The organism is Streptomyces europaeiscabiei, assembly GCF_036346855.1.
GTDB lineage: Bacteria > Actinomycetota > Actinomycetes > Streptomycetales > Streptomycetaceae > Streptomyces > Streptomyces europaeiscabiei.
Genome location: NZ_CP107841.1, coordinates 2,414,996 through 2,528,969 on the forward strand (window position 1 = coordinate 2,414,996; position 113,974 = coordinate 2,528,969).

The window sequence follows — 113,974 nt, forward strand, 5'->3', positions numbered from 1 at the left end:
GGACCAACGCATTGCGAGGGCTCAGTCTCGGACCGCTCCGCATCTCCCCGGCCGACTCCGACGACTCCGACGACTCCGACGACTCCGACGACTCCGACGAGCACGATGCGGCCGTGCCACCGCCCCCGAGTGCGCTGCCACCCGGCCGGCTCCGCGTCACGGCCGACTTCGCGGCCGTCGCGGGACCGACCGCGGAGCCCTTCCCGGCGTTGGCGGCCCGCCTGCGTACCGTCCTGTTCGCCACCGCCGCGGAACGCCTCGGCCTGCGGGTGACAGAGGTGGATCTCCGGGTGACACACCTGTGGGAAGGCGACGAGGAGCCTGCCCGTCCGGCCCCCGAACCCCCGCCCGCCGCCGCGGCGCCGCCTCCTCCCGCCGCGCCCCCGCCCGTCGGCGACGACGAGAACCCGCGCGCGGCCGCCGCGGCTCTCTCGGTCCCCGGCGTCATCCACTCGACGCGCCGCACCACCACCCTCGGCGACCACATCGCGACAGGGCCCGCCCTCCCGCGCCGCCACATCCTCTTGGAACTGGCGGTGACAGCGGAAAGACGAGCCCTGGACGTGGCACGCGAGGTACGAGCGGCGGTGAGCGAGGCCCTGCCGGACCGTCCGTCGGTGGCGGTACTCATCACGGCGGTGACGGCCGCCGTGCCTCCCCCCGGCCGCTGATTCCTGTGGGCGGTTCCGCCCCGGCTACTCCCCCACGCCGGCGAGGTCCCGCAGACGCCGGGCCTGCGCCGCCCGCTCCGCCGCCCGCTGTTCGTCGTACGAACGCCCCTGCGCCCCGCGCAGCAACGTCTTCGTCTCGATCACCGCGTCCCGCGGCGCGGCCACCAGCGCGCCGGCGAGATCCCGCACCGTGTCGTCGAGCTGGTCGCCCGGCACCGCGAGGTTCGCGAGCCCGATCCGCTGTGCCTCGTCCGCCTGGACGAAGCGCCCGGTGAGGCAGATCTCCAGCGCGCGGGCGTACCCGACGAGGCCCACCAGCGGGTGCGTCCCCGTGAGGTCGGGCACGAGCCCGAGGCTGGTTTCGAGCATGGCGAACTGCACGTCGTCGGCGACGACGCGCAGATCACAGGCAAGGGCAAGCTGGAAGCCCGCACCGACGGCGTGTCCCTGCACGGCGGCGATGGACACGATGTCGTTGCGCCGCCACCAGGTGAACGCCTCCTGGTACTCGGCGATGGTCGAGTCGAGCCCGGCGTCATCACGGCGCGCGAGATCGATGAACGACGGCTCCCCCTCGATGCCTTCGGGCGTGAACATCTGCCGGTTGAGGCCGGCAGAGAACGATGTGCCCTCGGCACGCAGCACGACCACACGGACGGAGCCCGGCACCAACCGCCCGGCCTCGGTGAGCGCCCGCCACAGAGCGGGGCTCTGCGCGTTGCGCTTGGCCGGATTGGTCAGCGTCACCGTGGCGATCGCGTCGTCGACGGTGAGCCGTACGCCGTCCTGGTCGAGCAGCGGTTCGAGCGAAGCCATGGGGCGCCTCCGATGAGTGCAGTCAGCAGAGCAATGGAGCGATGCTAAGTGACTGCACAGTAACCACCCGGTCGATCAGCCGACCGACCGGGTGGCCACCATCGAAGCCGATGGGCCGCCCGGCGTCAGGCCGAGGCGGCCTTCTTGCCCCTTGTCGCGCCGCCACGCCCTCGGAGCGTGACGCCCGACTCGCTGAGCATCCGGTGTACGAAACCATACGAGCGGCCGGTTTCCTCGGCCAGCGCTCGAATGCTCGCACCGGAGTCGTACTTCTTCTTCAGGTCTGCCGCGAGCTTGTCGCGCGCGGCGCCGGTAACCCGGCTGCCCTTCTTCAGAGTCTCGGCCACCCGGTCCTCCTCATGGGAAGTGCGCTCTGGTCTCCTCATGATCACCCCTCCGGCGCGCGATGGCCACCCATTCGGCAAGGTCCGTAGGACAAGGTTTTGACGACAGGAGCGCGTACTCACGAGTGGAACCTGTGATTCCACCCAGAGGCGTCCGCACACCCGAACGGGTTGTTCAGTGAAGTGCCAGGTCAGAGACGCGCGACGGCCGAGCCCTTCGCGGAGAAGGGCTCGGCCGGGAAATCGATGTAGGACACACCTCGGTACGAGGAGATCTCACACAGATGATGGATCACGGATGGGCCGAATGATCCATACGCAGTTGATCAACCCATTCGGCCGGTCACTCGCTCAGGCGAGCGCGACCAGATCCGCGTAGTCCGCGCCCCACAGGTCCTCGACGCCGTCCGGCAGCAGGATGATCCGCTCCGGCTGGAGCGCCTCGACCGCGCCCTCGTCGTGGGTGACGAGGACGACCGCGCCCTTGTAGGTGCGCAGCGCGCCGAGGATCTCCTCGCGGCTGGCGGGGTCGAGGTTGTTCGTCGGCTCGTCGAGGAGGAGGACGTTCGCGGACGACACCACCAGGGTCGCGAGTGCGAGACGGGTCTTCTCTCCGCCGGAGAGGACCCCGGCCGGCTTGTCGACGTCGTCGCCGGAGAACAGGAACGAGCCGAGCGTCTTGCGGATCTCGACCAGGTCCAGGTCGGGGGAGGCGGAGCGCATGTTCTCCAGGACCGTGCGCTCGGGGTCGAGGGTCTCGTGCTCCTGCGCGTAGTAGCCGAGCTTGAGGCCGTGGCCCTCCAGCACCTCGCCGGTGTCGGGCTTCTCGACGCCGCCGAGGAGGCGCAGGAGCGTGGTCTTGCCGGCGCCGTTGAGGCCGAGGATGACTACCCGGGAGCCCTTGTCGATGGCCAGGTCGACATCGGTGAAGATCTCCAGCGAGCCGTACGACTTCGACAGGCCCTCGGCGGTGAGCGGGGTCTTGCCGCAGGGCGCGGGCTCCGGGAAGCGCAGCTTGGCGACCTTGTCGGAGACCCGTACCGCGTCGAGGCCGGCGAGCAGCCGGTCGGCGCGCTTGGCCATGTTCTGCGCGGCGACGGTCTTGGTGGCCTTGGCGCGCATCTTGTCGGCCTGCGAGTGCAGCGCGGCGGCCTTCTTCTCGGCGTTCTGCCGCTCGCGCTTGCGGCGCTTCTCGTCGGCCTCGCGCTGCTGCTGGTAGAGCTTCCAGCCCATGTTGTAGACGTCGATCTCGGCGCGGTTGGCGTCCAGGTAGAACACCTTGTTGACAACCGTCTCGACCAGGTCGACGTCGTGGGAGATCACGATGAAGCCGCCGCGGTAGGTCTTGAGGTAGTCGCGCAGCCAGACGATCGAGTCGGCGTCGAGGTGGTTCGTCGGCTCGTCGAGGAGCAGGGTGTCCGCGTCGGAGAAGAGGATCCGGGCCAGCTCGATACGGCGGCGCTGACCACCGGAGAGGGTGTGCAGCGGCTGGCCGAGCACCCGGTCGGGCAGGTTGAGCGCGGCGGCGATGGTGGCGGCCTCGGCCTCGGCGGAGTACCCGCCCTTGGTGAGGAACTCCGTCTCCTGGCGCTCGTACTGCTTCAGCGCCTTCTCGCGGGTGGAACCCTGGCCGTTGGCGATGCGCTGCTCGTTGTCGCGCATCTTGCGGATGAGTACGTCGAGGCCGCGGGCGGAGAGGATGCGGTCGCGGGCGAGGACGTCGAGGTCGCCGGTGCGGGGGTCCTGCGGGAGGTAGCCGACCTCGCCGGAGCGGGTGATGGTGCCAGCGGCCGGGATGCCCTCGCCGGCCAGGCACTTGGTGAGGGTGGTCTTGCCGGCGCCGTTGCGGCCGACCAGACCGATGCGGTCGCCCTTGGCGATGCGGAAGGTGGCGGACTCGATGAGGACGCGGGCACCGGCGCGCAACTCGACGGCGGAGGCGGAGATCACGGACAGACTCCAGGGCGGATTGGGTGGCGGGTGGGCGGCTGAGGACGTTCCCGCCGTCTAATGCGCGAGGAGAATGGCCATAGGCCGATTCTAACTGGGGGCAGCAAGCGGTTTTCCGCCCGTATGACAAGGGATCACGTGGTCTCGGTCACCGGCGCGCCGGGCATCGGTCCGGGCCGCTCGCCCGCCGGGGCGTTGTCGGTGGCGGGTGCAAAACTGAGCAGCGGGTCGTATTCCGGACGACGGAGAGGTCGTGATCGGTATGACGGGCAGGAGCGACGGACGTCCGAGCGTCTATCCGACACTGCTGTACGCGGACGCCAAGGCCGCCATCAGGCAGCTCACGGAGGCGCTGGGCTTCACCGAGCTCTCGGTGTACGAGGGCGAGGACGGGGTGGTGCAGCACGCCGAGCTGACGCAGGGCAACGGCGCGGTGATGGTCGGTTCCAAGGGCAGCGGCAGCGTCTTCGACGGCGCGATGAAGGGCGCGGGGCCCGCCGGGGTGTACATCGTCGTGGACGACGTGGACGCCCACCACCGGCGGGCCGTGGAGCACGGCGTGGAGATCCTGACGCCCCCGACGGACCAGGACTACGGTTCGCGGGACTACATGGCCCGGGACGCCGAGGGCAATGTGTGGAGCTTCGGCACGTACGCCCCCGAGACGGGCGGCTGACGCGCGCCCCGGTTCTCCGTGTCCCGGTCAGCTGCCTCCGGTGTGCACCTGGAAGGCGGCGCGGCGCACGGCCTTGGCGAGGGCCGGGTCGGGGTGGGCGGCGGCGAGGGCGACCAGGACCTGGACGGTGCGGGGGTGGCCGACCGCGCGGACCTCGGCGAGCAGCGCGGGGACCGTGGGCTGCACCGCGGACTCCAGATGCCGTACGAGGAGGGGGGCCTCGCCGTGGTCGGCGACGGCGGCCGCGGTGTCGACCCAGAGCCAGGTGGCCTCCTCGCGGGTGAGGACCTCGTGCGCGTCCTCGGGGTCGGCGCCGTCGTGCACGGCGAGCCAGAGCAGGGCGTAGGGGCGCAGCGGGGTCTCGTCGGCGACCGTGCGGACGTCGGGCTCGGCGGGGGCGCCGACGACGCGCAGGGCCTCGAAGGCGAGGCCCCGGATGAGGGCGTCCTCGCCGCGGGCGGCGTCGATGAGCTCGGTGACGGCGCCGCCGACGGGGCGGGCGGCGAGCCAGGCGCGGTACTCGGCGCGGGCCGCGTTCGGGCGGAGCTGGGCGCAGCCTCTGAGCATGTCCTCGGCGGAGACCTCGATGTTCCCGGCGGGGCTCTGCGCGGCGACGCAGATCTGCTCCAGCTTGACCCAGACCGCCCAGCTGCCGAGCGGGGTGAGGGTGGCCTGGGCGTCGTCGTAGGTGAGGGCGCCGACGGAGGCGAGGGCGCGCAGGGACCAGTCGAGCAGGGGCGCGAGCGGGGTGTCCCCGGCGCCGGGTTCCGGGCTCGGCTCGGGCTGCGGGCTCGGCTCCGGTCTCGGCTCGGGCTGCGGGCTGTAGGGGACCTCGCAGCGCTCCGTGCGCAGTTCGGTGACCCGCTGTTCCAGGAGGTCGAGGAGCTGCTCGACGGGGACGGGCCCGGCGGAGAGCTGGAGGAAGGAGAGCACCTGGGGCATGGCCGAGACGACCTCGGCGACCGCTGCGGGCTCCCGGTCCTCGGGCTCGGGGTAGGCGATGGACCAGGCGTCGAAGAACGCGACCCAGCCGCGCAGCACGGCGCTGTCGTCGCGGTTCCAGGCGCGCAGCCGCCAGCCTGGGCGCGCGCTGTCGCCGTGCACCTCGATGAGTCCGGCCAGCCGTGCCGTGTCCCAGTCGTGGCGGACCTGATCCGGGGTCAGCCCCAGGTGGACGGCGGCCCGTTCGGCGGTCGCGGCGGAGAGGGTGCCCTTGCCGTCGGGGCTCGCGCCCTCGCGGCCGGGGCGCAGGGCGGCATCGGCCCAGTGGGCGACGCGGGCCGCGTCCGCCAGGACGGCGCGGGCCATGCGGGCGAGTTCCACGGGCGGCGGCGTGCCCTCCGGGGGCCGGGGAGCCGGTCGGCGACGCTGGGTCACTGCTGCTCGGGGAGCGGCGGCCAGGGTTCGCGGGCCGACGAGTCGGAGCCTGGAGTCGCGCGGGTTACGGGACGTCACGGGGGCAGTCTTCCGGTTGACGGTCGGAAAACCCAAACGGAATGTCACAGCGGGCGACAGGGGTGGCCAACGCACGGGTTCCCCAGGGGGTGACATCGATGGGATCACCTTGGTGCGGCACTAAACGGAATGTGGCGTACCTCTCAGTCGCCGACGGCCCGCGGCGGCCTACGTCAGTGGGGTGAGGAAGCGGCGGAGGGCTTCCTCGTAGGCCTTGGGGTCGGCGTTCCACATGGCGCCGTGCGGGGCGAGGCGGACCGTGCGGAGGGTGACCCGGTCGGGTCGCAGGGCCGCGAGGCGGCGGGAGGGGCCCCAGGGGGCGACGGCGTCGTCGGGGCCGTGGAAGAGCAGGGTCGGCGTCCTGAGCCCCGGCGGGACGGTGTCCCGGTCGCTGGGGGCGGCGCGCAGTCCCGTACGGCCCTGGGCGGCGCGGACGGCGAGGGGCAGCAGCGCGCCGGGGGTGCGGCGGGCGGCGGCGAGGGCGCGCAGGGTGGCAGCCCAGTCGAGGACCGGTGAGTCCAGGACGAGTCCGGCGACACGGTCGCGCAGTGCGGAGTGCGTGGCGGCGCGCAGGGCCATGGTGGCGCCGGTGGACCAGCCGTGCAGGACGACCCGCTCGGCGCCGGACCGGACGGCGTACCTGATGGCGGCGTCCACGTCGCGCCACTCGGTCTCGCCGAGGTGGTTCAGGCCGTCCGGGGAGCGGGGTGCGCCCGGGTCGCCGCGGTAGGAGAGGGCGAGGACCGGGAAATGGTGGCGGTGCAGGCACTCCATGACGTTCATGGTGTGTTCGCGGGTGGCGCCGAGGCCGTGCAGGGCGATCACCCAGGTGTCCCGGGCGGCGGGCACGAACCAGGCGGGCAGGGTGCCGAGTTCGCCGGGGACCTCGACGTCGTCGTGGTCGAGGCCGAGCGCGGTCCGCGGGTCGCCGATGTGGAGGCCGGGGGTGAGCCACACCTTGTCGCCCGGCTCCAGCGTGCCGTGGGTGACGCGCTCCAGGCGGCGTACGACGGCGTCGGGGGCGCGCGTGGCGCCGTCCAGGACGTTGCCGACGACCGCGTGGGAGCCGTCGCCGGTGAGGCCGTAGGTGCCGGGGCGCCGGGAGGCGAAGGCACGGGTCAGCGCGATGCGGCCGGCGGCGGTGGAGTGCACGGTCAGCCGGGGTTCCGTGGGCAGCGGTTCGCCCGGCGGCGCCTTCAGCGCGACGTCGCTCGCCAGCCGGCCCGCGGCGACACTGGCCGCGCCGGCGGCGAACGCGACCCCGAGGACCGAGGCTGCCGCTCTGACTCCACGCACGGATCCAGTGTCCTGGCGGACCGCGTCCTGGGCCAGTGGGCGTGCGTGCGGGGGTGAGCCGGGCGGGGCCGGGCGGGGTGACGCGGACGAGTGGGCCGGCCGGAGGGTGGAGGGCCGGCGTAAGGCCGGAGGTGGGGTCGGAGGCGGGTTCGGCCGGACGCAGTGGGCTACTTCGGCTGGCCGTACCCCTTGAGCCGCTCCCCCGTCTCGTTCACCTGTTCGTGGGTGAGGAGGTGGGGGGTGAGGCCGGGGACGGAGGAGGCCCTCAGCCAGACCTGGCACATCCATTCGAGTTGGGTCGTGCGGTCGTAGGCCTCGGAGAGGGTGTGTCCGTAGGCGATCGTGCCGTGATTCTGGAGGAGACAAGCGGTGCGCCCTGCCAGAGCGCGGAGCATGTTCTCGGCCAACTCCGGGGTGCCGTAGGTCGCGTAGGGGGCGACTCGGACGGGTCCGCCGAGGGCCGCGGACATGTAGTGGATCAGCGGCAGCTCGCTCACGAGGGTGGAGACGGCCGTCGCGTGGACGGCGTGGGTGTGGACGACGGCACGGGCGTCGGTGGCGGTGTGGATCGCCAGGTGCATGGGCAGTTCGCTCGTCGGGCGAAGTGTGCCGAGGACCTGTCGGCCGGAGAGGTCGACGCCCGTGATGTCGTCCGGAGTCAGGCGGTCGTAGGGCACTCCCGTCGGTGTGACCAGGACGGTGTCCCCGACGCGTACGGACACGTTGCCGGAGGTGCCGACGACCAGACCGTCGGCCACCGTCCGGCGGGCCGTCGCGACGAGTTCGTCCCACGCGCGCGCCACGTCGTCCGGCACGCCTCTTCGCCGCCCGGCCCGCCCGTCCCGCGCACCCTGTGCGTCCTCACCTGCGCCCCGCTCGTCCCGGGTGTCGCTCCCCTGCTCAGCCATGCCGTGATCCTGCCAGGCGGATCGCGCCGACGGGCCCCGGGCCCGGGCACCGCGGGGTCGAACACGACCTCCGGAGGAGGCCATATGCGCATACGTCGCCCGGTGTTGGCGATCGGCCGGTGATCGACGGGATTCGGCGATCCTCCAGTAGCCTCCGCGGGTTCCGTCGCACACGTCGCCGCCGTTGCCGTGCGGAATCACGGCCCGTGCTCTCCAGCCGTCTCGCCGTCGCAGCCGCGGGAACACGACGTCACGACAACGGCAGCGGGAGCCTGCCGGGTGACCGGAACCCGTTCAACGGGTCGATGAGCCGGTTGAAGCAGTTCACCAAGGGCCGGCGGGGCAGCGGACCTCGGCATTCCGTCTCAGTTCGAACGTCGGGCCGCCGTTCCGTCACGCCGGACGGGTCCGCCCACGCACAAACGGAGCGGCGGCACCTCATTCACTACACCCACGCGCCCGCCCCAGTTCACCTTCCGTTCACCCAGGTTGCCTACGGTCCTCATGCCACTGACGTCCGAAAGAAGCTCGGGTAAATGGAAAACTTCTCGCTGATCCTCGCGATCGTGGTCGTCACCGCGCTTGCGTTCGATTTTACGAACGGTTTCCACGACACCGCCAACGCGATGGCCACCACCATCTCGACCGGCGCCATGAAGCCCAAGGTCGCGGTGGCCATGTCCGCCGTGCTCAACCTTGTCGGCGCGTTCCTTTCCATCGAGGTCGCCAACACCATCTCCAAGGGACTCGTCGACGAGTCCGGCATACAGCCAGAGGTCATCTTCGCGGCGCTCGTCGGCGCCATCCTCTGGAATCTGCTGACCTGGCTCGTCGGGCTCCCCTCCAGTTCCTCCCACGCCCTGATGGGCGGCCTCATCGGCGCCACCATCGCCTCGGTCGGTGTGGGCGCGGTGCACGGCGACGTGCTCGTCACCAAGGTGCTGATCCCCGCCGTCGCCGCCCCGCTGGTCGCCGGTATCGCGGCGATGCTCGCCACCCGGCTGACGTACAGGCTCGGTCGGCACACGAGCGAGAAGGCCTCCGGCAAGGGCTACCGCGCCGGTCAGATCGCCTCCGCGGGCCTGGTCTCGCTGGCCCACGGCACGAACGACGCCCAGAAGACGATGGGCATCATCACCCTCGCCCTGGTGGCCGGCGGCGCCCTCGCGCCCGACTCCGACCCGCCGGTGTGGGTCATCGTCTCCGCGGGTGCGGCCATCGCCCTCGGCACCTACCTGGGCGGCTGGCGCATCATCCGCACGATGGGCAAGGGCCTGACCGACCTCCAGCCGCAGCAGGGCTTCGCCGCCCAGACCAGCGCGGCCACGGTCATCCTGGCCTCCTCTCACCTCGGCTTCTCGCTCTCCACCACGCACTCGGTCTCCGGTGCGGTGATGGGCGCGGGCCTCGGCCGCAAGGGCGGGGTGGTCCGTTGGTCCACCGCGACCCGGATGTTCGTCGCCTGGGGTCTGACCCTGCCGGCCGCGGCGCTGGTCGCCGCGCTCGCCGAGTGGGTGACGTCCTTCGGCGCGTGGGGCACGGCCGTCGTCGCGGTCTTCCTCATCGCCTCCAGCGCCGCGATCTGGATGGTCTCCCGCCGCGAGGTGGTCGACCACACCAATGTGAACGACACCGAGGAGCCGCCCGGTGTGGTGACGACGGCCATTGCCGCCGTGACTCCGCCGCCGGTCGGCACCGTGACCGAGGACCTCACGGCGACCATCCCGGCCCCCGCGGCCACGGCCGCCGCCGAGACCACGGCCCCGGCGGGCTCGTCCACGCCGACGCCCGCCGTCTGAGCCCCACGACTCCCTGAGGAATCACCACCATGCACATCGACTGGGCAGCTCTCGGCTCCGTCTTCGGAGTCAGTCTCGTGGTCACCGTGGCCCTCGTCGGCCTCTTCACCCTGGGCATCGTCGGCCTCTCCAAGCGGGAGGAGGCGTCAACCCGGGGCGACTCGGTGGCGGCCGCGACCACAGGGGCGTACGTGTGCTTCGCGCTGTGCGCGGCGGCCGTGGCGTACGGAATTTCCCTGATCATGACCTGAGACCGGAAATCCCATGGCCCTCTCGGGCCGACACCGACAACTCCAGAGGCAACCCCCGTAGGCGCTTCATGACGCTTACGGGGGTTTTCTCTGTGTTCGCGGCGCGGGTGCGCCACCTCCGAAAAGACACATGTCATACTGACGGCGGCTAGCCGCCACTCGCGAACTCACCTAATCTGATAGGGAGTTACTACGCGAAGGTGGCGACCCGACAAGTCAATGACGACATGTGGCAGGGAGCACCATGGCCAGGGACATCGATCCGAGCCTGAATCGACGCAGGCTGCGAATCGAGCTGCGCAAAGCGCGCGAGAGCGCCGGGCTGACCCAGCGGGACGCCGCGCAGGGCCTGGAGTGGTCACTGTCCAAGCTGATCAGGATCGAGGCGGGGACGGTCGGCCTCGGAGTCACGGACCTGCGGGCACTGCTCCAGCAGTACCGGGTCACGGACACGAGCCTGGTCGCGGAGCTGGAGGAGGCCGCCCGAGGCTCCAAGGGCCAGTCCTGGTGGGCCCAGTACAGCGACCTCGTCTCACCGCAGTTCGCGCAGTACCTGGGGTACGAGGGCGCGGCCAACACGATCCGCATGTACAACCCCATCGTCCTGCCCGGGCTCCTGCAGACGGAGGACTACGCCACGGCTCTGCTCTCGGCCAGGACTCCCGAGGCGCGGGTGCGGCGACAGGTGGAACTGCGTACCACCCGGCAGGAGCGGTCCCTCGACGGCGACCACGGCCCCGAGGTGGGCATCGTCCTGGACGAGGCCTCCGTACGACGCGTGGTGGGCGGTCCCGCGGTCATGCGGCGGCAACTCGAGCGCATCAAGACCGTGGCGCGACACCCTCGTGTGAGCCTCCAGCTGCTTCCGTTCTCCGTCGGAGCGCACTACGGCACCACCACGCCGTTCATCCTGCTCGGTTTCAAGGACGACGACGACCTGCTCTACATCGAGGGCCCCACCGGGGGCCTGTCGAACCGTGACGACCTGGCCCTCACAGCGCGCTACCAGGAGTGCTTCGAGGACATCAGCTCCATCGCTCACCACGGCGAGAGGATGATCGAGGCGCTCGACGCGATCAGGGAGAGCCTGGACAACGACTGACCCGGGACGGGACGCCCGGGCGACGAACGGGGAGGGAGGCCTCATGGCGGTCTTCGGAATACGGGCGTGGTGGCGGGAATTGCGCACGGCACCCGCCTCCGCGGCGGGCGACACGCCGCAGGTTCCGCCCGAGCGGACCGACCCGGAGGAGCATGCCGAGCTCGGCGACGGCGACCTCAGGGCGTACGCCGTGCGGCACCCCGAACGGGCGGAGCCGCTCAGTCAGGTCGAGAGCGCCCGAGCGGCGGGAACCGTCCCGCCGCTGTCCGTGCGGCTGCTGCTCGGCACGGCATGCGGCAGTGTCCTGTTGTTCAGCGTCGCGGTCGCCACCCGGGTCGGTCCCGGCATACGGCTCGGTGACGCCTCCCCACTCGCCTCGGCCGTGATCGGCGCGGTGGGCGCGGCCCTCGTCACGGCTCTCGGCGCATGGCTGGGCGGCGCGTTGCGGCACCGCTCCACCGGCTCTCCTGGCGCCACCGGCTCTCGTGGCGCCACCGTCAGCGGTGATGCGGCCTTGGGGGCCGAGCCTGGCCGAGCGCCCGGTTCAGGACCCGGAGCCGTTCCGTGACCGGGGTCAGACCCCACCACAGGCCGGCCCCGGCGGCGCCCAGCACGGTCACCACCAGCCAGACGAGAGCACGCACCTCACCGCTCGGCACGAGCAGCGCGGCCAGAGCGCCCACTCCGACGGACAGCACCCCCATCACGGAGCAGAAGAGCGCCAATGGAGCGGCCGCGGTCACCCGTTCACGCCAGACGCCCGACTTCCCCGTGCGCGCCGAGGCTGTTTCCCTCGCTCGGTCTGCCATGTGTCACCTTCCGTCCCCCGGGCCGATCCTCACGATCCGCCCGCTCCCGGGTCCACAAGTCCCGCCAGAAAACCACACCACGCCGCGTAGCGAAAGACGAGCAGCGCGTCACCGTTCCCGTTCGAGTCACGAACCGTGACCCGCCTCTGCCCGGCGGCCACTTCCACGCAGTCGTCCGCTTCACCGGAGTAGCTGCTCCTGACCCACATCCGCTCCGGCGACTCCCTGCCGACCACACCGACCTCCACCTCACCGGCCGGCGCACCGACACGGCGTCCTCACCGCGACGACCCGAGCGCCGTGTCCCGACGCCGCTCGTCGGCGCTCGGCTTTCGTACTGCCGTTCCCTCAAGTGTTCCCAGTCCGGGCGTCGGGGAAGAGCGCGGAAAGAGCCGATTCGGGTGTCTGACGCGATTTCGGCGGTGTGGGGCTCAGCACACCCCTGCACCGCAGGTCAACAGCAAGTTGACGGGTCTTCCGGGAGCGTGGTGGACTGCCGGGGCCATGTACGACGGCAGGAGAGGAAGCCGGTGCGAGTCCGGCGCGGTCCCGCCACTGTCACCGGGAAGAACACCCCGGGAGCCAGGAACTCTCGCCGTCGGTCTCGTCGAACCAGGGCGTGGACACCCTGAGTGAGGACATATCGCCATGTGCGCCATGTGCGGCTGCCCGCCGGGGCTCAGCGCCCGGTCCCTGCCCGACCCCGTGACCGGCTGAACCGGTGCGTGCCGACCGCGTCTTCGCGTACGGCGCCGCCGCCGGGCTCCTCGGTGATCTGCTGCTCGGTGATCCGCGCCGGGGGCATCCGGTCGCCGCGTTCGGGCGGGCCGCCGGTGCCGTGGAACGGGTGCTGTGGCGCGACCACCGCGGGTGGGGCGCACTGCACACCGCGGTGTGCGCGGGCGGCGCCGTGGCGCTGGGGGCCGTCGCGGCGGCCGCCGTACGGCCGTCGCGGGTCGCCTCCGTCGGGTTGACCGCCGCCGCCACCTGGGCCGTCGTCGGGGGGACCTCGCTCGGGCGGGAGGCCCGGACGATCGGGCAGTTCCTCGACGCGGGGGATGTCGAGGGCGCGCGGGCCCGGTTGCCTCATCTGTGCGGGCGGGATCCTCAGGCGCTCGACCCCGACGGGATCGCGCGGGCCGTCGTGGAGTCCGTCGCCGAGAACACGTCCGACGCGGTGGTGGGGGCGCTCGTGTGGGGGGCCGTCGCCGGGGTGCCCGGGCTCGTGGGGTTTCGGGCCGTCAACACGATGGACGCCATGGTCGGACACCGGTCGCAGCGGTATCGCCGGTACGGGTGGGCCTCCGCGCGGCTGGACGACGTGGCGGGGTGGCCGGGAGCCCGGCTGACCGCGGTGCTGGCCGCGGCTGCCGGTGGGGATGCCCGGGGGGCTGTTCGGGCGTGGCGGGCGGACGCGGGGAAGCATCCGAGTCCCAACGCGGGGCCCGTGGAGGCCTCGTTCGCGGGGGCGCTCGGAGTGCGACTGGGGGGCACGTTGGCGTACGGGGGGCGGGTTGAGCATCGGCCTGTGCTGAATGGGGAAGGGCGGGCCGTCGTCGTGGGCGACATCGAGCGGGCTGTTCGGTTGTCCCGGCGGGTCGGGTGGCTGGCGCTCGGGGTGAGTGCGGGTGCGGCGGCGCTGCGGGGGCGGGTCGCCGGGCGCTCGGCACAGCGGTTGAGGAGGCAGGGATGAGTGGCGGACTGCTGGTCGCCGGGACCACGTCCGATGCCGGGAAGAGTGTGGTGACCGCCGGGATCTGTCGGTGGCTCGTGCGGCAGGGCGTCAAGGTCGCGCCCTTCAAGGCGCAGAACATGTCGCTCAACTCCTTCGTGACGAAGGAAGGCGCCGAGATCGGGCGGGCTCAGGCCATGCAGGCGCAGGCCTGCCGCGTGGAGCCCAGTGCGCTCATGAACCCCGTTCTGCTGAAGCCCGGGGGAGAGCGGAGCAGCCAGGTGGTGCTGCTGGGCAAGCCCGTGGGGGAGATGAGTGCGCGCGGGTACCACGGGGGGCGGCAACAGCGGCTGCTCGGGACGGTGTTGGAGTGTCTCGCCGAGTTGCGGGGCACGTACGACGCGGTGATCTGTGAGGGGGCCGGTTCCCCCGCCGAGATCAATCTGCGGCGGACCGACATCGTCAACATGGGGATCGCCCGCAACGCCGGGCTTCCCGTGCTCGTCGTCGGCGACATCGACCGTGGTGGGGTCTTCGCGTCGTTCTTCGGGACCGTCGCACTGCTCTCCCCCGAGGACCAGGCCCTCGTCGCCGGGTTCCTCGTCAACAAGTTCCGGGGGGACGTCTCCCTGCTGGAGCCGGGGCTCGACATGTTGCACGGGCTCACCGGGCGGCGGACGTACGGCGTGCTGCCGTTCCGGCACGGGCTCGGGATCGACGAGGAGGACGGACTGCGGGTCTCGCTGCGGGGGACCGTCCGGGAGTCGAACGTCGCGCCGCCCGTCGGGGAGGACGTGCTGCGGGTGGCCGTGTGCGCGGTGCCGCTGATGTCCAACTTCACCGACGTGGACGCGCTCGCCGCCGAACCCGGTGTCGTCGTGCGGTTCGTGGACCGGGCCGAGGAGCTGGCCGACGCCGACCTCGTCGTCGTTCCGGGGACCCGGGGGACGGTCCGGGCGTTGGAGTGGCTGCGGGAGCGGGGCCTCGCCGACGCCCTCGCACGACGTGCCGCGCAGGGGCGGCCGGTCCTCGGCATCTGCGGTGGGTTCCAGGTGCTCGGGGAGCACATCGAGGACGAGGTCGAGAGTCGGCGGGGGCATGTGGACGGGCTCGGGATACTGCCCGTGCGCGTGCGGTTCGCTCCCGAGAAGACGCTCACACGGCCCGTCGGGGAGGCCCTCGGGGAACACGTCGAGGGGTACGAGATCCATCACGGGGTCGCCGAGGTCATGGGCGGGGAACCCTTCCTGGACGGGTGCCGGGTCGGACAGACCTGGGGCACGCACTGGCACGGGTCGTTGGAGTCGGACGGGTTCCGGCGGGCCTTTCTGCGTGAGGTGGCGGCCGCCTCTGGGCGCCGTTTCGTGCCGGCCGCCGACACGTCGTTCGCGGCGCTGCGCGAGGAGCAGCTCGACCGGCTCGGCGATCTGATCGAGGAACACGCGGACACGGACGCGCTGTGGCGGCTCATCGAGTCGGGCGCGCCGCCGGGACTGCCGTTCGTGCCGCCCGGAGCACCGGGAACACCGGGAGCGTCCGGATGAGCACGGGCTCGCTGTTGAACGACCGGCCGCGGGTCAACCGCCCATGGCCGGAGGGTGACTTGGAGGGCGACGCATAGTGAGTGTTCCGTTTCCGTTCACGGCCGTCGTCGGCCAGGACGACCTGCGGCTGGCGCTGCTGCTGAACGCGGTGTCGCCGGCGGTCGGCGGTGTGCTGGTGCGCGGTGAGAAGGGGACCGCGAAGAGCACCGCCGTGCGGGCGCTCGCGGCGCTGCTGCCGCAGGTGGAGGTCGTCGTCGGCTGCCGGTTCTCGTGCGATCCCGCGAAGCCGGACCCCGCGTGCCCGGACGGGCCGCACGAGCCGGCGTTCGAGACACGGCCGTCCCGCATGGTCGAGCTGCCCGTCGGCGCCTCCGAGGACCGGCTCGTCGGCGCCCTCGACATCGAGCGGGCGCTGTCCGAGGGCGTGAAGGCGTTCGAGCCGGGTCTCCTCGCGGACGCGCACCGGGGGATCCTCTACGTCGACGAGGTGAACCTGCTCCACGACCACCTCGTCGACCTGCTGCTCGACGCGGCCGCGATGGGCGCCTCGTACGTGGAGCGCGAGGGTGTCTCCGTACGGCATGCCGCGCGGTTCCTGCTCGTGGGGACCATGAACCCCGAGGAGGGCGAGCTGCGGCCGCAGTTGCTCGACCGGTTCGGGCTGACCGTCGAGGTCGCGGCCTCGCGGGAGCCGGACCAGCGGGTGGAGGTCGTACGGCGGCGGCTCGCCTATGACGACGACCCGGCGGGTTTCGTGGCCCGTTGGGCGGACGAGGAGGCCGACGTACGGCAACGGGTCGCCGCCGCACGGGAGTTGTTGCCGTCCGTGGTGCTGGGCGACGGGGTGCTGCGGCAGATCGCTGCGACCTGTGCGGCCTTCGAGGTCGACGGGATGCGGGCCGACATCGTGATGGCCCGGACGGCCACCGCGCTGGCCGCGTGGGCCGGGCGGACCGAGGTGCTGGCGGAGGATGTGCGGCAGGCGGCGCTGCTCGCCCTGCCGCACCGGCGACGACGGAACCCGTTCGACGCGCCGGGGCTCGACGAGGACAAGCTCGACGAGACGCTGGAGGAGTTCGCGGAGCCACCGGAGAACTCGGCGGACCCGGAGACCACTCAGGACGACGAAGACCCCGACCCCGGTCCCGACGGACCCGGTGGCGGTGGGCAGCCGCCCTCCTCCGAGCCCGAGGGACCGCAGGGCGGTGACTCCGGGGCACAGCCCGAGAGCGGGGAGGGCGTGCCGGCGCAGGCTCCGGCCGCCGGGGAGCAGTCCGCCGTACGGGCCGCCGAACCCTTTCGTACGAAGGTGCTGAGCGTGCCGGGGCTCGGGGAGGGCGCTACCGGGCGGCGTTCGCGGGCACGGACCGAGCACGGGCGCACGACCGGAGCGCGTCGGCCCCGTGGCACGCTGACCAAGCTGCATCTCGCGGCGACCGTGCAGGCCGCCGCGCCGCATCAGCGGACGCGGGGACGGTCCGGGCCGGGGCTGGTCGTACGCCGTGACGATCTGCGGCAGGCGACGCGGGAGGGGCGTGAGGGGAACCTCGTGCTGTTCGTGGTCGACGCCTCCGGGTCGATGGCGGCGCGGCAGCGGATGAGTGCCGTGAAGGGCGCCGTCCTGTCGCTGCTCCTCGACGCCTATCAGCGGCGGGACAAGGTGGGTCTGGTGACCTTCCGGGGGTCGGCCGCCGAGGTGGCGCTGCCGCCGACCTCGTCCGTGGACGCGGCGGCGGCCCGGCTGGAGTCGCTGCCCACGGGCGGGCGGACGCCGCTGGCGGCCGGGCTGCTCAAGGCGCACGACGTGCTGCGGGTGGAGCGGCTGCGGGACCCCGCGCGACGGCCGCTGGTCGTCGTGGTGACCGACGGCCGGGCGACCGGCGGGCCGGAACCCGTCGCGCTCGCCGGGCGGGCGGCCCGGCTGTTCGCGGCCGAGGGCACCGCCTCCGTGGTCGTCGACTGCGAGTCGGGCCATGTCCGGCTGGGACTCGCCGGGCAGCTCGCTGGTGAACTGGGCGGTACGGCGGTGACGTTGGACGAGCTGCGGGCCGACTCCATCGCCGGGCTGGTACGGGATGTGCAGGCAACGCACGGAACGCAGGGACCGCAGGGAACTTCGAGGAGGGCCGCATAGATGCCGCAGGGACAGCCGAGTGTCGTACCCGACGACGGACTGACGACTCGTCAGCGCCGGAATCGTCCACTGGTCTTCGTCCACACGGGCGTGGGCAAGGGGAAGTCCACCGCCGCGTTCGGGCTCGCGCTGCGCGCCTGGAACCAGGGGTGGCCGATCGGGGTGTTCCAGTTCGTCAAGTCGGCGAAGTGGAAGGTCGGCGAGGAGAACGCGCTGCGAGTGCTCGGGGCGTCCGGTGAGGGTGGGTCCGTCGACTGGCACAAGATGGGCGAGGGCTGGTCGTGGGTGCAGCGCGACGTCGTGCAGGGTGACAACTCGGCCAACGAGGACAAGGCCCGGGAGGGCTGGGAGCAGGTCAAGCGGGACCTGGCGGCCGAGACGTACAAGCTGTATGTGCTGGACGAGTTCGCGTACCCCCTGCACTGGGGGTGGATCGACACCGACGAGGTGATCGACGTGCTGCGGAGCCGGCCGGGGACCCAGCATGTCGTGATCACCGGGCGGAACGCGCCGGAGAAGCTCGTCGACTTCGCGGACCTCGTGACCGACATGTCGAAGGTCAAGCACCCCATGGACGCGGGCCAGAAGGGCCAGCGGGGCATCGAGTGGTGACGCCGTGACCTTCTCTCCCTCCGCTCCCCTGCCCTCCGTCCCCCGGCTGGTCGTCGGCGCGCCCTCCTCGCGCAGCGGCAAGACCACCGTGGCCACGGGGCTGATGGCCGCGCTCACCGAGCGTGGGTTCGCCGTGTCCCCGCACAAGGTGGGGCCGGACTACATCGACCCCGGATACCACGCGCTCGCGAGCGGGCGGGTGGGGCGGAACCTCGACGCGTACCTGTGCGGACCCGAACTGGTCGCGCCGCTCTTCGCGCACGGGGCGCGCGGGTGCGACATCGCCGTCGTCGAGGGTGTGATGGGGATGTACGACGGGGCCTCGGGGCAAGGGGAACTGGCGTCCACCGCGCATGTGGCGAAGCTGCTGCGGGCGCCGGTCGTGCTGGTCGTGGACGCGTCGTCGCAGTCGCGGTCGGTGGCGGCGCTGGTGCACGGGTTCGCCTCCTGGGATCCCGAGGTGCGGATGGGGGGCGTGATCCTCAACAAGGTCGCCTCGGACCGGCACGAGGAGTTGTTGCGGGACGCCCTGGAGTCGACCGGTGTGCCCGTGCTGGGCGTGCTGCGGCGGGCTCCCCAGGTGGACACCCCGTCCCGGCATCTGGGGCTGGTCCCGGTCGCCGAGCGGCAGGCCGCGGCGGTGGAGGCCGTGGCGGCGATGGCCGCGCAGGTGCGGGCGGGGTGCGATCTGGAGGCGCTGGTCGCGCTCGCCCGGAGCGCGGGGCCGTTGTCGGGTGCGGCCTGGGAGCCGCCCGTCGCCGCCGTCACGGGGAGGCGGGAGGTGGTCGCCGTGGCCGGCGGGCCCGCGTTCACCTTCTCCTATGCCGAGCACGCCGAGCTGCTGACCGCCGCCGGCGCCGAGGTCGTCGTCTTCGACCCCCTGCGCGACGAGCAACTGCCCGACGGGACGGGCGGGTTGGTGATCGGCGGCGGGTTCCCCGAGATGTACGCCGCCGAGCTGTCCGCGAACGAGCCGCTGCGCAAGGCGGTCGCCGAGCTGGCGTTCGGCGGGGCTCCGGTGGCCGCCGAGTGCGCCGGTCTGCTCTACCTGTGCCGGGAGCTGGACGGGCGGCCCATGTGCGGGGTGCTCGACGCCACGGCGCGGATGGACGAGCGGCTGACCCTCGGATACCGGGACGCCGTGGCCGTCGGCGACAGCGTGCTCGCGCCGGCCGGGACCCGGATGCGGGCGCACGAATTCCACCGGACGGTCGTCGAGCCCGGGGCCGGACCGGCTCCCGCCTGGGGAGTACGGAGCCCTCGGCCTCGGGTCGAGGGGTTCGTGCAGCAAGGGGTGCACGCGAGTTACTTGCACACGCACTGGGCGGCCGAGCCCGGTGTCGCCCGGCGGTTCGTGGAGAGATGCCGGATCTCATGAGCGGCGGCCCGGCCGGAGCCGCGCCCGGCTTCGAGCCCTCCCGTTCACTCCGCCACGCCCACCACCAGCCAGATGAAGGCCGCCCCGGCGATCGTGCACAGCACGGTGGAACGGGCCGGGTGTTCGTGGTGGGCCTCGGGGAGGATCTCGGCGGCGGCGAGGTAGAGCAGCGCGCCGCCGAAGAAGCCGAGGTAGCAGCCGAGGGGGCCCTCCGGGATCGTGAACAGCAGGGTGGAGGCGGCTCCCACCACCGGGGCCGCCGCGTCCGCGAACAGCATCGCGAGCGCGCGGCGGCGGGCGTTGCCGTACAGGCTCGTCAGCGTGTACGTGTTGAAGCCGTCCGCGAAGTCGTGGGCGATCACCGCGAGCGCGACCGCGATGCCCATGCCGTCGCCGATCTGGAAGGCCGCGCCGATCGCGACGCCGTCCATCGCGCTGTGCCCGACCATGGCGGCGGCGGCCGTCAGGCCCACCTGGGGCGTACGGCCGTTGTGCTCCTTTCCCCCGTGCGCCGCCTGCCGTACGGCCAGCAGGCGTTCCACCAGGTGGGTCAGGAGAAAACCGGCGACGAACAGCAGCAGCGCGGCCGGTACGCCGAAGACCTCCTCGCCGGCCGCCTGAAGTGCCTCGGGGAGCAGATCGAGGCCGACCACGCCCAGCATCAGGCCGCCGGCCAGGCCCAGCACCAGGTGACGGCGGTCCGTCACCCGTTGTGCCGTCCAGCCGCCGACCAGCGTCATCAGGAACGCGCCGAGTGCCACGAAGACCGCCATGGGTACTTGCTACCGGAAGAGCGGGGGCTGTCGGCTGCGGCGCCCCGAGCGGGTGCGGAGTGGGGAGGCCCGGTTTTGACCGCGGGTTCGTCGTGGCTGGTCGCGCCCGCGCGGCGCAGCCGCCCCTGTCCTGGCCCCGCGCCCCTCAATGGGCGCGGCTGTGGCTGACCATGGGCTCGGCTCCCTCGTCGTCGGTGTGGGCGCCTCCAAGGGTGTGCCGGTGGCGGAGGTCCTCTGCCTGATCGAGGGCGCTCTGCGGGAAGCCGGGCTCTCGCCGGGGTCGGTCGCCGTGCTCGCGACCGCCGACGCCAAGGCCGACGAACCCGGCCTCGTCCAGGCCGCCGAACGCCTCGGCGTCCCCCTCGTGGCCTACGCCGCGGAGGAACTGGCCGCGGTGGAGGTGCCGAACCCCTCCGACGCGACCCTCGCCTCCGTCGGCACCCCGTCCGTCGCGGAGGCCGCCGCGCTGATGAGCGGAGGCCAACTCCTCGTACCCAAGCGGAAGTCGGTGCCGGCGGACGGGCGGTCGGCGAGGGTGACGTGTGCCGTCGCGTCGGCCGGTGCGGTGCGGGACGCCTCGCTGCCGGACGAGTCGAGCCGGCCTGCGAACCCTGGCTTCGCCGGCCTCGACGCCGGTCGGCATGATGATCGTCATGACCGAGACCGAGACCGTGACAGAGACCGTGGCGGAGACAGTGCCTGTGCCTGTGGCCGACGCCGTGGCTGTGGCTGTGGCTGTGGGAGCCACGGCGGCTCGGTGGACGACGGTGCGATCGGGACAACGGTGACCGCCACCGACCCACCCCTGAAAGCCCGCCCGCACCACCTGCCTTCCGCCCCGCACCCGCACCCGCACCCGCACCCGCACCCAGCTTCCGCGATAGCCATCGCTTCCGCTTCCGAGGAGACATCGTGACCACCCCGCCGCCCGCCCTGCTCGTCGCCGCTCATGGCACCCAGGACGAGGCAGGAGCCGAGGCGTTCCGTGACTTACTGCGCGAGCTGGGGCGCCGACACCCCGGGCTGCCCGTCGCAGGCGGCTACGTCGAGCCGTCCCGGCCGTCGCTGGGCAAGGCCGTGGAGGAGCTGGCGGAGCGGGGGGTACGGCGGTTCGCCGTGGTCCCGCTGACGTCGGAACCCACCGGGCGGGCCGAGCGGGACGTGACGGCGGCGCTGGCCCTCGCGCGGGAGCGGCACCCGGGGATCTCGTACACCTGCGGCCGTCCGCCGGGCCCGCGCCCTGCGCTGCTGAACCTCCTGGAGCGGCGGACGGAGGAGGCCCTGGGGGCGTCCTCGCCGCGTACGCCGGGCGACCGGGCCGATGTGACCGTGCTGCTCGTCGGCCACGGGTCCTTCGACCCCGGGGCCAACGCCGAGGTGCACAGGGCGGCCCGGCTGCTGTGGGAGGGACGCGGGTACGCGGGTGTGGAGACGGCGTTCGTGTCGCTGGCGGCGCCGGACGTGCCGAGCGGTCTCGACCGGTGCGTGAAGCTGGGCGCGCGGCGGATCGTCGTGCTGCCGTACTTCCCGCTCACCGGCGGGCCGGCGGACCGGGTGCGGCAGCAGACCGAGGGCTGGGCTGCCGCTCGTCCGGAGATCGGGGTACGGTCGGCCGATGTCATCGGACCGGAGCCGGAGCTGCTCGATCTGGTCGTGGAGCGGTACCGGGAGGCGCTGGAGGGCGATCCGCACATGAACCGCGTCTCGCACGACTCCTCCCCCCACGGCGGCACCCCGCCCGGCGTCGAGAACGCCACCGGGCTGCCGCGACAGCCGCGCGTCCATCCGGACGACGACGGGCACCAAGGCCACGATCACCATCACTGGGGACACGCGCACTCCCATGCACACTGAATCCGACTCCGGGAACAGGAACGACCTGCGGCACACCGGTCACGACCTGCGGCATCACGGCGACGCCGAGGTACGGGACGACGGGGCGAGGCTCATCGATCTCGCCGTGAACGTCCGGGCCGACACACCGCCCGCCTGGCTGCGGGAGCGGATAGTCGGGTCGCTGGCCGGGCTGGCCTCCTACCCCGACGGGCGGGCCGCCCGGGAGGCGGTGGCGGCCCGGCACGGGCTGCCGACGGACCGGGTGCTGCTCACGGCGGGAGCCGCCGAGGCCTTCGTGCTGCTGGCCCGTGCCCTGAAGGTCCGGCAACCCGTGGTCGTGCACCCGCAGTTCACGGAACCGGAGGCCGCGCTGCGGGACGCCGGGCACACCGTGGACCGGGTGCTGCTGCGGGAGTCGGACGGCTTCCGGCTGGACCCGGCGGCCGTCCCGGAGGACGCGGACCTGGTCGTCATCGGCAACCCGACCAACCCGACGTCGGTGCTGCACCCGGCGGCGTCCATCGCCCGACTGGCCCGCCCGGGGCGGACGTTGGTGGTCGACGAGGCGTTCATGGACGCGGTGCCCGGCGAGCGCGAGGCGCTGGCCGGGCGGACGGACGTGCCCGGCCTCGTCGTCCTGCGCAGCCTCACCAAGACCTGGGGGCTGGCCGGCCTGCGGATCGGCTACGTCCTCGCCGCCCCGGGGACGATCACCGAACTGGAGCGCGCCCAGCCCCTGTGGCCGGTGTCGACGCCCGCCCTCGCGGCGGCCGAGGCATGTGTGTCGGACCGGGCGCTGGCGGAGGCGGCCGAAGCGGCCGGCCGGATCGCCGCCGACCGGGCCCATCTGGTCGCCGGGCTGCAGGAGTTCGCCCCTGACGGCCTCGTCGTGACCGAGCCGGCCGAGGGCCCGTTCGTGCTGGTCCGGCTGCCCCGCGCGACCGCCGTACGTCGGCATCTGCGCAGCCTCGGCTTCGCCGTCCGCCGCGGCGACACCTTCCCGGGGCTGGACGAGGAATGGCTGCGCCTGGCGGTCCGCGACCGGGTCACGGTCAACGGTTTCCTCCAGGCGCTGGACCGGGCGATGACGCTGGCGGACCACTGAGCGCAGAGGCCGGTGCCGCGGCAGACAACGTTCGCCCCGTCGCGACGCCCGCCGCGGCACTGGACGGTCGGCCTGAGTATGTACGCCGCGACGGTCACTTCGGCCACTGCCCCTGAGGGAGCGGCAGCGACCCGGTTCCGTACGGCAGTTCGCTCCGGCGGACCCGTTCCCGGGTGCCGTCCGGGAAGCGGATGTCCACGTCTCCGTCGGCGTCGACCGTCGCGCTCGCCCCGGTGTGCGGGGCGCGCGGGTCACCACTGAGCAGGACGAGGGTGACCAGGACAGGACCGCTCCGGCCCGCCCCTCCCGGTTCTTCGAGTACGGGTGTCGCCGAGTGGTGCCCGTACGCGTTCGCGCCGACGGCCCGTACGACGGCTCCGGGCCCGTCGCCCCAGCCGTACAGACCCACGATCGCGCTGGTCAGACCGTCCGCACGGCGGGCCAGCGCCCAGCCCGGCCCCGACGCCCCCGTGGGCGGTGTGATGTCGTCGGCCACGGCCCAGCCCCCTTCCCGTACGGGCGTGCCGGCCGGGCTCTCGACACGGTGCACCCTCACCTCCCAGGGGCCGTGCACCACGCTGACCGTCTCGATTCCGTCGCCGTACCGGGACGCGGCGCGGCGGCCCTCGGCGCCCAAGGGGTGGATGCGGCCTCGGGGGGAGGGCGTGCCGTCGGGGGCGAGCAGGGCGAGGTGGTTGTCGGGGCCGGCCTGCGGGGTGCTCGGGGTCTCCGGTGCCGTGGCGCTGGAGTAGGCGAGCCGGGCGTAGTGCGGGCTGTCGTCGGCGGTGGCGGGCGGGGGCGGTAGCCGGTCGCTGCCGTGGTTGACGAGGCGTACGAGCCCGTCGGCGGCGGTGGAGTGCAGCAGCCAGCCGGGGCCGGGCAGGGCGAGCGTGGTGTCGGCCGTGTCGATGGGCGCGGGCTCCTCGGGCGCGGTCCACACGGGGTGGCCCTCGGGCAGGAGGAGGCCGAGGAAGGCCTTGCTCGCCCAGTACGGGGAGGCGGGGCCCGAGTAGCGCTGGGTGACGGGGAGGAAGGGCCGGTACCAACCGAGCGTGAGCAGGCCCCGCTCGTCGGGCACGCCCCGCTCCACGAAGTGCTTCAGGGCACCGGAGGCGAGCCTGCGGGTGCGGCCGGGCGGCAGGGGCGTGGCCTCGGCGAGGGCGCCCGCCCACAGCGGGGCGGCGGTCGCGAAACGGTAGGTGAGTGAGCGGCCCTGGTGTACCGGTGCCCCGTCGGCGCCGAAGAAGTGCTGGTGGGCGGCGAGGAACTCACGCAGCCGACCGCGATGCCGGGCCACCAGCCCCGCGTCCGCCCGGGGGCCCGCGATCCGCGCCCACAGCACCGGATACAGGTGCAGCGCCCAGCCGTTGTAGTAGTCGAACTTCCGTCCGTCGCCGTCCGTGTACCAGCCGTCGCCCCGGTACCAGTCCTCCAGCCGGGCGAGCCCCGCGTCGATCTCGGCGCGGCTGTGCGGGGCGCCGACCGAGGCGAGGAACTCCTCGGTGATCACCTGGAAGAGCCGCCAGTTGGAGTCGTTGACGTCGGCTCCGACGAACCCGCCCAGCCAGTCGGCGATCCGCCCGCGTACGGCGTCGTCGAGGTGGTCCCACAGCCACGGGCGGGTCTCGTGCAGGGCGATCGCGATCGACGCGGCCTCCACCATGGGCTGGGCCCGGTCCGTGATCGCCGGCCACCGTTCGGCGCCGCCGCGCGGATCGGTTCCGGCGGCGAGCCCGGCCGCGTACCGCTCGATCAGGGCCGGGGCGACCCGGCCGCCCGAGCCCGCGATCCGGAAGGCCGCGAGCAGGAAGGAGCGGGCGAACCCCTCCAGCCCGTCGGACAGGGGCCCGGAGTGACTGGCCCGCCCGGGCAGCCGGTACTGGGCCAGCCCCGGCGACGCGTACGGCACCAGCCCGTCGAGCAGCCGATCGGCGACGGTTTCCCAGTGGGCGCGGGTCCAGCCGGTGAGGGGGGAGAGGAGGAGATCGGTGGGCGGGAGCGTGGAGCTGTCGGCGGGCGACGCGTGCGGCGCGGTCATACAGGAGTGAATCCTCCGTGAGGTGTAGACGGGGAGCAGGGCAGCGCGCCCCGAAGGGGCGCGGGGAACTGCGCGACCAGCCGCGAATCACCCGCGGTCGCCCTACGGCCTTACCTGCGGAGCCGCCGGCGGAGCCACACTGCGGCGTACGACTATGTGCGTGCCCAGCACGTGGTGGCTCCCCGCCGCATGCCCCGGATCTCGCAGGGCGATCCGCACAGCCGCCCGCCCCAACTCCTCCGCGGGCGTACGCACCGTGGTGAGCGGCGGATTGAAGTCCTCGGCCAGCGGAATGTCGTTGTACCCGACCACCGAGATGTCATCGGGAACGCTCAGCCCCTGGTCGGCGATCGCGCGGAGCGCCCCCGCGGCGACCATGTCGTCCCCCGCGAACACGGCCGTGAACTCCTTTGTCTCCTTGAGCAGTTCGGTCATCGCACGCAGTCCGGCCGGGCGCCCGAGTCCGCAGTCCACGACCCACGCGGCCTCGGGCGGCAGCCCGTGCTCCGCCAGCGCGGCCCGGTACCCCGCGACGCGGGCGTCGAGCGCCGTGTTCCCGGGCAGCCCGCCGAGGAAGACGATCCGGCGATGCCCGGCCGACAGCAGATGCCCGGTGATCGCCCGCGCCCCCGCCTCGTTGTCGAACTCGACGACCAGCGCCGGGATCCCGGGATCGGGGGCCGGCCGCCCGCACAGCACGAGCCGGGCTCCGGAGGAGTCCAGTGCCTGCGCGTACTGGGCCACGCGCGAGCGGTACGCGTCGTCCTCGACGACCCCGCCCACCAGGATCACCAGCCGTGCCCCCTCCTCCCGCATGAGCCGCACGAACTCCATCTCGCGCTGCGGGTCTCCCCCGGTCGCGCCGACCACGCACAGCCAGCCCCGGTCGGCTGCCTCCGCCTCCACGCCCTCGGCGACCTGGGCGTAGAAGGGGCTGGTGACCTGGCGGACGACGACGGCGGCCATCTTGCGACCGCCGCCGACCAGGGCGCGGGCGTGCGCGTTGGCGACGTAGTCGAGCTCGCGGGCCGCGCGCAGGACGCGGGCCCGGGTGGCGGCGGGCACGGGATGGTTGCCGCTGAGCGCGCGGGAGGTGGTGGCCGTCGACACCCCGGCCCGCTCGGCCACCTCACGAATCGTGACCCGCCCCTTGGACACCGGGTCCTTGGCGGCTGGTTCCCTGGCGACTGGTTCCCTCGACACCGGTGTCTTGGGCACCGGCATCTCGGGCACCGACGACCCGGACACCAGCCCCTCGGACATCGACTCCGTGGACTGCGTCTGCTCGGGCTCCATGTCGTTCCCCATCCCCCGCGTCTCCGTTCCGCTGCCGCCGAACGCCGGCCCGCTGTTCAAGCGTTGGCCGCGTAGTCCTTCGCGAACTCCTCGGCCATTCTGTCGCCGCCCCGCTGCCGCCACGTCCTCACGGTCGCGTCCCATGCGGAGAGCGGGAGGCGCCCGGCGACGATGCCGGTGATCGTGTCCTCGACGAGGGCCTTGAGGGTGGTCCCCCGGGAGTTCTTCGTGGCGGACTGGAGGCCGAAGGAGGCGTTGCGGACGGCGTGCGGAACGACCTTCCGCTGCCAGGCGTGCAGGGCCCTCACGGCGTCCGGCATGCCCGGTACGAACAGCACCTGGGGGCCCTCGGCGAGGTACTTCAGCGGCAGGTTGGTGTTGTTCTCGACCTCGCCGAGCTTGGTGGGTTCGGGCGAGCCGTCCGCGGCGCGGGTGAAGTGGGTGCCCTCGACGCCGTAGTGGACGAGTTCCCACTCCTCGCTGCCGAAAGGGGCGGCGAGGAGGTCGAGGATGCGCAGCAGCAGCTCGATCCGTTCCTTCTTCGCCTTCTTCAGCACGGTGTAGCCGAAGGAGCGGCGGGCGGCGACGACACCGCCCGGCTCACCGCCGACGCTGTACGGAAGGGCCGCCGCCGGGGTCAACTTGCCCTTGCTCTCCCGGTACTTGGGCAGGTACGCGCCGAAGCCGTCCTGCATGGAGCCGACCGTGCCGTTGTAGTAGAGAGTGGTCAGGTCGATCTGGGAGACGGACGTGGCGTCGGGGTGGTAAGAGCCGTCCTTGCGCAGCCGTGCCTGGAAGGCGATGGCCGCCTTGAAGCGCTCGTCGGCCCAGGCGGTCTCGAAGGTGCCGCCCTTGGTGACGGCCCATTCCAGGGGCGAGTTGTGGGCGGCCGCGTGGACGGCGTTGCCGAAGAGGGACCCGGCGGCGGCGCCGAGGGCGTAGGTGCGGCCGACGGTGGCCCGCTTGGCGACGGCGGCGAAGTCGTCGGCGGTCCAGCCCTCCTTCATGCCCGCGTCGGTGAACATGCCCTCGTTGAGCCAGAGTGTGGAGCCGGGCAGGGGGCGCTCCAGCGGGATGCCGTAGAGGAGACCGCCGATGCGGCCCATGTCGCGCCAGGCGTGGGTGGGGATGTTCGCGAGGTTCGGGTAGTCGGCGATCGCGTCGCCGGAGAGGTACGGCGTGAGGTCCTCGGCGCGGCGCCGGACGAACTCGGCCTCGCGGGGCAGGACGAAGCCGGAGAAGACGTTGATGATGTCGGGCAGGGTGTCGGCGTCACCCGCCATCACCGTCGCCATCTTCTTCTGGTAGTCGGCCTGGGGGACGATCGTGTATTCGATCCTCACCCCGAGGGCCTTCTCGACCGCCGCCCAGAACCGGTTGGCGGAGGCGGCCTTCGGCGGCGTGCCGAACGACACGGACATGACCCTGACCGTGGAGCCGTCGCCCGGGGTGCGGGAGACGGACTTGACCAGGTCGGCGGGGTAGGCGGTGTAGCCCGCCTGGACCCCGGCCTCGGTGGGCGCGAGGTCCGGCTTCGGACCGCTCGCGGGGATGTACGCCGGCCAGGGCGCGAGCTTCTTGCCCGCGTTGGAGATGTCGCTGTCGCCGGAGCCGGTGGAGCAGGCGGTCAGCAGGGCGGGGGCGGCGGCTGCGGCGCCACCGGCGGCCACGGAGCGGAGCAACGTACGGCGGGACATGCTGGGCATGAGCGGATGACCTTTCCGTGCACGGCTCTTGATGGAGTGTCGGGTCCAGAGGTCCGGGGCTCTGGTGTCAGCTCTTGATGGCGCCGGTGAGCACGCCCTTCGTGAAGTACTTCTGCAGGAACGGGTAGACGAGCAGGATCGGTACGGTGGCGATCACCAGCACCGCCATCTGCACGGTCTGCGGCGCGGTGACGGTGGCCTCGCCGGTCGTCGCGTCGGTGAGGCCGGAACCGGCCACGACGTAGGTGCGCAGCACCTGTTGGAGGGGCCAGTGGTCGCTCTCCAGGTACAGCGAGGCGTAGAACCAGGAGTTCCAGTACGCCACCGCGTAGAACAGTCCGACCACGGCGAGCGCGGCCCTGGACAGCGGCAGGACGACCGAGAACAGCACCCGCCAGTCCCCCGCGCCGTCCAGCCGGGCGGCCTCGTACAGCTCCTCGGGGATGCCCTGGAAGAAGCCGCGCAGGACGACGAGGTTGAAGACGTTCACGAGGACGGGCAGGACGAGCGAGGCGTAGCTGTCCAGCAGACCCAGCTCCTTGACCAGCAGGAAGCTCGGGATCATGCCGGGCGGGAAGAGGAAGGTGAACAGGATCAGCAGCAGCACCGGCCGGCCGCCGAGGACACCGGGGCGGGAGAGCGCGTAGGCGAGGGTGACCGTGCAGGCGAGGCTGAGCAGGGTGCCGGCGAGCGTGACACCGGCGCTGACGGCGAGGGCGTGGGTGACGATGCCGCCGTCGAGGATGTCGCGGTACGCGTCGAGGCTGGGCTCGGTCGGCCACAGCACCCAGCCGCCGCCCGCCACCACCTCGTCGGTCGAGGCGAGGGACGTCGACACGATCACCAGGAACGGCACGCACACCAGGAGGACGACGACGGCGAGGGCGACGGCCTTGGCGGCCTGCGTCACCGGCTTCGGCTTCTCCATCCAGCCGGGCCGGACCGCGGTACGGGGGGTACCGCGGCCGGCGGTCCGGGTGCGGGTGCCGGTGCGGGCGCTCACTTGTAGACCCCCTGTTCGCCGAGGCGGTGGGCGACCTTGTTGGCGGCGTACACGAGCAGCGCGCCGATGACGCCCTTGAACAGGCCCGCGGCGGCGGCGAATCCGTAGTCGCCGCCGACGATGCCCTGGTAGTAGACGAAGGTGTCGATGATCTCGGCGGCCTCCGGGCCGACCGCGTCGCGCTGGAGGAGCATCTGCTCGAAGCCGACGGAGAGGATCTCCCCGAGCCGCATGATGAGCAGCAGCACGATCACCGGGCGGATGGCGGGCAGCGTGACGTGCCAGAAGCGGCGCCAGGGGCCCGCCCCGTCGATCGCGGCGGCCTCGTACTGCTGCTCGTCGACCTGGGCGAGGGCGGCCAGGAAGATGATCGTGCCCCAGCCGGCGTCCTTCCAGATGACCTGGGCGACGGTGAGCGGCCGGAACGCGTCCGGGTTGCCGATGATGTCGACGGTGCTCAACCCCATGCCGTCCAGCGAGGAGTTGAGCAGTCCGGTGTCGCCGAGCAGTTGCTGGAAGAGGGCGACGACGATCACCCAGGAGATGAAGTGGGGCAGGTACGCCACCGACTGCACGAAGCGGCGGACGCTGCTCCGGGTGAGGCTGTGCAGCAGCAGGGCGAGGGCGAGCGGTACCGGGAAGTAGAAGACGAGCTGGAGGACGGCGATCCAGACCGTGTTGAGGACGGCCGCCCAGAACGCCCCGTCCTCGAACATCCGTTGGAAGTTGCCCGTGCCGACCCAGGGGCTGCCCCAGATGCCGTCGAACGGCACGTACTCCTTGAACGCGATGAGGTTGCCGGCCAGGGCGCCGTAGTGGAACAGCAGGAAGTAGCCGAGGCCGGGGAGCATGAGCAGGACGAGTGTGCGGGAGCCCCGCATCCGACTCCGGCTGTGGCTCTGACTCTGGCTCTGGCTCTGAAAACCTTTTCGTCGCGGTGACGGCCCGTCCGTCCGACGGTTCGCCGACCCGACCCCCTCTGCACCTGTGCGTTCCCGTAGTACAGCGGCCACGGGTCCCCCTCACATCTCGAAGTCCGAGTGAAGGGAAGTTAAAACGTTTTCAGTGCGCGGTCAACAGTCCTGACACACAACGGGAGTTGGGACTCGACAGTCCGCCGGCGGCCTAGCCGACCACCCGCCCGTTCAGCACCACCCTCGACGGGGCCGCCAGCACGCGGACGTCCGTGCGGGGGTCCTGTCCGTAGACCACCAGGTCGGCCGGGGCGCCCTCGGTCAGGCCGGGGCGGGCCAGCCAGTCGCGGGCGGCCCAGGTGGTCGCCGCGAGGGCCTCGACCGGTGGGATGCCGGCGGTGACCAGTTCCGCGACCTCGGCGGCGACCAGGCCGTGGGCGAGGGAGCCGCCGGCGTCGGTGCCGACGTAGACCGGGATGCCGGCGTCGTAGGCGTTGCGGACGGTGTCGTAGCGGCGTTCGTGGAGGCGGCGCATGTGCGCGGACCAGCGCGGGAACTTGGCCTCGCCACCGGCCGCCATCGACGGGAACGTGGCGATGTTGACGAGTGTGGGGACGATGGCGACCCCACGGGCGGCGAAGAGCGGGATCAGGTCCTCGGTCAGTCCCGTCGCGTGCTCGACGCAGTCGATGCCCGCCTCGACCAGGTCCCGCAGGGAGTCCTCCGCGAAGCAGTGGGCGGTGACGCGCGCGCCCAGCACATGCGCCTCCGCGATGGCCGCCTCGACGGCCTCCCGGGGCCAGCACGCCGTCAGGTCACCGACGCCCCGGTCGATCCAGTCCCCCACCAGCTTCACCCAGCCGTCACCCCGCCGAGCCTCCTGGGCGACGTACGCGACGAGCTCCTCCGGCTCGATCTCATGGGCGAAGTTCCGGATGTAGCGGCGGGTGCGGGCGATGTGGCGGCCGGCCCGGATGATCTTCGGGAGGTCGTCGCGGTCGTCGATCCAGCGGGTGTCGGAGGGGGACCCCGCGTCGCGGATCAGCAGCGTGCCGGCCTCGCGGTCGGTCAGCGCCTGCTTCTCGGCGATGTCCTCCGGTACGGGCCCGTGCGGACCGAGGCCCACGTGGCAGTGCGCGTCGACCAGGCCGGGCAGCACCCAGCCCTCGACGGTACGGACGTCCTGGGCGCCGAGCGGACGGTCGTAGGAGACGCGTCCGTCCACGACCCAGAGTTCGTCGCGGACGTCCTCCGCGCCGACGAGGATCCGTCCCTTTACGTGCAGAACAGCGTGATCGCTCATGTACCGCACGATAAGGCTCCCCCGGGGCACCATGTCGACCCAGGGTCCGTTGTGGCCGGTCGCACCCACGCGGCGGAGCCGCACATGTCACCGCCCCGCGCCCCTCACGGGGCGCTGTCGTCCTCCTCGACGTTCGCCATCGCCGGGTCCAGCAGACGCGACAGGAAGTGGCGGGTTCGCTCGTGGCTCGGATTGGTGATGACCTGGTTCGGGGTGCCGTCCTCGACGACGACCCCGCCGTCCATGAAGACCACCCTGTCGGCGACCTCCCTCGCGAACGTCATCTCGTGCGTCACGACCATCATCGTCATGCCCTCCTCGGCGAGCATGCGCATCACCGCCAGGACATCCCCCACCAACTCCGGGTCCAGCGCCGACGTCGGCTCGTCGAACAGCATCACCTCCGGGCCCATCGACAGTGAGCGGGCGATCGCGACCCGCTGCTGCTGACCGCCGGAGAGGGAGGCGGGGTAGGCGTTCGCCTTCTCGGTCAGGCCCACGCGCTCCAGGTTCTCGGCGGCCACCTTCGCCGCCTCCGCCTTGCCGCGCCTGAGCACCCTGCGCTGCGGCAGCGTGAGGTTCTCGGTCACCGTGAGGTGCGGGAAGAGGTTGAACTGCTGGAAGACCATGCCGATACGACGGCGTACGGCGTCGATGTCGACATCGGGGTCGGTGAGTTCGGTGCCGCCGACGAAGACCTGGCCACTGGTGGGCTCCTCCAGGAGGTTCACGCACCTGAGCAAGGTCGACTTGCCCGATCCCGACGGGCCGATCACACACACGACCTCGCCCCGGCCGATCTCCAGGTCGATTCCCTTGAGGACCTCGTTGTCGCCGAACGACTTGTGCAGAGCGCGTACTCGAATCTCGGGCCGGGTCATTTCACGGCCTCCTGGGCCTTCGCCTCCATACGGCGCACGACGAAGCCGAGCGGGACGGTCACCAGCAGGTAGCACAGGCCGGCGACCAGGATCGGCGTGGAGTTGGCGGTGGTACTGGCCAGGTCGCGGCCGTACTTGGACAGTTCGCGCTCCTCCAGCGTGACGCCGAGGAACAGGACGAGCGAGGAGTCCTTGAAGAGGAGGACCAGTTCGTTGGTGAGCGGCGGCAGGATGATCCGGAACGCCTGCGGAATGATGATCGAGACCATCGCGCGCGCGGGTGAGAACCCCAGCGAACGGGCCGCCTCCAGCTGCCCCTTGGGGACCGCCTGGATGCCCGCGCGGATCGTCTCCGCCATGTACGCGGCGGCCACCAGACCGAGCGCGAGAGCCACCTTGCCGTACGTGCCTCCGGGGATCTCCGTGCCGGGGAAGGCCAGCGGCACGGCGACCCCGATGAAGATGAAGATCAGCAGGGCGGGCAGGCCCCGGAAGATCTCGATGTACACACCGGCGAACCAGCGGTACGGGCCCACCGACGACAGTCGCATCAGCGCGATGACCATGCCGAGGACGAGTCCGAAGACGAAGCCGGACAGCGTGTACAGCACGGTGTTCTTCAACGCCAGCGTGATGACGTCGGGGAACATCTGCTCGGCGATGTCCCACTGGGCGAACTGGTTCTTCAGCCGGGCCCAGTCGGCCGACACCGCGAAGGCGACGACGGCCGCGACGAACACGAGGTACTGCGCGCCCCGGGAGAGAGCGCGCCTGCGGCTTCGGCTCAGGCCCTTCCTCTTCGGCTGCAGCGGTGTGTCCGTGTCGGTCGGGCTCATGAGGCGGACGGGGAGGCGGAGGCGGCGTCCTCGTCGTACGGGCCGATCCACTGCTCGTACAGCTTCTTGTACGTGCCGTCGGACTTGGCGTCCGCCAGCGCCTTGTTGATGGCGGCGACGAGCTCGGTGTTGCCCTTCTTGACCGTGAAACCGTACTGCTCACCGGTGTTGAGCTGCTCGGCGACCTCGAAGGCGTCGGCGTTCGCCTTGTCCTTCAGCCAGCCCCGGACGACCGGGTAGTCGATGATCACGGCGTCGACCTGCTTGGTGCGCAGACCGTTGAGGACGGCGTCGGAGGACTCGAAGGAGACCGAGTCGATGCCCTTGCTCTTCGCGTAGTCCTCGCCGGTGGTCTGCGCCTGGGTGCCGACCTTCTTGCCCTTGAGATCCGCGAAGGAGGCGATGCCGGCGTTCTTGTCGGCGAGGACGGCCTGGGTGGCCTCGAAGTACGGGTCGGAGAAGTCGACGTTCTTCTTGCGCTCGTCGGTGATCGTCATACCGGCCGCGGCGAGGTCGCACTGGCCGGCGTTGAGGGACCCACCGGTCTTGAAGTTCTCGAAGGGCTGGTCGACGATGTCCTGCTTCACACCGAGGTCCTCGGCGACGAGGTCGATCAGCGACACGTCGAAGCCCTGCACCTTGCCGTCGATCTCCGACTGGAACGGCGGGTACGGGAGGTGGGTGCAGGTCGTGAGCTGACCGGCCTTCACCAGTTCGACCCCGCCGGCCGCGGTCTTGGTGCCGCCTGCGTCGCCGTCGCCGTCCGAGGAACAGCCGGCGACGAGCAGCAGTCCGGCCGTCGCGGTGAGGGCGGCAAGCACGCGGGGCCGGCGTCCGAGGACCGAGTTCACGGGGAGACCTCCTGTGGGGGAACGGGGGGATGCGGGGGATGCGGGGATGCGGGGAACTGATGAAGCACAGATGGGGCACAGACATCCGATTATAAGGAGATGTTTGACTCCCTCAAACCAATCCGATGGTCACCGAGCCGATCGACCTCGGAAGTCACCGGCCGGAGGGGCCCGAAGCACACTGCTCACGCTCGACCTACCCTCGACACCATCTACCCCGTGAACGAAGAGAGCACCCCGTGACACACCCGTTTCTGGATCTGGCCCCGCTGAGCGCGGCGCACTTCGCGTCGATCGAGGACCGGGTGGCCCGGCTGCTCTCCACCACGCAGGACGTCGTGATCACCCAGGGCGAGGCGCTGCTGCCGCTGGAGGGCGCGATCCGTGGCGCCGCCGGGCCCGACACGACCGCGCTGAACGTGATCACCGGCCCGTACGGGCGGACCTTCGGGGACTGGCTGCGGGACTGCGGGGCGACCGTGATCGACCTGGCCGTCCCCTTCCACACGGCGGTCACGGCCGCGCGGATCCGGGACGCCTTCGCCGAACACCCGGCGATCGACTTCGTGTCACTGGTCCACGCGGAGGCGGCGACCGGCAACACCAACCCCGTGGCGGAGATCGGCGAGGCCGTCCGCGCGCACGGCGCCCTCTTCTACCTGGACGCGGTCGCCTCCGTCGGCGCCGAGCCGGTGCTGCCGGACGCGTGGGGTGTCGACCTGTGCGTCATCGGGGCGCAGAAGGCCATGGGCGGCCCGGCCGGGGTGTCGGCGATCTCCGTGAGCGAGCGGGCGTGGGCGCGGATGGCCGCCAACCCGCGGGCCCCGCGCCGCTCGTACCTCTCCCTCCTGGACTGGAAGGAGCGCTGGATCGACGGCGGCCGCCGCGCGCTCCTCCACGCGCCCGCCCAGCTGGAGATGCTCGCCCTGGAGGCCTGTCTGGAGCGCATCGAGGCGGAGGGGCTCGACGCGGTGATGTCCCGGCACGCGTCCGCCGCCGCGGCGACCCGGGCGGGGGCGCTCGCGCTGGGCGGAGGCCTGGAGCCGTACGTCCACGAGGCGGCCGACGCCGCGCCGGTCGCCACCACCTTGCGGGCGCCGGCCGGGGTCGACGCGTCGGAGCTGGTCGCCAAGGCGCTCGCCGCGGACCCCGCCCTGCCGCTGGCCGCGGGCGGCGGCACCCTCGCCTCGGAGATGATCCGTGTGAACCACTACGGCCCCGACGCGACCCCGGGGGTCGTGCACTCCGGTCTCGCGGGGCTGGGCGCGGCCCTGGTGGAGTTCGGCGCGACGGTCGACCTGGAGGGGGCCCGACGGGCCACGGCAGAGGCCTGGTCGTAAAAGGCCACGCCAAGGGCGATCTCGGCACTTTTCCCCAGACGGGAATTCATTGAATTCAGCGGGTAGAACCCCGTATTCTTCTGCCCGCTCTTCCCTTCCTCAAACGCAAAGATTTCGCGAACACCGAGGGGCGCAATTCGAGCAGATCTCGTGAGGGTTGCGCACGTGTGACCGACTCCACAGCGCACCCTTTTCGTCCGGTAATTTCCGGACGAAAACCATCAGATCCACCTCGCTTCCCCGGAGCACTCACGCCCGCGTGATAACACGTGGGCGGCGCATACGTAACCCCGCGGGGCGATGCAATCCGAAATTCCGCTGGGTAAATTCAAGCCGTATGACTGCCGCACAAGCAGACCTGCACACCCAGCCCCTGGAAGCTCCTGAGGAAATCGTGGAAGGGATTCGGATCGACCGCCCCGGCGTGGCGGACGGCGCAGCGCTGTGGCGTATCGCCGGGGACTCCGGAACCCTGGACCTGAACTCCTCGTACAGCTATCTGCTGTGGTGCCGGGACTTCGCGGACACCTCGGTGGTGGCGCGGGACGAGTCCGGAGAACCCGTCGGGTTCGTGACCGGGTACGTGCGGCCCGAGCGGCCGGACACCCTGCTCGTGTGGCAGGTGGCCGTCGACGAGGCGCACCGGGGGCTCGGCCTCGCGGCCGCACTGCTGGACGGGCTCACGGCACGGGTCGCGCGACGGCACCCCCTGACCACCGTCGAGACCACCATCACTCCGGGCAACACCGCGTCCGAGCGCCTGTTCGCCTCGTACGCCGAACGTCATGGCGCGGACATCGAGCGCACGGTCCTGTTCGAGGCGGCGGACTTCCCGGACGGCCCGCACCAGCCCGAGATGCTCCACCGCATCGGCCCGCTGTTCCCCTGAGCCCACCCGCACTCCCCCTCCCCTCCCTTCTTCCTCTCTCCCCCCACGCATCGAGGAGCGATTCGACGTGCCCATCACCCAGCCCTCCCACCCGTCTCCCACCACCGCCCTCAACCGAGCGGCCTCCGGCCGCGCACCTTCTTCTCATAGCGTCTTCGAGACCCTGGAGTCCGAGGTGCGCAGCTACTGCCGCGGCTGGCCCACCGTCTTCGACCGCGCGCAGGGCAGCCGGATGCACGACGAGGACGGCCACACCTACCTGGACTTCTTCGCCGGCGCCGGGTCACTCAACTACGGCCACAACAACCCCGTGCTCAAACGCGCCCTCATCGACTATCTGGAGCGGGACGGCGTCACCCACGGGCTCGACATGTCGACGACCGCCAAGCGGGCCTTCCTGGAGTCCTTCCAGAACCTGGTGCTGCGGCCGCGCGACCTGCCCTACAAGGTCATGTTCCCGGGGCCGACCGGCACCAACGCGGTGGAGTCGGCGCTGAAGCTGGCCCGGAAGGTGAAGGGGCGCGAGGCCATCGTGTCGTTCACCAACGCCTTCCACGGCATGTCGCTCGGATCGCTCGCGGTCACCGGCAACGCCTTCAAGCGAGCCGGGGCGGGCATTCCGCTCGTCCACGGGACCCCGATGCCGTTCGACAACTACTTCGACGGCCAGGTCCCCGACTTCCTGTGGTTCGAGCGGCTCCTTGAGGACCAGGGGTCCGGGCTGAACAAGCCCGCCGCGGTGATCGTCGAGACCGTGCAGGGCGAGGGCGGCATCAACGTCGCCCGCCCGGAGTGGCTGCGCGCGCTCGCCGGGCTGTGCGAGCGGCAGGACATGCTGCTGATCGTCGACGACATCCAGATGGGCTGTGGTCGTACGGGCGCCTTCTTCTCCTTCGAGGAGGCGGGCATCACCCCCGACATCGTGACCGTCTCCAAGTCCATCAGCGGCTACGGGCTGCCGATGTCGCTCTGCCTGTTCAGGCCCGAGCTGGACATCTGGGAGCCGGGCGAGCACAACGGCACGTTCCGCGGCAACAACCCCGCCTTCGTCACGGCGACGGCCGCCCTGGAGGCGTACTGGGCGGACGGCTCCGCGATGGAGAAGCAGACCCGGGAGCGCGGTGAGCAGGTCGAGCAGACGCTGATCTCGATCACCGAGGAGAACCTCGCCGACGTGAAGGAGTACCGGGGGCGCGGCCTGGTGTGGGGCATCGAGTTCCACGAGAAGGCACGCGCGGGGCGGATCGCCCAGCGGGCCTTCGAACTCGGGCTGCTGATCGAGACGTCCGGCCCGGAGAGCGAGGTCGTCAAGCTGCTGCCCGCCCTCACCATCACCCCCGACGAGCTGGACGAGGGGCTGCGCGTCCTCGCCCGAGCCGTGCGGGAGACCGTCTGAGACCTCAGCGGATCACCGGAGAAACCTATCGAGGAGGCATCGCAACACCGTGATCGTCCGTTCGTTCAAGGACATCGAAGGAACCGACCGGCATGTGAAGTCGGCGTCCGGCACGTGGGAGAGCAAGCGGATCGTGCTCGCCCGGGAACGCGTCGGGTTCTCCCTGCACGAGACCGTCCTGTACGCGGGTACGGAGACGTCGATGTGGTACGCGAACCACGTCGAGGCCGTCGTGTGCGTCGAGGGCGAGGCCGAGCTCACCGACCAGGAGACCGGGCGGAGTTACACGATCACGCCCGGCACCATGTACCTCCTCGACGGGCACGAGCGGCACACGCTGCGGGTGAAGGAGGACTTCCGCTGCCTCTGCGTGTTCAACCCGCCCGTGACCGGGCGGGAGGACCACGACGAGAACGGCGTCTATCCCCTACTGACGGAGGAGGGCTGACCACCATGACCACGATCACCGACCTCTACCCCAGCCGCGGAGCCACCGAGGTGTCGGTCCCGCGTCAGGACCCGGTCGTCTGGGGCTCCCCCGGCACGCCCGGCCCCGTCTCCCTCGCCGAACTCCAGGCGTACGAGCGCGACGGCTTCCTCCCGGTCGAGCAGCTCATCGCGCCGGACGAGGTCGCCGTCTACCGGCAGGAGCTGGAGCGGCTCGTCGCCGATCCGGCGATCCGCGCCGACGAGCGCTCGATCGTCGAGCCGCAGTCGCAGGAGATCCGGTCGGTCTTCGAGGTGCACCGGATCAGCGAGCTGTTCGCGCAGCTCGTGCGCGACGAGCGGGTCGTCGGGCGGGCCCGGCAGATCCTCGGCTCGGACGTCTACGTCCACCAGTCGCGGATCAACGTGAAGCCGGGCTTCGGCGCGTCCGGGTTCTACTGGCACTCCGACTTCGAGACCTGGCACGCCGAGGACGGCCTGCCGAACATGCGGACGGTGTCCGTGTCGATCGCGCTGACGGAGAACCACGACACCAACGGCGGTCTGATGATCATGCCGGGGTCGCACCGGACGTTCCTCGGCTGCGCGGGGGCCACCCCGAAGGACAACTACAAGAAGTCGCTGCAGATGCAGGACGCCGGCACCCCCTCCGACGAGGCACTGACGGCCATGGCCTCCGAGTACGGCATCAAGCTGTTCACGGGCAAGGCCGGTTCGGCGACCTGGTTCGACTGCAACTGCATGCACGGCTCCGGCGACAACATCACGCCGTTCCCGCGCAGCAACGTCTTCATCGTGTTCAACAGCGTGGAGAACACGGCGGTCGAGCCGTTCTCGGCGCCGGTTCCGCGGCCGGAGTTCATCGGAGCACGGGACTTCACCCCGGTGCGGTGACCCCGCCGTCCCGTTGACGGGGCCGGACGGTCGCTGCCCCCGAGCGACCGCCCGGCCCTTTCACGTGTCCCGATCGGCTGCGGCCACCACGGTTGTGGGCGGCTGCCGGTCGGTGGGGCTGGTCGCGCCCGTGTGGCGGAGCCGCACATGTCGGAGCCCCGCGCCCCTCATGGGCGCGGATGCGCATCTGTGTGATGCGCACCTGCGTCAGGACGGCCCCACTCTCACAGCCACGCCAGCGACGCCGCCCTTTCCAGTACGGTCCTCGCGGCGCTCTCGTCTCCCGTGATGCCCCTCGGGACCTCGTCCGGGGCGTATCGGCCGCCCACCAGGAGGCAGAAGTCGACGGGGTCCAGGGTGAGTTCGGCGCGTACGGACTCGGTGTCGTCGCCGAGGATCCAGCTGGTGTCCGTGGGCCCGGTGACCTCGAACAGGACGGGGGGCGCGGCGTGGAGGGCCGGGCCGAGGATGCGGACGGCCAGGCGGACCAGGGACCAGAGGTGCTCGTCGGGGGGCGGGGGGACGGGGAGGCCGAGCGCGCGGCCGATGTCGTCCGTGTGGATCCACGCCTCGAAGGCGCGGACCACGAAGTGGTCGGCGACCGGCAGCCGCAGGCCCATCACCGTGACCGGCCGGGCGGCGAGCTCGGGGTCGCCGGCCTCGGGCGTGGCCAGCAGCGCGGCGGCCTGCGCCGCCCAGGTGGCGACCGTCTCCCCGGGGGTGCGCCCGTGCTCGTGGGCGATGACGTCGGCGGTACGCCTGTCCCAGGCGTCCCCGGCGGGCATCCCCTCCGGGATGTGCGAGGCGGGCAGGCGCGTGTCGAGGCCCAGGCGTACGGCCAGGTGCTCGTCGGCCGCGACAAGGTGCGCAACGGTGGCGTGCGCGTCCCAGCCGTGCACGACCGGCGTGCCCCAGCGGTCGTCCAACTCCGGGACCAGCGCCTGGAGTCCGGCCACGGCGGCTGCGTACGGGGCGGCGTGGTGGGCGATCTCGGCGGCGCGGGGCCGGCGGGAGCGGAGGGCGAGCGCGAGGACACCGTCGGCGCTTCCGTTCACGGAACCACCGGGCACGGCACTCGGTCCCGGCGTGCCGTCCAGCAGGCGTACGGTGTCGCGGAGCCGTTCGGCCTCCGCCGCGCACGACTCACAGCCGGCCAGGTGCAGGGGGACCGTGCGCCGGTCGCCGGGTGGGAGCGCGCCGACCGCCCAGGCGGCCAGCAGCTCCCGTACGCCGTCGTGGTCGTTGGTCATCGCGCGCCGCCCTTTCGCCCTGCCACGTCCACGATACGCACGCTCCGCGCGGCCCGGACGGCGGTGTACGCCCCCATCACGCGCCCCTCACCACTGCCGGGTCCGGTGGGTCCGCGAGGGACTCCGCCAGCTTGCGCAGGGCCGAGCGGAGCCGGGTCTTCGCGGTGCCCTCGGGTATGCCCAGTTCGGCGGCGGCCTGGCGGTAGGTGCGGCCCGCGAAGTAGGCGAGGTGGACCACCTCCCGCTGGGGGCGCGGGAGTTCGGCGAGGGCGGTGTGCAGCAGGAGGGAGAGCTCCCGGTCGACGACCGCCTCGTCCGGGCCGGGCCCGGCGTCGGGGATGGCGTGCAGCGCGGAGTCGTCGGCGCGGGCGTCCTTGCGGTGCCGGGCCTCGCCGCGCACCCAGTCCACGGCCCGCCGGTGGGCGACCATGGACAGCCAGGTGCGCAGCGAGCCCCGGCGCGCATCGAAGCCGTACGGCCTGCTCCACAGCTGGGCGAAGACCTCCTGCGCCACGTCCTCGGCGGCCGCCGGGCTGCGGGTGACCCGTACGGCCACCCGCCGGACGAGTCCCCCGTACGCCGCGTACGCCTCACGCAGCGCGGACTCGTCCCCGTACACCAGCCGCCGATGCAACTCCACATCGGTGAACGGCTGTTCGAGCGTCGGCTCCACCGGCACCACCACCTAGTGATGCCTTCCTAGCGTCCGAGGCACGGTCCGCGCCAGTGGGTCTCGGAAGTCAGTCGGACAGAACGTCCAGGAGCCGGTCGACGTGCCCTCGCGTGTTGTACAGGTGGAAGGCGGCCCGCAGATGGCCCGCGCGGTCGGAGATCTCGACCCCCGCGCGGCTCAATTCCGCCTGCCGGTGGCCGAGTCCGGGTACCGACACGATCGCCGATCCGGGCGCCGGAACCGGCTCGTGGCCGAGGCCGGCCAGGCCCGCGCGGAACCGGTCGGCCAGCGCCAGGTCGTGATCGCGCACGTTCGCCACGCCCAGCTCCTCGATCAGCGCCAGGGACCGGCGGGCGCCCGCGTACGAGAAGAGGCTGGGGCTCTCGTCGAACCGGCGGGCGGAGTCGGCGAGTTCCTCGATGGGGCCGTAGCAGCTGTCCCACGGCTCCTGCCCCGCGACCCAGCCGGCGAAGACGGGGGTGAGGCCGCCGAGGTCCTCCGGGACGACGAGGAAGGTCACTCCGCGGGGGCAGACGAGCCACTTGAAGGCGACGGAGACGACGTAGTCGTACACGTCCGCCTCGATCGGCAGCCAGCCGACGGACTGCGACGCGTCCACGTACGTACGCGCCCCGTGCGCCCGCGCGGCCTCGCGGATCGCGTCCAGGTCGGCGATCCGGCCGTCGGCGGACTGCGCGGCGCTGACCGCGACGAGCGCCGTGCCGGGCCGCACCGACTCGGCGACGCGCTCCAGCGGCACCTGGCGCACCTTGAGGTCGTCGCGCACATGGAAGGGGTTCACGAGGGACGTGAAGTCGGCCTCGGCGGTCAGCACCTCCGCGCCCTCGGGCAGCGAGGCCGCGATCAGCCCGCTGTAGACGGCGACCGAGGCCCCGGCCGCCACGCGGCGGTCCGGCACCCCGACGATCCGCCCGAACGCGGCCCGTGCGGCCTCCACATCGGCGAACATGTCCTGCGGCTGCCCGGCCGCCACGGACTCGATACCGGCCTTCATCGCGTCGACGGCACGGGCCGGCAGCAGCCCGGTACTCGCGGTGTTCAGATAGGTGTTCTTCGGGGCGAACTCGGTCCGGATGAGGCTCTCGAAGGTCTCCATGTCACCACTGTGGGGCCGGGCGCATCTCACGTCCATTGAGATGTTTTGCGCGCTATCCCCAAGTGATGCTTATGCATGGCAGCTGACCTGCGGTGCGGGTCTCGCGGCCTACTGCGGCACCGCACACCCGTCCGGCCCGCAAGCCTCCGCACCCTCGGCCGCCACGACCTGCAACGGCGCCGGCCGCTCCCCCCACGCCTGGGCGAGAGCCTTCTCGAACACCTCCGCGGACTGCGCTCCGGAGACCCCGTACTTCCGGTCCAGCACGAAGAACGGCACCCCGTTCGCGCCGAGCTCCGCCGCCTCCCGTTCGTCCGCGCGGACGGCGTCGGCGTACGCGCCAGGATCGGCCAGCACCTTGCGGACCGCGTCCTCCTCCAGCCCCGCCTCGACGGCCAGCTCGACCAGATAGGCGTCCGCGTCGGCGTACACGGACCGCTCCTCGGCGAAGTTCGCCCGGTAGAAGGCCTGCAGCAGCTCGCTCTGGCGCCCCTGCTCCTTGGCGAAGTGCAGCAGGCGGTGCATGTCGAAGGTACTGCCGTGATCACGGCCCTCGGCCCGGTAGGCGAGCCCCTCGGCGCCGGCCTGCTCACGGAGGTTGTGCTCGCCGGCCTGGGCCTGCGCCTCGCTCATCCCGTACTTCTTGCTCAGCATGGTGAGGACCGGCTGGATGTCGTCCTTGGCGCGGCCCGGGTCGAGCTCGAAGGAGCGGTGCACCACCTCGACGCCGTCGCGGTGCGGGAAGGCCGCGAGGGCCTTCTCGAAGCGGGCCTTGCCCACGTAGCACCAGGGGCAGGCGATGTCGCTCCAGATCTCGACGCGCATGGTGTCAGCTCTCTCCAGGTCGTACGGGTACGGAGACGGCCTCCGCTTCTACGGTTGGTGAACGTTCAAGCAGCCTGGCTCATTCCCGGCCACGCGCATGCCGGACCGCACATGTTCCCGGCCGCGCTCATGCCCCAGCCGCGCTCACACCCCGGTCACCGTGAAGGGGAGCAGGACGTGGTGGTCTTCCGGGCTGGGCGGGTGCTGCGGGTCGGGGGTCCAGCCCAGGCCGGTACCGAAGGCGCGGGCCCGGTGGTTGTCGAGGTGTACGGAGAGGCCTGCCGCGCGCTTGCCGTCCACCCGCCACGCCTCCACACAGGCCGCGCGCAGGGACCGGCCGGTGCCCGGCGCCACAGGTCGGGATCGACGTGGAACTGCGCGAGGTACACGGTGTCGGCGGGTGCGGCGTCGGCGCGGCGGAAGGAGGCGATGCCGGTGATGCGGCCGCGCTCCACCGCGCACAGCACCTGCCCGTCCGGCCGGTGCCCGGCGCCACAGGTCGGGATCGACGTGGAACTGCGCGAGGTACACGGTGTCGGCGGGTGCGGCGTCGGCGCGGCGGAAGGAGGCGATGCCGGTGATGCGGCCGCGCTCCACCGCGCACAGCACCTGCCCGTCCGGCCGTTCGACGGCGTGCCGCCAGGAGGCGAGCCAGTCCGTGCCGTCCTCGGGGGTGCCGTTCGGGTAGTACCTCGCTCGGGCGCGGGCGTGCAGGGCGGTGATGGCCGGGGCCTCGGCGGGGAGCGCGGCCCTGATCACGCGCGCTCCGGTCACTCGGTCCACACGGTCCTTGATCATGGCGGGGAGGACGTGAGCGGGGGCGGTGTGGTTCCGGGGATTCCTTTCGCCCCCGCCGCCCCTACCCGTCCCGTCTCCAGGGGCGCTGCCCCTTCGACCCCGAGGGGCGGCTTGAGGGGGCGGGCTGTTGGGGGTGGGAGTGGAGGCGGCCCGAGTGCGTGGGTTTGTGCGGGTTCGGTGGGGGTTCTCGCGCCGTTCCCCGCACCTCTGAGAGACGGGGCGCGACCCCCGGCTGCGTCAGCTGCCCTCAGCCGCCGTTTCTCAGGTCCTTCGGCCAGTCCGGGCGGAATTCGATCTCGTCGTAGGTGACCACACAGCCCTCGCCCATCGGGGACTGGGTCATGAAGCCGACCAGGGCGGCGCCGCTCTCCTGCTCGTCGGCGAGGGTGAAGAGACGGACGAAGGTCCACTGCTTGCCGTCACGGGAGGCATGGAAGGCGAAGGCCCGGCCGGTGCGGCTGACCCGCAGCCACACCGAGCTGCCCTCCACGGTGAAGGAGTTGGCGTCGTCCGAATGTCCCCGGGTGACCACCGTGCACACGGTCGGCACGTCCGGCGAGTACTCCAGGCAGAGCTTCGCCCAGGCCCGTTCCCCCACGTGCACGTACAGAACGCCCGCGTCGAACCCGGCGGCGAAACCGACGGTGACCCGGGCGATCAGCTGGAAGTCCCCCTCCGGCGAACCCAGCAGCCGGGGCGCGTCCGAAGCGGGATCCAGGCCCTCGCCGGTGGGCGGCACGAACCGGTCCTGCCGAGGACCGGCCCACCCGGTGAGCACCCCGTCCTCATGGGACCAGTGCCCATCGGGTCCGTATGTGCGCAGAGAGAACGGAAGTTCGGGAATTTCGACGTCCATTGGGGGATTCTCGCAGCTCCCGGACCCCAGCCGCGCCCCTTTGGGGGCACGGGGAACTGCGCGAACGTCCATGACGCACGCGCAGTCCGCACCGAGCCGAACCCCCTACGCCGCTACCGCTCCAGGTGGCCGTTGAACCGCCGCGGCAGCCCCAGCGGGTTCTCGTCCCGCAGCTCCGCCGGAAGCAGCGCCTCGGGCGCCCCCTGGTAGGCCACCGGCCGCAGCCAGCGCTCGATCGCCGTACCGCCCACCGACGTGGACGTGGACGTCGTCGCCGGGTAGGGCCCGCCGTGGTGCTGGGCCGCAGCCACGGCCACACCCGTCGGCCAGCCGTTCACCAGCACCCGCCCGGCCAGCGGCGTCAGCTCGGCCAGCAGCTCCGGCCCACGCCCCTCCCCGGAGGCCTCTGAACCGGACACGTGCACCGTGGCGGTGAGGTTGCCCGGCAGACGGGACAGGACCGACTTGGCCTCGTCCTCGTCCTCGTAGCGCGCCACGACCGTGAGCGGCCCGAAGCACTCCTCCAGGAGCAGGTCGTGCTCGCCCTCGGCCGCCAGCTTGCCGGCGGGGACGGTCAGGAAGCCGGGGCTGACGGTGTGCTCGCCGCCCGCGCCGGCGGTCACCGGCGACTCCACATCGGGCAGCTCGGCGCGCTCGGCGACACCGGCGAGGAAGTTGTCGCGCATCCGGTGGTCCAGCAGGACCCCGGAGCCGACGTCGCTGACCGCGTCGGTGAGCGACTTGAGCAGCCGGTCACCGGCGGCACCGGCGGGCGCCAGCACCAGGCCCGGCTTCACACAGAACTGGCCGACGCCGAGGGTCATGGAGCCGGCGAGGCCGGTGCCGATGGCCTCGGCACGCTCCTCGGCGGCGGCCGCAGTGATCAGGACGGGGTTCAGGGAGCCCAGCTCGCCGTGGAACGGGATCGGCACCGGCCGGGCGGCCGCCGCGTCGAAGAGGGCGCGGCCGCCGCGTACCGAACCGGTGAAGCCGGCGGCGGTGACGAGCGGGTGCTTGACCAGCTCGACGCCTGCCTCGAAGCCGTGGACGAGGCCGAGGACGCCCTCGGGGATGCCGTGCTCGGCGGCGGCCCGGCGCAGCACGATCGCGACCAGCTCGGACAGCGCCGGGTGGTCGGGGTGGGCCTTGACGACGACCGGGCAGCCGGCGGCCAGCGCGCTCGCCGTGTCGCCGCCGGGGACGGAGAAGGCGAAGGGGAAGTTCGAGGCCGAGTAGACGGCGACGACGCCCAGCGGGACCTTGTAGCGGCGCAGGTCGGGGATGGGCGGGGTGGCCGTGTCGTCGGGGTGGTTGATCACCACGTCGAGGAACGCGCCCTCGTCCACGATGTCGGCGAAGGCCCGCAGCTGGTAGCAGGTGCGGGCGAGTTCACCGGTGAGCCGGACCGGGCCGAGCGCGGTCTCCGCGTCGGCGGCCTCGACGAGCTGGTCCTTGGCCGCCTGGAGCTGCTCGGCGGCGGAGCGCAGGAAGGCCGCGCGGACCGTGCGGTCGGCCAGGGAGCCGCGGGCGGCGTGCGCCGCGCGGACGGCGGCGTCCACCTCCTGGGCTGTGGCTTCCACCGCAACCTGCTCGCGCTGCTTCCCGGTTCGGGGGTCGACACTCCAGACTGGTGCTGCTGCCACCGGGGGTTCCTCCACGTATTCCTGAGCGTATTTCTGGGTCCATTCACCAGGGTCGTTCGATATGCTGAACGCTGTCTCTGATGATGAATATGCTGTCTGAGACTATTTCCCGTCGAACGATAGGGGTCAAGGGCGATGTCGGCAGTCGAGACGGGCGGCGGAGCACAGGTCAAGTCGGCGGTGAGGACCGTTGAGCTGCTCGAATACTTCGCCGGGCGCCCCGGAATGCACTCCCTGGCAGCGGTCCAGGAAGCCGTCGGTTACCCCAAGTCGAGCCTGTACATGTTGCTCCGCACCCTCGTGGAGCTGGGCTGGGTCGAGACGGACGCGACGGGCACGCGGTACGGCATCGGCGTACGGGCGCTGCTCGTGGGCACGTCGTACATCGACGGCGACGAAGTGGTGGCGCTGGCCCGGCCTACGCTGGACCGGCTGTCGGACGACACGACGGAGACGATCCACCTGGCCCGTCTCGACGGCACGAACGTCGTCTATCTGGCCACGCGGCAGTCGCAGCACTATCTGCGCCCCTTCACCCGTGTCGGCCGCCGGCTGCCCGCCCACTCCACCTCGCTGGGCAAGGCACTGCTGGCCACCCACACCGACGAGCAGGTCCGCAAGATGCTCCCGGAGACCCTTCCGGCGCTGACGGAGCACACGATCACGGACCGGGAGCAGCTCATCGAGGAGCTGCGCCAGATCCGCGAGCAGGGGTTCTCCGTGGACCGCGAGGAGAACACGCTGGGGCTGCGCTGCTTCGGTGTGGCGATCCCGTACCGCACGCCGGCCCGTGACGCCATCAGCTGCTCGGTCCCGGTGGCCCGGCTGACCCCCGCCCATGAACAACTGGTCAAGGACGCCCTCTTCGACGCGCGCGACCGGCTGACGCTGGCGACGCGGCGGCTCTGAGCCCACGAGGAGCCGGCCCCGGGCCGGGCCGGAACGGGACCCCGAACCGGCTCGGGGGGCAACCCCGGTTTCATGAGGACCCCATGAGAAAACCGGGCGAAGGGAACGATTGATCGCATCCCGCTCGTCGTTCCGGGTGCGATGAACAAGACGATCAGGCGCTCCGCCGTCTTCACCCTGCTGCTCGTGCTCGCCCTGCTGGTGCGGGCGACCTGGGTGCAGTTCTACGAAGGCACGGCGCTCGCGGACGACCAGAACAACCGGCGCAACGTGATCAGGACGTACGCCGACCCGCTGGGGAACATCATCGTGGCGGGCGACTCGGTCACCGGCTCGGCCCGGACGAAGGACAGCGACCTCGCGTACAAGCGCACGTACACGGACGGCGAGCTGTACGCGGCGGTGACGGGCTACGCCTCGCAGGCCTACGCGCCCACGCAGCTGGAGGGCGTCTACCAGGACCTGCTGGACGGCACGGACCTCCGGCTGAAGACCGTGATGGACACGGTCACCGGCAAGCGGGCCGACCCGGGCAATGTGATCACCACGATCGAACCGGCCGTGCAGAAGGCCGCGTTCGATGCGCTCGGCGACAACAAGGGCGCGGCCGTGGCGATCGACCCGAAGACCGGCAGGATCCTCGCGGTGGTGTCGACCCCGTCGTACGACCCGTCCTCCCTCACCGACGCCAACACCGCCGCTGCGGCCTGGAAGAAGCTCAACGCGGACGAGGACAAGCCGCTGACCAACCGGGCGTTGCGCCAGCCGCTGCCGCCGGGGTCGACGTTCAAGCTGGTCGTGGCGGCGGCCGCGCTGGAGGACGGGTTGTACGCGTCGGTGGACACGAGGACGGACAGCCCGGATCCGTACACCCTGCCGGGCACGACGACGGAGCTGTCGAACGAGAACCCGAGCGCGCCCTGCGAGAACGCCACGATCCGTACGGCGCTGCAGTACTCGTGCAACAACGTCTTCGCGAGGATGGCCGTCGCCCTCGGCCAGGACAAGGTGAGGGCGATGGCCGAGAAGTTCGGCTTCGACGACAAGACGCAGGACGTGCCGGTGCGGGCGTACGAGAGCGTCTACCCGTCGGGCATGGACGAGTCCTCCACCGCGCTGACAGGCATCGGCCAGTACGACGTCACCGCGACGCCGCTCCAGATGGCGATGGTGTCTGCGGCGATCGCCAACGGCGGCAGGCTGGTCTCGCCGCACATGGTCTCGCAGATCACCAACGGTGGCGACGATGTCCTGGAGGACTACGACGCCGAGGCGGGCGCGTCGGAGATCATGAGCGCCGGCACCGCCGAACAGTTGCAGTCGGCGATGCGGACGGTCGTCGAGGACGGCACGGGCACGAACGCGCGGATCAGCGGGGTGACCGTGGGCGGCAAGACCGGTACGGCCCAGCACGGCGAGAACAACAGCAAGACGCCGTACGCCTGGTTCACGTCGTTCGGGAAGGCCGACGGCAAGGAGGTCGCTGTCGCGGTCGTCGTGGAGCAGTCGAACGCGGCGCGCTCGGAGGTCAGCGGCAACGGGTTGGCCGCGCCGGTTGCGAAGGCCGTGATGGAGGCGGCGTTGAAGGGGTGATCCGGCGCCGCGCAGAAGCCATCTGAAGAGAGGGGCCGCCCCACTCCCCCCGGGGGCGGCCCCTCGTTTTTCGTCTACCGGCGTTTTCGACTGCCGGCCGTATGCGGCTGATCGCGCGGTTCCCCGCGCCCCCTACGGGGCGCGGTGGTTACTTGACGCCGAACATCTGCTGGATCGGGTTGATCGCGAAGTACACCAGGAACAGGGCCGAGGTGGCCCACAGCAGCCAGTGGATCTCCTTCGCCTTGCCGAGGACCGTCTTGATCAGGACGAAGGCGAGGAAGCCGGCCCCGATGCCGTTGGTGATGGAGTAGGTGAACGGCATGACCGCGATGGTGAGGAACGCGGGGATGGCGATCTCGTACTTGTCCCAGTCGATGTTCTTGACCTGGGTCATCATCAGGAAGCCGACGGCCACGAGCGCGGGTGCGGCGGCCTGCATGGGGACGATGGTCAGCAGCGGGGTGAGGAAGAGAGCCACCGCGAAGAGGCCGCCGGTGATCAGGTTGGAGAAGCCGGTGCGCGCGCCCTCGCCGACGCCGGCCGCGGACTCGATGTAGGAGGTCGCGGAGGACGAGGAGGCGGCGCCGCCCGCGACGGCCGCCGCGCCGTCGATGAGGAGGACCCGCCCGAGGTTCGGGACCTTGCCCTCCTCGTCGAGCAGGCCCGCCTCGGCGGTGATGCCGACGACCGTGCCCATGGTGTCGAAGAAGTCCGACAGCAGCAGGGTGAAGATCAGCAGGACGACCGTGATGACGGTGGTCTCGCCGAACGAGCCGAACAGGCTGAAGTCGCCGATCAGTCCGAACTCGGGGGCGGCGACGATGTCGTCGGGGACCTTCGGGGTGGTCAGGCCCCAGCTCTTGACGTCGGCCACCGAGTTGATCACGATCGCAACGACGGTCATCGTGAGGATGCTGATCAGGATCGCACCCTTCACCTTGCGGGCGAGCAGGCCGATGGTCAGCAGGACACCGAGACAGAAGACCAGGATCGGCCAGCCGGACAGCGCGCCCGTGGCGCCGAGTTGCACCGGCACGGTGGTACCGGCGATGTCCGGGATACGGCTGACGAACCCGGCGTCGACGAAGCCGATGAAGGCGATGAACAGGCCGATGCCGACGCTGATCGCCTGCTTGAGCGGCTGCGGGATGGCGTGCATGACGGCCTCACGCAGGCCCGTGACCACCAGGACGCAGATGAGCAGGCCTTCGAGGACCACCAGGCCCATCGCGTCGGACCAGCTCATCAGCGGGGCTATCTGGAAGGCGACGACCGCGTTGAGGCCGAGGCCGGCGGCGAGCGCGAGCGGCAGGTTGCCGCCGACGCCCATGATGATGGTCATCACCGCGGCCACGAGGGCGGTGGCGGTGACGAGTTCGGCACCGTCCAGGGTGTGGCCGTACTTGTCCTTGGCGTTGCCGAGGATGATGGGATTCAGGACAAGGATGTACGCCATCGTGAAGAACGTGGCGAGGCCGCCTCGTATCTCACGGGCGAAGGTGGATCCCCGGGCGCTGATCTTGAAGAAGCGATCGACGCTGTTCGCCCCGGGTGGCTCGGCTGCGGGCCGGTCGGCCACCTTCTGTGCGTCGGACATGAACGGTGCTCCTAGTGACATGCGTGGACTACGCGCGGATGCTGGCTGGATTGTGTCCCCGTTGAACCTGATTCAGGTTTTCTCCGTGTTACGGAATCGGAATTCTCCCTGCAAGACGGCGGTCGAAGCCGCGTACGAGCACCTTTCACGATCACTGCTACTCTTCCGGATCTCGTCAGGGGTCGGCCCCGGACGATCACATGTCATCCACATGACACGCACAGGCAGCCGGCTCGGCTGCTGTGGCCGCCGCCAGGAGAGAGGTCCCCGTGGGCACTGTCGTCGACGACGCAGCCTCCGTGGAGTTCCACGCCTTCTTCGAACGTCACTATGCCGAACTCTCCCGTCTGGCCCACCTGTTGACCGGTGAGGCCGACGCCGCCGACGACCTGGCCGCGGACGCGTTGCTCGCGATGTGGCACCGCTGGGACCGGGTCCGCGCGGCGGATCATCCGGTGGCGTACGCCCGTGGCATCGTTGCCAATCTGGCCCGCACCCGGATCCGCAGCGCGGTCCGTGAGCGCCGCAGGATCACGCTGTTCTGGTCCCAGCGCGAGGAGAAGACCGAGAATCCCGACGTGCCCGGCGTGGTCGACGTCCAGTCGGCGCTGCGCAGACTGCCGTTCCGCAAGCGGGCCTGTGTGGTCCTGCGGCATGCTTTCGACCTCTCGGAGAAGGACACTGCGCTCGCTCTCGGGGTCTCGGTCGGTACCGTGAAGAGCCAGACGTCCAAGGGGATGGCCGAGTTGCAGAAGCTGCTCGGCACCGAGGGCACAACACGGCGTATGCATGCCGGCATCACGGGCGGGAGCGTGCCGGGCGCGAGAGTGACCGGTGCGGGTGCGCCGGGCAGTGGAGGAAGGGACCGATGAGGGACGTGCACGAGGAGCTGCGCGCCCGGCTGCGCGAGTCGGCCGAGGCGCACGAGCCCGACCGCGCCCGCATCCTGGCCCGGATCGAGCGCGGTATGGCCGCACCCGAGGAGCCCCGGAGCCGCAAGACGACCCGGCCGCCGCTGTGGGGCTGGGTGCGGGTGGTCACCGCCACCGCCGGAGTCGCGGGTGTGCTCGCGGTCGGCGGCTACGCGGTCGCCTCCGCGGTGAAGGGCGAGACACCGCCGGCCGACCAGACCGTGACGGTCTCCCCGACCCCGCTCGACTCCCCGGCCGCGACGAGCCGGGCCCCGATCCACCCCGACCGTCCGAGCCCGAGCACCGGCGGCAAGGTGGAGAGCAAGCCCAGTGTGACGCCGTCGAAGAGCCCGTCCAGCAAGGACACGACCGCGCCGGAGCTGCCCACCTCCGGGAACGAGGAGGACGGTCCGCTCTGGTCGGACGGCTCGGTCGACCCGCACAGCAACGACTTCTGGGCGCAGAGCAATCTCACCCTGAAGACGAGCGAGCAGCTCACCGAGCTGACCGTCCAGTTGCGGATCGCCCAGACCGGCGGGGTCACCTCGGCCGGCTCCTGGCGTTCGCTGCCGGAGCAGGACTTCGACCTCACGGTCGAGGCGGACGACGGCTTCCTGGTCTACACCTGGGTGCTCAAGGACGGCCGTACGGCCCCCAAGGGCGAGTTCGTCTTCGCCGGGCAGTACAACCACGAGCGCGGCGGCCGGGACGCGGGCGGCGACCGTTACGCCATCACCGCGAAGGCGGGTGGCGACGACCTCGCGGTGGCGGGCGGCTTCGAGGGCCAGGACGACAAGGACTCCTCGGACGAGGGCGACTCGTAGAAGAGATCTTTCGTGAAAAGGATCCGTGGACGCGGCAACCCTTTCTCCGCCGGTGGCGACCAGTAGGCGCAAGAGTCACCACCGGCAAGGATTCGGGTTCATGACCGCACCTGCAGCACAGCGCGTCCGGCACCGCCGTCGGGTCACCGGCCGGAGGGCCGTGATCGGCTCGGTCGCCGCCCTCGCCCCGACCGGCGGTGCCCTCGTGGCGACCTCACTGCTGTCCGGCGCCGGCGCCGCCCCGACCTGGCCGACGGCCAGGGGCAGCAGGGCCATGGCCATGGCCATGGCCCTGACCAGGACGATCGAGGCGTCGGGCACGTTCGACGGCAAGCTCAGGAAGTTCCTCGGCAGGGGCGCGCTCGGCGACGCCGGCCAGGACGAGGGCCCGGAGCCGACCCGGATCGGTACCGGCGTGGACGGAACCACCAGCAAGTTCTCGCCATCTGGCATCACGTACAAGTAAGCCAAGATCCGACAATCCCGGAGTACCACCCTTGAGCACCCACAAGAGACGCCTCACGCGCCGACGCGTGCTCGGAGCCGGCGCGCTCGGCGTCGCCGCCACCGGCGCCGCCGTCGCGGGCGGCACCGGCCTCCTCTCCACCGCGTCCGCCGCCGGGTTCGGCCACTCGGACGACGGAAAGAACGTCGTCGTCGACACCGGGGCGAACCTGGTCTTCAAGGTCTCCAGGACCACCGGCGACCTCACCTCGCTCCGCTACAGGGGCAAGGAGTACGAGGGCTACGGCGGCAGGCACTCGCACGTCGAGTCGGGTCTCGGCGCCTCGACCGTGACTGTGAAGCAGTCCGGGTCGACGATCCTGATCAAGGCCGTGCACGGCGCGATCACCCAGTGGTACGCGGCCCGCAGCGGCCAGAACAACGTCTACCTGTGGACGAACAAGGCGGACGCGTCCTTCACGGCGACCCGCTTCCTCGTCCGCCTCAAGCCGGGAATGTTCCCGAACGAGGGGCCGGACTCCTGGATCGAGGCCTCCGACAAGGTCATCGAGGCCGGTGACGTCTGGCGGCGCGCGGACGGCACGACCCACTCCAAGCACTACTCGGGCAAGCGGGTCGTCGACTACGACCACATCGGCTTCACCACCGGTTCGGTCGGCCTGTGGATCGTCCGCTCCAACCACGAGAAGGCCTCGGGCGGCCCCTTCTACCGCTCACTGCTCCGTCACTCCAACGACCTCGGCGCCGGTCTCTACGAGATCCTGCACTACAACCAGGCCCAGACCGAGGCGGAACGTTTCGGCCTGCAGGGTCCGTACGTCCTGGCGTTCACGGACGGCGGGGCGCCCTCGGCCTCGCTGGCCCACGACAAGCTGGACACGTCCTGGGTGGACGGCCTCGGCATCACCGGTTGGGTCGGCAGGGCCGGGCGCGGCAAGGTGGCCGGTGTGGGTCTCAAGGGCATGGACGCGAGGTACGCCTACACGGTCGGTTTCGCGAACAAGGGCGCCCAGTACTGGGCGAAGGCCGCCGCCGGAACCGGCGCCTTCTCCTGCAGGGGGATGCTGCCGGGGACGTACACACTGACCGTCCACAAGGGCGAGCTGGCCGTGCACACCCGGGAGGTGAAGGTGACGGCGGGCGGCTCGACCGCGCTGAACAGCATCACCATCACCGGTGATCCGTCGACCGCGAAGACGCTCTGGCGGCTCGGCGACTGGGACGGCACGCCCGGCGGGTTCAAGAACGCCGACCTGATGACGCACGCGCATCCGTCCGACGGCCGCGCGGCGAAGTGGACGGGCAACGTCACGCTGGGCGCCGGTGACCCGGCGGCGTCCTTTCCCGCGTACATCTGGCAGGACGTCAACGACGGCATCCGGGTCTTCTTCAGACTCACCGCCGCCCAGGCCGCCGCCGCGCACACCCTGCGGATCGGTGTCACGGACGCGTTCGCGGGCGGGCGGCCGCGGGTATCCATCAATGACTGGGTCTCGCCGATTCCGGCGGCCCCGAAGCAGCCCTCCACCCGGTCGCTCACCACGGGTTCGTACCGGGGAAACAACCACACGTTCACCTACAGCGTCCCTGCCAGTGCATGGAAGTCGAACACCAGTCAGTACAACGTACTGAAACTCAATATCGTCAGTGGTTCGAGCGGCACGGCGTTCCTCAGTCCGGGCACCTCGTTCGACTGCGTGGACCTGCTGGCCTGAGCCCCCCTCGGCCGGCAGCAGGTGCCGACCAGAGCCCCCCTCGGGGTCGGCACGGAAAACGCCCCCCGCCGGTGACGACCGGCGGGGGGCGCCTTTTCGCGCCGTGCCCGGCAGCTCAGCCGTGCCCGGCAGCTCAGTCCATGGTCGAGCCGATGGCCGTGGAGCCCGTGGTCAGGAACGTGGTGGCCGGCAGCGAACCGTCCGCCTGCCGCGGCGCGTACGCGGTTGCCGCGTCCGTGGACCTGAAGGGCGGCGTGGCCACGCCGCTGTCCCAGTTGTTCGCGGCCGACACCGTGGACGAGCCCAGTTTCGCCTTCCCCGTCCCGTTGCCCACCGCCAGGTTCCGCGCCGACCGGGCCTTGCCCGTGGCGAGATGGAACCCGTTCTCCTTGTTGGCGTAGGCCGTGTTGCGGTTGAGCAGGATCGCGCCGGTGTTGGAGTTCTCCGTGAACCCGTGCAACGTGTTGTCCCAGGCCGCGTTGCCGTTGACGGAGTGCGCGACGGACACCCCTCCCCCACCCAGCTTGAACCCGTTGCCGTTGCCCTCGAACGCGGAGTCGTTCCAGCGGTTCCTGCCGTTGCCGAAGGCCCAGGAGTGCTCGATGGTGACGGGCGAGGAGAACTGCCAGAGGTCGAGCCCGTCGTCCGCGTTGTTGTAGAGGCGCGCGCCGGTGATCCTGTTGCCCGTGCCCGAGCCGAACTTCACGGCGATGCCGTCGGCGTTCTGGCCGTGGTCGGCGGCGTCGTAGTTGCCGTGGCTGTCGAGGTTGCGCACGAGGTTGTTCGTCGTGCCGTCGCCGCGCAGCGTGAACCCGGAGTCGCCGTTGTTCGCGGTGACGAGGTTCTTGAAGATCCCGCCGACCGACGACGTGGCGACGAAGCCCTGGGCCGGGGAGTTCTGGAAGGTGAGGCCCAAGACGGTCCAGTAGTCGCCGTAGATGCCGGCGAGCCAGGAGCCGGCCGCCAGCCCCGACCCGTCGATCCTGACCTTCTCGCTGCCGTACGCGGTGAGCGTGATCCGGGCCGAGGCGGTGCCGTTCGCCGTCGACTTCAGGGTCTTCGTCGGCCGGTAGATGCCACCGCGCACCTGGATCGTCGTACCGGCGACGGCGTTCGCGACGGCCGACTCCAGCGACGCGGTGCTGGAGACGGTGACCGTGGTGGCCGCGGCCCGGGCGCCGTCCTGCGAGAGGCCGAGATGGACGCCGCCCGCCCCCGCGGCGACGGACACGGCGGCGGCGATCGACAGGGTGCGGGTCCTTCGATGGCGTCCGATGGTCTGACGCACGGGTGTTCCTTTCGCAGGGGACGCGCCTCAGGGAGACGAGGAACGAAGCGGGCCGGAGGGGCCGCCCCGGCCCGCTTCTGATCACTGGTCGCCGCCCGGCGGGAAAGGGTTGCCGCGCCCCCGCGAAATCGCCCGAAAGTTTCGCTCGGAGTCTTCACACGCCCACCGATTGACGAGCCGAACCCCACTGGCAACACTCCGAGAACAGCTCATCCAACAGAATCCACCAACCCCCCACAGGATGTGTCATGAGCCGCACCGCCCGCACGATCCTGCTCCCCCTCCTGGCTCTCCTCCTCGGCCTCCTGGCCGCACCGCCGAGCCCGGCGCAGTCCACCGAGCAGAAGGTGAAGAAACCCACGAAGTACGCGGGATACCTCTTCGCCTACTTCACCGGCGAGGGCACCGCCGACGGCGAGCAGATCCGATACGCGCTCAGCGAGGGCAACGACGCCCTGCGCTGGCGGGAGCTGAACGCGGGCGCGCCCGTCCTCACCTCCACCATCGGCGAGAAGGGCCTGCGCGACCCGTTCGTGATCCGCTCCCCCAGGGGCGACCGGTTCTACATGATCGCGACCGATCTGCGCATGTACCGCAACAGCAGCGGCAGCTGGGACGACGTCCAGCGCCACGGCAGCAGGTCCGTCATGATCTGGGAGTCCAGGGACCTGGTCCACTGGACCGACCAGCGCCTGGTGAAGGTGGCCCCCGACAACGCGGGCAACACCTGGGCACCGGAGGCGTACTGGGACAGCGGGCTCGGCAGGTTCGTCGTCTTCTGGGCGTCGAAGCTCTACGCCGACGACGACCCGGAGCACACCGGCTCGACGTACAACAAGATGATGTACGCGACGACGAAGGACTTCCGTACGTTCAGCGCTCCGAAGGTGTGGAACGACCCCGGCTACTCGGTCATCGACTCGACCGTCGTCGAGCACCGGGGCACGTACTACCGCTACACCAAGGACGAGCGCGACCCGAACTCCTCCAGTCCGTGCGCCAAGTTCATCACCGGCGAGAAGTCGCGCTCCCTGACCTCGACGACGTACGGCTTCGTCGCCGACTGCATCGGCAGCGGCGCGATGAGCCGGGGCGAGGGCCCGACCGTGTTCAAGTCGAACACCGAGGAGAAGTGGTACCTCTTCATCGACGAGTACGGCGGCCGGGGCTACATCCCGTTCGAGACGACCGACCTCGCCTCGGGCCGGTGGACGCCGTCCGAGAACTACGAACTGCCCGCGAGCCCGAGGCACGGCACGGTCATGCCGGTGACGAAGAAGGAGTACGACCGCCTGCTGGCCGCGTACTCCTAGTGCCGCGGCGGGCAGCGTTCGCCCGTGAAGGAGCGGCGTCCGGTGCGTGCTCTCGGCGTGCCGGCCGAAGGCCCTTGTACTGGATGTACTCGGGTCTTCGGCCGGTGCGGCGAGAGGGCGTGCCGGGCGTCGCGACGGGGCGGACGTCGCCTGCCGCGGCACTGGTCGCCGTTCAGTTCATCGTCGCGCCGATCGTCGTGCTGCCCGTGGTCAGGAAGGTGGTCGCGGGCAGCGTGCCGCTCGACGAACGGGCGTTGAACGTCGTCGAGGCGTTGGTGGAGCGGAACGCCGGGGTCGAGACGCCCGAGTCCCAGTTGTTGCCGGACGACACGACCGACGAGCCCTTGTTGACCGAGCCGCCGCTGTTGCTCACCGCCAGGTTCCTGCCGAGGCGGGCCGTGCCGGTGGCGAAGTAGTAGCCCCACTTGGCGTTGGCGTAGGCGGTGGTGCGGTTGATGACGATGGCGCCCTTGTTGCTGTTCTCGGTGAAGCCGTTGCCCGCGTTGTCCCAGGCTGCCGAGTTGTTGATGACATGGGCGACGGTCTCGCCGTCGCCACCCAGCTTGTAGCCGTTGCCGTCGCCCGCGAACGCGGAGTCCGACCAGCGGTTCCTGCCGTTGCCCATCGCCCAGGTGTGCTCGACGGTGACCGGCGACGAGAAGGACCAGAAGTCCAGACCGTCGTCCGAGTTGTTGTAGAGGCGGGCTCCGGTGATGAGGTTGCCGGAGCCGGAGCCGAACTTCACGGCGATGCCGTCGGCGTTCTCCCCGTGGTTGGCCGGGTCGTAGTGGCCGTAGGAGTCGATGTTCCGGACGGTGTTGTTGGTGGTGCTGTCGCCGGTGAGCGTGAAGCCGGAGTCGCCGCCGTTGATGGTCTTGATGTTGTCCCAGACCGTGGAGGCGCAGGACTGGCAGACGACCGCGCTGTCCGGGGAGTTCTGGAACGTGATCCCGGAGACGGTCCAGTAGTCGGCGGTCAGCTTGAAGATCCAGTCGCCGTCGGGGAGGTTCGACCCGTCGATCTTCACGGTCTCCGAGCCGTACGGCTGGAGGTGTATCCGGCTGGAGGAGGTGCCGTTCGCCGTCGACTGGATGGTCGCCGTCGGGTAGTACGTGCCGCCGCGCACCTGGATGACCGTGCCCGCGGTGGCGTTCTTGATGGCGTTGGACAGGTCGGTGGAGTTGCTGACGACGACGGTCGCGGCGTGCGCCTGGGTGGGGAGCACTGCCAGACCGGCGCCGAGGGCCAGGGCCGTGCCCAGGGCGAGAGTGGTACGACGAGACATGGAGAGCGGTTCCTTTCTCGTGCGGGTGGGGTGGTTCACAGGACGGTGTCGAGCCAGTCGAAGGCCTCGTCCTGCAGAGGTGCGGTGAACACATGGCCGAGGTCCGGCCAGGTCATCAGCCGCAACCGCTCCTCGGCGCGGCGGGAACGCCAGACGGCGCGCAGCTTGTCGTGGGCCACGCGAACGCCGTCGGCGGGGAACAGCGGATCGAGTCCGCCGTTCAGGAACAGCATCGGCTTGGGGGCGCCGATGCTCGCCACGTCGGGGAAGTCGAGGTGCCGGGCGAGCCCGGGGTGGAGCATGTAGTAGGAGGACTGGCCGCGCAGGATGTTGTTGCCGGGGACCATGACCTCCTTGAGCCCGGTCATCCAGCACACGCTCGCGGCGGCCGCGATGTGGTCGCTGAGCGCGGCCGTCTGCCAGGCCCGGAACGCGCCCATCGAGAAGCCGAGGGCCGCCACCCGGCGCCGGTCCACGCGGTCGAGGCCGGCCAGGAAGGCCGCCGCGCGCACGTCCTCCCTGGCCATGAGCCCGGCGAGCGACGAGCCCAGGTTGTAGAGGTTGCCGGCGAGGGCCTGCTGTTCCTCGTAGGTGACCGGGCCCCGGTCGCCCCAGCCGAGTGCGTCCACGGCGAGGACCACGTATCCGCGCCGGGCCAGTTCGTCGCCGACGAACCGCCCGCTGAAGTACCGGTCCGCCCAGGCCTGGGCGGAGGGCAGACGGGTGTCGTCGTACCAGGGCCGGACCAGCTTCTCCTTCCCTATGTCGAACCTGGCGCCGTGGTCGTGCAGGAGGAGGACGGCCGGGAACGGTCCGGTGCCGTGCGGGGTGAGCAGGGCGCCCCGCACCCGGCCGTACCGGGTGAGGGAGAAGGTGACCAGCTCGCGTGTGAAACCGTCACCTTCGGTGCGCTGTCGACCGAACTCGGGGGCGTACGGGGTGTCGTCCCGGGCGACGAACAGGTGCTCCTCGACCTTCGCCCGTGCCGCCCGCCGCCAGGTGCGGAAGTCCCGGATGGGCGAGGTGCCCCAGGCGAGCGGGAAGCGGAGCTCGTCCTTGAGGAGAGGGTGGAAGTCGGGGAGGGCACCGTGCAGGGCGGCCGACGCGGAGGCGGCACTCGCGGCGACTCGCGGGGGCTCCGCCCCGGCCGCCGCTGCCGTTCCCGCCCCCGCCCCCGCGAAGAAGGCCCCCACCCCCGCGCCCACGACGAAGGCACGGCGCCCCACGGGGTCACGGCTGTCCCGGCTGTCCCTCGGATCACCGGTGCCCATAGGGCCTCCAGTCCCCCAGATACGTCCGCCGCGTGTGCGCCCCGGCTTCGGCCGCTGTCAGCTGCGGCCGGTTCTCCGGCACCGGGATCACCGCGCCCGGACCGGAGTTGCCGTACTCGCGAAAGCGCATGGTCTGCCAGGGGTAGGCCTCGCGCATGTTGGTGTACGGGGCGACCGGGTCGATCCCGGGGCCGATCCAGGTGTCCCGCACGACCAGTGAGGGCCAGGCGGTCGTCTCGTACGAGGGCACCCAGGGTCGGGCGATCTTGTACGCGGCGTCCTCGGCACCGGAGGTGATCCGGCCGTGCAGGGCGAGGAAGCCGTAGGGGTTGGCGCGGGCGGTGGCGGGGGCGAAGACCATGCCCTTGGGGGTGAAGGACACGTCCCGCTGGAGGGTGCGGAAGTGGCAGGAGTCGAAGACGGCCCTGGCCCGCCCGAACACGAAGTCGACGTCACCCTCGATGTGGCAGTGCCGGTAGTACTGCCGGTCGAAGGCGTCCAGCGCGGTGGTGTCCGCGAAGAGGGTGTCCTGGTGGGCGAGGAACCGGACGTTGTCGAAGTGCGAGCGGTCCCCGGTGACGTACGCGGCGACCGCCTGGGTCCCCGTGTAGTCCGGATGGTCCGCGCGCAGCCAGTCGTTGGCGAGGGTCAGGTCGCGTACGGTCAGGCCGGGCGCCGCCGAGGTGAAGGTGGCGGAGCCCGCGGTGCCGTACGTGCCGCCCTCGGGCCTCGGGGTGCCGTTGGCGCGGTCGAAGACGATGACGGCGGCACGCGGGTCGCGGGAGGCGCCCCGTAGCGTCAGCTCCCCCTTGTTCGCGGGGATGTCGACGACCTCGCGGTACGTCCCCGGGTGCACGACGATCGTCCACCCGGAGCCGTCCGCCGCGTCCACGGCCGCCTGGACGGAGCCGCCGCGCCGGACGTGCAGGACGCGGCGGCGGGTGTCGGCGAGGGCGGGGGTGGTGCCGGCGGCCACCAGGCCGCCGGCGAGCCCGGTGAGCAGTGTGCGCCGGCGCACCTCAGCACCCCTTCCACGGGGCCCAGTCGCCGAGGTACGCCTCGCGGGTGGCCGACGCGGCGTCCGCGGCCGTGAGTTGGGGCCGGTTCTGCGGTACGGAGACGACGGCGCCCGGTCCGGTGTTCCGGTACTCGGCGAACCGCTGGTCCTGCCAGGGGAAGCCCGACGACATGTTGGTGTAGGGCGCGACCGCGTCGATCCCGGCACCGAGGCGGGTCTCGCGCACGGTGAGCATGGGCCGGGCGGTGGTGTCCGAGCTGGGCACCCAGGGGCGGGCCAGCTTGTAGTAGGCGTCCGGGGCCTCACTGGTGATCCGGCCGCCGGCGACCAGATAGCCACGCGGGTTGGCGCCCGCGGTGGAGGGCGCGAACACGAACCCGTACGGGGCGGAACCCAGGTCGGTCCTGGTCAGCGTGTGGAAGTGACAGCGCTCGAACACGGCCGTGGCCCGCCCGAAGACGAAGTCCACGTCCCCCTCGGCGTAGCAGTCGCGGAAGTACTGCCGGGCGAAGGTGCCAAGGGCCATCGAGTCGGCGTACAGCGTGTCCTGATGCCCTAGGAACCGGCACCGCAGGAACGCCGACCGGTCGCCCTGCACCTTGATGGCGACGGCCTGGGTACCGGTGATCTCGGGGTGGTCGGCGCGCAGCCAGTCGTTGGCGAAGGTGATGTCCCGTGCGGTGAACCCGCCCGCCTGTACGAGAGTGGTCGCCGATCCGGTCGTGCCATAGGTGCCGCCGCCGGGCTTCGGGGTGCCGGCCGCGTTGTCGTACACGACCACCACGTCCCGGGCGTTCCCGGAGGCCCCGATCCAGGTCATCTCCGTACGGGCGGCACTGACGGCGACCGTCTCCCGGTACACGCCCGGTGCGACGACCAGGGTGTACCCGCTGCCGCTCGCGGCGGTCACCGCGGCCTGGACGGTGGTGAAGTCACCGGTTCCGGCGGCGTCCACGTAGAGGGTCTGCTCGGTGAGCCGGGCCGAGGGGGACCCGTACCGGCCGAAGACCGGGCGTCCGCGGGCGGCTCGGGCGTGGGGCGCGACGCCGAGAGTGAGGGCGGTACCGAGGCTCGCGGCGAGGAGGGATCGCCTGGCGAACGTGTGGTCGGGGAGAGACGTCCTGCCAACCGTTCGGCCGGAGAGCGGCCGTCTGCCGGACGCCTGGTCGGAACCGGCCATCAGCAGACCTTCCCGGCACCCGCGCGGTTCGCGACGATGCCCGGCACGGCGCGCGGTGAGTCGACCTTGGTCCGCAGGGTGGGTGTCCACCCGGCGCCGGACTGCAGGATCTCCGAGGGGACCTCGGCGTTGTGGACGGCGATGAGGTCCGTCAGCTTGCCGTTGACGTAGTTGTTCCGGGCCGTGAGCGGCGACTCGTTCCATTTCTTCAGGGCCTTGCCGACGCTCGCGCCCGCCGGCAGCGTGATCGCGTTGTCGCTCGCGTGGAGCTGCGAGCGGATACCGACGCCGAAGATGTAGTAGTCGTCCTTCTGCTCCTCGGCCACCACGTAGTGGTTGTTGTAGACGTCGACCTGTCCGAACCGCACGCGCGGGGAACGCTGGAGGATCCCGTCGAAGCGGTTGTGGTGCATGGTGACCTTGAGCTTGTCGGCGTCGGTGGTGGCGAGGCCGTCGCCGTTACCGATCAGCATGTTCTTGTCGTGGTTCTGGAAGCGGTTCCAGGAGACGGTCACGTAGTTGGAGCCGCGCACGATGTCCGTCAGCCCGTCGTGCTGCTGGAAGACCTTGCCGAAGTAGCTCGGCCGCTCGCTGTCGGGGTAGCGGCCGTCGGTGAGTGTGTTGTGGTCGATCCACACGTGATCCGTGCCGTAGACGACCACGGCGTCGTACTCGGAGTTCCAGTTGCCGGTGTTGTTGTCGTCGGTCGGGTCCCACTTCGGGAAGCAGTCGAGCGGGGCCTCGATGGTGAGGTTGCGCATGATGACGTTCGAGACGCCCTTGATCTGGAGGCTGCCGCCGAGGATGCCTGAGTTCTTGCCGACGCCGACGATGGTGGTGTTGCTGGGGACGGCGGCCTTGATGACGCTGTCCTGGTTGGCGGCGGAGGCGACCCGCGCGTCCTCCTGGGGGCCCATGGCGACCTTGTCGTTGCCGTAGACGGCCGGGTCGTAGTCCTTGAGGTACTGCTGGAGGTCGTAGCCGCCGGCGACGAAGGCCTCGCACCCCTCGGAGACGGCGTCGATCATGCCCTTGACCTTGATGATCTTCGGCGCGTCACCGCCGGCTCTCAGCGCGGCCTTGAACTCCGCCCAGGTGGTGACCGTGTACACATGCTCGGCGTCGGCCGCCGAGCCGCCGGTCGTACCACCCTCCGCAGACCCCCAGCCGTCACCCGCGCCGAGAACCTGCCGACCGAGGTCTCGCCCCTGGGACTGGGCGACGCCGGTCCCGGTGACGCCGAGCACGAGCGCGGTGGAGCCGACCACGGCAGTGATGGCATGGGCATGCCAGATACGAGAACGCATGAGTGCGGGTTCCTTTCGAAGCAACAAAGAGGGAGGTGGCGCCCCGGCAGGGGCGCGGGGAAGTGCGCGGTCGGCCAGAAGGGGCCCGCGGTGGGAGAACCGGCCTGCGAGCGGAGCGCTACGCCTCGGGCCAGGTGATCCAGGAGTCGGGGATCTCCTCGCCCAGACGGCGGACCTCCCGCGGTGCGAGAACGCGCCGCCGCAGCAGCTCACCCACGACGAGCCGCGCCACGGCGATCGCCCCCGGCGGGTTGAAGTGCGTGTTGTCCTGCTCGGTCGCGGTCCAGTTGAAGTACTTCTTGGTCTCCTCGACGCCGAGCTTCTGCCACAGCGCGATGGACAGCGCCTGGATGTCGAGGAGCGCGACCCCCTCCGCCGCGGCGAGAGCGATCGCCGCTGCCGGATAGTCGCCATGGGTCGGTACGGCGTTGCCCGCCGCGTCGAACTTCCTGCGCTCGACGGAGGTCGCGAGAACCGGCCGGGCCCCTCGGGCCCGCGCGCCGTCGATGTACTGGCGCAGATGGTCCTGGTACGTCGTCCACGGCTCGGTGTACCGCGTGGGATCGGCGACCTTGGAGTCGTTGTGCCCGAACTGGATGACCAGGAGGTCGCCGGGCCGAATGGCGTCGAGGATGGCGTCGAGGCGCCCCTCGTCGATGAAGCTCTTCGAACTGCGGCCGTTCACCGCGTGGTTGGAGACCTTCAGCCCCGACCGGAGGAAGAACGGGAGCGCCATGCCCCACCCCGTCTCGGGGGCGGCGTCGGCGTACTTCTGCGCGGCGGTGGAGTCACCGGCGATGAAGACCGTGCGCTCACGACGCCCCGCGCCGCGCGAGACCGCCGCGGACGCGGGCCCCGTGGCGGCGACGGTGAGCGGAACAGCGGCGAGCGCCGCGGTGGTGACCTGTCTACGGGTGAGTGACACGTGCGGGTGCCTTTCTCAACAGGCTTGCGAGATAGGGAGGTTGTGAGGTGCCTTCCAAGCGGGGCGTGCCACCCGCGCCCCCGTTCCTCGGGGGCGCGGGGAACCGCGTGACCAGCCACGACGAAGCCGCGGCCGGTCACGGACGAACCGGACCGAGTTCCTAGCCCTTCTGCTCGTTCCACTCCGCCTGCGCCTTGTTCAGCTGGTCGGCCAGCGAGTCCAGGAAGTCCTTCGCGCCGGTCTGCCCGTCCATCACCTTCTGGAAGGCCGGCTCGTTGTCGGTCTTCGAGATCGTGTTCCAGTCCGGCAGGTAGTACGGCAGCTGCACGATGGTCGTGGACCCGTCGGTCAGCGCGGCGGCGGCCAGCTTCGTCGGTTCGGCCTCGGAGATCCAGCTGTCCTTCGCGGCGTCGTTGTTCGCCGGCACCTGCCCCGCCGACTTGTTGAACTTGGAGTTCTCCTCGTGCGAGAGGGCGAACTCGATGAACTTCCAGGCCGCGTCCTTGTTCTTCGAGCTCTTGAACAGCCCCAGCCCGTCGACCGGGTTGGAGACCTGGACCCGCTTGCCGTCGGGCCCGGTCGGCTGCGGGATGCCCCGGAACTTGTCGACGCCGAACGCCTTGACGTGGTCCTGGTAGGAGCCCAGGTTGTGGTTGAGCATGCCGATGGTGCCGGAGTCCCACTGGGCGACCATCTTGGTGAAGTCGTTGTTGAGGTCGGCGGCGGGCGTGACCTTCTTGTAGAGGCCGACGTACTTCTCCAGGGCCTTGACGTTCTTCGGGTCGTTGACCGTGGTCTTCTCACCGCTGGAGTCCCAGAACGAGGTGATCCCGGACTGTCCGTACATCGCGTCCAGCGCCTGGGCGATGGAGCCGGCGCCACCGCGGATGGTGTAGCCGAACTTGTTCTTGTCCTTGTCGGTGAGCTTCTCGGCGGCCGCGTAGAACTTGTCCCAGTCGGTCGGCTCCGCCAGGCCCGCCGCCTTGAACAGGTCGGTGCGGTAGTAGAGGACACCGTTGTTGGCGGAGGTCGGGATCGAGTAGAGGGCGTCACCGCCGCCGGCGGACTTCAGCGACTCGACCATCGCCTCGTTGAGCTTGCCGCTGAGGGAGGACTTGGAGAGCCGGTCGTCCAGGGGCTCCAGCGCGCCCTGCGCGGCGAACCCGGCGGCCATGGCCGCGCCGACACCGCCGACGTCCGGGAGACCACCGCCCTGGAGGGCGGTGTCGACCTTGGACTGGTACTCGGTGGAGGCGATCCCGACGTATTCGACGTCGATGTCCGCGTTGGCCTTCTCGAAGTCGGCGATGACCTCCTTCCAGATGTCGGTGCGGACACCGCCGTTGTTGTCCCAGAAGACGATCTTGCCCTTGCCGCTGCCGTCGGAGCCCTTGTCGCCGCCCGCGCCACTGCCGTCGTCACCGCAGGCGGTGGCGGTCAGCGCGAGTACGGATCCCAGGGCGACGGCCGCGGCGGCGCGCCTGCTTCTGCGATTGCTGATCTTCATTGAACGGCTCTCTTCTTCTGGATACGAGGGTTATGAAGTTGTGGGGGGTCTGATCGGTCCGGTCTGTCGCCGGGACGGGACTCAGTGGCCGGCGCGCCTGCGATGCGGCGCCCAGCCGTCCGTCCCCGCGAGGTACTTGGTGACCGTGTAGGTGGAGGCGTCCGAGCCGTCGAGCTGCGGCCGGTCGGCGGTCACACCGGCCCCCGGCCCGTACGTCCGGTACTCCGTGAACCGCGCGTCCTTCCACGAGAACCCGCTCATGTCCGTCCACGGGGACGACTTGACGGCGGCGGGCAGCTCGGTCTCCCGGAACAGCACCTGGGCGATGGCGTTCGGCTCGCCGCCCGGGTGCCAGGGCCGGCCGAGGTGGTAGGTCCCGGCGGGCGCGTCGCTGACGACCTTCGATCTGGTGATCAGGAAGCCGTACGGGTTGTCCTTCCAGGTCGAGGCGGCCGTGATGTAGCCGTTGTTGCTGTTCGAGCCCCGGCTGAGCGCCTTGATCAGGGAGCGCTCGATCACCGTCGTGGCGCGGCCGTAGACGAAGTCGACATCGCCCTCGATGTACGAGTCGCGGATGTAGACCCGGCTGATGACGTCGAGCCTGGGGCTGTCGGTCATCAGGGTGTCCTGGTTGCCCAGGAAGGCCGTGTTCTCGAAGACGATCCGGTCGCCGGTCGTCTTCACCGCCAGCGCCTGCTCGCCCTTCAGCTCGTGCGCGGCCTCGTCGAAGTCGTTGCTGAAGGTGAGGTTGCGGGCGGTCACGTCACTGGCGAGGATCCGCACGGTGGCGCTGCCGTTGGAGCCGCCGTACTCGGCGGGCGTGTCGTGGACGATGACGGTGTCCGAGCGATCTTGTCCAGTCCCCTGCAGCACCAGGTTCGGCTTGTTCGCGGGGACGAGGACCTTCGCGCGGTAGGTGCCGGGCGCGATGCGGAGGGTGACGGTGCCGTCGTTGCCGGCGGGCACGGCGTCGACGGCGGCCTGCACGGTCGCGTAGTCACCCGGGACGTTCAGCACGGTGTTCGCGCCGATGCCCTTCTGCGGGCCCGAGAAGCGCGTGACCAGCGCGGGGACGGCGGCGGCCCGGTCGAGCCGGTAGGCGTAGAAGTCCTTCGGGTCGAAGGCCGCGCCCCACGCCTCCTGCCGCCCGCCGACGTTCTTCAGGATCGACCCGCGCTGCACCAACTCGGCGGTGGCGTCGGCCTGGTAGGGGTGCTGGACCCCGTCGTAGTAGCTGTTCTCGATGACCATCTTCGTCCTGCCGCGCGACCAGTTCCCGTACGTCCACACGGGGTCGCCGTCGGACACCTGCGCCGACAGGTAGTTGTTGTAGAGGTGCGCGTAGGCGCAGTTGTCGGCGGAGGGGTTGCGCTGCTTCGTGCCGGTGAACCAGTTGTGGTCGATGGTGATCTCGGTCTGCACGTTGGTCGTCCAGCCGATGCCGAGGGCCTTGTTGTGGTTCTTGAACTGGTTGTAGGAGACGGTGACGTACCGGCTGTCCTTGCGGATGTCGAGGAGTCCGTCGCCCATGCGCTCGAAGCGGTTGTGGTCGATCCAGACATGGTCGACGGTGTCCATCTGGATCGCGTCGAAGTCGGTCGTCTTGCCGTCCCAGTCGCCCTCGACGTAGCTGTCGCGGATCGTCAGGTTGCGGATGATGACGTTGCTGGTACCGGGGTTGAGGTGCAGCTCACCGTGGACGATCTCGCCGGTGTCGCCGACGCCGATGATCGTCTTGTCCGAGGTCACGACGATGTCCGAGCCGAAGGGCTCGACATCGATCGCCCCGGCCACCCGGATGACGTACGGCTCCTCGGCGGAGGCGTACCTCGCCAGCGAGGCCTGGTCGGTGACGGTCACGACCTTGCCGCCCGCGCCACCGGTGGTACCGCCGTCGAGGGAGGCGAAGCCGTGCGGCCGGTCACTCCAGCGAGGTGCCCCCGCGGACCGGGCGGTCCCGGCGGACTCGGTGGCAGACCCGGCCGCGGCCTCCGCCGGGGTGAGCGCGCCGACGACGAACGAGGCGATCAGGGCGGTGACGGCGGCTAAGGCTCTCCCTCGGTGCGGCAAGCGCTTGCTACGGAGGTGCGTCATTGCGGCTCCCAACAGGCGTACGAGGACGGGGGGTCAGGCGGTCGTGGCTCGCGTGGCGGTGATCCGGAACTGCGTGAACGTGGCCGCCCCGGCGTGTCCCTGGCCGGTGGGCGCGACCGCGAAGAGGCCGAGCAGAGCGCCGACCCAGCGCCAGGGGGTGGCGGCGAAGACCTGTCCCGAGGGCTCCCACCCCTCCCCCACGTCGTAGGAGAAGCGGCAGCGCGCCCCGGCCGAGGTCTCGATCCGTAGCCGGGCCCGCCCCTCGGGTGCCGGGCGCGGATGATCGGCGTCCCGTTCCCTCTCGGCAACGGTCTCGGCGAACCGGTGGACGAGGTGCACGGTCCCGTCGGCACCCCGCTGGAGTCCGATCCAGCGGAACGCGTCCCCGAGCACGGCGAGCCCCGCCCGCACGCCCGCCTCCTCGCTGTCGAGCCTCAGCTCCACCTCGATGACCGCAGGGATCCCCGGCAGCCGCTGCGTGAGCACATTCGCCAGTTTCCGCAGGTCATGCGCGTGCACGGAGCGCACGCACGTGAGCCGCAGCCCGTCCCCGGAGTGCTGGGTGGCCCAGCCGTCCTGGGGGTTCGCGGTCCACTGCCACTGGCGTCCGAAGCGGCCGCCGGGGAAGTCGTCGTCGGTGACGGGCGCGGCCGGCGGCTGCGGCGGCAGCTCCGGCTTGCGGTGCACGGCGACGGGGGCGCCCTCGTCGCCGAGCACGGGCCAGCCGTCCGGGGCCCAGCGCATCGGCTGGAGGTGGACGACCCGGCCGTACGCGCCTCGCTGCTGGAAGTGCAGGAACCAGTCCTCGTCGGCCGCCGTGCGCACCCAGCCGCCCTGGTGCGGCCCGTTGACCTCGGTGTCCTTCTGCTCCAGGGCGATCCGCTCCTCGTACGGCCCGAAGAACCCGCGGGAGCGGAAGACGCCCTGCCAGCCGGTCTCCACTCCCCCGGCGGGGGCGAAGATCCAGTACCAGCCGTCGTGGTGGTAGATCTTGGGCCCTTCCAGCGTGAACCAGCCCGGGAGCCGGTCCGCGTCGACGATCACCTTGCCCTCGTCGAGCAGCCCGGTGCCGTCGGGCCGCATACGGTGCCCGGTGAGCCGGTTCTTCGTCCCGGAGCGGGACTTGGCCCAGGCATGCACGAGGTACGCCTCGCCGGTCTCCTCGTCCCACAGCGGGCAGGGGTCGATCAGCCCCTTGCCCTCCTTGACCAGGTGCGGGCGGGTCCAAGGTCCCCGGATTCCGGGGGCGTTGACCTGGAAGATTCCGTGGTCGGGGTCGCCCCAGAAGATCCAGAACCGGTCGTCGAAGTGCCGCAGCGAGGGCGCCCACACCCCGCAGTCGTGGCGCGGGACCCTGAACTCGGCCGCCGGTTCCAGGAGTTGCAGCGCGTGGCCGACGAGCGTCCAGTTGACCAGGTCCCGGGAGTGGAGCAGGGGAAGACCCGGGGCCCGGCCGAAGCTGGAGGCGGTCATATAGAAGTCGTCGGCCACGCGCAGGACGTCGGGGTCGGACCAGTCGGCGTCGAGGACCGGGTTGCGGTAGGTGCCGTCGCCCTGGTCGGCGGAGAACGCGGGCGCGGCGGCCGTGGCGGCGGTGGCGGACGCACCGGCCGTGGTGGCGAAGGCACCGGATATCGCGCTCACGGGCTCACCGCCTTGCGGACGAGGGCCGCGGCCCCGCCCCGGTCGAGGGTGCCGTCGGCGACGACGGTGACGATCCGGCGTACGGCGGTCCCGCCCGGTTCGATCGGGAGGCGCTCGGTGTGGGCGAGGGAGGAGCCGACGCCCGGGTACTCGTCGGCGCGGACGAACCACGGATCGCGGCGGGTGGTGTCGGTGGCCCCCGCGAAGACGAGCGTCCAGTTGCCGCCGGCCAGGGCGAGCCAGTCGGCGCGGGCCCCGTGGACCTCGGACTCGCCCTCCGCGTCGGCGGTGAAGACGCGGGGTGGGGCGGCCTCCTTGCGGGCCCGCCAGAAGAAACCGCCGTACGCGGCGCCGGGGCGGCCGTTGGTGGCGGGGCTGCCGATCGACACCGGGGCGTCGGTGATGTTGGTGAGGGAGAAGGTGAAGTCCAGCGCCCAGGCGGCGTCGGTGAGTTCCGTGGCCGCGACCGTACGGCGCTCGCGCAGCAGCTCCCTGCCGGACGCCACCCAGCGCAGTTCCTCGACGAAACCGTCGGGGTCGCGCAGCTGGAAGGCGGTGTGGCGCTGGGAGCCGTGGTTGTCGAGCTCGGTCGGGCCCAGGTCGCGGACGTAGGTCCGCCCGCCCCAGAAGTTGTGCCCCTCGACGTCGGGAACGGCGACACCGACGCCGAGGTGGTGGAGGTGGTCGGCGGGGCTCAGTTCGGTGACCGCCGTACCGGACAGGGTGGTGACGGGATGCAGATAGGGGCGGGGGGAGTGCCGCTCCGGCAGTTCGGGCCGGGTGAGGTAGCGGCCCACCGGACGGCCCGCCACCCGCAGGACCAGGGACTCGTCGGTCGTCATCAAGTGCTCACCTCTTTCGCCGGTGCTGCGGGAAGCGCCCAGGAGGCGCCCAGTTCGGAGTAGAGGGCGAGGTTGTCGGCGGCGGCCACGACCAGGCCGTCGATGCCGTCGACGACCCGGCGGTCCTCGTCGGGCAGCCGGTGCCAGGCCTCGGCCGGGAGCGCGATCGGGTCCGGGGCGACCCGGATCGCCTCGACGACCTTCATGAACGCGCCGGCCACCTCCGGCGGGACCAGCAGATCGGCGCCGTCGACGAGGTGGTCGACGAGGTTCTCCAGCAGGTCCGTGCGGTGGTACTCGATCTCCTCCGGGCCGTGTCCGGCCCGCTGGACGAGTACGCGGTCCTGCTTGTACCAGAAGGTGATCCGGCCGCTGGTGCCGTGCACGACGTTGTACGGCTCGCCCGGGTCCTCGGCGCACAGCGTGGCGGCGACGGTGATCCGGCCGCCGTCGGCGGTGGTGACCCGTACGCACGAGGTGTCGTCGGACTCGATGTCGTTGGCGCGCAGCAGCTCGGTCTCGATGGCGGTGACGTCCTCGGCACGGCCCGCGCCGGCGAGCGCGAGGCCGGTGGCGACGGCGTGCGCGAGGGGGTTGGTCAGCGCCCCGTCGATCACGTCCACGCCGTTCAGGCGTCGTTTGCCGGCCCAGGGCGCCCGCCGGTAGTACGCCTCGGCGCGGGCCCAGGCCCCGGCACCGCCGATGCCGACGACCTCACCGATCAGGCCCTGGGCGACCATCTTCCGGATCGCGGGCACGGCGTGCGAGCCCAGCGACTGGAAGCCGATCTGGCAGACCACGCCGGCTTCCGCGACCCCGTCCGCCATCCGGCGGAACTCGGCGTAGGACGGGGCCGGCGGCTTCTCCAGCAGCACGTGCACGCCCCGCCGGGCCGCGGCCAGCGCCAGGTCGGTGTGGGTCGGGATCGGGGTGCAGATCACGGCGATCGCCGCGCCCGTCGAGTCGAGGAGAGCCCCGAAGTCGGCGGACTGTTCGGGCGTGCCGAGGCCGTCCGGGATCTCGTCCGCGCCCAGCGGGGTCAGCTCGCAGATGCCGGCGAGCCGGACGATGCCCTTGTCCTGCAGCCGCCGGATGTTCTCCAGGTGCCAGCGGCCGTGGCCCCGGGCACCCGCGAGGACGAGCGGAAGCGGGGTGTCGTACGTGGCGGTGTCCGGGTTCTTCTGGTTCATCGGGTTCATCGGATCCTCCCTGCGCCCGCGCCGCGTGCCACCTCTCGGGCGGCCTTCCCGGCGCTGTCGATCTTTTGGTGCAGGGTAGGCGTCCAGCCCACGTCGGCCGTGAGGTCACGCTCGCTGCCGGAGTTGTAGGCGTTGTGGATGGCCAGGAGATCCACCGGATAGCCGTTGAAGAGGGTGCCCGTCTGGTGCAGAGCGGTGCCGTTCCAGCTCTTCACCAGGTCGGCGGCCTCGACATGGCCGGGCGTGGTGAAGGCGTTGTTCTCGGCGTACACGGCGGACTCGGTGGAGACGCCCAGGGAGTAGCGGTAGTCGTGGGCGTCGGCCGGGACGACGTACCGGTTGTTGTAGAGGTGCACCTGTCCGAAGCGGACGCGCGGCGCGCGCTGTACGACGTTCTCGAACTGGTTGTGGTGCAGCGTCACCCGGAGCTTGCCCCGGTCGCCCGTCGCCGTGTCGCCGTTGCCGATCAGGATCCCCTTGTCGTGGTCGACGAAGCGGCTCCACGAGACGGTGACCAGGTCGGAGGCGTTGGTGATGTCGAGCAGGCCGTCGTGACGGAGGTAGTTGCGGCCGTAGTACGTCGGCTCGTCCGCATCCGGGTGGCCCTTGTCGGAGATCGTGACGTGGTCGATCCACACATGGCTGGAGCCGCGCACCCAGATGTTGTCGTAGGCCGTCTTCCAGTCGCCGAGGCCGCCGGTGTTGGGCTGCCAGACGGGGAAGCAGTCGTAGGCGTCGCGGAGTTCGAGGTTGCGGACGATGACGTTGTCCACGCCCGTGAGCTGGAGACTGGCGCCCTTCAGGACCGCCGACGAACCCAGGCCGATGATCGTGGTGTTGGGGCCGACGGCCAGTTGGATCCGCTCGGCCTGCTTCGCCGCCGACGCCTGGCGGGCCTCCTCCTGGGGGCCGCTGGGCCTGGCGGAGCCCCAGGTACGCGGGTCGTACGCGGCCAGGTACTCCTTCACGTCGTAGCCGTCGGTCGCGTAGTCGGCGCAGTCGAGCCGGTCCCCGTCGTCGGCGGTGTTGGCGTCGACGGTCCCCGCGATCCGGATGATCTTCGGAGTGGCGCTGCCGCCGTCCAGCGCGCGGACCAACTCGCTCCGGTTGCGTACGGTGAAGACATGGGCGTCGTCTGCGGTGGAACCCCCCGTGGTACCACCGTCGGCGGCCGCCCAGCCGTCGTCCGCCGCGAGCGTGTCCCGGCCGATGTCCTGGGCCTCGGCCCCGGCCGGGGTGGTGAGCGTGGCGCCCAACACCCCCGCGAGAGCGACGAGTTGAACGGCTCTCCTGCGTACGGTCATCCCTTCACCGCCCCGGCGCTGAAGCCCGTGATCAGCCACTTCTGGATGAAGGCGAAGACGATGACCACCGGTACGGCGGCGATGATGCCGCCGGCCGCCAGTGCGCCAAGATCGACGCTGTCCGCGCTGAGCAGGGTGTTGAGGCCGACCGGGATGGTCTGCTTGTCCTGGTTGCTGAGGAACATCAGGGCGAACAGGAAGTGGTTCCAGGAGTGCACGAAGGCGAAGGAGCCGACGGCGATCAGACCGGGCCGCAGCAGCGGCAGCACGATCACCCGGAACGCGGTGAACCGGTTGCAGCCGTCCACCCAGGCCGCTTCCTCCAGCGTGTACGGCACGTTCTTGATGAAGTTGCTGATCAGGATGATCGACAGCGGCAGCTGGAAGACCGTCTCGGCGAGGATGACACTGCCGAGCGAGTTGATCATCTGCAGTTCGGCGAAGATCTGGAACAGCGGGACGAGGAGCAGCGCGCCCGGCACGAACTGGGAGCACAGCAGCGCCAGCATGAACCCGCGCTTGATCTTGAAGTCGAAGCGGGCGAGGGCGTAACCGCCGGCCAGGGCGACGAGCGTGGTCATCAGCAGGGTGACGACACCGACGAGCACGCTGTTCTGGAAGTAGACCCCGAAGCTGCGCTCGTTCCACACCTTCTCGAAGTGCTCGAACGTGATCGGCCACGGCACCAGCGAGGTCGAGCCGGGCTTGCGCAGCGCGAAGAGCAGGATCCAGTAGAAGGGGACGAGGGTGAAGACCAGGTAGATCCCCAGCGGCAGGTAGATCTGCCAGCGCGGGACCTCGTCCCAGGCGCGGCGCACCTTGCCCGGCCGCTGCGGGGGCTCCTCGGCAACGGGCGCGGGCCGCGGCGGAGCGACCTTCTCGGCGTCCTTGGTGATCACTTGGACTCGCCTCCGAACTTGCTGAGCCGCAGATAGACCATCGAGCAGAAGAGGAGGATCACGAACGCGACCGTGGTCAGGGCGGACGCGTAGCCGAAGTTGTGGGCGTCGACCGAGGTGTTGGCGATGTAGAGCGGGAGCGTCGTGGTCTCACCCGCCGGCCCACCGCCGGTCAGCGTGTAGAGGAGGTCGACGTTGTTGAACTCCCACACCGCGCGCAGCAGCGTGGAGAGGATGATCGCGTCCTTCAGGTGCGGCAGCGTGATGTGCAGGAACTGCCGGACACGGCTGGCGCCGTCGACCTCGGCGGCCTCGTACAGGTCCTTCGAGACGGACTGGAGGTCGGCGAGGATGAGGATCGCGAAGAAGGGGACACCGCGCCACAGGTCGGCGACGATCGCCGCCGAGAAGACGGTGGAGGTGTCGGAGAGCCAGCTGGTGCCGTACTCACCGATGCCCATGTCCGCGAGGTAACGGGTGATGCCCGTCTGGGAGTTGTAGAGGAGCACCCAGATCGCCGAGGTCAGTACGCCGGAGACGGCCCAGGGCGAGAAGACCAGCGCGCGGCCGACCGCCCGCCCGACGAACGTCTGGTTCACGATCAGCGCGAGCGCCAGACCGAACAGCAGCTGCAGCGAGACCTCGACGAGCACCCACTTGGCGCTGAAGACGAGAGTGTCCCAGAACAGGGGGTCCTCGGTGAAGGCGTGGACGAAGTTGTCGAAGCCGGCAAAGCCGTTCCGCCAGGGCTTGGTGGGGTTGTAGTGCTGCAGGCTGTAGTAGAAGACGCTGATGACCGGGTAGGCGATGAAGCCCAGCATGAGCAGGCCGGCCGGGGCGATCAGCAGGTAGGGCAGCCTGCGCGGTGTCGCGGAGGCACGGCGCCGCCGGGGTGGCGCGGGCGGTTTCGCCACGGCTGCGGCTTGGGCCATGACTGGGGCTCCGTTTCTGGTACGTCGTCGTACGTCGTCGTGCAGGAAGCGCTTTCTCGCTGTGCGTGGGTGTGCTGGTTCGCGCGATACGGGGTGCCTCTTGCGGTCGTGTGGCGCGTGCGGGTGCGTTCTGGCTGGTCGCGCGGTTCCCCGCGCCCGTCGAGGGCCCGGGATCGGGGTGTTCAGCCCGCGTACGGGTCCGGGACCTTGCCCGGTCTGGCCAGGAACTCGAAGTCGCAGCCGGTGTCCGCCTGGGTGATCTGGTCGTTGTAGAGCACGCCGTAGCCGCGTTCGTAGCGGGTGGGCGGTGGGGTCCAGTCCGCCCGCCGGCGATCCAACTCCTCTTCGTCCACGTTGAGTTGGAGGCTACGGGCCTCGACGTCGAGGGTGATCGAGTCGCCGGTGCGCACGAGGGCGAGGGGTCCGCCGACGTACGACTCCGGTGCGATGTGCAGGGCGCAGGCGCCGTAACTCGTCCCGCTCATCCGGGCGTCGGAGATCCGCACCATGTCCCGTACGCCCTGCTTCAGCAGATGGTCGGGGATGGGCAGCATCCCGTACTCGGGCATGCCCGGTCCGCCCTTGGGTCCGGAGTTGCGCAGCACCAGCACGCTGTCGGCGGTGATGCCCAACTCCGGGTCGTTGATGGTCCGTTGCATGGTCCGGTAGTCGTCGAAGACGACCGCAGGACCGGTGTGCTTGAGCAGGTGCGGCTCGGCGGAGATGTGCTTGATGACCGCGCCGTCCGGGCAGAGGTTGCCGCGCAGGACGGCGACCCCGCCCTCGGTGGCGACCGGGTTGTCCCGGGTACGGATCACGTCGTCGTTGTGCACGAGCGCGCCGTCGAGCTGCTCACGCATCGTGTCGAACGCGACGGTCGGCCGGTCCAGGTGGAGCAGGTCGGTGATCCGGGACAGGAAGCCGGGGAGGCCGCCGGCGAAGTGGAAGTCCTCCATCAGATACCTCTGGCCGCCGGGGCGGACGTTGGCGAGCACCGGGACGGTACGGGCGATGCGGTCGAAGTCGTCGAGGGTGAGCTTGACACCCGCGCGGCCGGCCATGGCGATGAGATGGATGACCGCGTTGGTCGAGCCGCCGAGTCCGAGGACGGTGGTGACGGCGTCCTCGAAGGCGTCGGCGGTGAGGATGTCGTTCAGCTTCCGGTCCTTGTGGACCAGTTCGACGATCCTGAGCCCGGCGGCGGCGGCCATGCGGTCGTGGCCCGAGTCGACGGCCGGGATGCTGGACGCGCCCGGGACCGTGACGCCGAGCGCCTCGGCGGCGGCGGTGAGCGTGGACGCCGTACCCATCGTCATGCAGTGGCCCGGCGAGCGCGCGAGACCGGACTCCAGCTCGGTCATCTCGCAGTCGCCGATGAGCCCGGCGCGCTTGTCGTCCCAGTACTTCCACATGTCGGTGCCGGAGCCGAGGACCTCGTTGCGCCAGTGCCCCGGCAGCATCGGCCCGGCGGGCACGAACACGGCCGGCAGGTCGACGGACGCGGCACCCATGAGCAGCGCGGGTGTCGACTTGTCGCAGCCGCCCATCAGCACGGCCCCGTCGACCGGGTACGAGCGGAGCAGCTCCTCGGTCTCCATCGCGAGCATGTTGCGGTAGAGCATCGGGGTCGGCTTCTGGAAGGTCTCGGAGAGGGTCGAGACCGGGAACTCCAGCGGGAAGCCACCCGCCTGCCACACACCCCGCTTGACCGCCTGTGCGCGATCCCGGAGGTGCACATGACAGGGGTTGATGTCGGACCAGGTGTTGAGGATCGCGATGACCGGCTTGCCGAGGTGCTCCTCGGGAAGGTAGCCGAGCTGGCGGGTGCGGGCGCGGTGGCTGAAGGAGCGCAACCCCGACGAGACGCCGCTGCCGTACCACTGGTGGCTTCTGAGTTCTTCCGGCTTCTTCACATCGACCACCCGGCGGCTATGGCGGCGACCTCGGCGCGTTCGCCCTCGGGCAGGTGCCTGCTGGGGGCCCGGACGTCGCGGCGGCAGAGGCCGAGGGAGGCGAGGGCCTCCTTGACGACGGTGACGTTGTTGGCGGAGCCGTTGGCGGCGCGCAGCTCCTCGAAGCGGCGGATCTGCTCCCAGACCTTCATGGCGGCCGGGAAGTCACCCGATCGAAGCGCTTCGATCATGTTCAGCGAGACGGCCGGGGCGACGTTCACCAGCCCCGAGGTGAAGCCGGTGGCACCGGCCGAGAAGTAGGAGGGCGCGTACGGCTCGGCGAGACCGGCCACCCAGACGAAGCGCTCCAGGCCCGCGTCACGGGCGAAGGCGGCGAACCGCGCGGCGTCCGGCACGGCGTACTTGACCCCGATCACGTTCGGGCAGGTGTCGGCGAGTTCGGCGAGCCGGACACCGGTGAGCTGCGCGTTGCGGATGTAGGGCACGACGCCCAGCTCGGGCACGGCCTCCGCGATGGCCCGGTGGTAGTCGACCCAGCCGTCCTGCGACACGTAGGGGTGCACCGGCTGATGGACCATCACCATCTGCGCCCCGATCTCGCGGGCGTGCTCGGCGGAGGCGATCGCGGTCGGCACGTCGTGCCCGACGCCGACCAGGATCACGGCCCGGTCGCCGACCTCGTCCATGGTCAGCTCGGTGACGAGACGCCGCTCTTCGGGGGTGAGGGCGTAGAACTCGCCGGTGTTGCCGTTCGGGGTGAGGGTGGTGATCCCTCCGTCGAGCAGCCGACGCAGCAGGGCCCGGTGGGCGCTCTGGTCGACGGTGCCGTCCTCGGCGAACGGAGTCACCGGGATGGCCACCACGTCGGCCAGAGCCGCCCGTTGGGTCTCGAACGTCACGCTGCTCATTGATGACCTTCCTCTGCAAGGACTTCTTGGAGGACTGCGGAGGGCTGGCGGGTCCGCCGCGTCGGGCGGGCTCGCCGTGCCTCGTGGACTCGGGGGCTTACTGGGCCTGCTGAACTTGGTGGGCCTGCTGTTCCTCGCGGGCCCCGGGGAAGGCCCGTTCGACGAACGAGGCGATGTGTGCGTGCAGGGCGGCGGCCGCGCCGTCGGCGTCGCCGTCGAGGGCGAGCCGCAGGATCTCCCGGTGCTCGGCGGCCTCCCGCTCCCAGGACGGGTCGGCGGCCCAGGCGACGGCCGACACCAGGGCGGCCTGGTCGCGCACCTCGTCGAGCATCCGGCCGAGCAGCGGGTTCCCGCACGGCACGTACAGCGCGCGGTGGAACTCCCGGTTGGCCAGCGACCGTTCGGCGGTGTCCGAAGCCTCGTCGGCCCTGGCCAGCGCGTCACTCGCCGCGTTCCACGGGGCACCGCGCCGCACCGAGCGCCGCAGGGCCTCCGGCTCCAGGAGCAGTCGTACGTCGTAGACCTCGCGCGCCATGTCCGCGTCCACCATGCGCACCGTGACGCCCTTGTACTGGTTCATCACGACGAGCCCGGTCCCGGCCAGCGTCTTGAGCGCCTCGCGCACAGGCGTCTTGGACACGCCGAACTGCGCGGCCAGCTCGGTCTCGACCAGGGCCTGACCGGGCGTCAACTGCCCGGTGAGGATGCGGTGCTTGATCCCCTCCAGCACGAACTGCGTGCGGGACGGGATCGGCATGGGCACAGAGGTCATGCGCGCCTCTCGGTTCTCACGTATGGGATTCCATATGGGATCTCACGTATCGCGTCTCATATATGACGTACGAAGTACGACGCGTTGAAGGTAGGGAGGGGCTCCGTGTTTCGTCAATGCTTCCGACAAAAGAAGATGTGGCCGCCGCCACGCGATCTTGATGCCCTAGGCCTTCCTGACGGCCCTGCCGAAGGCTCTGCCGACGGTTCTGCCGACGGTTCTGCCGACGGTTCTGCTGTCACACGATCTTGGTGTCGCCCTCACGCGCGCTCTCGGTCGGCCCGCCGAAGACGACGGCCGCCCGCCCGGTCGCCCCCTCCGGGGTGAGCGTGGGCCCCACATGCGTGATCAGCAGCCGGCTCGCGCTCTTCGCGTACGTCCCGGCCTCCTCCGGGGTGAGATGCACCCGGGGTTCGCCTTCGCGATGCGTGTCGACGTCCGCCTCGCACAGGAACAGGTCTGCACCGGCGGCCAGTTGACCGAGCGCGTCGCACGGACCGCTGTCACCCGAGTACGCGAAGACCCGCCCCTGGCACTCGGCGCGCAGCCCGTAGGACTCCACGTCGTGCACCACGGCGCGGGCGGTGAGGGTCAGATTCCAGTGCCGGACCGAATGACCGTCGTACAGGGGGCGGAAGTCGAACACCCCGCTCAGGAAAGCCGTGTCCGGCCGCCCGAAGAAGCCCGCGAGCCGCCCCGCGCAGTCGCCGGGCGCGTAGACGGGCAGCGGCGCGGGCAGGGTGAGGCCGCCGTACGCGAACCCGTACGTCGCGGCCACCAGATCCGCGCTGTGGTCCGCGTGCAGATGGGAGATCCAGATCGCCGTGAGCCGGGTGGGATCCGTGTGCCGCTGCAACTCGGCGAACGTCCCGAACCCCGCGTCCACCCATATCTCGGCGCCCCCGCCGCGCAGCAGGTATCCGGAGGCCGGCCGGCCCGGGCGGGGGTGCGGAGAGGCGGTACCGAGGACGGTGAGGCTCAGGGGCATGTCCGGGAGCGTACGGAGGCGGGCGGGCGCGCGCGCCGCGTTTGCGGGTTCTGTCCTGGATGCGCCTACGGCGTCCCGACGGTCGGCGGCGCGGGCTGTTCGGTCGTCCCGTCGTTCGGTCGTCCCGTCCCCCCGTCGTCCCGTCCCCCCGTCGTCCCGTCCCCCCGTCGTCCCGTCGTCCCGTAGCGGGAATCTACGGCTTCCAGATCGGATCGCGTCCACTCAGCCCGATCACGCGGTCCAGCAGCGGCGCGTCGTCCGGCACGGGCACCACGGGGCCGAAGATGTCGCCGCGCGAGGGATCGTCGACCGAGGCGGCGAGGAAGGGGTGCGTCGCGGCGAGGGCAGCCGGATCGGGGTCGTACGCCTGACCGGTCGCCCGCGCGAGGTCCCAGCCGTGTACGACCAGCTCGTCCGCCGCCACGGCCCCGGCGATCGCCCCCGGCAGCGGCACCCCGCCCGCCCGGGTCTCCCCCGTCCATGCGGCCGCGTCCCGCCAGGCCGCGCCGAGCTCGTCGAGAACCTGCGGCAGAGCCTCGCGCCAGCCCGGTCCGACGTCGGGCAGTGCCGCCTGCGGGTTGGTGTCCGTCGTCGGCCCCAGATCCTTCCGGCCCGCGTCACGGAAGGCTACGGCCAGGCCGAGCAGATGGCCGAGGAGGTTGTGCACGGCGTACTCCGGGCACGGAGTGGGGTCGGAGAGCTGGTCGTCGCGGACGCCTTGGGCGAGGCGGGCGACGATGCGGGCCTGTGGGGCGAGGTCGAGGGGGATCGGGGCGTGGTCTGTCATGCGGTGCTCCTCGGATGGTTCTCGGGTGGTTCTCGGGTGGCTCTCGGGTGCTTCTTGGGTGGCTCTCGAAACTGGGCCGGAGGCCTGTGTCTCCCTTGTCAGGTAGACCCTCGACGCCCCGAAAACTCATCGCTCGCCCGCGCCCACCCCTCCCGGCGACGATTCCCAGGGCATCCGCCCGATCCGGACGGCGGGTCCTTAGCACCACGATCACCAGCCATGACATCCACACCCACGACCCGCACGACCTGGCGGACCGGACGCGTCCTCGGGGACCGCGACGCGGGGCCGTACCTGGCCGCAGTGGTGGTCTCGGGCCTCGGCTCGTCGGCGATGTGGCTGGTCGCGGGCGTCCGGGTCAAGGACCTCACCGGCTCGGACGCGCTGGCGGCGCTGTGCGCGTTCGCCCTGTGGGCCCCGCTCCTCGCCGGCCCCCTCCTGGGCACCCGCGCGGACCGCCCACACCGCCGCGCCCTCCTCATCACCACCAATCTGGGCCTGGCAGCCCTCCTCCTCGCCCTCTTCGCCGTGGACACCCCGGGCGACCTGTGGCTCAGGGGTTGCCTGTCCGGCGCCGGTGATCGATGGTGAAGAACCGCCGACCGCCGTACTTGGAGCGCGAGTTGGCGGCACAGGGAGGGGATTTCTCATGGCACTACGCAAGTTGGCCGCGGCACTGTTCGCGGCAGCGGCGATCGCGGCCTCGACGGTCGGGCTGAACGGTACGGCCGCCGCCCACACCGACAGCGCCGACGCCGGCGGCGGCGTCCTCACCTCTGAGGAGGCCCGGCAGCCGTCGCTGACGGCGGCCCAGATGAAGAACGCCGTCGTACCCGAAGCGGCCGGGTCCGGCGCGGTCGCCGCCTCGCTGAACTGCGCGTACTACTACGTGTGCGGGAAGGGCGGGAACGGCAACAGATTCGACTACACCACGTGCGGCAGGACGTACACCCTGCCCAACCTCTTGGGCTGGGGCTCCCTGCACAACAACCAGACGCCGGGCACCAGGGCGCACTTCTACGACGTGAACGGTGCCTGGATGTTCTCCATCGACGCTCCCGACAAGAACGACGTGTTCTGGACCCCGGTCTGGTACGTCATCGCCTGCTGAGCCGACGGCCCGGCCCGGTCGGTGCGCGGTGGGGTGAACCCGACGGTTCACCCCACCGCCGTCAACGCCTCCCGCACCGCCGCCAGGTCCTGGTCCGACGCCAACCCCGCGTGATACAGCCGCAGTTCGGTCGCGCCCAACGCCACGGCCCGCCCCGCGTCCTCGGCCAGGGTGACCGGGCTGCCGCCCATGCCCGACACGATGCCGAAGTTGGCGGCCAGCACGGCGCCCTTCGCCCCGGCCCCGGCGAAGGCGGGCAGCAGGCCCGGTCCGCCCGCGCACGGCACGACGACCCCGTCCGCGACGCCCAGGATGTGCGCGGGGTCGACGCCGGGGTTCGCCCCGCAGTGGTACGTGACCGGGTCCGCGTGCAGCAGGATCTGGAAGCCCGCGGGCGCGGCGGCGCGGACCGCTCCCACCGTCTCCTCCTGGAGCGAGCGGGCGATCGCGTCGCGCCACACCCGCGTGGCCGCCGCCCGGTCCGCGCCGAGGAGCTTCTCGACGGCCGGCCAGCCCTCGTCGACGCCCTCGCCCCTCCACAGCGGCTCCAACGCCTCCCGCACGGCCGCCGCCAGCGCGTCCGGGGCCTGCCCGGCCTCGGCGTACCCGTCGCGGCAGGTGCCGCAGAAGCAGAGCGACATCAGGTACTGCCCGGCGTCCCCGAGCCCGACCCCGCCCGTCTTGTCATGGGCGTGGAGGTGGGAGATGCCGTACCAGCCGAGCGACTCCAGTTCCGTGCCGCGCGCGCCCGGCCGGACCGCCGCCTCCACCGCCAGATCGACGAGGTACTCACGGGTCGCTCCCTGCGCGACGCACGGGGCCCACGGATACCGGTCCCCGTACGCGTTGACCACGGAGGTCGAGGGGTGCTCGGCGCCCAGGCGGGAGTTGTGCGCCAGGACCACCCAGGTGTGCACTTCGAGACCGGCGTGCGCGAGCGCCGTCGCCGCCTCCCCGAACGCGTCGCCGGGGGCCCACTCCCCCGCCGCGTACGGCCGCAGCGTACGGCCTCGCCAACGCGCACCCGGCGGATACAGCACGGCCGCGTGCTCGGCGGTGACGATGCGCTGCCGGGGGTGGCGGGGGGTGAGCGCGCGGGTGGAGTGGTAGGCGGAGGCGAGCGTCGCCTGCCGCACGCCCAGCCCCGCGATGCGCTCCGCGGCGGCCGGATCCCCGTTGACGTCCCACGGGTAGACGAACGTCGACGCCTTCACTTGCCCTCCTGGCACTCTTCCAGCAGCGCGTGACCGCGCTCGATCAACTGGCCCAGCTGCTTGACGTGTTCCTCGGCAGGCTCGTGCAGCGGCGGCCGTACCTCTCCCACGTCCAGCCCCCGTAGCCGTACCCCGGCCTTGACCAACGACACGGCGTAGCCGCGTCCCCGGGCCCGGAGTTCGACGAAGGGGCGGTAGAAGCCGTCGAGCAGCCGTTCCACGATCGCATCGTCTCCCGCGCCGAGCGCCCTGTGAAACGCGAGGGCGATCTCCGGTGCGAAGCAGAAGACGGCCGACGAGTACAGGGGGACCCCGACGGCCCGGTAGGCGGGCTGGGTCAGCTCGGCGGTCGGCAGGCCGTTGAAGTAGAGGAAGTCGTCCGGGCCGGGGGCTTCGCCACGCACCGCGCTGACGATCCGCGTCATCAGGTCCAGGTCGCCGACGCCGTCCTTGAGGCCGACGATCCCTTCCGTGCGGGCCAGTTCGACCACCGTCTCCGGCGTGAACACGGCGTTGTCGCGCTGATAGACGACGACGGGGAGGGAGGTCGCCGCGGCGAGTTCCCGGTAGTGGCGCAGCAGCCCTTCCTGAGCGGCCACGACGAGGTACGGCGGCATGGCGAGGAGGCCGTCGGCACCGGCCTCCTCGGCCAGACGCGCATAGCACACGGCGAGGGCGGTGCCGTAGCCCGCGCCGGCCACCACCGGCACCCGGCCGGCCGTCTCCGCGACGGCGGCCCGTACGCACTCCTGGAACTCCTCCGGCGTGAGCGCGTGGAACTCGCCGGTGCCGCAGCAGGCGAAGACCGCGGCCGCCCCGGCCTCGACGCCCTGGCGTACGTGCGCGCGGTAGGCGTCGAGATCGACCGCGCCGTCCGGGCCGTACGCCGTGACGGGGAAGAACAGTGGTCCGCTGGGGACCATGAGCCGGGCGGCGAGAGGTGCCGACGTCACGGGCTCTGCCAAGTCCACAGGCTCTCCCAAGTCCATGTCACTGATCAGTGTTTACATTTCTGAACAACAGCACGCTAAGGCGCCCCCTTGCGGCCGGTCAAGCCGGGCAACGCGCGCCGCACCAGCGATTTCACGTCTCGGCGCCACACTTGACGCACGGGACCCACACTCCCTAGCGTGTCCATGAATGTGAATGTCGGACGCCCATGTGCACAGATGGCGATGCAAGGAGATCCACGGATGCCCGCTCCCCGCACCGTTCTGCTCACCGGCGCCGCCGGTGGTCTCGGCACCCTGATGCGGGACCTGCTCCCGGCCCACGGCTACGAGCTGCGCCTGATGGACCTGCTGCCCGTCGAGGGCGCGCCGGACGCGATCACGGCCGACCTCGCCGACAAGGACGCCCTGCGCGAGGCCGTACGGGGCGTCGACGCGATCATCCACCTCGCGGGCATCTCCCTGGAAGCCTCCTTCGAGAAGATCCTCAGGGCGAACATCGAGGGGACGTACAACCTGTACGAGGCCGCCCGCGCGGAGGGCGTCCCCCGTATCGTCTTCGCGTCCTCCAACCACGCGGTGGGCTTCACGCCGCGCCCGATCGGCAGGGATCCGCTGATCCCGGTCGACACCCCGCACCGCCCCGACACCTTCTACGGCCTGTCCAAGTCCTTCGGCGAGGACCTGGCCCAGCTCTACTGGGACAAGCACGGCCTGGAGACGGTCTCCGTGCGCATCGGCTCGTGCTTCCCCGAGCCCACCAGCGTCCGCATGCTCTCCCTGTGGATGAGCCCGGCCGACGGCGCCCGCCTCTTCGACGCGGCCCTGACCGCCGAGAACGTCGGCCACACCGTCGTCTACGGCTCCTCCGCCAACACCCGCCTGTGGTGGGACCTCTCCACCGCCCGCGCCCTCGGCTACGAGCCCCAGGACGACTCCGAGCCGTACGCCGAGAAGCTGATCGCCGAGCAGGGCGAACTGGACCCCGAGAACGTGGCCCACGCCAACCTGGGCGGCCACTTCGTGAGCGACCCGCCGATCTGGCCGTACTGAGCGACCGGGCTCACCCGGGTTCGTACGTCGTACGGGATACGAGGGCCGTACCGACGTACGGAAGGAGCGGGCGGGCACCGATCGTGCCCGCCCGCTCCTACTGCCGTACCGGCCACCACGACCTCTGCGGGCGACGGGCCGCGATCGGGGCACGCGGGACGGCCGGGGACCACCGGGGACGGCCGGGTGACCGAAATTCGCTGGGCTGCCGCCACCCCGGCCCCTACCATCCGGGACATGCCACGTCCCCAAGGATTCACCCACACCCAGCACTCCGACGGCACGGTGACGATCGACCACCACGGCCGCGCGGCCACGACGCTGCGCGGTCCGCGAGCCGCCCGGTTCCTCGCCGAGGTGGTGGCGGGCGACCCGCAGCTGGTCATGGCCCGCTGGACCGGAAACTACCGGCGGGGCAACGAGCGCACGGCCCGGGACCACCCCCGCAACCGCCGCTGACCCGAACGGCCGCCAGGCAGCGTGGGTAAGGGAACGGTAAAGCGGCCTGAATCGTTCACCACGCATGACCGCTATGACCCCCGGCTCGAACATCCCGCTGCCCGCCACCCGCGTCGCGGTGGACGTCGCCGCGCCCGTGCGGCTCGACGTATCGGGCCTGCTGCTCACCGCCGACGGCAAGGTGCGCTCGGACGACGACTTCATCTTCTTCAACCAGCCGACCGGTCCGGGCGTGACGTACCGCTCCGGCGGCGGTACGACCCCCGACTCGATCACGGTGGACACGACGGCCGTCCCCCCGGGCATCGAGAAGATCGTCATCACGGCCAGCCCGGACGCGGCGGGCCAGACGTTCCAGGGCATCGAACCGACGGCCACGATCCGCAACGCGGCGGACGGCTCCGTGATCTCCACGTTCACCCCGCCGCAACTGGGCACGGAGACGGCCCTGGTGATCGTGGAGATCTATCTGCGCAACGGCGCGTGGAAGGCCCGCGCGGTCGGCCAGGGGTACGCGAACGGGCTCGCGGGCATCGCGACGGATTTCGGCGTCACCGTCGAGGAGCCCGCCCCGGCCCCGGCTCGCCCCGCCCCCACCATGCAGCCCCCGGCGGCACCGCCCGCCCCGTCCATGGACCCGCGTGTCACCGCGCCCCCGGCACCCCCCGCCCCTCCGGCCGCACCCCCGGCCCCGGCCCCCGGCGCGGGCAAGATCAACCTGGACAAGGGCCGCGTCAGCCTCCAGAAGAACCAGACGGTCTCCCTGGTCAAGGGCGGCCGCCCGCTGCTCTCGCAGGTCAAGATGGGCCTCGGCTGGGAGCCTGCGTACCGGGGCAAGGACATCGACCTCGACGCGTCGGTCATCGCGTACGGCCCGCAGCGCAACCACATCGACAGCTGCTACTTCGGCAAGCTCTCGATCGTGAACGGCGCGATCAAGCACTCCGGTGACAACCTCACCGGCGAGGGCGGCGGGGACGACGAGGTGATCGTGGTCGACCTCGGACGGCTGCCCCAGGAGGTCACCGGGCTGGTCTTCACGGTCAACTCCTTCTCCGGCCAGAAGTTCACCGAGGTCGCCAAGGCCTACTGCCGCCTGCTCGACGCCGCGACGGGCGAGGAGCTGGTCCGCTTCGACCTCACCAACGCCGAGGCCCAGACCGGCGTGATGATGGCCAAGCTGATCAAGCAGTTCTCCGGCGAGTGGGACATGACCGCGATGGGCGACTTCGTGAAGTCCCGCACGGTCAGGGGGATGGTGAAGCCGGCCGCACAGGCACTCTGAGGGCACATCCGCACAACGCCGGGCGTCCCCGAGGAGGGTGCGCCCGGCTGCCCGACCGGCGGGAAGCCCTCCGGCGAGAGCCGAGAACCGTCCCCGGCTGCCGGCGGCCCAGGGAAACGGGCACCCTCGGGCCGGCGCCCGCTCGCCGCGCCGGCGCCCTCTGCCGATCGTCCGCCCGCACGCCGTGCGCGGCATCCGGCCAGACGCCGGGTCAGGCTCCGGCGCCCGGGTCCGGCAGAGGCTCCGATGTCCGGATCAGCTCCGGAGCAGCGCCTCCGGCGTCACTGGATCACTCCGCTGTACGCGTTCAGCGCGGGCTGGCCGCCGAGGTGGGCGTACAGGACGGTGGACTCCGGGCCGATCTCGCCGCGCTCGATCAGGTCGACCATCCCGGCCATCGACTTGCCCTCGTACACGGGGTCGGTGACCATGCCCTCGGTGCGCGCGGCGAGTTGCATGGCGACGAGTGTGGCGTCGTCCGGGACACCGTAGATCCCAGCGTGGTAGCGCTCGTCCAACTCGATGTCCGCCAGGGTCAACTTCCGCTTGACGCCGATGAGTTGCCCGGTGTTCTGGGCGATACGGGCGATCTGCTCGCGGGTGGGGGTCGGCTTGGCCGAGGCGTCGATGCCGAGCACCCGGCGCGGCCGTCCGCCCGCCTCCTCCAGCGCGGCGAAACCGGCGACCATGCCCGCCTGGGTCGAGCCGGTCACCGAGCACACGATCACCGTGTCGAAGAAGACGCCCAACTCCCGCTCCTGCTCGGCGACTTCGTACGCCCAGCCCGCGAAGCCGAGGCCACCGAGGGGGTGGTCGGAGGCGCCGGCGGGGATGGCGTACGGCTTGCCACCGTCCTCCTCGACATCTCTGAGCGCCAGTTCCCAGCTCTCCTTGAAGCCGATACCGAAGCCGGCCCGGACGAGCCGCACGTCGGCCCCGGCCAGCCGGCTGATCAGGATGTTGCCCACCTTGTCGTACACGGGGTCCGGCCAGTCCACCCAACTCTCCTGCACGAGCACGCACTTGAGCCCGGCGCGGGCGGCGACGGCGGCGACCTGGCGGGTGTGGTTGGACTGCACGCCACCGATGGAGACGAGGGTGTCGCAGCCCTGGGCGAGCGCGTCGGCGACGAGGTACTCCAGCTTGCGGGTCTTGTTGCCGCCGTACGCGATGCCGGAGTTGCAGTCCTCTCGCTTGGCCCAGACGGAGGCGCCGCCGAGGTGGGCGGTCAGCCGCTCCAGCGGGTGGACCGGCGAGGGCCCGAAGAGGAGCGGGTAGCGCTCGAAGGAAGAAAGGGACACGGGTTCTCCCGGGTGGAGTGGGGTGGGGGGGCGAGGTCGGTCGGGTCAGTGGCCCGCTTCGCGCACCGGCACGTCGACGGATTCGTGGGCTGGCTCGTGGGCGGGCCGACGCGCGGATGCATCGACCGGCTCCTCGGCGGACTCAGCGACCGGCCCGCCGCTCGATCCGGTCCGCTCATCGCACGAAGCCTCGACCGGCTCGCCGGTCGTGCCGTCGACCGGCTCGTCGATCGGGCCGTCGGTCGGGCCGTCGACCGGCTCGCCGGTCGTGCCGTCGGCGAGTGCGGCCAGGCCGCGCCAGATCTCCGCCGTGACGCGGACCGCCTCGTCCGTGTCACCGGCCGCGCAGGCCTCGATCAACTGCTCGTGCAGTCCGGCCGAGCGGCAGTTGCCGCCCTCGCCGAATCGCCGTCGCTCCAGTCTGCGGATGAGCGGGGTGTAGCGGGCGATGGTGGAAGCGGCCGCGCGGTTGCCGCTCACTCGGACAAGGACGTCGTGCAGGGCGTCGTCGGCGACCAGGGCCGCGTCGACGTCTCCCGTGCGGACGGCCGCCGCGAACCGGGCGTTGGCCGAGCGCATCGTCTCGACGTCCGCCGCGAACAGCCGGGGAACAGCGGTCCGGGTGGCCAGCTCGTGCATGGCGCCGACCACGGCGGCCGCGTCCCGCACATCGGCGGCGACGACGGGCGTGACCCGCGTATAGCTCTGCGGCTTGCTCTCCAGGAGGCCCTCGTCCACCAGTCGGGAGAACGCCTCCCGCACCGGCGCCCGCGACAGCCCCAGCAACTCCGCGAACTCGGCGTCCCGGACCACCGCGCCCGGCTCGATCTCCCCGGCCACGATGGCGTCCCGGATGGCTTGGTAGGCGCGGTCCCTCAGCAGGGTGCGCCCGACCGGTCGTATGGCCTCCATGAACTGAAATGTTAGATGTCAGTACGACCCACGAACAAGAGTGTGGCCCGTATCCCCCATGGGACACGGGCCACACTCACCCCCCGTTTGCCACCGGCCCACGGACCGGAGTCACTCTGCGACCGCCAGGACCGCCGTCACTTGGCCGCCCACGGCCAGTCGGCGTCTCGGGCGGCCTCGAGCAGCGGCACCATCCGGAAAGCCGCGTCCGAGAGCCCGCCGAAGGTGTGGCGGTTCGCCTTGCCGGAGGGGCCGTGGCCCGCCCGGTAGCCGGCGAGGTTCCAGGTGTAGACCGGCACGTGGGCCGGGATCTGCCGGGTCGGGTCGCCGTAGTGGCTGTAGGTCGCCTGCTCGTCGGTGACGATCAGCACCCGGTCGTGCTTGCGGTAGTGGCGGCGGACGGCCTCGGTCGTGTCGGTGCCGCCCAGGTCGCCGAACCGCCCGATGATCTTCAGCACGGACTCGCCCGCACCGAACTTCACCATCCGGCTCGTGCTCCCGAACTCGACGAGATCCGCGTCCGCCGCCCGCAGCGCGAGCGCCGTGCCGAAGATCGCCGCCGCGTCGGCGTACGTGAGCGACGAGCGGTCGGTCAGCCGCGAGCCGAACATCGAGCCCGAGCGGTCGACCAGGACCAGGGTCCGGCCGGGCAGCGCGGGCACGTTGGCCAGCGAGTGGCCGAGCGCCTGCTCCAGCGGGTACGCCCAGCGCAGCGAGGGCGCGTGGCGGTACGCCGAGAGGTAGCGGAACGGGAACTGCCGCGAGCGTGCGACCTCCGCCGGGTCACTGATCCGCGCCGCGACCCGCGCCGCGACCTCGTCCGATACACCCGCCTGATCGAAGTTCCGCAGGTTCCTCGTCAAGGCCATGGCACCCATGGACGGGATGACGGCCTCCCAGGCCGCCTTGTCCATCGGCCCCTGCAGCCAGCCCGCCAGCGCCTCCCAGGTGATGCCCGCGTCCGCGAGGCGCCGGGCGCCGTGCGCTCCGGTCACGACCTTGCGCCGCTTGGCGGGCCGCAGCTCCATCAGGTCACGGTGGGCCGCGAGCATCGGCAGAGACCTGGGCACGACGGCCGTGTCCGGGTTGTGGCGCCGGTCGAGGGCGTACTGGAACAGGTCCCCCTGCCACGGCTTGTCCGGGTCCGGCGCCGCGTGCACCAGGTTGAGGATGTCGCCGAAGCGGTAGCCCTTGGACGCCGTGTCGTACTTCAGCAGCGACTTGGGGCTGTAGAGCCGCCGTACGGCGTCGGCGACGCCCCGCTTCACCGGCTTGGGGATGTTCCGGCCGTACCGGGAGGTCCAGTAGGCGAGCAGCTCGCCGGGCTCGTCCGGGCGCCGCAGCACCGAGTCGACGACCTGGCGGTTGGTGGGCCCGTCGGTGACGCCCGCGTCGAGCCGTGCCTTCACGTACTCGGCGGCGCCCACGATGGAGGCCGTACGGAGGTTGCCCTCGCCGCGCAGCCAGCCGAGGAGACCGGCCGTCCACCCCGGGTCGGTGACGGCGAGCCGGCCTACGAGCGCGGCGAACCGGTCGTCGCGGTCCTCGCCGCTCTCGTAGAAGGTCTTCTGCGCGACGAAGTTGGCGATCGACAGCAGGAACAGCTCCGAGCGCTCGTCCCGCTCACGGCCTCGGCCGCCCTCGTACGTACGGAGCACACGCCCCGTGGAGGTGACCCGCGAGGTGGGCTGTGCCTTGCCGGCCTTCGTGTTGAATCGCGCCATGATGAACTCCCCCGAATTCTTCAGCACTTCGTGCGTGGAATCCCTGTTTCAGGTTTCTTTTCTCAGGGGGAGGCGCGGCAAAGGGAAGGTGCCCGAGGTCGAAGTCGGCGGCGGTGCTCATAACTGGCGCGTCTGCCGTTCCGCCACACCGACCCTGAGTCGATGACGGGATTTGAACCCGCACGAGGAGTTACCCCCACCAGCTCCCGAAGTATCCGCTGCCTGCGCACCGGGCACCCACCGTCTGCCGCGCCTCCCGAGATCGGATCGCACCGGGAGGTGCATGAAGTTTGGGTGTCCAGAGATCGAAGCCGGCGGAACCGACGTAGGTGCTCTAACCTCTGAGCTACACCGGCGTGTTGGTACCGGTGGCGGGAATCGAACCCGCGGCCGCCCCATAATAAGTGGAAGTAGGTCCTGCCTTCGCACCTGGACACGCATCACTCTAGGAGGCGCACCGCGGGCCGGGCCAATGAATTAACTACCGCTTCTGCCGCTTCCACGGACCGGTGATCGCGAGCAGAATTCCCGGCGTCTGGATGTTGGCGTACAGGGTCTTTCCGTCGGGTGAGAAGGTGACGCCGGCGAACTCGCTGTACTCCGGCTCGTCCTCGGTGCCGCCCGCTGCGGCAGCAGCTGATGCGATGGCCAGGTCGTTGCGGGCGATCGGGTACGTACGGCCGCTGTCGGTGGCGCCGAACAGGTGCGAGACGCCCTCGCCGTCCTCGGCCAGGATGATGCCGCCGTAGGGGGAGACGGTGATGTTGTCGGGGCCGTCGAGCGCGCCGTCCACGGACGGGTCGGGATTGACGCCGAGCAGGACCTTCAGGGTCAGGGTGCGGCGCTTGGGGTCGTAGAACCAGACCTGGCCGTCGTGCGCGGCGCCGGGGCTCTCCGCACGGGCGTAGGAGGAGACGATGTACGCGCCGCCGTCGCCCCACCACATGCCCTCCAGCTTGCGGGCGCGGGTGATCTCGGTGGCCGCGAACTGCTTGCGCACGGCGACGGTCTTCGCGTCACGGTCGGGGACGTCGATCCAGTCGACCCCGTACACCGTGCCGGCCTTCGTGGCGCGGGACAGGTCGTCGACGAACCGGCCGCCGGAGTCGTAGCACCTGGGGGCCTGGAGGACGCCCGCGTCGTCGGCGAGGGTACGGAACTTCCCGGGGCCGTAGATGAATCCGCGGGGCGGGGTCCAGCGGAAGAAGAGGCCGTTGGGGGCCGCCGCGTCCTCGGTGAGGTAGGCGTGGCCGCGCCCGGGGTCGATGACGACGGCCTCGTGGTCGTAGCGGCCGAAGAACTTCAGGGGCTTCGGGGCGCGGTTGGCACGGCGGTCGCAGGGGTCGACCTCGAAGACGTACCCGTGGTCCTTGGTCATGCCGTTGACGCCGGCCCGGTCGGAGTTCTCCTCGCAGGTGAGCCAGGTGCCCCACGGGGTGCTGCCGCCCGCGCAGTTGGTGGACGTGCCCGCGATCCCGACCCACTCGGCGACGCGCCCGTCGGGCCGGACCTCCACCACGGTGCAGCCGCCGGCGGCCGCCGGGTCGTACACCAGTCCCTCGGTGAGCGGCACCGGGAACTCCCAGTTGGCCCGGGGCCCCTTCAGCTCGTGGTTGTTGACGAGGAGGGTGGTGCCGCGGGGGCCGGGGAAGGCCGCGGTGCCGTCGTGCTTGCCCGGCGTGAACTCGCCCGACTCCAGCTTCGTCTTCCCGCTGTACGTGATGATCCGGTACTTGAAGCCGGCGGGCAGCGCCAGGATGCCCTCGGGGTCGGGCACGAGCGGCCCGTATCCGACTCCACCGTGGCGGTCCGCCCCGCGCTCGGTGGCGTCGCCGGTCGCGTCGCCGTGGTCGGCCACCGCGTCCAGGTCCAGGTCCGTGTCCGTCGACGCGAGGGCGTTCGGCGCGGTGGCGAGCGCGCCTACGCTGCCCGCCAGCGCGATACCGGCCCCGGTGACCGCGGATCGTCTGGCGAAGTCCCTGCGGGTGAGCGGCATGCTGTCTCCTGCGTGGCGGTGGATGACCGTGGGGGCGGACCCGAGCTGTCGCGCCACACGGTCGCGCTCGCGCTTGAACGCCGGTTGAACGGCGGGCGACGCGAGACCCCCGGCTTCGGTGAACCACCGAAGGGACGCGCCCCTGAGAAGCGAAACAGGGCGCGGCCCCTACTTCGCTCCTCAGGGGCGCGGGGAACTGCGCGACGAGCCCCCGCTCACCCGCACCCGCCAACCCACAGGCACCCGCGAGCTACTGGGCGCCTCCGCCCGGCCCTTTCTGCGACCGCGCCTTGAACGCCGCCTTGCGGGCCTCCTTCGCCACCCTCTTGTCGGGGTGGATCCGCCCCATCGCCTCAAGGACATCGGGGGTCGCCGGATGGTCCACCCGCCAGGCCGCCGCGAAGAACGAACCGTGCTGCGCCGCCAACCCCTCCACCAGCGCCCGCAGTTCCGCGGAGTTCCCCTCCGCGGCGAGCTGCGCGGCGACCGTGTCGATGGTCAGCCAGAAGACCATGGCCTCGGACGGCGCGGGCACGTCGGCGGCGCCGTGCTCGGTCAGCCACACCCGGGCGAGCCCGCCCAGCTCGGGGTCGTCCAGAACCTCCCGGAGGGCCGGTTCGGCCACGGCCCCCACGAGGGACAGCGCCTGCTGACAGCGCAGCCGCCGCAGCGGGGCGCCCGCGTCGGAGCCTCGGGCTGCCGCGAGGAGTTCGCGGGCGGCGGCCGGCGACTCCCGGCGCGCGAGCCACTGCTCGGTCTCGGCCTGGGCCGCCGCCGGCGGGAACCCGGCGGTGCCGTCCAGCAGCGCGTCCGCGCCCTTGTCGACGAGTTCCCCGACCGCGGGCGCGGGCACGCCCGCCTCCTGGAGCCGCAGCCGCATCCCGTACAGCCCGAGCGGGGTGAGCCGGACCATGCCGTACCGCGTGACGTCGGTGTCGTCGGGGGAGGGCGCGCCCGGCCCCTCGGCGGGGGCCTCCTCCGCGTCCGTCATCAGCGCCTCGTCCACCGGCTGGTACTCGACCAGCCCGACCGGCTCCAGCACCCGGAACTGGTCGTCGAGCCGCATCATCGCGTCCGAGACCTGCTCCAGTACGTCGTTGGTGGGCTCTCCCATGTCGTCGGGGACGATCATCGAGGCGGCGAGGGCGGGCAGCGGCACCGGTCCCTCGGGGCCGTCCTCGCTGACGGTGAGGAGGTAGAGGTTGCCGAGCACTCCGTCGAGGAAGTCCGCCTCGGCCTCGGGGTCCCAGTCCAGTTCGGACAAGTCGATCTCGCCGCCGGAGTCCATGGCGTCGACGAGACCGTCGAGGTCGGGCACGCTCGCGTCGGCGAGGGCGGTCTCCAGGGCCGTGAGCCAGATGCCGAGCACGTCCTGTGGGCCGCCGGAGATGAGGAGTGCGAGGTCCTCGCCCACGGTGACCGTCCCCGCCTCCCCTTCATCCGGGTTCACGATCTCGACGAGACCGGTGTCCACGGCCACTCGCCAGGCCTCACTGGCCGAGGCCGCCGCGTCGGCCACGTCGACGCCCGCGCCGGTGAGCCCGATCGCCTCGGCGGCGGCGGACAGTTGCTCGTCGACGAGTTCGCCCCCGGCACCCACACGCGTGTCCGGCCCGGCCCAGCGGGCGAGCCGCGCGGCGCGCGAGAGCAGCGGTGTGGCGAGCGCCTCCCGCGCAAGCTCCGCTTCGGAGAGAAGCCGCACCGGCGGCAGTGGCGAGCTGTCTGACATCGGTGGGGATCTCCTCGGGACGGGTGGTGACGAACGACTGCCGATCGATTCGGGCGGCCCCTGCGGAGGGGCTCCCATGAGCGGTACGCGAACGAGTACGGGTACGCGTACGCAGCCGCTCAGCCTAGACGGATTTGGCCCCATGCCGCCCGGTTCATGTACCTGCCAGGATTCGGGTATGGCTGAAACCTTGACAACTGGCGTGACCAGGCAGGAGATTGACGCGCGTAGAAACTCACGGGTAGCTCTGGGGTGAATCCGGGGCCGTCCACAGGCATGACCGACGGAGTTCATCGGGCCTGTCGGGTTCTACGCGCGTCGCGCCGCCCCACCGGTCGCAGGCCACCCCCGTCCACTCTCGTCCCGGCGCCCACGTACGTCCCCGGAGGGATCCCCTTGCCGAGCAAGAGAACCGCGCGCATCGGCGCGCTGACCGTCGCCACCATCTGCTCCACGGTGTCCGCCGTGGTCCTGACCTCGCCCGCCGAGGCGGAGTCCATACGCATCCACGACATCCAGGGCACCACCCGGACCTCCCCGCTCACCGGCCAGCAGGTCGCCGGGGTGCAGGGCATCGTCACGGGCGTCCGCACCTACGGCTCGCGCGGCTTCTGGATCCAGGACCCCAAGGCGGACACCAACCCGGCCACGAGCGAGGGTGTCTTCGTCTTCACCAGCTCCCGGCCGACGGTCTCGGTGGGCGACGCGGTGACTGTCTCGGGCACGGTCGGTGAGTTCGTGCCGGGCGGCACTTCGTCCGGAAACCAGTCCGTGACGCAGATCACCCGCCCGACGATCACGGTGGTCTCCACGGGCAACACCGTCCCGGCCGCGACCGTCATCGACACCAAGTCCGTGCCGAAGAAGTACGCCCCGGTCGGCGACACCGCCGCCGCGGGCTCGATCAACGGCCTCAAGCTCGCCCCGGCCACGTACGCGCTGGACCGCTACGAGTCCCTGGAGGGCATGAACGTCCAGGTCGCCGACACCCGCGTGGTCGGCGCCACCGACCCGTTCACCGAGCTGTGGGTCACGGTGAAGCCCCGGGAGAACGACAACCGCCGCGGCGGCGCGCTGTACGACTCCTACACCTCGCAGAACACCGGCCGGCTGCAGATCCAGTCGCTGGGCGCGGTCGCCGACTTCCCGAAGGCGAACGTCGGTGACGTCCTGAAGGGCACGACGGCCGGTCCGCTGGACTACAACCAGTTCGGCGGCTACACACTCGTCGCCAACCGGATCGGCACCCTGAAGCAGGGCGGCCTGGAGCGCGAGACGACCCAGAAGCAGTCACGCGACGAGCTCGCGGTGGCGACGTACAACGTCGAGAACCTGGACCCCTCGGACGCCTCCTTCGCCGACCACGCGGCCGCGATCGTGCACAACCTGCAGTCGCCCGACATCGTGGCCCTGGAGGAGATCCAGGACAACAACGGTGCCACCAACGACGGTACGGTCGCCGCCGACAAGACGGTGAAGAAGCTGGTCGACGCGATCGCGGCGGCCGGCGGCCCGACGTACGACTGGCGGTCCATCGACCCGGTGAACCTCGCGGACGGCGGTGAGCCCGGCGGCAACATCCGCCAGGTCTTCCTGTTCAACCCCGCGCGGGTCTCCTTCACCGACCGCGCGGGCGGCAACGCCACGACCGCCACCGGGGTGACGAAGGCGAACGGCAAGGCACAGCTGACGGTGTCCCCGGGCCGGATCGACCCGGCGAACGCCGCCTGGACGAACAGCCGCAAGCCGCTCGTCGGCGAGTTCTCCTTCCGCGGCAAGTCCGTCTTCGTGATCGCGAACCACTTCGCGTCCAAGGGCGGCGACCAGGCGCTGCACTCGGAGTTCCAGCCGCCGAAGCGGAGCTCGGAGACCCAGCGTCATCTGCAGGCGACCGCCGTGAACGCCTTCGTCAAGCAGATCCTGGCGAAGGAGAAGAAGGCGGACGTCATCGCGCTCGGTGACATCAACGACTTCGAGTTCTCCGACACCGCGGAACTGCTGGAGGACGGCGGCGTCCTGTGGTCGGCGATCAAGTCGCTGCCGAAGAGGGAGCGTTACTCGTACGTCTTCCAGGGCAACGCCCAGGTCCTCGACCAGATCCTGGTCAGCCGCTCGGTCCGGCGTTCCACCGGGTTCACGTACGACAGCGTGCACGTCAACTCGGAGTTCAACGACCAGATCAGCGACCACGACCCGCAGGTGGTGCGGTTCGAGCCGTAGGCAGTGAGCAGGCAGTGATTCTCAGGGCTGGCTGAACACTCCGTTCAGCCAGCCCTGCCATGCGGTCTCGTCCGCCTTGGCGTCGGCACCCGGCGCGAAGTCGTGGACGCTCATGCCGACGCGGTAACCCCAGTGGTTGCGGCCGAAGAAGCGGATGAGGGCGTCGTCGGTGCGCAGGCCGATGAAGTACGGGTCGCGGTAGTCGACCACGGCGTCGAGGAGCTGCCCGTCGGGGCCCTCGGCCTGGACGCGGGCTCCTTCGGGGGTGTCGTCCGTGAGGCCGAGCGCCCGGCCGACGGTGGTGAGCGCGTCGGGGGTCCCGGCCGTCTCGGGCCCGTCGAAGGTGGCGAACGCGGTGACCGTCCGGCCCGCGAAGCGCGTCAGGTACTGGCGCAGGGTGTGCAGATAGAACCCGGTGTGCTTGGCAGCACCGTCGTACTGGTTGTCCCAGTCGTCCACGAAGATGCCGCTGTGCACGTAGCGCACCCAGGCCCGCCGGCCGTCGTCGCGCGGTTCGATCGTGTAGTCCAGCTGGTTGCGGGTCTGCTCGGAGATGCCCTCGACGTCCTCGACGCGGTTGGTGTACCGGTGCGGCGGATCCCATGCGACGACCTCGGAGCCGAAGGGCCCCTTGCCGCCGACCCTCGGCTCGGGCGCCTCCATCGGCCACAGCCACCCGCCGGTCCCGGCGGTGACGGCCTCCCACACCTCCTCGGGGGTGGCGTCGACCTCGAACTCCCGGGCGATCTCGAATTCCTTGGACATGGCGTGCGCTCCTCAACGGGTCTTACTGGTCGGGCTGGTTGGTCGGGGCGGGCAGTTCGGACCGATCGGAAGGTTCGGGCCGGTGGGATGGTTCGGGCACGTTGGAAGGTTCAGGCCCGTGGGGCTTGTCAGGCGGGCCGGAGGGTTCGGCCCGGTCGTACCGGTCAGGCAGGCCGGAAGGGTCGGACCGGTCAGGCGGGTCAGGTACTCCGGCGGTTGCCTGCGGCTTGACCGTCGGGTGGACGGCGACGACGATCCGGTGGCCGCGGCCGGCCTCGGCGCCGGGCGCGTCGTACTTGCGGATGAGCGCGCCCACCCCCGCCGTCAGTTCCTGGACGAACGCGGCACGGTCGGCGGCCGAGGCGAAGGTGACCTCGCCGTCGAGCGCATAGGTCGCGAGCCGCTTGCGAGCCTTGGCCGCGCCCGTGATGAGCAACCCGACGTCCCGGACCAGCCGGGCGCCGAGCGCCAGCAGCCAGCGGGCGGAGAACTGGTCCCGGAAACGGTCCGGGTCGGGCTGCACCGCTGCCAGCGCGAGCGGCGAGATCACGTACGACGCGGCGGTGGCCCGCATCAGCCGCTCGGTGACGTTGCCCTTGCGGCGCTCCCCCGCCAGCTCGACCAGGCCGTGCCGCTCCAGCGCCTTGATGTGGTAGTTCACCTTCTGGCGCGGCAGCCCGACCTTCCCGGCCAGCATGGCGGCCGACGCGGGCCCGGCCGCCAGCTCGGCGAGCAGCCGGGCCCTGATGGGGTCCAGCGAGACCGCCGCTGCCTCGGGGTCCTCGATCACGGTGACGTCCAACATGACTCCACCGTCTCACCGAAAACTTTTTTTGTCCAGACGGTTGTAATTTTCGGCACCACCAGGTCCCTGGGAACGGTCGGTCAGGGAGGCGCGGGAACGCCCAGTCAGGGAGGAGGCCGAGTGCGTACTCGTAGCGCCGTGCTGCCCTTCAGTCCGGGCCAGGTTGGGACAGTCACCTGCGCGGCGGAGGGGCGAAGTTCTGCCCGGCGTACGGCTCAGCGTCCGACAGCCGACCACCACTCACGACCACCGACCACCGGGACGCGCACCTGCGTCATACCCCCGCACCCGGCACCCCCAGCCCATGAGGACGGCCACCGCGCCCGCACCCACACCCACACCCACACCCACACCCACACCCACCATCGTCCGCGCATGCGGACCACACCCGGCTGCTTCGTCGCATGCGAACAGGCGGAAGTACCGCCCTCGCCGAGCCTTCCGGGCGCCGAACTCTGGAACCAGGCTCTGGAACCAGGCTCTGGAACCAGGCTCTGGAACCGGGCTTGGAACCGGGCTCTGCGCCAGGCGTTTCGAGCTGGGCCTGTAATCGAGGCGAGTCGAGTGGGCGGGTGGGTGGGCAGGAGGGGCCCGAACCTAGTGGTAGTGGCGCCAGAGCAGCACTCCCACCGCGACCACGCCGACACCCGCGCCGCCCACGACCACCGCCTCGCGGGGCACCCGCTCCCATGCCGAGTGCACCCTCGCCTTCACATCCGCCTTGGCGGCCAGTTCCTCGACCGTGTCGCCGAGCTGCGCCCGGGTCACCTCGATCTGCCGCCGGAGTTCGTCGGGTCCCTTGGCACCCACCGAACCATCGGCCCTACTGGATGCCTGCGTCATCGCCGAGCCCTCCCTTTGATCTCGTCCATGTCCGCCTTGACGCTGTCGAGTGCCTGCTCCGGCCTGGGCGGGGTGGCCTGACGAAGCTGCGCGCGCCCGACCGCGGCCAGCACGGCGGCGATCACGAACAGCACGGCCATGACGATGAGCGCGGCGGCCCACACGTCCAGCACCAGGGAGAGCGCCCCGACCGCGGCGGCGGCGAGGGTCATGAACCCCACGTAGGCGACCGCGCCGGCCGCGCCCAGCAGCCCGCCGCCGCGCCCGGCACGGCGCCCTTTCTCGGTCAGCTCCTCCTTGGCGAGGGCGATCTCCTGTCGTACGAGCAGGGAGAGCTGTTCGGTGGCCTGCCCGACCAGCTCGCCCACGGAGTGGTGGTCGTGTTCGCCCGGCCCCGGACGTTCGGATCGCGCAGAGCGCACGAATCGCGTGGGCCTGGCCTCGGTGGTCCCGGTCACGGTGTCGCCTCCTCACACATCGGGACGCCCCGGGTACCCGGGGCGTCCCGCGTTACCCCTGCGACGGCGCCCGGGCCGTCGCCCCGCACACACAGGGCCCGGGGGTGGCGGTCCGCACCCGCTGCCGGACGCACCAGAGCCGCACCCGAAACGGGGGGGGAGACACCGGCGACGCGGAAAACCCGTAAGGCAGCGCGCCGCCCAGCTCATCACTCACCTTCGTAGCAAAGCTCCCATATATCTCGTAGAAGAATTAAGTGGAGCTTCACAATGACCACGCCGAGACTACCCGTATGACCCTCACCCACCGCCCCACCCCCTTCGGCCGCGCCCTCTGCGCGATGATCACGCCCTTCACCCCCTCCGGCGCACTCGACCTGGACGGAGCCCAGCGGCTGGCCGACCGGCTGGTGGCCGAGGGGTGCGACGGGCTGGTGCTCTCCGGCACGACGGGCGAGTCGCCGACGACGACGGACGCGGAGAAGGAGGAGCTGATCCGGGCCGTGCGCGGGGCGGTCGGCGACCGGGCCGTGATCGTGGCCGGGGTGGGCACCGCCGACACCCGGCACACCGTGGAACTGGCGCTGGCGGCCGAGAAGGCGGGCGCGGACGGTCTGCTGGCGGTCACGCCGTACTACAGCACGCCCCCACAGGACGCGGTCGAGGCCCATTTCCTGGAACTCGCCGACGCCTCGGGGCTGCCCGTCGTCCTGTACGACATCCCCGGCCGCACCGGCACCCGCATCGCCCCGGAGACCATGATCCGCCTGGCGGACCATCCGATGATCGTGGCGGTGAAGGACTGCGCGTACGACCTCCTGGGCACCCAGAAGGTGCTGGCGGAGACGGAGCTGGCGTACTACACGGGCTGCGACGAGTACGTTCTCGCGCTGTACGCGATCGGCGGGTCGGGTTACGTGAGCACGGTCGCGAACGCGGTCCCCCGTCAGGTCCGGGCGGTCGTCGACGCGTTCGACGCGGGCGACACCGCCGGGGCGGCCCGGCTCCAGCGGCGCGCCGTCCCCCTCATCGAGCTGATGATGTCCTCGGGCCTGCCCGGCACGGTCACGGCGAAGGCGCTCCTGGGACGGCTCGGCCTGCCCGCCGGCCCGGTCCGCGCACCGCTGCGGCCCGCCGGTCATGAAGTGACCGACGGGCTGCTGGCGGCGTACGAACGGCTGGTGGCCGTCTGAGGACGGGTGGTCAGCGGGTGGCGAAGACCGGGTTCCAGCGACCGGGAGCCCCGTCGTTGCCCTTGAGGGCGCCACTGAGCGCGATCGTCCTGTCGCTGCCGATGGTGACGAGCACGAGAGCGCTGTGGAACTCGTTGTCGCCGGCCTTGATGTCCCAGGCGATGAGCCGCTTGTTGTCGACCCAGGTGAGCAGTTGCTGTCCGCGGATCTTGTGGAGCCGCTTGCCGGTGTAGGGATCGATGATCTCGGAGGCGGTCGTCCTGACACCGCCGGCGAAACCACCGGCCGCGAGCTTGCCGTCCGGGGAGAGCCGCGCCTTGACCGACCAGGTCAGGTACTTCTCGTTGGCCGGCTTGGCCACCTTGTTGCCCTGGAGGTCGTAGTACTGGTCGTGCGGCTCCACCGCCAGCCCGGAGCGGACCAGCTTGCCGTCGCGGCTGAAGGAGAAGTCCTGACGGGGATTGACGATCGGCACGTCGTCGTCCTTCTCCGGGGGGACCTCGCTCCACTTGGTCCGGCCGGAGTCGACGTCGACGAGATAGAAGCCGGTCCGGTACGACTCGGACCAGTTCGGGATGAAGTCGTTCTTCTTGCCGTCACCGTCGACGTCGTTCCCGGCGACGGTCAGGGCGTCGGGGTTCTTGCTGTAGGTGGTGGCGACCAGCCTGCCGCCGTCGGACGAGAAATCGACGCTCGCGACACCCCGGTCGACGGGGATCCAGCGCTCGACCTCGCCGGTGAGCAGGTCGAGGAGGCCGATCCGCCGGGCGGGCAGGTCCTTCTCCAGCACCGCGGCGGTCCGCATGCCGGGGGCGACCGCGACCTGGGACCAGCGGGTGTCCTTGACGTACTTGCCGGTCTCCTGGTCGAGGATCCAGTAGGCGCGTGCGCTGACCGCGGTGTCCTTCGAGGTCTTGACGGTTTCGAGGGTGTACCAGGCCGCCATCGCCACGTCCCCCGCCGCGATCAGATCGCGCGGCGGCGACTGGTCGGGGTGGGCGATGATGTCGCTCCGGTTCATCTCGGTGGCGAGCCGCACCTCGTCCCTGCCGGAGTCCAGCAGCGGCACGGCCACCGCGACGGCGACCACGGCGGCGGTCGCCGCGGCGACGGTCGCGATCGACCGGTTCCGGCGGCGGCGCCGGGCGGTCAGGACCCGGTCGGCGAAGCCGGGGCCCAGGGGCTGTTGTTCGGCGGCCTGCTCCCGCAGGGAGTCGCGCACCAGTTCGTCGACGTTCACGGACGCACCTCCACGGGCGAGAAGTCACGGGACGGGATTCGCTCGGCGGCGGGCCCGAGCATGCCCAGCTCGGGCGCGAGTTCGCGCAGCCGGGCGAGCGAGCGGTGGGTCGTGGACCGGACGGTGCCGACGGAGCACCCGAGGATCCGGGCCACCTCCGCCTCGGGCAGGTCCTCGAAGTAGCGGAGCACGAGGACGGTGCGCTGCCGGGCGGTGAGCCGGGCAAGCGCCCCGCGCATCACGAGCCGCAACTCCACCCCGGCCGCCCCGTCGGCGGCGCCGCTCTCGGGCGGCTCGGCGACGGTCAGCTCCCGGCGCCGCCACTTCAGCCGCCATCGGCTGACCTGCTGGCGGTAGAGGATCCGCCGTACGTACGCCTCCGGCTCGTCGATGCGCTGCCAGCGCCCGGCGGCCTTGATCAGCGCATTCTGCAGCAGGTCCTCGCCCGCGTGCCGGTCCCCGCCGCTCAGCAGCACGGCCGTCTTCAGCAGAGCCGACGACCGCCCCGCCACGAACTCCCGGAAACTCTCCTGCCCTGCGGCATCCATCGTCACCTTCTCTTCCCCGGCGGGCCCCGTGTCCCGCCCCTGTGCCCCTAGTGACGCGCGGACCCGCGCCCGGCTATGCCACCCCGGAGAAGAAAGTCGTGCGGGCGCCGGAGAACGGCGCCGGGCCCGTACGCGCCTCTGCGCGTACGGGCCCGGATTCCGACGACGGCCGGGTCAGCCCCAGCGGTACCCGTCACCGAACAGCAGGGTGTGCTCCAGCACGTCCTCCATCGGGTCGTCGACCTGACCGACGTTGACGAGCCCGATGCGGGGGCCGTTGTGCGAGGAGGTGTTGGTCTCGTCCGCGTGCGCGGCCCCGGCGGGAAGCCAGCACAGCGTCGCCCCGGCCAGCACCCCCGTGACCACGCGCGCCACGGTCCTCACCCTGTCGGTCCTCGCCCGGTCGTTCCTCATCCCTCGGCCCCTCATCTCGTCGGCCCCTCATCTCGTCGGCTCGGCTGCTGATCGGACTCCATGTCCGCCCGTTCATCTGCCTGGACCGCCCGAAGGTCACGCCGAGTAACCCGTACGTGGGGCCGCGGGACTCAGTTGTGGCTGTGCAGGATCTCGTTCAGGCCGCCCCAGACCGCGTTGTTCGGGCGGGCCTCGACCGTGCCGGTCACCGAGTTGCGGCGGAAGAGGATGTTGGAGGCGCCGGAGAGGTCGCGGGCCTTGACGACCTGTCCGTCGGGCATGGTGACGCGGGTGCCGGCGGTGACGTAGAGGCCGGCCTCGACGACGCACTCGTCGCCCAGCGCGATGCCGACGCCCGCCTCGGCGCCGATCAGGCAGCGCTCGCCGATGGAGATGATGACGTTGCCGCCGCCGGACAGGGTGCCCATGGTGGAGGCGCCGCCGCCGATGTCCGAGCCGTCGCCGACGACGACGCCGGCGGAGATCCGGCCCTCGACCATCGACGTGCCGAGGGTGCCCGCGTTGAAGTTGACGAAGCCCTCGTGCATGACCGTGGTGCCCTCGGCGAGGTGCGCGCCGAGGCGGACGCGGTCGGCGTCGGCGATCCGGACGCCCTTGGGTGCCACGTAGTCCGTCATGCGCGGGAACTTGTCGACGGACGTGACCTGGAGGTGCAGGCCCTCGGCGCGGGCGTTGAGCCGCACCTTCTCGATGTCGTCGACGGCGACCGGGCCGAGCGAGGTCCAGGCGACGTTGGCGAGGAGGCCGAAGACGCCGTCCAGGCTCTGGCCGTGCGGCTTGACCAGGCGGTGGGAGAGCAGGTGGAGGCGGAGGTAGGCGTCGTGCGTGTCGATCGGCTTCTCGTCGAGCGAGGAGATGACCGTGCGGACCGCGACGACCTCGACGCCCCGGCGCGAGTCCTGACCGAGCGCGGCGGTCGCGCCACCGCCCAGCAGCTCCGCGGCCCGCTCTGCGGTCAGCCGCTCGGTGCCGGAGGGGCCCGGCTCGGCGGACAGCTCGGGCGCGGGGAACCAGGTGTCGAGAACGGTGCCGTCGGCGGCGATCGTGGCGAGGCCGGCGGCCACGGCGCCGGTGGTACGAGGAGCAGTCGTGTCGGTCATGAGGGCAACCTAACTGTCGGGAGGCTGTGCGGGCCAACCCGCGCCGGGGGCGTCTCAGGAGCCGGGCACGTTGCGGACATACGGTGCCGGGCGGCCCGCCCACCCCCGTGGGACGGGCCGCCCGGCGTCAGGGGCCGAGGTCAGTCGCGCTCGCCCGCCTTGTCCACGACGGCTCTGCTGATGAGCGAGTTGCCGCCGATCACCTTGCCGCCCCGGATGTGCTGCGTACCGAGAACGTCGTACGTCTCCGGGTCGATCAGCCAGTACCGGTCGGCAGTCGTGCCCTCGCCCAACGCGATGACCTGCCGTCCCGTGGCGTCCTTGACCAGGTGGTCGACCAGGGAGAGGTCGGGCAGGGTGGCCAGGGCCCGGTAGAGGCCGGCCAGGCCTTTGGACGGCTTGATGTCGGCGTCGAGGAGGGCGGAGATCTCGACGGCGTCCTGCTCGGCCTGGGTGCTCCCCTCCTCCGCGGGGATGGCGTCCTCCTCCCGGATGGCCTCCAGCGCTCTCCCGCCGTCGGACGGCAGGGTGGTCAGGAAGCGGTACAGCTCCTGCGGGGAACGGTCGTCACCCTCGGCCGGGCTCCCCGGCTTCGTCTCCGTGATGCGGAGCTTGATGTCGCCGTCCTTCGTGGAACGCCACCCGTGGGCCGTCGCCCCACCGTCGTAGCGCGTCCAGATCTCCTGCGCGAACGGCGCCGTACCGACGACTTGCACCTCCTCCTCGTCCGGAGCCTCAAGCGTCGACTTGGTGTAGATCCACTGCTTGGCCCTCGGCTCCGGAACCGTCGGCTGCCCCTCCACCGCCTTCGCCGCCCGCTCCAGCAGCTCGGCCGCGCTCATCCCCGACAGGTCGGCGTCGGTCGGCGCCGCAGGTGACCCCTGCTCGCGGGTCCGGTCCCCTCCCACCAGCAGCGACGCGGTCACCGCCACCGCGGTCACCGTCGCCACGACCCCGACGATCGCCAGCTGGGGCCGCGCCCACACCCGACGCCGCCGCTCCCCGGCCCGCACCGCGTCCAGCAGCAGGGTGCGTCCTGGCGCCAGCCGTGCCCGGTCGGGGGTCTGTACCCCGGTCCGCAACTGCCGTACCTCGGTCAACTCGTCCACGTCAGACCACCTCCGCAGTGTTACCGACGAACGCCGGGTCGGCTCCCAGCGCCGTACGCACCTTCCGCCGCGCGCGGTTGAGCCGCGAGCGGACCGTCCCCACCGGTATGTCCAGTGCCTGGGCGACCTCCTGATAGCCGAGGTCCGCCCAGGCGACGAGCAACAGCACGTGCCGGTCCCCCGCCGACAGAGCCGCCAGCGCTCCGGCGAGCGGTACCTGTGCGGCCACCCGGCTGTCGGTCTGCTCGACCCAGGTCTCGCTCCAGGACGCCGCGACCGGGTCGTGGCCGGTACGCGCCAGCGCCTTGAGGGCCCGCACCTCGGTACGGCGGTGCTTGCCGATGAGGTTCCCCGCGATGCCGTACAGCCAGGGACGGGCGTTGGCGTGGGTCCGGTCGTAGCGGCCGCGGATGCGGAACGCCGTGAGGAAGGTGTCGGCGGTGATGTCGTCGGCCATGCCGTCGCCGAGTCGCCGGGCCACGTAGCGGTGGATGTCCGGGGCGTAGCGGTCGTAGAGCCGTGCGAACAGCTCCGGCTGTTCCAGCGACTGGGTGACGACCTCGGCGTCGTCCTCCAACTGCGCCTGCGCCTGCGGTGGTGGTGGTCCGCTCACCTGGTTCTCCCCCTGCTGGTCACAAGTTCCCCCTCTGCTCCGCCGTGTTCCTGTCACCCCCTGTTCCCCGATGGGCCAGAGAAGGTTCACGACTCGCGCCGGGGGGTTCTTCAGGGAATCACCCGCGCCAGTACCTCCCGCGCGTACTCCTCGTCGTAGGGCGCCCCCGTCAGCAGCACCTGCAGACAGATGCCGTCGATCAGGGCGACCAGCGCCCGCGCGGTCACCGGGTCGGTGCGGCGGGCGAGCGAGTCGGCGAAGGCCCGGCCCCACTCGTCGGCCACGGGCCGCAGGGCGGGCCTGCGCAGAGCGGCGAGGTAGAGCTCGTACTCCACCTCCAGGCCCGTGCGGTCACCGGCGAACCATTCACCGCCCAGTGCGGCCAGTTCGGCGGCGAGGTCGGTGCCGGGGTCCCGCAGGGCGTCGCGCGCGGCGACGGTTTTCGCGAAACCCTCGTTGGCCTGTCGCAGGGCGGCGACCATCAGATCGTCGAGGGTCTTGAAGTGGTACGTCGTCGAGCCGAGCGGGACGTCCGCCTCGGCGGCCACGGTCCGGTGGCTCAGCCCGGCGATGCCCTTCTCCCCCACGACCCGGATCGCGGCATCGATGATCCGCTGGCGCCGCTCGGGATCGTAACGCCGGGCCATCAGTGGGCGCCTCCCAGATTGAGCACGACCACTCCCGCGATGATCAGCACGATCCCGGCGACCTTGGCGAAGCTGAGCCCCTCCCCGAAGAGGACCAGTCCGAGCGCGGCGACGGCCGCGGTGCCGGCGCCGGACCAGATCGCGTACGCCGTGCCGATCGACATCGACTTCAACGCCTGGGCGAGCAGGACGAAAGAGACGAGGTACCCCACACCGGTGACCAGCGACGGCCACAACTTGCTGAAGCCCTCGCTGTACTTCATGGCCGTGGTGGCGGCCACTTCGGCGGCTATGGCGCCGGCGAGCAACAGATATCCCATGTGTACGATCGTACACATCATATGTACGGGTGTACACATCGGGTGTACAGGCGCACTTATGGGCGGAATTGGCCGTCGCCGACCCTCAAGGGGCCCTTCTTTCGGGGCCGTTCCGTTATGGAAGCGCTCACTGAAAGGGCTCCCCGCGCACCACTTGGTGAACTACTGTTTCAACGGTCAATCTCCCGGATGTGTGACGACCGCCAGGGTTTTCACACATCGGTGACACGTAACACCCTCCCTGATCCGCATGACGAATTTGCGTCCGCCTGTGGCGACGCCGAGGGAACTGCGCATGCCGCCGACAAAGCCCGGACCCGATCCGGACCAGACCCCGCCCAGCCTTCCGGTGCTCAGATCCGCGAAGGTGTGGGAGACGGGCGTCGCCCCGAACGACACCCGCATACCGGGCACGCGCCGCCTTTGGCTGGCCGGTGCCCTCGCTCTCGCCGTGGTCTCCTCCTGCGTGACCGCGATCACCCTGCAGGGCTCAAAGCCTGACGACTCGTCAGAGAGGAACGGGCGTACCACCGCCGCCGACGACCGTGTCCTCCCGGCCGTCTCCCTCCCGCCCGAGTCGCCCCTCGCGACCTCGGCACCGGACGACAAGAGCGGCCTGTCGGAACCGCAGGGCTCCGAGGGCGACGCGAAGGGCGACGCGGACAAGGACAAGGACAAGGACTCCGGTTCCAAGGACTCCGACTCGTCCGACGACAAGCAGCAGGGCGGCTCGAAGCCGACCGCCGAGCCGTCGAAGTCGACGTCGCCCGCGAAGAACCCGCCGTCCTCGTCGACGTACCGGAAGTCCGTACAGGCGGTCAACTACACGGACCGGTACTGGCATCTGCAGAGCGGTGTGATCCGGCTGGACCAGGTGAGCTCCCGCAGCGGAAGCGAGACCCGGGAGGACTCGTCCTTCAAGGTCGTCTCCGGCCTCGCCAAGTCTTCCTGCTACTCCTTCAAGATGGCGGACGGCCGCTACGTCCGGCACCAGAACTTCCGGCTCCGCGTCAGCGGCAACGACGGCTCGCAGCTCTTCCGGCAGGACGCCACCTTCTGCCCCGTGCAGTCGCCGTACTCGGACGCCGTGATGCTGCAGGCGGTGAACTATCCCGACCGCTACCTGCGCCACAAGAACTTCGAGCTGGTCCTGGACCCGTACGGCTACAACACGACCGGCCGGCAGGACTTCTTCTTCCGCCTGGTGAAGGGTCTCGGCTGAGCGGCGTGACACCCGCACACGAGTGTGGCCCCCGGCGAATCGCCGGGGGCCACACCCATGTCACAGATCTCAGACGTTGAACCCGAGCGCCCGCAGCTGCTCGCGGCCGTCGTCGGTGATCTTGTCGGGGCCCCACGGGGGCATCCAGACCCAGTTGATGCGGAGCTCGTTGACGATGCCGTCCGTGGCGGACTTGGCCTGGTCCTCGATGACGTCCGTCAGCGGGCAGGCCGCGGAGGTCAGGGTCATGTCGATCGTCGCGATGTTCGCGTCGTCGATGTGGATGCCGTAGATGAGTCCGAGGTTGACGACGTCGATGCCCAGTTCCGGGTCCACGACGTCGTACAGGGCCTCGCGGACCTCCTCCTCGGAGGCCGGCTTCATCTCCAGGGTCTCGCTCATGCCGTCTTCCTTTCGACGTCGGCGTCGGCGCCCAGCGCCTGGGCCGTCGCGTCCTTCCACGCCATCCAGCTGAGGAGGGCGCACTTCACCCGCGCGGGGTACTTGGAGACACCGGCGAACGCGACCGCGTCCTCCAGCACCTCCTCCATCGCGTCGTCCGGCTCGATCTTCCCCTTGGACTGCATCAGCTCCAGGAAGGTCTCCTGGATCCTTTGCGCGTCCGCGAGGTCCTTGCCGACGAGGAGGTCGTTCAGCACGGAGGCCGACGCCTGGCTGATCGAACAACCCTGGCCCTCGTACGAGACGTCCCGCACGGTCGTGCCGTCGTACTTCACTCTCAGGGTGATCTCGTCGCCGCACGTGGGGTTCACGTGGTGCACCTCGGCGTCACCGTCCCGCAAGCCCCGCCCGTGCGGGTGCTTGTAGTGGTCCAGGATGACTTCCTGGTACATCGAATCCAGCTTCATGCGATCGCTCGTCCCCTCAGCCGAAGAAGTTCCGTACGTGCTCCAGGCCTTCGACCAGGGCGTCGACCTCGGCCGGGGTGGAGTACAGATAGAACGACGCTCGGGTGGTCGCGGGAATTCCGTAGCGCAGGCAGACGGGGCGGGCGCAGTGGTGGCCGACCCGGACCGCGATGCCCTGCTCGTCGAGGACCTGGCCCACGTCGTGCGGGTGGATGTCGCCGAGCGTGAAGGAGATCGCCGCGCCCCGGTCCTCGGCCGTCGGGGGGCCGATGATCCTGAGGTCCGGGACCTCCGTCAGCCGCTTCACCGCGTACTCGGTGATCGCGTGCTCGTGGGCGAGGATCTTGTCCATGCCGATCGAGTTCAGGTAGTCGATCGCCGCTCCCAGACCGACCGCCTGCGCGATCGGCGGGGTGCCCGCCTCGAACTTGTGCGGGGCGGGGGCGTACGTCGACGAGTGCATCGACACCGTCTCGATCATCTCGCCGCCGCCGAGGAACGGAGGCAGGTCCTCCAGGAGCTCCTGGCGGCCCCAGAGCACGCCGATGCCCGTCGGACCGCACATCTTGTGGCCGGTGAAGGCCACGAAGTCGGCCTGGAGGGCCTGTACGTCCAACGGCATGTGCGGCGCGGCCTGCGAGGCGTCGATGCAGACCAGGGCACCGACCTCCTGCGCCCGGCGCACTATCGCCTCGACGGGGTTGACCGTACCGAGGATGTTGGAGACCAGGACGAAGGAGACGATCTTCGTCTTCTCCGTGATGACCTCTTCGATGTTGGAGAGGTCGAGGCGGCCGTCGTCGGTCAGCCCGAACCACTTCAGCTTCGCGCCCGTGCGCTGCGAGAGCAGCTGCCACGGCACGATGTTGGAGTGGTGCTCCATCTCCGTGATGACGATCTCGGTCTCGGCGTCCACCCGGTAGGGCTCGTCGGCCCAGCCGAGCATGTTCGCCACGAGGTTCAGCGACTCGGAGGCGTTCTTGGTGAAGATCACCTCGTCGCGGCTGGGCGCGTTGATGAACGCGGCAGCCTTGTCGCGCGCTCCCTCGTACAGCGCCGTGGCCTCCTCGGCGAGCACATGCACACCGCGGTGGACGTTGGCGTTGTAGCGCTCGTAGTACTCGTTCAGGGCGTCCAGCACCTGGCGCGGCTTCTGCGAGGTCGCCGCGTTGTCCAGGTACACGAGCTTCTTACCGTCGTGGACCTGGCGGTCCAGGATGGGGAAGTCCTTGCGGATCGCCTCGGTGTCGAGGAGGCCCGGCAGCTGTGTCACGCGGATGCGCCACCCTTCACGTACTTGTCGTAGCCCTCGGCCTCGAGCTGGTCGGCGAGCTCCGGGCCACCGGACTCGGCGATACGGCCGTTCGCGAACACGTGCACGTGGTCGGGCTTGATGTAGCGCAGGATGCGCGTGTAGTGGGTGATCAGCAGGGTGCCGACCTCACCGGTCTCGCGGACGCGGTTCACGCCCTCCGACACGATGCGCAGCGCGTCGACGTCCAGCCCGGAGTCCGTCTCGTCGAGGATCGCGACCTTCGGACGGAGCAGTTCGAGCTGGAGGATCTCGTGGCGCTTCTTCTCACCGCCGGAGAAGCCCTCGTTCACGTTGCGCTCGGCGAAGGCGGGGTCCATGTTGAGGCGCTGCATGGCCTCCTTGACCTCCTTGACCCACAGGCGGAGCTTGGGGGCCTCGCCGCGGATCGCGGTGGCGGAGGTGCGCAGGAAGTTGGAGACGGAGACACCGGGGACCTCGACCGGGTACTGCATGGCGAGGAACAGGCCCGCGCGGGCGCGCTCGTCGACGGACATCTCGAGGACGTCCTCGCCGTCGAGGGTGACGGTGCCGCCGGTGATCGTGTACTTCGGGTGACCCGCGAGGGAGTAGGCGAGGGTCGACTTGCCGGAGCCGTTGGGGCCCATGATGGCGTGCGTCTCGCCCTGCTTCACGGTGAGGTCGACGCCCTTGAGGATCTCCTTCGTGGCGTTGTCGGCCTCGACGGTGACGTGCAGGTCGTGGATTTCAAGCGTTGCCATGGGTTCCTCAGGACTCCTGGGTGAGGGAGACGAGCACGTCGTCCCCTTCGATCTTTACGGGGTAAACGGGGACGGGGCGCGTCGCGGGAAGGCCGGACGGCTTGCCGGTTCTGAGGTCGAACGCGGAGCCGTGCAGCCAGCACTCGATCTGACAGTCCTCCACCTCGCCCTCGGAGAGCGAGACGTTCGCGTGGGAGCAGATGTCGTGGATGGCGAACACCTCGCCCTCGGTCTGCACGACCGAGACCGGCGTGCCGTCGAGTTCCACCCGCTTCGGGGTGTCCTCCTCCAGCTCGCTCAGCCCGCAGGCGCGTAGGTACGTCGAAGAGGCAGTCATCAGACCGACGCCTCCAGCTCCTCGTCGATCCGCACGAGAAGGCGTTCCTGGATGTCGGCCACGCCGATCTGCTGGACCAGCTCGGCGAAGAAACCGCGGACCACCAGGCGACGGGCTTCGTCGGCCGGGATGCCACGGGCCATCAGGTAGAAGAGCTGCTCGTCGTCGAAGCGGCCGGTCGCGGAGGCGTGGCCGGCACCGACGATCTCGCCGGTCTCGATCTCCAGGTTCGGCACCGAGTCGACCCGGGCGCCGTCCGTGAGGACCAGGTTCCGGTTCATCTCGTAGGTGTCGGTGCCCTCGGCCGTGGCCTCGATGAGCACGTCGCCGATCCACACCGCGTGGGCACCCTCGCCCTGGAGCGCGCCCTTGTAGACGGCGTTCGACTTGCAGTGCGGGACGTTGTGGTCGACCAGGAGGCGGTGCTCCTGGTGCTGGCCGGCGTCCGTGAAGTACAGACCGAAGAGCTCGGCCTCGCCGCCGGTGCCGGCGTAGGCCACGCGCGGGTGCAGTCGTACGACGTCGCCGCCGAAGGTGACCACGACGGACTTGAAGGAGGCGTCGCGGCCGATGAGGGCGTTGTGCTGGGCCACGTGCACGGCCTTGTCGTCCCAGTCCTGGACGGAGACGACGGTCAGCTTGGCACCGTCACCCAGGATGTAGTCGACGCCCGCTGCGAGCACGGCGTCACCGGTGTGGTCGATGACGACGACGGCCTCGGCGAAGGCGCCCAGCTCGACGACCTGGTGGGCGAAGGCGGTGCCGCCCTCGCCGTGCACGGCGATACGGATCGGCTCGGTGGGGACCGTCTCCTTGGGGACGGTGATCACACCGGCCTTCTCGAACGCCGAGTACGCCTGGGCGGCGACACGGTCCACCGGCATGCCGGCCCGGCCGAGGCGCGGGTCGTCACGGCCGACCAGCTCGACGGTGACGCCCTCGGGCGCCTGGACGTCGACCTTCACGGCGTCGCCGGTGGCGACGGCGGTGCCGTCGTGCAGCCCGCGCAGCCGCTCCAGCGGGGTGAACCGCCACTCCTCCTCGCGGCCGTGCGGCACGGGGAAGTCCGCCACGTCGAAGGACGGGGGCGCGCTCATGCGCGTGGCGACGGTCGACTCGGCGGCCACCGCGATCTGGCCGGCGGTGGTCGAACCCACCGGGATGTTCTGAGCCTCAGCCATGGCTGTCGGTCTGCTCTCTTCCTTCGTCAGATTTCGCTAGCTGTATCCGAAAGGGGGCGGGGGTTAACCGACCGCGCCTTCCATCTGCAGCTCGATCAGCCGGTTGAGCTCCAGCGCGTACTCCATCGGCAGCTCCTTCGCGATCGGCTCGACGAAGCCGCGCACGATCATCGCCATCGCCTCGAACTCGGTCATGCCACGGCTCATCAGGTAGAAGAGCTGGTCGTCGCTGACCTTGGAGACCGTCGCCTCGTGCCCCATGGACACGTCGTCCTCACGGACGTCGACGTACGGGTAGGTGTCCGAGCGCGAGATGGTGTCGACGAGCAGCGCGTCGCACAGCACGTTCGACTTGGAGCCGTGAGCGCCCTCGCCGATCTCGACGAGACCACGGTAGGACGTACGGCCGCCACCGCGCGCCACCGACTTGGAGACGATGTTGGAGGAGGTGTTCGGCGCCATGTGGACCATCTTGGAGCCGGCGTCCTGGTGCTGCCCCTCGCCCGCGAAGGCGATGGAGAGGGTCTCGCCCTTGGCGTGCTCGCCCATCAGGTAGACGGCCGGGTACTTCATGGTGACCTTGGAGCCGATGTTGCCGTCGATCCACTCCATGGTCGCGCCCTCGTACGCCACGGCGCGCTTGGTGACCAGGTTGTAGACGTTGTTCGACCAGTTCTGGATGGTCGTGTAGCGGCAGCGGGCGCCCTTCTTGACGATGATCTCGACGACCGCGGAGTGCAGGGAGTCCGACTTGTAGATCGGGGCCGTACAACCCTCGACGTAGTGGACGTAGGCGTCCTCGTCGACGATGATCAGCGTCCGCTCGAACTGGCCCATGTTCTCCGTGTTGATGCGGAAGTAGGCCTGGAGCGGGATCTCCACGTGCACGCCCTTCGGCACGTAGATGAAGGAGCCGCCGGACCACACGGCCGTGTTCAGCGACGCGAACTTGTTGTCGCCGACCGGGATGACGGTCCCGAAGTACTCCTTGAAGAGATCCGGGTGCTCCTTGAGGGCGGTGTCGGTGTCCAGGAAGATGACACCCTGCTCCTCCAGGTCCTCGCGGATCTGGTGGTAGACGACCTCGGACTCGTACTGGGCCGCGACACCGGCGACGAGGCGCTGCTTCTCCGCCTCGGGGATGCCGAGCCTGTCGTACGTGTTCTTGATGTCCTCGGGCAGGTCCTCCCAGGACTCCGCCTGCTTCTCCGTGGAGCGCACGAAGTACTTGATGTTGTCGAAGTCGATGCCGGAGAGGTCCGAGCCCCAGTTCGGCATGGGCTTCTTCTCGAAGAGGCGCAGGCCCTTGAGACGGAGCTTGGTCATCCACTCCGGCTCGTTCTTCTTCGCGGAGATGTCGCGGACGACGTCCTCGTTGATACCGCGCTTGGCAGAGGCACCGGCCACGTCGGAGTCGGCCCAGCCGTATTCGTAGTTGCCCAGACCCTCGAGCTCGGGGTGGGCAGTCTCCTCGATGGGGAGCGTCATGCGGGGTTCCTCCCGGCGGTACTTGCAGATGCGGTGTCGGTGGCTGTCTTGGAAATTCTGGGGATGAACGTCGTGCAGACGCCGTCGCCGTGGGCGATGGTGGCCAGCCGCTGGACGTGCGTGCCGAGCAGTTCGGCGAAGAGTTCGGTCTCGGCCTCGCAGAGCTGCGGGAACTGCTCGGCCACATGGGCCACCGGGCAGTGGTGCTGGCAGAGCTGCTCACCCTGGTGGGGATGGGGCGCGCTGCGCGCCGTTGCAGCGTACCCGTCAGCGCTCAGGGCCTTGGCCAGGGCTTCGGTCTTCCGATCGGGGTCCGCGGCCTCGACGGCCGTGCGGTAGGCACCGGCCTCGGCGGCGACCCGGGCGCGGGCGAAGGCGGCGACCGCCTGCTCCCCGCCCTCCTGGTCCGCGATCCAGCGGAGCGCGTCCGTGGCGAGCTTGTCGTACGACTGGTCGAAGGCGTCCCGCCCGCAGTCCGTCAGGGCGAACACCTTGGCCGGGCGTCCGCGCGTACGCGCGCCGTAGACGCGCTGCTCACGGGGTTGCACGACATCGTCGCCGACCAGTGCGTCGAGGTGACGGCGGACGGCCGCCTGGGTGAGCCCGAGGCGCCCGGCGAGGTCGGCCACGGTGGACGGGCCGTGGGACAGGATGGACCGCGCGACCCGGTTGCGTGTGGACCGCTCCCCGGTCGCGAGTTCCTCCTGCGGAGCCTCGCCAACGTTTTTCACAACGCCATTGTTGCGTAATTCCTCAGAGAGGGGCAAGCCGCGGCCGGACGGGCGGGCGGTGCCGTGCATCACTTAGGTATACCTAAGATGACCTGCGGAAACGATCATTGATCGATCAAACGGGTGGCGCCGCGCGGGTCGCTCCGGAAGACTGCCACACCATGTCGACAACCCCTCCCACCGGCCCACTTGTCACTCGTGCCGGCTTGGCGGCGGACCTGCGCGCCGCCGGTGTCGAGCCCGGTGAGACCCTCCTCGTGCACTCCTCGCTCCGTGCGCTCGGCTGGGTCTGCGGAGGTGCCGGCGCGGTCGTCGAGGCGCTGCTCGACGTACTGGGTCCGGACGGCACCCTGGTCGTCCCCAGCCAGTCCGGGCAGCTCTCCGACCCGGCGTTTTGGGCGTACCCGCCGGTGCCCGAGGAGTGGTGGGAGCTGATCCGGGCGACCATGCCGGCGTACGACCCCCGGACCACGCCCACGCGCGGGATCGGCGTGATCCCCGAGACTGTGCGGACCTGGCCGGGCGCCCTGCGCAGCGCGCACCCGCAGACGTCGTTCGCGGCGATCGGCGCGGGCGCGGCGGCGATCCTCGCGGACCACGCC

General features: G+C 71.0%; 105 protein-coding genes, 3 pseudogenes and 1 riboswitch (2 of these 109 cut by a window edge). Of the genes and pseudogenes, 35 read left to right on the forward strand and 73 right to left on the reverse strand.

Annotation, left to right across the window (positions count from 1 at the left end; genetic code table 11):
* Positions 1-671 carry the 3' portion of a nucleopolyhedrovirus P10 family protein gene (locus tag OG858_RS10415; RefSeq protein WP_328544967.1) on the forward strand. 127 nt of this gene lie to the left of the window's left edge, so only the last 671 of its 798 coding nucleotides appear in the window; its start codon lies off the left edge, out of view; its stop codon occupies positions 669-671.
* Between the two features lie 24 nt (positions 672-695).
* On the opposite strand, the gene OG858_RS10420 is transcribed toward OG858_RS10415, so the two are convergent.
* The 3 genes from OG858_RS10420 to abc-f all read right to left on the reverse strand — a co-directional run bounded on the left by OG858_RS10420 (position 696) and on the right by abc-f (position 3,781).
* The gene (locus tag OG858_RS10420) at positions 696-1,487 is read right to left on the reverse strand and encodes an enoyl-CoA hydratase/isomerase family protein (protein WP_319067999.1); all 792 of its coding nucleotides are present in this window, start codon (positions 1,485-1,487) and stop codon (positions 696-698) included.
* Positions 1,488-1,612: 125 nt separating this feature from the next.
* Positions 1,613-1,834, reverse strand: coding sequence for a helix-turn-helix domain-containing protein (locus OG858_RS10425; RefSeq protein WP_006123601.1), 222 nt, complete (start codon positions 1,832-1,834; stop codon positions 1,613-1,615).
* Positions 1,835-2,182: 348 nt separating this feature from the next.
* A complete protein-coding gene (gene abc-f / locus OG858_RS10430; RefSeq protein ID WP_319068001.1) occupies positions 2,183-3,781 on the reverse strand; it encodes a ribosomal protection-like ABC-F family protein in 1,599 nt (532 codons plus the stop codon).
* A 253-nt stretch (positions 3,782-4,034) separates the two neighbouring features.
* On the opposite strand from abc-f, the gene OG858_RS10435 reads away from it, so the two are divergent.
* Positions 4,035-4,457: a VOC family protein gene (locus OG858_RS10435; RefSeq protein WP_060891872.1), complete on the forward strand. Its 423-nt coding sequence runs from the start codon at positions 4,035-4,037 to the stop codon at positions 4,455-4,457.
* Positions 4,458-4,484: 27 nt separating this feature from the next.
* On the opposite strand, the gene OG858_RS10440 is transcribed toward OG858_RS10435, so the two are convergent.
* The 3 genes from OG858_RS10440 to OG858_RS10450 form a co-directional block, all read right to left on the reverse strand.
* On the reverse strand, positions 4,485-5,912 hold the full coding sequence (locus tag OG858_RS10440; RefSeq protein ID WP_179201526.1) for a hypothetical protein: 1,428 nt from the start codon (positions 5,910-5,912) through the stop codon (positions 4,485-4,487).
* A 168-nt stretch (positions 5,913-6,080) separates the two neighbouring features.
* Positions 6,081-7,208, reverse strand: coding sequence for an alpha/beta hydrolase family protein (locus OG858_RS10445; RefSeq protein WP_319068003.1), 1,128 nt, complete (start codon positions 7,206-7,208; stop codon positions 6,081-6,083).
* 167 nt (positions 7,209-7,375) lie between these two features.
* Positions 7,376-8,116 (reverse strand): class II aldolase/adducin family protein, encoded by a 741-nt coding sequence (locus OG858_RS10450; protein WP_319068005.1) that lies wholly within the window; start codon positions 8,114-8,116, stop codon positions 7,376-7,378.
* A 536-nt stretch (positions 8,117-8,652) separates the two neighbouring features.
* On the opposite strand from OG858_RS10450, the gene OG858_RS10455 reads away from it, so the two are divergent.
* From OG858_RS10455 to OG858_RS10470, 4 genes are all read left to right on the forward strand, one after another.
* On the forward strand, positions 8,653-9,915 hold the full coding sequence (locus tag OG858_RS10455; RefSeq protein WP_086753666.1) for an inorganic phosphate transporter: 1,263 nt from the start codon (positions 8,653-8,655) through the stop codon (positions 9,913-9,915).
* 29 nt (positions 9,916-9,944) lie between these two features.
* The gene (locus OG858_RS10460) at positions 9,945-10,166 is read left to right on the forward strand and encodes a hypothetical protein (protein ID WP_005477691.1); all 222 of its coding nucleotides are present in this window, start codon (positions 9,945-9,947) and stop codon (positions 10,164-10,166) included.
* Positions 10,167-10,410: 244 nt separating this feature from the next.
* Positions 10,411-11,268 carry a helix-turn-helix domain-containing protein gene (locus OG858_RS10465; protein WP_086753668.1) on the forward strand — a complete coding sequence of 286 codons (858 nt, stop codon included), beginning with the start codon at positions 10,411-10,413 and terminating at the stop codon, positions 11,266-11,268.
* A 43-nt stretch (positions 11,269-11,311) separates the two neighbouring features.
* The gene (locus tag OG858_RS10470; protein WP_328544966.1) at positions 11,312-11,836 is read left to right on the forward strand and encodes a hypothetical protein; all 525 of its coding nucleotides are present in this window, start codon (positions 11,312-11,314) and stop codon (positions 11,834-11,836) included.
* On the opposite strand, the gene OG858_RS10475 is transcribed toward OG858_RS10470, so the two are convergent.
* Together OG858_RS10475 and OG858_RS10480 are read right to left on the reverse strand one after the other, a co-directional pair.
* Positions 11,766-12,077, reverse strand: a complete 312-nt coding sequence (locus OG858_RS10475) for a hypothetical protein (protein ID WP_256961025.1) — start codon at positions 12,075-12,077, stop codon at positions 11,766-11,768. The two genes, OG858_RS10470 and OG858_RS10475, sit on opposite strands and share 71 nt — an antisense overlap.
* 29 nt (positions 12,078-12,106) lie before the next feature.
* Positions 12,107-12,286: a DUF397 domain-containing protein gene (locus tag OG858_RS10480; protein WP_086753397.1), complete on the reverse strand. Its 180-nt coding sequence runs from the start codon at positions 12,284-12,286 to the stop codon at positions 12,107-12,109.
* A 263-nt stretch (positions 12,287-12,549) separates the two neighbouring features.
* A riboswitch (cobalamin riboswitch) is annotated at positions 12,550-12,691 on the forward strand.
* A gap of 107 nt (positions 12,692-12,798) precedes the next feature.
* On the opposite strand from OG858_RS10480, the gene OG858_RS10485 reads away from it, so the two are divergent.
* From OG858_RS10485 to OG858_RS10505, 5 genes are all read left to right on the forward strand, one after another.
* A complete protein-coding gene (locus OG858_RS10485) occupies positions 12,799-13,770 on the forward strand; it encodes a cobalamin biosynthesis protein (protein ID WP_319068009.1) in 972 nt (323 codons plus the stop codon).
* Positions 13,767-15,293: a cobyric acid synthase gene (locus OG858_RS10490; protein WP_086751169.1), complete on the forward strand. Its 1,527-nt coding sequence runs from the start codon at positions 13,767-13,769 to the stop codon at positions 15,291-15,293. Before OG858_RS10485 ends, OG858_RS10490 begins: the two co-directional genes overlap by 4 nt.
* Positions 15,294-15,369: 76 nt before the next feature.
* Positions 15,370-17,427, forward strand: coding sequence for a putative cobaltochelatase (locus OG858_RS10495; RefSeq protein WP_086751171.1), 2,058 nt, complete (start codon positions 15,370-15,372; stop codon positions 17,425-17,427).
* Positions 17,428-18,039: a cob(I)yrinic acid a,c-diamide adenosyltransferase gene (cobO, locus tag OG858_RS10500; RefSeq protein ID WP_086751172.1), complete on the forward strand. Its 612-nt coding sequence runs from the start codon at positions 17,428-17,430 to the stop codon at positions 18,037-18,039.
* A gap of 4 nt (positions 18,040-18,043) precedes the next feature.
* Positions 18,044-19,417 carry a cobyrinate a,c-diamide synthase gene (locus tag OG858_RS10505; protein WP_256960813.1) on the forward strand — a complete coding sequence of 458 codons (1,374 nt, stop codon included), beginning with the start codon at positions 18,044-18,046 and terminating at the stop codon, positions 19,415-19,417.
* Between the two features lie 44 nt (positions 19,418-19,461).
* Here OG858_RS10505 and OG858_RS10510 read toward each other — a convergent pair whose 3' ends face one another.
* Positions 19,462-20,190 carry a ZIP family metal transporter gene (locus tag OG858_RS10510; protein ID WP_086751174.1) on the reverse strand — a complete coding sequence of 243 codons (729 nt, stop codon included), beginning with the start codon at positions 20,188-20,190 and terminating at the stop codon, positions 19,462-19,464.
* A 181-nt stretch (positions 20,191-20,371) separates the two neighbouring features.
* On the opposite strand from OG858_RS10510, the pseudogene OG858_RS10515 reads away from it, so the two are divergent.
* The 3 genes and pseudogenes from OG858_RS10515 to cobC all read left to right on the forward strand — a co-directional run.
* A pseudogene (locus OG858_RS10515) lies at positions 20,372-20,808 on the forward strand (cobalamin biosynthesis protein); the annotation flags it as partial.
* A 294-nt stretch (positions 20,809-21,102) separates the two neighbouring features.
* Positions 21,103-22,044, forward strand: a complete 942-nt coding sequence (locus OG858_RS10520; RefSeq protein ID WP_319068018.1) for a sirohydrochlorin chelatase — start codon at positions 21,103-21,105, stop codon at positions 22,042-22,044.
* A complete protein-coding gene (gene cobC, locus OG858_RS10525; protein ID WP_086746393.1) occupies positions 22,034-23,131 on the forward strand; it encodes an Rv2231c family pyridoxal phosphate-dependent protein CobC in 1,098 nt (365 codons plus the stop codon). Before OG858_RS10520 ends, cobC begins: the two co-directional genes overlap by 11 nt.
* A 94-nt stretch (positions 23,132-23,225) precedes the next feature.
* Here cobC and OG858_RS10530 read toward each other — a convergent pair whose 3' ends face one another.
* The 9 genes from OG858_RS10530 to OG858_RS10570 all read right to left on the reverse strand — a co-directional run bounded on the left by OG858_RS10530 (position 23,226) and on the right by OG858_RS10570 (position 33,959).
* Complete coding sequence (locus OG858_RS10530; RefSeq protein WP_328544965.1) at positions 23,226-25,169, reverse strand: DUF2264 domain-containing protein; 1,944 nt, start codon at positions 25,167-25,169, stop codon at positions 23,226-23,228.
* A gap of 102 nt (positions 25,170-25,271) precedes the next feature.
* Positions 25,272-26,393, reverse strand: a complete 1,122-nt coding sequence (locus tag OG858_RS10535) for a LacI family DNA-binding transcriptional regulator (RefSeq protein ID WP_408059472.1) — start codon at positions 26,391-26,393, stop codon at positions 25,272-25,274.
* A gap of 128 nt (positions 26,394-26,521) precedes the next feature.
* Positions 26,522-28,171: a type 2 periplasmic-binding domain-containing protein gene (locus OG858_RS10540; protein ID WP_086746391.1), complete on the reverse strand. Its 1,650-nt coding sequence runs from the start codon at positions 28,169-28,171 to the stop codon at positions 26,522-26,524.
* A gap of 67 nt (positions 28,172-28,238) precedes the next feature.
* A complete protein-coding gene (locus OG858_RS10545) occupies positions 28,239-29,099 on the reverse strand; it encodes a carbohydrate ABC transporter permease (protein WP_086746396.1) in 861 nt (286 codons plus the stop codon).
* A 71-nt stretch (positions 29,100-29,170) separates the two neighbouring features.
* Positions 29,171-30,025 carry an ABC transporter permease gene (locus tag OG858_RS10550; protein ID WP_086746395.1) on the reverse strand — a complete coding sequence of 285 codons (855 nt, stop codon included), beginning with the start codon at positions 30,023-30,025 and terminating at the stop codon, positions 29,171-29,173.
* Positions 30,026-30,299: 274 nt separating this feature from the next.
* Positions 30,300-31,391: an amidohydrolase family protein gene (locus OG858_RS10555; RefSeq protein WP_328544964.1), complete on the reverse strand. Its 1,092-nt coding sequence runs from the start codon at positions 31,389-31,391 to the stop codon at positions 30,300-30,302.
* A 104-nt stretch (positions 31,392-31,495) separates the two neighbouring features.
* The gene (locus OG858_RS10560; RefSeq protein WP_086746390.1) at positions 31,496-32,272 is read right to left on the reverse strand and encodes an amino acid ABC transporter ATP-binding protein; all 777 of its coding nucleotides are present in this window, start codon (positions 32,270-32,272) and stop codon (positions 31,496-31,498) included.
* Positions 32,269-33,108: an amino acid ABC transporter permease gene (locus tag OG858_RS10565; protein WP_086746389.1), complete on the reverse strand. Its 840-nt coding sequence runs from the start codon at positions 33,106-33,108 to the stop codon at positions 32,269-32,271. The genes OG858_RS10560 and OG858_RS10565 overlap by 4 nt, the downstream gene beginning before the upstream one ends.
* Complete coding sequence (locus OG858_RS10570) at positions 33,105-33,959, reverse strand: transporter substrate-binding domain-containing protein (RefSeq protein ID WP_086746388.1); 855 nt, start codon at positions 33,957-33,959, stop codon at positions 33,105-33,107. The genes OG858_RS10565 and OG858_RS10570 overlap by 4 nt, the downstream gene beginning before the upstream one ends.
* Before the next feature lie 239 nt (positions 33,960-34,198).
* Between OG858_RS10570 and OG858_RS10575 the strand changes: the two genes are divergently transcribed.
* The 5 genes from OG858_RS10575 (at position 34,199) to thpD (ending at position 38,925) form a co-directional block, all read left to right on the forward strand.
* Positions 34,199-35,299 (forward strand): pyridoxal-phosphate-dependent aminotransferase family protein, encoded by a 1,101-nt coding sequence (locus OG858_RS10575; protein ID WP_319265051.1) that lies wholly within the window; start codon positions 34,199-34,201, stop codon positions 35,297-35,299.
* 337 nt (positions 35,300-35,636) lie between these two features.
* Complete coding sequence (gene ectA, locus OG858_RS10580) at positions 35,637-36,188, forward strand: diaminobutyrate acetyltransferase (protein WP_256961081.1); 552 nt, start codon at positions 35,637-35,639, stop codon at positions 36,186-36,188.
* 163 nt (positions 36,189-36,351) lie between these two features.
* Positions 36,352-37,584 carry a diaminobutyrate--2-oxoglutarate transaminase gene (gene ectB, locus OG858_RS10585; RefSeq protein ID WP_086754524.1) on the forward strand — a complete coding sequence of 411 codons (1,233 nt, stop codon included), beginning with the start codon at positions 36,352-36,354 and terminating at the stop codon, positions 37,582-37,584.
* A gap of 49 nt (positions 37,585-37,633) precedes the next feature.
* Complete coding sequence (locus tag OG858_RS10590) at positions 37,634-38,032, forward strand: ectoine synthase (protein WP_037691365.1); 399 nt, start codon at positions 37,634-37,636, stop codon at positions 38,030-38,032.
* A 5-nt stretch (positions 38,033-38,037) separates the two neighbouring features.
* Positions 38,038-38,925 carry an ectoine hydroxylase gene (gene thpD, locus OG858_RS10595; protein ID WP_086754522.1) on the forward strand — a complete coding sequence of 296 codons (888 nt, stop codon included), beginning with the start codon at positions 38,038-38,040 and terminating at the stop codon, positions 38,923-38,925.
* 224 nt (positions 38,926-39,149) lie between these two features.
* Here the strand turns inward: thpD and OG858_RS10600 are convergent, their stop codons facing one another.
* The 7 genes from OG858_RS10600 to OG858_RS10630 all read right to left on the reverse strand — a co-directional run bounded on the left by OG858_RS10600 (position 39,150) and on the right by OG858_RS10630 (position 46,087).
* Positions 39,150-40,175: a maleylpyruvate isomerase family mycothiol-dependent enzyme gene (locus OG858_RS10600; RefSeq protein ID WP_319068034.1), complete on the reverse strand. Its 1,026-nt coding sequence runs from the start codon at positions 40,173-40,175 to the stop codon at positions 39,150-39,152.
* A gap of 76 nt (positions 40,176-40,251) precedes the next feature.
* Complete coding sequence (locus tag OG858_RS10605) at positions 40,252-40,860, reverse strand: RNA polymerase sigma factor (protein ID WP_086754206.1); 609 nt, start codon at positions 40,858-40,860, stop codon at positions 40,252-40,254.
* 55 nt (positions 40,861-40,915) lie between these two features.
* On the reverse strand, positions 40,916-41,965 hold the full coding sequence (locus OG858_RS10610) for an aminotransferase class V-fold PLP-dependent enzyme (protein WP_328544963.1): 1,050 nt from the start codon (positions 41,963-41,965) through the stop codon (positions 40,916-40,918).
* 108 nt (positions 41,966-42,073) lie between these two features.
* On the reverse strand, positions 42,074-42,790 hold the full coding sequence (locus OG858_RS10615) for a DsbA family oxidoreductase (protein ID WP_086754210.1): 717 nt from the start codon (positions 42,788-42,790) through the stop codon (positions 42,074-42,076).
* 144 nt (positions 42,791-42,934) lie between these two features.
* Positions 42,935-43,564, reverse strand: coding sequence for a GNAT family N-acetyltransferase (locus OG858_RS48110; protein ID WP_408059384.1), 630 nt, complete (start codon positions 43,562-43,564; stop codon positions 42,935-42,937).
* A 271-nt stretch (positions 43,565-43,835) separates the two neighbouring features.
* Positions 43,836-44,444, reverse strand: coding sequence for a DUF1349 domain-containing protein (locus OG858_RS10625; protein WP_327723807.1), 609 nt, complete (start codon positions 44,442-44,444; stop codon positions 43,836-43,838).
* Positions 44,445-44,557: 113 nt separating this feature from the next.
* A complete protein-coding gene (locus tag OG858_RS10630; RefSeq protein WP_086749356.1) occupies positions 44,558-46,087 on the reverse strand; it encodes an aldehyde dehydrogenase (NADP(+)) in 1,530 nt (509 codons plus the stop codon).
* A gap of 135 nt (positions 46,088-46,222) precedes the next feature.
* Here OG858_RS10630 and OG858_RS10635 point away from each other — a divergent pair, with 135 nt between their 5' ends.
* Together OG858_RS10635 and OG858_RS10640 are read left to right on the forward strand one after the other, a co-directional pair.
* Positions 46,223-46,996, forward strand: a complete 774-nt coding sequence (locus tag OG858_RS10635; RefSeq protein ID WP_037691381.1) for an IclR family transcriptional regulator — start codon at positions 46,223-46,225, stop codon at positions 46,994-46,996.
* 141 nt (positions 46,997-47,137) lie between these two features.
* Positions 47,138-48,589 (forward strand): peptidoglycan D,D-transpeptidase FtsI family protein, encoded by a 1,452-nt coding sequence (locus OG858_RS10640; protein WP_086749355.1) that lies wholly within the window; start codon positions 47,138-47,140, stop codon positions 48,587-48,589.
* A gap of 148 nt (positions 48,590-48,737) precedes the next feature.
* Here the strand turns inward: OG858_RS10640 and OG858_RS10645 are convergent, their stop codons facing one another.
* On the reverse strand, positions 48,738-50,189 hold the full coding sequence (locus OG858_RS10645) for an NCS2 family permease (protein WP_319319492.1): 1,452 nt from the start codon (positions 50,187-50,189) through the stop codon (positions 48,738-48,740).
* A 269-nt stretch (positions 50,190-50,458) separates the two neighbouring features.
* Here OG858_RS10645 and OG858_RS10650 point away from each other — a divergent pair, with 269 nt between their 5' ends.
* From OG858_RS10650 to OG858_RS10665, 4 genes are all read left to right on the forward strand, one after another.
* A complete protein-coding gene (locus OG858_RS10650) occupies positions 50,459-51,061 on the forward strand; it encodes a SigE family RNA polymerase sigma factor (protein WP_086749353.1) in 603 nt (200 codons plus the stop codon).
* Positions 51,058-51,924: a hypothetical protein gene (locus OG858_RS10655; protein ID WP_327723808.1), complete on the forward strand. Its 867-nt coding sequence runs from the start codon at positions 51,058-51,060 to the stop codon at positions 51,922-51,924. The genes OG858_RS10650 and OG858_RS10655 overlap by 4 nt, the downstream gene beginning before the upstream one ends.
* 100 nt (positions 51,925-52,024) lie before the next feature.
* The gene (locus OG858_RS10660) at positions 52,025-52,390 is read left to right on the forward strand and encodes a hypothetical protein (protein WP_327723809.1); all 366 of its coding nucleotides are present in this window, start codon (positions 52,025-52,027) and stop codon (positions 52,388-52,390) included.
* Between the two features lie 31 nt (positions 52,391-52,421).
* Complete coding sequence (locus tag OG858_RS10665; protein ID WP_327723810.1) at positions 52,422-54,104, forward strand: rhamnogalacturonan lyase B N-terminal domain-containing protein; 1,683 nt, start codon at positions 52,422-52,424, stop codon at positions 54,102-54,104.
* A 133-nt stretch (positions 54,105-54,237) separates the two neighbouring features.
* Here the strand turns inward: OG858_RS10665 and OG858_RS10670 are convergent, their stop codons facing one another.
* Positions 54,238-55,392, reverse strand: a complete 1,155-nt coding sequence (locus OG858_RS10670; RefSeq protein ID WP_086749350.1) for a right-handed parallel beta-helix repeat-containing protein — start codon at positions 55,390-55,392, stop codon at positions 54,238-54,240.
* 248 nt (positions 55,393-55,640) lie between these two features.
* On the opposite strand from OG858_RS10670, the pseudogene OG858_RS10675 reads away from it, so the two are divergent.
* Positions 55,641-56,699: pseudogene (locus OG858_RS10675) on the forward strand (glycoside hydrolase family 43 protein); the annotation flags it as partial.
* Between the two features lie 178 nt (positions 56,700-56,877).
* On the opposite strand, the gene OG858_RS10680 reads toward OG858_RS10675, so the two are convergent.
* From OG858_RS10680 to OG858_RS10770, 19 genes are all read right to left on the reverse strand, one after another.
* Positions 56,878-57,990: a right-handed parallel beta-helix repeat-containing protein gene (locus OG858_RS10680; RefSeq protein ID WP_319265071.1), complete on the reverse strand. Its 1,113-nt coding sequence runs from the start codon at positions 57,988-57,990 to the stop codon at positions 56,878-56,880.
* 35 nt (positions 57,991-58,025) lie between these two features.
* Complete coding sequence (locus OG858_RS10685) at positions 58,026-59,261, reverse strand: dienelactone hydrolase family protein (RefSeq protein ID WP_319265074.1); 1,236 nt, start codon at positions 59,259-59,261, stop codon at positions 58,026-58,028.
* Positions 59,248-60,279, reverse strand: coding sequence for a pectinesterase family protein (locus OG858_RS10690; RefSeq protein ID WP_319068047.1), 1,032 nt, complete (start codon positions 60,277-60,279; stop codon positions 59,248-59,250). The genes OG858_RS10685 and OG858_RS10690 overlap by 14 nt, the downstream gene beginning before the upstream one ends.
* Position 60,280: 1 nt before the next feature.
* Positions 60,281-61,459: a pectinesterase family protein gene (locus tag OG858_RS10695; RefSeq protein ID WP_086748068.1), complete on the reverse strand. Its 1,179-nt coding sequence runs from the start codon at positions 61,457-61,459 to the stop codon at positions 60,281-60,283.
* Positions 61,459-62,766 carry a pectate lyase family protein gene (locus tag OG858_RS10700; protein ID WP_319265078.1) on the reverse strand — a complete coding sequence of 436 codons (1,308 nt, stop codon included), beginning with the start codon at positions 62,764-62,766 and terminating at the stop codon, positions 61,459-61,461. The genes OG858_RS10695 and OG858_RS10700 overlap by 1 nt, the downstream gene beginning before the upstream one ends.
* A 118-nt stretch (positions 62,767-62,884) precedes the next feature.
* Positions 62,885-63,691: a rhamnogalacturonan acetylesterase gene (locus OG858_RS10705; protein ID WP_086748066.1), complete on the reverse strand. Its 807-nt coding sequence runs from the start codon at positions 63,689-63,691 to the stop codon at positions 62,885-62,887.
* 160 nt (positions 63,692-63,851) lie between these two features.
* A complete protein-coding gene (locus OG858_RS10710) occupies positions 63,852-65,198 on the reverse strand; it encodes an ABC transporter substrate-binding protein (RefSeq protein ID WP_327723811.1) in 1,347 nt (448 codons plus the stop codon).
* 81 nt (positions 65,199-65,279) lie between these two features.
* Complete coding sequence (locus OG858_RS10715; RefSeq protein ID WP_327723812.1) at positions 65,280-67,292, reverse strand: pectinesterase family protein; 2,013 nt, start codon at positions 67,290-67,292, stop codon at positions 65,280-65,282.
* A 33-nt stretch (positions 67,293-67,325) separates the two neighbouring features.
* The gene (locus tag OG858_RS10720; protein WP_406195728.1) at positions 67,326-68,936 is read right to left on the reverse strand and encodes a glycoside hydrolase family 43 protein; all 1,611 of its coding nucleotides are present in this window, start codon (positions 68,934-68,936) and stop codon (positions 67,326-67,328) included.
* Positions 68,933-69,778 (reverse strand): DUF6807 domain-containing protein, encoded by an 846-nt coding sequence (locus OG858_RS10725; RefSeq protein ID WP_086748063.1) that lies wholly within the window; start codon positions 69,776-69,778, stop codon positions 68,933-68,935. The genes OG858_RS10720 and OG858_RS10725 overlap by 4 nt, the downstream gene beginning before the upstream one ends.
* A complete protein-coding gene (locus tag OG858_RS10730) occupies positions 69,778-70,968 on the reverse strand; it encodes a Gfo/Idh/MocA family protein (RefSeq protein ID WP_408059473.1) in 1,191 nt (396 codons plus the stop codon). The genes OG858_RS10725 and OG858_RS10730 overlap by 1 nt, the downstream gene beginning before the upstream one ends.
* A gap of 5 nt (positions 70,969-70,973) precedes the next feature.
* Positions 70,974-72,281 (reverse strand): pectate lyase family protein, encoded by a 1,308-nt coding sequence (locus OG858_RS10735; RefSeq protein WP_319265088.1) that lies wholly within the window; start codon positions 72,279-72,281, stop codon positions 70,974-70,976.
* Positions 72,278-73,180, reverse strand: coding sequence for a carbohydrate ABC transporter permease (locus OG858_RS10740; RefSeq protein ID WP_086748060.1), 903 nt, complete (start codon positions 73,178-73,180; stop codon positions 72,278-72,280). Before OG858_RS10740 ends, OG858_RS10735 begins: the two co-directional genes overlap by 4 nt.
* Positions 73,177-74,112 (reverse strand): carbohydrate ABC transporter permease, encoded by a 936-nt coding sequence (locus tag OG858_RS10745; protein ID WP_086748059.1) that lies wholly within the window; start codon positions 74,110-74,112, stop codon positions 73,177-73,179. The genes OG858_RS10740 and OG858_RS10745 overlap by 4 nt, the downstream gene beginning before the upstream one ends.
* Positions 74,113-74,294: 182 nt before the next feature.
* Positions 74,295-76,034, reverse strand: a complete 1,740-nt coding sequence (gene araD / locus OG858_RS10750) for an L-arabinonate dehydratase (protein ID WP_086748058.1) — start codon at positions 76,032-76,034, stop codon at positions 74,295-74,297.
* Entirely contained in the window at positions 76,022-76,933 is a 912-nt protein-coding gene (locus OG858_RS10755) for a dihydrodipicolinate synthase family protein (RefSeq protein WP_086748057.1), read from the reverse strand. Before OG858_RS10755 ends, araD begins: the two co-directional genes overlap by 13 nt.
* A gap of 97 nt (positions 76,934-77,030) precedes the next feature.
* A complete protein-coding gene (locus tag OG858_RS10760) occupies positions 77,031-77,705 on the reverse strand; it encodes a GntR family transcriptional regulator (protein WP_086748056.1) in 675 nt (224 codons plus the stop codon).
* Positions 77,706-77,943: 238 nt separating this feature from the next.
* Positions 77,944-78,693, reverse strand: coding sequence for an MBL fold metallo-hydrolase (locus OG858_RS10765; RefSeq protein ID WP_060907336.1), 750 nt, complete (start codon positions 78,691-78,693; stop codon positions 77,944-77,946).
* Between the two features lie 193 nt (positions 78,694-78,886).
* Positions 78,887-79,480 carry a TIGR03086 family metal-binding protein gene (locus tag OG858_RS10770; protein ID WP_319068053.1) on the reverse strand — a complete coding sequence of 198 codons (594 nt, stop codon included), beginning with the start codon at positions 79,478-79,480 and terminating at the stop codon, positions 78,887-78,889.
* 219 nt (positions 79,481-79,699) lie between these two features.
* Between OG858_RS10770 and OG858_RS10775 the strand changes: the two are divergent.
* A pseudogene (locus OG858_RS10775) lies at positions 79,700-80,035 on the forward strand (MFS transporter); the annotation flags it as partial.
* Between the two features lie 94 nt (positions 80,036-80,129).
* Positions 80,130-80,591, forward strand: coding sequence for a hypothetical protein (locus OG858_RS10780; protein WP_319265099.1), 462 nt, complete (start codon positions 80,130-80,132; stop codon positions 80,589-80,591).
* Between the two features lie 47 nt (positions 80,592-80,638).
* On the opposite strand, the gene OG858_RS10785 is transcribed toward OG858_RS10780, so the two are convergent.
* Together OG858_RS10785 and OG858_RS10790 are read right to left on the reverse strand one after the other, a co-directional pair.
* Entirely contained in the window at positions 80,639-81,805 is a 1,167-nt protein-coding gene (locus tag OG858_RS10785; protein WP_319265102.1) for a hypothetical protein, read from the reverse strand.
* The gene (locus OG858_RS10790; protein WP_319318043.1) at positions 81,802-82,758 is read right to left on the reverse strand and encodes a 5-dehydro-4-deoxyglucarate dehydratase; all 957 of its coding nucleotides are present in this window, start codon (positions 82,756-82,758) and stop codon (positions 81,802-81,804) included. Before OG858_RS10790 ends, OG858_RS10785 begins: the two co-directional genes overlap by 4 nt.
* 240 nt (positions 82,759-82,998) lie before the next feature.
* Here OG858_RS10790 and OG858_RS10795 point away from each other — a divergent pair, with 240 nt between their 5' ends.
* The 3 genes from OG858_RS10795 to OG858_RS10805 all read left to right on the forward strand — a co-directional run bounded on the left by OG858_RS10795 (position 82,999) and on the right by OG858_RS10805 (position 85,552).
* Positions 82,999-83,808: an NAD-dependent epimerase/dehydratase family protein gene (locus OG858_RS10795; protein WP_086749574.1), complete on the forward strand. Its 810-nt coding sequence runs from the start codon at positions 82,999-83,001 to the stop codon at positions 83,806-83,808.
* A 237-nt stretch (positions 83,809-84,045) separates the two neighbouring features.
* Positions 84,046-84,267, forward strand: a complete 222-nt coding sequence (locus OG858_RS10800) for a hypothetical protein (RefSeq protein WP_086749576.1) — start codon at positions 84,046-84,048, stop codon at positions 84,265-84,267.
* Between the two features lie 73 nt (positions 84,268-84,340).
* Complete coding sequence (locus OG858_RS10805) at positions 84,341-85,552, forward strand: TerD family protein (protein WP_319068076.1); 1,212 nt, start codon at positions 84,341-84,343, stop codon at positions 85,550-85,552.
* A gap of 281 nt (positions 85,553-85,833) precedes the next feature.
* On the opposite strand, the gene OG858_RS10810 is transcribed toward OG858_RS10805, so the two are convergent.
* From OG858_RS10810 to OG858_RS10830, 5 genes are all read right to left on the reverse strand, one after another.
* The gene (locus OG858_RS10810) at positions 85,834-86,853 is read right to left on the reverse strand and encodes a 1-aminocyclopropane-1-carboxylate deaminase (protein ID WP_319068054.1); all 1,020 of its coding nucleotides are present in this window, start codon (positions 86,851-86,853) and stop codon (positions 85,834-85,836) included.
* Positions 86,854-86,898: 45 nt separating this feature from the next.
* Positions 86,899-87,765 carry a GntR family transcriptional regulator gene (locus tag OG858_RS10815; protein ID WP_319316981.1) on the reverse strand — a complete coding sequence of 289 codons (867 nt, stop codon included), beginning with the start codon at positions 87,763-87,765 and terminating at the stop codon, positions 86,899-86,901.
* 137 nt (positions 87,766-87,902) lie between these two features.
* Complete coding sequence (locus OG858_RS10820; protein WP_319316977.1) at positions 87,903-89,489, reverse strand: TROVE domain-containing protein; 1,587 nt, start codon at positions 89,487-89,489, stop codon at positions 87,903-87,905.
* A 481-nt stretch (positions 89,490-89,970) separates the two neighbouring features.
* Positions 89,971-91,485 carry an alkaline phosphatase PhoX gene (locus OG858_RS10825; protein ID WP_086750783.1) on the reverse strand — a complete coding sequence of 505 codons (1,515 nt, stop codon included), beginning with the start codon at positions 91,483-91,485 and terminating at the stop codon, positions 89,971-89,973.
* A 250-nt stretch (positions 91,486-91,735) separates the two neighbouring features.
* Positions 91,736-93,214 (reverse strand): hypothetical protein, encoded by a 1,479-nt coding sequence (locus OG858_RS10830; protein WP_086750782.1) that lies wholly within the window; start codon positions 93,212-93,214, stop codon positions 91,736-91,738.
* 396 nt (positions 93,215-93,610) lie between these two features.
* Here OG858_RS10830 and OG858_RS10835 point away from each other — a divergent pair, with 396 nt between their 5' ends.
* Positions 93,611-95,434: an endonuclease/exonuclease/phosphatase family protein gene (locus OG858_RS10835; RefSeq protein WP_086750781.1), complete on the forward strand. Its 1,824-nt coding sequence runs from the start codon at positions 93,611-93,613 to the stop codon at positions 95,432-95,434.
* Between the two features lie 21 nt (positions 95,435-95,455).
* Here OG858_RS10835 and OG858_RS10840 read toward each other — a convergent pair whose 3' ends face one another.
* The 4 genes from OG858_RS10840 to OG858_RS10855 all read right to left on the reverse strand — a co-directional run bounded on the left by OG858_RS10840 (position 95,456) and on the right by OG858_RS10855 (position 98,305).
* Positions 95,456-96,199, reverse strand: coding sequence for an SRPBCC family protein (locus OG858_RS10840; RefSeq protein ID WP_319265123.1), 744 nt, complete (start codon positions 96,197-96,199; stop codon positions 95,456-95,458).
* 22 nt (positions 96,200-96,221) lie between these two features.
* Positions 96,222-97,004: a helix-turn-helix domain-containing protein gene (locus OG858_RS10845; protein WP_327743650.1), complete on the reverse strand. Its 783-nt coding sequence runs from the start codon at positions 97,002-97,004 to the stop codon at positions 96,222-96,224.
* A 597-nt stretch (positions 97,005-97,601) separates the two neighbouring features.
* Positions 97,602-97,847 (reverse strand): DUF3618 domain-containing protein, encoded by a 246-nt coding sequence (locus tag OG858_RS10850; RefSeq protein ID WP_086754463.1) that lies wholly within the window; start codon positions 97,845-97,847, stop codon positions 97,602-97,604.
* Positions 97,844-98,305, reverse strand: a complete 462-nt coding sequence (locus OG858_RS10855; protein ID WP_037691460.1) for a phage holin family protein — start codon at positions 98,303-98,305, stop codon at positions 97,844-97,846. The genes OG858_RS10850 and OG858_RS10855 overlap by 4 nt, the downstream gene beginning before the upstream one ends.
* Before the next feature lie 293 nt (positions 98,306-98,598).
* On the opposite strand from OG858_RS10855, the gene dapA reads away from it, so the two are divergent.
* Entirely contained in the window at positions 98,599-99,498 is a 900-nt protein-coding gene (dapA, locus tag OG858_RS10860) for a 4-hydroxy-tetrahydrodipicolinate synthase (RefSeq protein WP_327723819.1), read from the forward strand.
* Positions 99,499-99,508: 10 nt separating this feature from the next.
* Here the strand turns inward: dapA and OG858_RS10865 are convergent, their stop codons facing one another.
* From OG858_RS10865 to OG858_RS10900, 8 genes are all read right to left on the reverse strand, one after another.
* Positions 99,509-100,738, reverse strand: a complete 1,230-nt coding sequence (locus OG858_RS10865; RefSeq protein ID WP_328544961.1) for a WD40 repeat domain-containing protein — start codon at positions 100,736-100,738, stop codon at positions 99,509-99,511.
* The gene (locus OG858_RS10870) at positions 100,735-101,286 is read right to left on the reverse strand and encodes a SigE family RNA polymerase sigma factor (RefSeq protein ID WP_086749567.1); all 552 of its coding nucleotides are present in this window, start codon (positions 101,284-101,286) and stop codon (positions 100,735-100,737) included. Before OG858_RS10870 ends, OG858_RS10865 begins: the two co-directional genes overlap by 4 nt.
* A gap of 174 nt (positions 101,287-101,460) precedes the next feature.
* A complete protein-coding gene (locus OG858_RS10875) occupies positions 101,461-101,700 on the reverse strand; it encodes a hypothetical protein (RefSeq protein ID WP_086749566.1) in 240 nt (79 codons plus the stop codon).
* A gap of 131 nt (positions 101,701-101,831) precedes the next feature.
* A complete protein-coding gene (dapD, locus tag OG858_RS10880; RefSeq protein ID WP_086749565.1) occupies positions 101,832-102,821 on the reverse strand; it encodes a 2,3,4,5-tetrahydropyridine-2,6-dicarboxylate N-succinyltransferase in 990 nt (329 codons plus the stop codon).
* 140 nt (positions 102,822-102,961) lie between these two features.
* Complete coding sequence (locus OG858_RS10885; RefSeq protein ID WP_319068060.1) at positions 102,962-103,930, reverse strand: CU044_5270 family protein; 969 nt, start codon at positions 103,928-103,930, stop codon at positions 102,962-102,964.
* 1 nt (position 103,931) lies between these two features.
* Positions 103,932-104,543: an RNA polymerase sigma factor gene (locus OG858_RS10890; protein WP_086747583.1), complete on the reverse strand. Its 612-nt coding sequence runs from the start codon at positions 104,541-104,543 to the stop codon at positions 103,932-103,934.
* 110 nt (positions 104,544-104,653) lie between these two features.
* Positions 104,654-105,190 (reverse strand): TetR/AcrR family transcriptional regulator, encoded by a 537-nt coding sequence (locus tag OG858_RS10895; protein WP_086747584.1) that lies wholly within the window; start codon positions 105,188-105,190, stop codon positions 104,654-104,656.
* The gene (locus tag OG858_RS10900) at positions 105,190-105,510 is read right to left on the reverse strand and encodes a DMT family transporter (protein WP_086747599.1); all 321 of its coding nucleotides are present in this window, start codon (positions 105,508-105,510) and stop codon (positions 105,190-105,192) included. The genes OG858_RS10895 and OG858_RS10900 overlap by 1 nt, the downstream gene beginning before the upstream one ends.
* A 295-nt stretch (positions 105,511-105,805) precedes the next feature.
* Between OG858_RS10900 and OG858_RS10905 the strand changes: the two genes are divergently transcribed.
* The gene (locus tag OG858_RS10905; RefSeq protein WP_328544960.1) at positions 105,806-106,732 is read left to right on the forward strand and encodes an AbfB domain-containing protein; all 927 of its coding nucleotides are present in this window, start codon (positions 105,806-105,808) and stop codon (positions 106,730-106,732) included.
* Positions 106,733-106,801: 69 nt separating this feature from the next.
* On the opposite strand, the gene OG858_RS10910 is transcribed toward OG858_RS10905, so the two are convergent.
* The 8 genes from OG858_RS10910 to OG858_RS10945 all read right to left on the reverse strand — a co-directional run bounded on the left by OG858_RS10910 (position 106,802) and on the right by OG858_RS10945 (position 113,372).
* On the reverse strand, positions 106,802-107,134 hold the full coding sequence (locus tag OG858_RS10910) for a metal-sulfur cluster assembly factor (RefSeq protein ID WP_005477879.1): 333 nt from the start codon (positions 107,132-107,134) through the stop codon (positions 106,802-106,804).
* A complete protein-coding gene (gene sufU, locus OG858_RS10915; protein WP_037691485.1) occupies positions 107,131-107,601 on the reverse strand; it encodes a Fe-S cluster assembly sulfur transfer protein SufU in 471 nt (156 codons plus the stop codon). The genes OG858_RS10910 and sufU overlap by 4 nt, the downstream gene beginning before the upstream one ends.
* A gap of 16 nt (positions 107,602-107,617) precedes the next feature.
* Positions 107,618-108,874 (reverse strand): cysteine desulfurase, encoded by a 1,257-nt coding sequence (locus OG858_RS10920; RefSeq protein WP_037691486.1) that lies wholly within the window; start codon positions 108,872-108,874, stop codon positions 107,618-107,620.
* The gene (gene sufC, locus OG858_RS10925; protein ID WP_037691488.1) at positions 108,871-109,635 is read right to left on the reverse strand and encodes a Fe-S cluster assembly ATPase SufC; all 765 of its coding nucleotides are present in this window, start codon (positions 109,633-109,635) and stop codon (positions 108,871-108,873) included. Before sufC ends, OG858_RS10920 begins: the two co-directional genes overlap by 4 nt.
* Positions 109,636-109,642: 7 nt before the next feature.
* Positions 109,643-109,972: a non-heme iron oxygenase ferredoxin subunit gene (locus tag OG858_RS10930; RefSeq protein ID WP_037691490.1), complete on the reverse strand. Its 330-nt coding sequence runs from the start codon at positions 109,970-109,972 to the stop codon at positions 109,643-109,645.
* Positions 109,972-111,153, reverse strand: coding sequence for a Fe-S cluster assembly protein SufD (gene sufD / locus OG858_RS10935; RefSeq protein WP_328544959.1), 1,182 nt, complete (start codon positions 111,151-111,153; stop codon positions 109,972-109,974). The genes OG858_RS10930 and sufD overlap by 1 nt, the downstream gene beginning before the upstream one ends.
* 63 nt (positions 111,154-111,216) lie before the next feature.
* A complete protein-coding gene (gene sufB, locus OG858_RS10940) occupies positions 111,217-112,641 on the reverse strand; it encodes a Fe-S cluster assembly protein SufB (RefSeq protein ID WP_328544958.1) in 1,425 nt (474 codons plus the stop codon).
* On the reverse strand, positions 112,638-113,372 hold the full coding sequence (locus OG858_RS10945; protein WP_086747587.1) for a helix-turn-helix transcriptional regulator: 735 nt from the start codon (positions 113,370-113,372) through the stop codon (positions 112,638-112,640). Before OG858_RS10945 ends, sufB begins: the two co-directional genes overlap by 4 nt.
* A gap of 161 nt (positions 113,373-113,533) precedes the next feature.
* Here OG858_RS10945 and OG858_RS10950 point away from each other — a divergent pair, with 161 nt between their 5' ends.
* On the forward strand, positions 113,534-113,974 hold the 5' portion of the coding sequence (locus OG858_RS10950; protein WP_328544957.1) for an aminoglycoside N(3)-acetyltransferase. The gene runs 393 nt beyond the window's last position; only the first 441 of its 834 coding nucleotides appear in the window; it begins with the start codon at positions 113,534-113,536; its stop codon lies off the right edge, out of view.

Bases quoted from the DNA above. Each gene is read 5' to 3' on its own strand.
- OG858_RS10420 (WP_319067999.1), bottom strand. From the start codon at position 1,487: ATGGCTTCGCTCGAACCGCTGCTCGACCAGGACGGCGTACGGCTCACC.
- OG858_RS10450 (WP_319068005.1), bottom strand. From the start codon at position 8,116: ATGGCTGAGCAGGGGAGCGACACCCGGGACGAGCGGGGCGCAGGTGAG.
- OG858_RS10455 (WP_086753666.1), top strand. From the start codon at position 8,653: ATGGAAAACTTCTCGCTGATCCTCGCGATCGTGGTCGTCACCGCGCTT.
- OG858_RS10460 (WP_005477691.1), top strand. From the start codon at position 9,945: ATGCACATCGACTGGGCAGCTCTCGGCTCCGTCTTCGGAGTCAGTCTC.
- OG858_RS10465 (WP_086753668.1), top strand. From the start codon at position 10,411: ATGGCCAGGGACATCGATCCGAGCCTGAATCGACGCAGGCTGCGAATC.
- OG858_RS10470 (WP_328544966.1), top strand. From the start codon at position 11,312: ATGGCGGTCTTCGGAATACGGGCGTGGTGGCGGGAATTGCGCACGGCA.
- OG858_RS10475 (WP_256961025.1), bottom strand. From the start codon at position 12,077: ATGGCAGACCGAGCGAGGGAAACAGCCTCGGCGCGCACGGGGAAGTCG.
- OG858_RS10480 (WP_086753397.1), bottom strand. From the start codon at position 12,286: ATGTGGGTCAGGAGCAGCTACTCCGGTGAAGCGGACGACTGCGTGGAA.
- OG858_RS10490 (WP_086751169.1), top strand. From the start codon at position 13,767: ATGAGTGGCGGACTGCTGGTCGCCGGGACCACGTCCGATGCCGGGAAG.
- cobO (WP_086751172.1), top strand. From the start codon at position 17,428: ATGCCGCAGGGACAGCCGAGTGTCGTACCCGACGACGGACTGACGACT.
- OG858_RS10510 (WP_086751174.1), bottom strand. From the start codon at position 20,190: ATGGCGGTCTTCGTGGCACTCGGCGCGTTCCTGATGACGCTGGTCGGC.
- cobC (WP_086746393.1), top strand. From the start codon at position 22,034: ATGCACACTGAATCCGACTCCGGGAACAGGAACGACCTGCGGCACACC.
- OG858_RS10530 (WP_328544965.1), bottom strand. From the start codon at position 25,169: ATGACCGCGCCGCACGCGTCGCCCGCCGACAGCTCCACGCTCCCGCCC.
- OG858_RS10535 (WP_408059472.1), bottom strand. From the start codon at position 26,393: ATGCCGGTGCCCAAGACACCGGTGTCGAGGGAACCAGTCGCCAGGGAA.
- OG858_RS10540 (WP_086746391.1), bottom strand. From the start codon at position 28,171: ATGCCCAGCATGTCCCGCCGTACGTTGCTCCGCTCCGTGGCCGCCGGT.
- OG858_RS10545 (WP_086746396.1), bottom strand. From the start codon at position 29,099: ATGGAGAAGCCGAAGCCGGTGACGCAGGCCGCCAAGGCCGTCGCCCTC.
- OG858_RS10550 (WP_086746395.1), bottom strand. From the start codon at position 30,025: ATGCTCCCCGGCCTCGGCTACTTCCTGCTGTTCCACTACGGCGCCCTG.
- OG858_RS10555 (WP_328544964.1), bottom strand. From the start codon at position 31,391: ATGAGCGATCACGCTGTTCTGCACGTAAAGGGACGGATCCTCGTCGGC.
- OG858_RS10560 (WP_086746390.1), bottom strand. From the start codon at position 32,272: ATGACCCGGCCCGAGATTCGAGTACGCGCTCTGCACAAGTCGTTCGGC.
- OG858_RS10565 (WP_086746389.1), bottom strand. From the start codon at position 33,108: ATGAGCCCGACCGACACGGACACACCGCTGCAGCCGAAGAGGAAGGGC.
- ectA (WP_256961081.1), top strand. From the start codon at position 35,637: ATGACTGCCGCACAAGCAGACCTGCACACCCAGCCCCTGGAAGCTCCT.
- thpD (WP_086754522.1), top strand. From the start codon at position 38,038: ATGACCACGATCACCGACCTCTACCCCAGCCGCGGAGCCACCGAGGTG.
- OG858_RS10600 (WP_319068034.1), bottom strand. From the start codon at position 40,175: ATGACCAACGACCACGACGGCGTACGGGAGCTGCTGGCCGCCTGGGCG.
- OG858_RS10610 (WP_328544963.1), bottom strand. From the start codon at position 41,965: ATGGAGACCTTCGAGAGCCTCATCCGGACCGAGTTCGCCCCGAAGAAC.
- OG858_RS10615 (WP_086754210.1), bottom strand. From the start codon at position 42,790: ATGCGCGTCGAGATCTGGAGCGACATCGCCTGCCCCTGGTGCTACGTG.
- OG858_RS10625 (WP_327723807.1), bottom strand. From the start codon at position 44,444: ATGGACGTCGAAATTCCCGAACTTCCGTTCTCTCTGCGCACATACGGA.
- OG858_RS10635 (WP_037691381.1), top strand. From the start codon at position 46,223: ATGTCGGCAGTCGAGACGGGCGGCGGAGCACAGGTCAAGTCGGCGGTG.
- OG858_RS10640 (WP_086749355.1), top strand. From the start codon at position 47,138: ATGAACAAGACGATCAGGCGCTCCGCCGTCTTCACCCTGCTGCTCGTG.
- OG858_RS10645 (WP_319319492.1), bottom strand. From the start codon at position 50,189: ATGTCCGACGCACAGAAGGTGGCCGACCGGCCCGCAGCCGAGCCACCC.
- OG858_RS10655 (WP_327723808.1), top strand. From the start codon at position 51,058: ATGAGGGACGTGCACGAGGAGCTGCGCGCCCGGCTGCGCGAGTCGGCC.
- OG858_RS10660 (WP_327723809.1), top strand. From the start codon at position 52,025: ATGACCGCACCTGCAGCACAGCGCGTCCGGCACCGCCGTCGGGTCACC.
- OG858_RS10680 (WP_319265071.1), bottom strand. From the start codon at position 57,990: ATGTCTCGTCGTACCACTCTCGCCCTGGGCACGGCCCTGGCCCTCGGC.
- OG858_RS10685 (WP_319265074.1), bottom strand. From the start codon at position 59,261: ATGGGCACCGGTGATCCGAGGGACAGCCGGGACAGCCGTGACCCCGTG.
- OG858_RS10695 (WP_086748068.1), bottom strand. From the start codon at position 61,459: ATGGCCGGTTCCGACCAGGCGTCCGGCAGACGGCCGCTCTCCGGCCGA.
- OG858_RS10700 (WP_319265078.1), bottom strand. From the start codon at position 62,766: ATGCGTTCTCGTATCTGGCATGCCCATGCCATCACTGCCGTGGTCGGC.
- OG858_RS10710 (WP_327723811.1), bottom strand. From the start codon at position 65,198: ATGAAGATCAGCAATCGCAGAAGCAGGCGCGCCGCCGCGGCCGTCGCC.
- OG858_RS10715 (WP_327723812.1), bottom strand. From the start codon at position 67,292: ATGACGCACCTCCGTAGCAAGCGCTTGCCGCACCGAGGGAGAGCCTTA.
- OG858_RS10725 (WP_086748063.1), bottom strand. From the start codon at position 69,778: ATGACGACCGACGAGTCCCTGGTCCTGCGGGTGGCGGGCCGTCCGGTG.
- OG858_RS10730 (WP_408059473.1), bottom strand. From the start codon at position 70,968: ATGAACCAGAAGAACCCGGACACCGCCACGTACGACACCCCGCTTCCG.
- OG858_RS10735 (WP_319265088.1), bottom strand. From the start codon at position 72,281: ATGACCGTACGCAGGAGAGCCGTTCAACTCGTCGCTCTCGCGGGGGTG.
- OG858_RS10745 (WP_086748059.1), bottom strand. From the start codon at position 74,112: ATGGCCCAAGCCGCAGCCGTGGCGAAACCGCCCGCGCCACCCCGGCGG.
- OG858_RS10755 (WP_086748057.1), bottom strand. From the start codon at position 76,933: ATGAGCAGCGTGACGTTCGAGACCCAACGGGCGGCTCTGGCCGACGTG.
- OG858_RS10760 (WP_086748056.1), bottom strand. From the start codon at position 77,705: ATGACCTCTGTGCCCATGCCGATCCCGTCCCGCACGCAGTTCGTGCTG.
- OG858_RS10765 (WP_060907336.1), bottom strand. From the start codon at position 78,693: ATGCCCCTGAGCCTCACCGTCCTCGGTACCGCCTCTCCGCACCCCCGC.
- OG858_RS10770 (WP_319068053.1), bottom strand. From the start codon at position 79,480: ATGACAGACCACGCCCCGATCCCCCTCGACCTCGCCCCACAGGCCCGC.
- OG858_RS10780 (WP_319265099.1), top strand. From the start codon at position 80,130: ATGGCACTACGCAAGTTGGCCGCGGCACTGTTCGCGGCAGCGGCGATC.
- OG858_RS10795 (WP_086749574.1), top strand. From the start codon at position 82,999: ATGCCCGCTCCCCGCACCGTTCTGCTCACCGGCGCCGCCGGTGGTCTC.
- OG858_RS10800 (WP_086749576.1), top strand. From the start codon at position 84,046: ATGCCACGTCCCCAAGGATTCACCCACACCCAGCACTCCGACGGCACG.
- OG858_RS10805 (WP_319068076.1), top strand. From the start codon at position 84,341: ATGACCCCCGGCTCGAACATCCCGCTGCCCGCCACCCGCGTCGCGGTG.
- OG858_RS10815 (WP_319316981.1), bottom strand. From the start codon at position 87,765: ATGGAGGCCATACGACCGGTCGGGCGCACCCTGCTGAGGGACCGCGCC.
- OG858_RS10820 (WP_319316977.1), bottom strand. From the start codon at position 89,489: ATGGCGCGATTCAACACGAAGGCCGGCAAGGCACAGCCCACCTCGCGG.
- OG858_RS10825 (WP_086750783.1), bottom strand. From the start codon at position 91,485: ATGCCGCTCACCCGCAGGGACTTCGCCAGACGATCCGCGGTCACCGGG.
- OG858_RS10830 (WP_086750782.1), bottom strand. From the start codon at position 93,214: ATGTCAGACAGCTCGCCACTGCCGCCGGTGCGGCTTCTCTCCGAAGCG.
- OG858_RS10840 (WP_319265123.1), bottom strand. From the start codon at position 96,199: ATGTCCAAGGAATTCGAGATCGCCCGGGAGTTCGAGGTCGACGCCACC.
- OG858_RS10845 (WP_327743650.1), bottom strand. From the start codon at position 97,004: ATGTTGGACGTCACCGTGATCGAGGACCCCGAGGCAGCGGCGGTCTCG.
- OG858_RS10850 (WP_086754463.1), bottom strand. From the start codon at position 97,847: ATGACGCAGGCATCCAGTAGGGCCGATGGTTCGGTGGGTGCCAAGGGA.
- dapA (WP_327723819.1), top strand. From the start codon at position 98,599: ATGACCCTCACCCACCGCCCCACCCCCTTCGGCCGCGCCCTCTGCGCG.
- OG858_RS10870 (WP_086749567.1), bottom strand. From the start codon at position 101,286: ATGGATGCCGCAGGGCAGGAGAGTTTCCGGGAGTTCGTGGCGGGGCGG.
- OG858_RS10875 (WP_086749566.1), bottom strand. From the start codon at position 101,700: ATGAGGAACGACCGGGCGAGGACCGACAGGGTGAGGACCGTGGCGCGC.
- dapD (WP_086749565.1), bottom strand. From the start codon at position 102,821: ATGACCGACACGACTGCTCCTCGTACCACCGGCGCCGTGGCCGCCGGC.
- OG858_RS10895 (WP_086747584.1), bottom strand. From the start codon at position 105,190: ATGGCCCGGCGTTACGATCCCGAGCGGCGCCAGCGGATCATCGATGCC.
- OG858_RS10900 (WP_086747599.1), bottom strand. From the start codon at position 105,510: ATGGGATATCTGTTGCTCGCCGGCGCCATAGCCGCCGAAGTGGCCGCC.
- OG858_RS10905 (WP_328544960.1), top strand. From the start codon at position 105,806: ATGCCGCCGACAAAGCCCGGACCCGATCCGGACCAGACCCCGCCCAGC.
- OG858_RS10910 (WP_005477879.1), bottom strand. From the start codon at position 107,134: ATGAGCGAGACCCTGGAGATGAAGCCGGCCTCCGAGGAGGAGGTCCGC.
- sufU (WP_037691485.1), bottom strand. From the start codon at position 107,601: ATGAAGCTGGATTCGATGTACCAGGAAGTCATCCTGGACCACTACAAG.
- sufC (WP_037691488.1), bottom strand. From the start codon at position 109,635: ATGGCAACGCTTGAAATCCACGACCTGCACGTCACCGTCGAGGCCGAC.
- OG858_RS10930 (WP_037691490.1), bottom strand. From the start codon at position 109,972: ATGACTGCCTCTTCGACGTACCTACGCGCCTGCGGGCTGAGCGAGCTG.
- sufD (WP_328544959.1), bottom strand. From the start codon at position 111,153: ATGGCTGAGGCTCAGAACATCCCGGTGGGTTCGACCACCGCCGGCCAG.
- sufB (WP_328544958.1), bottom strand. From the start codon at position 112,641: ATGACGCTCCCCATCGAGGAGACTGCCCACCCCGAGCTCGAGGGTCTG.